The organism is Vreelandella malpeensis, from assembly GCF_020622355.1.
Classification (GTDB): Bacteria; Pseudomonadota; Gammaproteobacteria; order Pseudomonadales; family Halomonadaceae; genus Vreelandella; species Vreelandella malpeensis.
Genome location: NZ_WHVL01000001.1, coordinates 170,636 through 281,669, shown reverse-complemented (window position 1 = coordinate 281,669; position 111,034 = coordinate 170,636). Strand labels below are relative to the sequence as shown.

General features: G+C 62.6%; 111 protein-coding genes, 2 tRNA genes, 2 pseudogenes and 1 riboswitch (2 of these 116 cut by a window edge). Of the genes and pseudogenes, 69 read left to right on the top strand and 46 right to left on the bottom strand.

The annotated features are described in order from the left end of the window. The 3 genes from GEV37_RS01320 to GEV37_RS01310 form a co-directional block, all read left to right on the top strand. Positions 1-191, top strand: partial view of an HlyD family secretion protein gene (locus GEV37_RS01320; RefSeq protein WP_227388364.1) — the end only. Its footprint begins 871 nt before the window's first position; the window shows 191 of its 1,062 coding nt (coding positions 872-1,062); its start codon lies beyond the left edge, outside the window; the stop codon is at positions 189-191. Positions 192-252: 61 nt separating this feature from the next. Further along, positions 253-1,311, top strand: a complete 1,059-nt coding sequence (locus GEV37_RS01315; protein WP_227388363.1) for a DUF2955 domain-containing protein — start codon at positions 253-255, stop codon at positions 1,309-1,311. Positions 1,312-1,466: 155 nt separating this feature from the next. Continuing rightward, positions 1,467-1,646, top strand: a complete 180-nt coding sequence (locus GEV37_RS01310; RefSeq protein ID WP_227388362.1) for a CsbD family protein — start codon at positions 1,467-1,469, stop codon at positions 1,644-1,646. Positions 1,647-1,727: 81 nt separating this feature from the next. Here the strand turns inward: GEV37_RS01310 and GEV37_RS01305 are convergent, their stop codons facing one another. From GEV37_RS01305 to GEV37_RS01285, 5 genes are all read right to left on the bottom strand, one after another. Beyond that, positions 1,728-3,416, bottom strand: a complete 1,689-nt coding sequence (locus tag GEV37_RS01305; protein WP_227388361.1) for a hypothetical protein — start codon at positions 3,414-3,416, stop codon at positions 1,728-1,730. A 100-nt stretch (positions 3,417-3,516) separates the two neighbouring features. After that, complete coding sequence (gene thiC / locus GEV37_RS01300; protein ID WP_227388360.1) at positions 3,517-5,397, bottom strand: phosphomethylpyrimidine synthase ThiC; 1,881 nt, start codon at positions 5,395-5,397, stop codon at positions 3,517-3,519. A 37-nt stretch (positions 5,398-5,434) separates the two neighbouring features. Then, complete coding sequence (gene tenA / locus GEV37_RS01295) at positions 5,435-6,103, bottom strand: thiaminase II (RefSeq protein ID WP_227388359.1); 669 nt, start codon at positions 6,101-6,103, stop codon at positions 5,435-5,437. 88 nt (positions 6,104-6,191) lie between these two features. Further along, positions 6,192-6,343, bottom strand: a riboswitch (TPP riboswitch). A 78-nt stretch (positions 6,344-6,421) separates the two neighbouring features. Then, positions 6,422-7,141, bottom strand: a complete 720-nt coding sequence (locus GEV37_RS01290; protein ID WP_264477646.1) for an integron integrase — start codon at positions 7,139-7,141, stop codon at positions 6,422-6,424. A 21-nt stretch (positions 7,142-7,162) separates the two neighbouring features. Further along, a complete protein-coding gene (locus GEV37_RS01285) occupies positions 7,163-7,357 on the bottom strand; it encodes a phage integrase N-terminal SAM-like domain-containing protein (RefSeq protein WP_227389193.1) in 195 nt (64 codons plus the stop codon). A 248-nt stretch (positions 7,358-7,605) separates the two neighbouring features. On the opposite strand from GEV37_RS01285, the gene GEV37_RS01280 reads away from it, so the two are divergent. Beyond that, positions 7,606-9,357, top strand: a complete 1,752-nt coding sequence (locus tag GEV37_RS01280) for a hypothetical protein (protein ID WP_227388358.1) — start codon at positions 7,606-7,608, stop codon at positions 9,355-9,357. A 138-nt stretch (positions 9,358-9,495) separates the two neighbouring features. On the opposite strand, the gene GEV37_RS01275 is transcribed toward GEV37_RS01280, so the two are convergent. Continuing rightward, positions 9,496-9,750: a Txe/YoeB family addiction module toxin gene (locus GEV37_RS01275; protein WP_227388357.1), complete on the bottom strand. Its 255-nt coding sequence runs from the start codon at positions 9,748-9,750 to the stop codon at positions 9,496-9,498. Beyond that, complete coding sequence (locus GEV37_RS01270) at positions 9,747-9,998, bottom strand: type II toxin-antitoxin system Phd/YefM family antitoxin (RefSeq protein ID WP_227388356.1); 252 nt, start codon at positions 9,996-9,998, stop codon at positions 9,747-9,749. Before GEV37_RS01270 ends, GEV37_RS01275 begins: the two co-directional genes overlap by 4 nt. A gap of 544 nt (positions 9,999-10,542) precedes the next feature. Between GEV37_RS01270 and GEV37_RS01265 the strand changes: the two genes are divergently transcribed. Continuing rightward, positions 10,543-11,094: a hypothetical protein gene (locus GEV37_RS01265; RefSeq protein ID WP_227388355.1), complete on the top strand. Its 552-nt coding sequence runs from the start codon at positions 10,543-10,545 to the stop codon at positions 11,092-11,094. A 97-nt stretch (positions 11,095-11,191) separates the two neighbouring features. Beyond that, positions 11,192-11,413 (top strand): hypothetical protein, encoded by a 222-nt coding sequence (locus tag GEV37_RS01260; RefSeq protein ID WP_227388354.1) that lies wholly within the window; start codon positions 11,192-11,194, stop codon positions 11,411-11,413. 50 nt (positions 11,414-11,463) lie between these two features. Here the strand turns inward: GEV37_RS01260 and GEV37_RS01255 are convergent, their stop codons facing one another. Further along, a complete protein-coding gene (locus GEV37_RS01255; protein WP_227388353.1) occupies positions 11,464-11,952 on the bottom strand; it encodes a TspO/MBR family protein in 489 nt (162 codons plus the stop codon). Between the two features lie 185 nt (positions 11,953-12,137). On the opposite strand from GEV37_RS01255, the gene GEV37_RS01250 reads away from it, so the two are divergent. The 4 genes from GEV37_RS01250 to GEV37_RS01235 all read left to right on the top strand — a co-directional run bounded on the left by GEV37_RS01250 (position 12,138) and on the right by GEV37_RS01235 (position 15,078). Continuing rightward, on the top strand, positions 12,138-13,187 hold the full coding sequence (locus GEV37_RS01250; RefSeq protein ID WP_227388352.1) for an alpha/beta fold hydrolase: 1,050 nt from the start codon (positions 12,138-12,140) through the stop codon (positions 13,185-13,187). Between the two features lie 163 nt (positions 13,188-13,350). Continuing rightward, a complete protein-coding gene (locus GEV37_RS01245) occupies positions 13,351-13,812 on the top strand; it encodes a DUF6985 domain-containing protein (protein WP_227388351.1) in 462 nt (153 codons plus the stop codon). Between the two features lie 394 nt (positions 13,813-14,206). After that, the gene (locus GEV37_RS01240) at positions 14,207-14,647 is read left to right on the top strand and encodes a DUF2268 domain-containing putative Zn-dependent protease (RefSeq protein WP_227388350.1); all 441 of its coding nucleotides are present in this window, start codon (positions 14,207-14,209) and stop codon (positions 14,645-14,647) included. Then, positions 14,638-15,078 carry a GNAT family N-acetyltransferase gene (locus GEV37_RS01235; RefSeq protein WP_227388349.1) on the top strand — a complete coding sequence of 147 codons (441 nt, stop codon included), beginning with the start codon at positions 14,638-14,640 and terminating at the stop codon, positions 15,076-15,078. Before GEV37_RS01240 ends, GEV37_RS01235 begins: the two co-directional genes overlap by 10 nt. A gap of 10 nt (positions 15,079-15,088) precedes the next feature. Here GEV37_RS01235 and GEV37_RS01230 read toward each other — a convergent pair whose 3' ends face one another. Then, a complete protein-coding gene (locus tag GEV37_RS01230) occupies positions 15,089-15,652 on the bottom strand; it encodes a manganese efflux pump MntP (RefSeq protein ID WP_227388348.1) in 564 nt (187 codons plus the stop codon). Between the two features lie 280 nt (positions 15,653-15,932). On the opposite strand from GEV37_RS01230, the gene GEV37_RS01225 reads away from it, so the two are divergent. From GEV37_RS01225 to ssuE, 13 genes are all read left to right on the top strand, one after another. Then, positions 15,933-16,397 carry an Lrp/AsnC family transcriptional regulator gene (locus GEV37_RS01225; RefSeq protein ID WP_227388347.1) on the top strand — a complete coding sequence of 155 codons (465 nt, stop codon included), beginning with the start codon at positions 15,933-15,935 and terminating at the stop codon, positions 16,395-16,397. A 7-nt stretch (positions 16,398-16,404) separates the two neighbouring features. Further along, entirely contained in the window at positions 16,405-18,048 is a 1,644-nt protein-coding gene (locus GEV37_RS01220; protein WP_227388346.1) for an aminotransferase class V-fold PLP-dependent enzyme, read from the top strand. Then, a complete protein-coding gene (locus GEV37_RS01215; RefSeq protein WP_227388345.1) occupies positions 18,045-19,541 on the top strand; it encodes an NAD(P)-binding domain-containing protein in 1,497 nt (498 codons plus the stop codon). Before GEV37_RS01220 ends, GEV37_RS01215 begins: the two co-directional genes overlap by 4 nt. Next, positions 19,538-20,029 (top strand): CMD domain-containing protein, encoded by a 492-nt coding sequence (locus GEV37_RS01210; protein WP_227388344.1) that lies wholly within the window; start codon positions 19,538-19,540, stop codon positions 20,027-20,029. The genes GEV37_RS01215 and GEV37_RS01210 overlap by 4 nt, the downstream gene beginning before the upstream one ends. Continuing rightward, complete coding sequence (locus tag GEV37_RS01205) at positions 20,026-20,604, top strand: peroxidase-related enzyme (protein ID WP_227388343.1); 579 nt, start codon at positions 20,026-20,028, stop codon at positions 20,602-20,604. Before GEV37_RS01210 ends, GEV37_RS01205 begins: the two co-directional genes overlap by 4 nt. A 70-nt stretch (positions 20,605-20,674) precedes the next feature. Beyond that, on the top strand, positions 20,675-21,661 hold the full coding sequence (locus GEV37_RS01200; RefSeq protein WP_227388342.1) for a TRAP transporter substrate-binding protein: 987 nt from the start codon (positions 20,675-20,677) through the stop codon (positions 21,659-21,661). 64 nt (positions 21,662-21,725) lie between these two features. After that, a complete protein-coding gene (locus tag GEV37_RS01195) occupies positions 21,726-22,229 on the top strand; it encodes a TRAP transporter small permease (protein WP_227388341.1) in 504 nt (167 codons plus the stop codon). Continuing rightward, positions 22,226-23,515, top strand: a complete 1,290-nt coding sequence (locus GEV37_RS01190) for a TRAP transporter large permease (protein ID WP_227388340.1) — start codon at positions 22,226-22,228, stop codon at positions 23,513-23,515. Before GEV37_RS01195 ends, GEV37_RS01190 begins: the two co-directional genes overlap by 4 nt. A 391-nt stretch (positions 23,516-23,906) precedes the next feature. Beyond that, on the top strand, positions 23,907-24,767 hold the full coding sequence (locus tag GEV37_RS01185) for an ABC transporter permease (RefSeq protein ID WP_227388339.1): 861 nt from the start codon (positions 23,907-23,909) through the stop codon (positions 24,765-24,767). A 107-nt stretch (positions 24,768-24,874) separates the two neighbouring features. Next, positions 24,875-25,948 carry an ABC transporter substrate-binding protein gene (locus GEV37_RS01180; RefSeq protein ID WP_227388338.1) on the top strand — a complete coding sequence of 358 codons (1,074 nt, stop codon included), beginning with the start codon at positions 24,875-24,877 and terminating at the stop codon, positions 25,946-25,948. Next, on the top strand, positions 25,945-26,754 hold the full coding sequence (locus tag GEV37_RS01175; protein WP_227388337.1) for an ABC transporter ATP-binding protein: 810 nt from the start codon (positions 25,945-25,947) through the stop codon (positions 26,752-26,754). The genes GEV37_RS01180 and GEV37_RS01175 overlap by 4 nt, the downstream gene beginning before the upstream one ends. Continuing rightward, entirely contained in the window at positions 26,751-27,653 is a 903-nt protein-coding gene (locus tag GEV37_RS01170; RefSeq protein ID WP_227388336.1) for a TauD/TfdA dioxygenase family protein, read from the top strand. Before GEV37_RS01175 ends, GEV37_RS01170 begins: the two co-directional genes overlap by 4 nt. A 130-nt stretch (positions 27,654-27,783) precedes the next feature. Beyond that, on the top strand, positions 27,784-28,356 hold the full coding sequence (gene ssuE / locus GEV37_RS01165) for an NADPH-dependent FMN reductase (RefSeq protein WP_227388335.1): 573 nt from the start codon (positions 27,784-27,786) through the stop codon (positions 28,354-28,356). A 35-nt stretch (positions 28,357-28,391) separates the two neighbouring features. On the opposite strand, the gene GEV37_RS01160 is transcribed toward ssuE, so the two are convergent. From GEV37_RS01160 to GEV37_RS01135, 6 genes are all read right to left on the bottom strand, one after another. Continuing rightward, a complete protein-coding gene (locus GEV37_RS01160; protein WP_227388334.1) occupies positions 28,392-28,952 on the bottom strand; it encodes an RBBP9/YdeN family alpha/beta hydrolase in 561 nt (186 codons plus the stop codon). Positions 28,953-28,988: 36 nt separating this feature from the next. After that, positions 28,989-30,164: an FMNH2-dependent alkanesulfonate monooxygenase gene (gene ssuD, locus GEV37_RS01155; protein WP_227388333.1), complete on the bottom strand. Its 1,176-nt coding sequence runs from the start codon at positions 30,162-30,164 to the stop codon at positions 28,989-28,991. A 158-nt stretch (positions 30,165-30,322) separates the two neighbouring features. Then, the gene (gene modC, locus GEV37_RS01150; protein WP_227388332.1) at positions 30,323-31,432 is read right to left on the bottom strand and encodes a molybdenum ABC transporter ATP-binding protein; all 1,110 of its coding nucleotides are present in this window, start codon (positions 31,430-31,432) and stop codon (positions 30,323-30,325) included. Next, positions 31,422-32,123, bottom strand: a complete 702-nt coding sequence (gene modB, locus GEV37_RS01145) for a molybdate ABC transporter permease subunit (protein ID WP_227388331.1) — start codon at positions 32,121-32,123, stop codon at positions 31,422-31,424. Before modB ends, modC begins: the two co-directional genes overlap by 11 nt. Next, positions 32,120-32,899, bottom strand: coding sequence for a molybdate ABC transporter substrate-binding protein (gene modA / locus GEV37_RS01140; protein ID WP_227388330.1), 780 nt, complete (start codon positions 32,897-32,899; stop codon positions 32,120-32,122). Before modA ends, modB begins: the two co-directional genes overlap by 4 nt. A gap of 61 nt (positions 32,900-32,960) precedes the next feature. Next, on the bottom strand, positions 32,961-33,326 hold the full coding sequence (locus GEV37_RS01135) for a winged helix-turn-helix domain-containing protein (protein ID WP_227388329.1): 366 nt from the start codon (positions 33,324-33,326) through the stop codon (positions 32,961-32,963). A gap of 224 nt (positions 33,327-33,550) precedes the next feature. On the opposite strand from GEV37_RS01135, the gene GEV37_RS01130 reads away from it, so the two are divergent. After that, entirely contained in the window at positions 33,551-33,961 is a 411-nt protein-coding gene (locus GEV37_RS01130) for a DUF1090 domain-containing protein (protein ID WP_227388328.1), read from the top strand. Between the two features lie 16 nt (positions 33,962-33,977). Here GEV37_RS01130 and GEV37_RS01125 read toward each other — a convergent pair whose 3' ends face one another. The 6 genes from GEV37_RS01125 to GEV37_RS01100 form a co-directional block, all read right to left on the bottom strand. After that, positions 33,978-35,051, bottom strand: a complete 1,074-nt coding sequence (locus GEV37_RS01125; protein ID WP_227388327.1) for a sulfate/molybdate ABC transporter ATP-binding protein — start codon at positions 35,049-35,051, stop codon at positions 33,978-33,980. 41 nt (positions 35,052-35,092) lie between these two features. After that, positions 35,093-35,956 carry a sulfate ABC transporter permease subunit CysW gene (cysW, locus tag GEV37_RS01120; RefSeq protein WP_227389192.1) on the bottom strand — a complete coding sequence of 288 codons (864 nt, stop codon included), beginning with the start codon at positions 35,954-35,956 and terminating at the stop codon, positions 35,093-35,095. Between the two features lie 75 nt (positions 35,957-36,031). Next, on the bottom strand, positions 36,032-36,862 hold the full coding sequence (gene cysT, locus GEV37_RS01115; RefSeq protein WP_227388326.1) for a sulfate ABC transporter permease subunit CysT: 831 nt from the start codon (positions 36,860-36,862) through the stop codon (positions 36,032-36,034). 50 nt (positions 36,863-36,912) lie between these two features. Beyond that, positions 36,913-37,980 carry a sulfate ABC transporter substrate-binding protein gene (locus GEV37_RS01110; RefSeq protein ID WP_227388325.1) on the bottom strand — a complete coding sequence of 356 codons (1,068 nt, stop codon included), beginning with the start codon at positions 37,978-37,980 and terminating at the stop codon, positions 36,913-36,915. Positions 37,981-38,106: 126 nt separating this feature from the next. Continuing rightward, positions 38,107-39,054 carry a CysB family HTH-type transcriptional regulator gene (locus GEV37_RS01105; protein WP_227388324.1) on the bottom strand — a complete coding sequence of 316 codons (948 nt, stop codon included), beginning with the start codon at positions 39,052-39,054 and terminating at the stop codon, positions 38,107-38,109. A 149-nt stretch (positions 39,055-39,203) separates the two neighbouring features. Beyond that, positions 39,204-39,941, bottom strand: coding sequence for a CDP-alcohol phosphatidyltransferase family protein (locus GEV37_RS01100; protein WP_227388323.1), 738 nt, complete (start codon positions 39,939-39,941; stop codon positions 39,204-39,206). Positions 39,942-40,191: 250 nt separating this feature from the next. Here GEV37_RS01100 and GEV37_RS01095 point away from each other — a divergent pair, with 250 nt between their 5' ends. From GEV37_RS01095 to GEV37_RS01080, 4 genes and pseudogenes are all read left to right on the top strand, one after another. Beyond that, positions 40,192-41,181: a zinc-dependent alcohol dehydrogenase gene (locus GEV37_RS01095; RefSeq protein WP_227388322.1), complete on the top strand. Its 990-nt coding sequence runs from the start codon at positions 40,192-40,194 to the stop codon at positions 41,179-41,181. A 17-nt stretch (positions 41,182-41,198) separates the two neighbouring features. Continuing rightward, positions 41,199-41,597 carry a 6-pyruvoyl trahydropterin synthase family protein gene (locus GEV37_RS01090; protein ID WP_227388321.1) on the top strand — a complete coding sequence of 133 codons (399 nt, stop codon included), beginning with the start codon at positions 41,199-41,201 and terminating at the stop codon, positions 41,595-41,597. Continuing rightward, the gene (locus tag GEV37_RS01085) at positions 41,594-43,519 is read left to right on the top strand and encodes a glycosyltransferase (RefSeq protein ID WP_227388320.1); all 1,926 of its coding nucleotides are present in this window, start codon (positions 41,594-41,596) and stop codon (positions 43,517-43,519) included. The genes GEV37_RS01090 and GEV37_RS01085 overlap by 4 nt, the downstream gene beginning before the upstream one ends. Further along, a pseudogene (locus GEV37_RS01080) lies at positions 43,471-44,385 on the top strand (lysylphosphatidylglycerol synthase transmembrane domain-containing protein); the annotation flags it as partial. The gene GEV37_RS01085 and the pseudogene GEV37_RS01080, both read left to right, overlap by 49 nt. 24 nt (positions 44,386-44,409) lie before the next feature. On the opposite strand, the gene GEV37_RS01075 reads toward GEV37_RS01080, so the two are convergent. Further along, a complete protein-coding gene (locus GEV37_RS01075) occupies positions 44,410-45,306 on the bottom strand; it encodes a RibD family protein (protein ID WP_227389191.1) in 897 nt (298 codons plus the stop codon). Positions 45,307-45,403: 97 nt separating this feature from the next. On the opposite strand from GEV37_RS01075, the gene ribA reads away from it, so the two are divergent. Next, on the top strand, positions 45,404-46,510 hold the full coding sequence (gene ribA, locus GEV37_RS01070) for a GTP cyclohydrolase II RibA (protein ID WP_227388319.1): 1,107 nt from the start codon (positions 45,404-45,406) through the stop codon (positions 46,508-46,510). 38 nt (positions 46,511-46,548) lie between these two features. On the opposite strand, the gene GEV37_RS01065 is transcribed toward ribA, so the two are convergent. The 3 genes from GEV37_RS01065 to GEV37_RS01055 all read right to left on the bottom strand — a co-directional run bounded on the left by GEV37_RS01065 (position 46,549) and on the right by GEV37_RS01055 (position 50,914). Further along, entirely contained in the window at positions 46,549-47,328 is a 780-nt protein-coding gene (locus tag GEV37_RS01065) for a creatininase family protein (protein ID WP_227388318.1), read from the bottom strand. Positions 47,329-47,427: 99 nt separating this feature from the next. Then, positions 47,428-49,398, bottom strand: coding sequence for a glucans biosynthesis glucosyltransferase MdoH (mdoH, locus tag GEV37_RS01060; protein ID WP_227388317.1), 1,971 nt, complete (start codon positions 49,396-49,398; stop codon positions 47,428-47,430). Then, positions 49,391-50,914: an OpgD/OpgG family glucan biosynthesis protein gene (locus GEV37_RS01055; RefSeq protein WP_227388316.1), complete on the bottom strand. Its 1,524-nt coding sequence runs from the start codon at positions 50,912-50,914 to the stop codon at positions 49,391-49,393. Before GEV37_RS01055 ends, mdoH begins: the two co-directional genes overlap by 8 nt. A 252-nt stretch (positions 50,915-51,166) precedes the next feature. On the opposite strand from GEV37_RS01055, the gene GEV37_RS01050 reads away from it, so the two are divergent. Together GEV37_RS01050 and GEV37_RS01045 are read left to right on the top strand one after the other, a co-directional pair. Then, positions 51,167-52,747: an alkaline phosphatase family protein gene (locus GEV37_RS01050; RefSeq protein WP_227388315.1), complete on the top strand. Its 1,581-nt coding sequence runs from the start codon at positions 51,167-51,169 to the stop codon at positions 52,745-52,747. Between the two features lie 15 nt (positions 52,748-52,762). Continuing rightward, positions 52,763-54,172, top strand: a complete 1,410-nt coding sequence (locus tag GEV37_RS01045; RefSeq protein ID WP_227388314.1) for a mannose-1-phosphate guanylyltransferase/mannose-6-phosphate isomerase — start codon at positions 52,763-52,765, stop codon at positions 54,170-54,172. Between the two features lie 78 nt (positions 54,173-54,250). Here GEV37_RS01045 and GEV37_RS01040 read toward each other — a convergent pair whose 3' ends face one another. The 3 genes from GEV37_RS01040 to GEV37_RS01030 all read right to left on the bottom strand — a co-directional run bounded on the left by GEV37_RS01040 (position 54,251) and on the right by GEV37_RS01030 (position 56,062). Next, positions 54,251-55,183, bottom strand: a complete 933-nt coding sequence (locus GEV37_RS01040) for a lysophospholipid acyltransferase family protein (RefSeq protein ID WP_227388313.1) — start codon at positions 55,181-55,183, stop codon at positions 54,251-54,253. Between the two features lie 3 nt (positions 55,184-55,186). After that, positions 55,187-55,591 carry a DUF4870 family protein gene (locus tag GEV37_RS01035; RefSeq protein WP_227388312.1) on the bottom strand — a complete coding sequence of 135 codons (405 nt, stop codon included), beginning with the start codon at positions 55,589-55,591 and terminating at the stop codon, positions 55,187-55,189. Positions 55,592-55,678: 87 nt separating this feature from the next. Beyond that, positions 55,679-56,062 carry a VOC family protein gene (locus tag GEV37_RS01030; RefSeq protein WP_227388311.1) on the bottom strand — a complete coding sequence of 128 codons (384 nt, stop codon included), beginning with the start codon at positions 56,060-56,062 and terminating at the stop codon, positions 55,679-55,681. 281 nt (positions 56,063-56,343) lie between these two features. Here GEV37_RS01030 and GEV37_RS01025 point away from each other — a divergent pair, with 281 nt between their 5' ends. The 8 genes from GEV37_RS01025 (at position 56,344) to GEV37_RS00990 (ending at position 65,451) form a co-directional block, all read left to right on the top strand. After that, positions 56,344-57,720: an MFS transporter gene (locus tag GEV37_RS01025; protein WP_227388310.1), complete on the top strand. Its 1,377-nt coding sequence runs from the start codon at positions 56,344-56,346 to the stop codon at positions 57,718-57,720. Positions 57,721-57,829: 109 nt separating this feature from the next. Next, positions 57,830-59,608 carry an acyl-CoA dehydrogenase gene (locus GEV37_RS01020; RefSeq protein WP_227388309.1) on the top strand — a complete coding sequence of 593 codons (1,779 nt, stop codon included), beginning with the start codon at positions 57,830-57,832 and terminating at the stop codon, positions 59,606-59,608. A 47-nt stretch (positions 59,609-59,655) separates the two neighbouring features. Continuing rightward, positions 59,656-60,432: an enoyl-CoA hydratase-related protein gene (locus GEV37_RS01015; RefSeq protein WP_227388308.1), complete on the top strand. Its 777-nt coding sequence runs from the start codon at positions 59,656-59,658 to the stop codon at positions 60,430-60,432. A gap of 46 nt (positions 60,433-60,478) precedes the next feature. Further along, complete coding sequence (locus GEV37_RS01010) at positions 60,479-61,180, top strand: glutathione S-transferase family protein (protein WP_227388307.1); 702 nt, start codon at positions 60,479-60,481, stop codon at positions 61,178-61,180. A gap of 54 nt (positions 61,181-61,234) precedes the next feature. Then, positions 61,235-61,774, top strand: a complete 540-nt coding sequence (locus GEV37_RS01005) for a YaeQ family protein (protein WP_227388306.1) — start codon at positions 61,235-61,237, stop codon at positions 61,772-61,774. Positions 61,775-61,886: 112 nt separating this feature from the next. Continuing rightward, positions 61,887-62,879, top strand: a complete 993-nt coding sequence (locus tag GEV37_RS01000) for a lipid A deacylase LpxR family protein (RefSeq protein ID WP_227388305.1) — start codon at positions 61,887-61,889, stop codon at positions 62,877-62,879. Continuing rightward, entirely contained in the window at positions 62,879-63,205 is a 327-nt protein-coding gene (locus GEV37_RS00995; RefSeq protein WP_227388304.1) for a hypothetical protein, read from the top strand. Before GEV37_RS01000 ends, GEV37_RS00995 begins: the two co-directional genes overlap by 1 nt. A gap of 134 nt (positions 63,206-63,339) precedes the next feature. After that, complete coding sequence (locus GEV37_RS00990) at positions 63,340-65,451, top strand: TonB-dependent siderophore receptor (protein WP_227388303.1); 2,112 nt, start codon at positions 63,340-63,342, stop codon at positions 65,449-65,451. 72 nt (positions 65,452-65,523) lie between these two features. On the opposite strand, the gene yghU is transcribed toward GEV37_RS00990, so the two are convergent. Further along, the gene (gene yghU / locus GEV37_RS00985) at positions 65,524-66,366 is read right to left on the bottom strand and encodes a glutathione-dependent disulfide-bond oxidoreductase (RefSeq protein ID WP_227388302.1); all 843 of its coding nucleotides are present in this window, start codon (positions 66,364-66,366) and stop codon (positions 65,524-65,526) included. Between the two features lie 150 nt (positions 66,367-66,516). Here yghU and GEV37_RS00980 point away from each other — a divergent pair, with 150 nt between their 5' ends. Continuing rightward, positions 66,517-67,212 (top strand): aspartate/glutamate racemase family protein, encoded by a 696-nt coding sequence (locus tag GEV37_RS00980; protein ID WP_227388301.1) that lies wholly within the window; start codon positions 66,517-66,519, stop codon positions 67,210-67,212. On the opposite strand, the gene GEV37_RS00975 is transcribed toward GEV37_RS00980, so the two are convergent. Further along, positions 67,209-67,634, bottom strand: a complete 426-nt coding sequence (locus tag GEV37_RS00975) for an organic hydroperoxide resistance protein (protein ID WP_264477645.1) — start codon at positions 67,632-67,634, stop codon at positions 67,209-67,211. The genes GEV37_RS00980 and GEV37_RS00975 overlap by 4 nt on opposite strands. Before the next feature lie 103 nt (positions 67,635-67,737). After that, positions 67,738-68,187, bottom strand: a complete 450-nt coding sequence (locus GEV37_RS00970) for a MarR family winged helix-turn-helix transcriptional regulator (RefSeq protein WP_227388300.1) — start codon at positions 68,185-68,187, stop codon at positions 67,738-67,740. A 47-nt stretch (positions 68,188-68,234) separates the two neighbouring features. Between GEV37_RS00970 and GEV37_RS00965 the strand changes: the two genes are divergently transcribed. After that, positions 68,235-69,185, top strand: a complete 951-nt coding sequence (locus GEV37_RS00965) for an MOSC domain-containing protein (RefSeq protein ID WP_338035095.1) — start codon at positions 68,235-68,237, stop codon at positions 69,183-69,185. Between the two features lie 140 nt (positions 69,186-69,325). Continuing rightward, entirely contained in the window at positions 69,326-69,748 is a 423-nt protein-coding gene (locus GEV37_RS00960; RefSeq protein ID WP_227388299.1) for an OsmC family protein, read from the top strand. Between the two features lie 106 nt (positions 69,749-69,854). Here the strand turns inward: GEV37_RS00960 and GEV37_RS00955 are convergent, their stop codons facing one another. From GEV37_RS00955 to GEV37_RS00945, 3 genes are read right to left on the bottom strand one after another with little or no spacing between them, the layout of a single operon-like run. Continuing rightward, positions 69,855-70,865 carry a zinc-binding dehydrogenase gene (locus tag GEV37_RS00955; RefSeq protein WP_227388298.1) on the bottom strand — a complete coding sequence of 337 codons (1,011 nt, stop codon included), beginning with the start codon at positions 70,863-70,865 and terminating at the stop codon, positions 69,855-69,857. Between the two features lie 22 nt (positions 70,866-70,887). Beyond that, positions 70,888-71,658: a glucose 1-dehydrogenase gene (locus GEV37_RS00950; RefSeq protein WP_227388297.1), complete on the bottom strand. Its 771-nt coding sequence runs from the start codon at positions 71,656-71,658 to the stop codon at positions 70,888-70,890. A 25-nt stretch (positions 71,659-71,683) separates the two neighbouring features. Further along, positions 71,684-73,042 (bottom strand): GntP family permease, encoded by a 1,359-nt coding sequence (locus GEV37_RS00945; protein WP_227388296.1) that lies wholly within the window; start codon positions 73,040-73,042, stop codon positions 71,684-71,686. A 365-nt stretch (positions 73,043-73,407) separates the two neighbouring features. On the opposite strand from GEV37_RS00945, the gene GEV37_RS00940 reads away from it, so the two are divergent. Beyond that, entirely contained in the window at positions 73,408-73,923 is a 516-nt protein-coding gene (locus GEV37_RS00940) for a gluconokinase (RefSeq protein WP_227388295.1), read from the top strand. A 64-nt stretch (positions 73,924-73,987) separates the two neighbouring features. Further along, positions 73,988-75,007: a substrate-binding domain-containing protein gene (locus GEV37_RS00935; RefSeq protein WP_227388294.1), complete on the top strand. Its 1,020-nt coding sequence runs from the start codon at positions 73,988-73,990 to the stop codon at positions 75,005-75,007. 96 nt (positions 75,008-75,103) lie between these two features. Here GEV37_RS00935 and GEV37_RS00930 read toward each other — a convergent pair whose 3' ends face one another. The 3 genes from GEV37_RS00930 to GEV37_RS00920 all read right to left on the bottom strand — a co-directional run bounded on the left by GEV37_RS00930 (position 75,104) and on the right by GEV37_RS00920 (position 77,320). Further along, positions 75,104-75,607, bottom strand: a complete 504-nt coding sequence (locus GEV37_RS00930; protein WP_227388293.1) for a PRC-barrel domain-containing protein — start codon at positions 75,605-75,607, stop codon at positions 75,104-75,106. Positions 75,608-75,989: 382 nt separating this feature from the next. Then, on the bottom strand, positions 75,990-76,658 hold the full coding sequence (locus GEV37_RS00925; protein WP_227388292.1) for a 2OG-Fe(II) oxygenase: 669 nt from the start codon (positions 76,656-76,658) through the stop codon (positions 75,990-75,992). Next, positions 76,655-77,320: a CoA pyrophosphatase gene (locus GEV37_RS00920; protein WP_227388291.1), complete on the bottom strand. Its 666-nt coding sequence runs from the start codon at positions 77,318-77,320 to the stop codon at positions 76,655-76,657. Before GEV37_RS00920 ends, GEV37_RS00925 begins: the two co-directional genes overlap by 4 nt. A gap of 85 nt (positions 77,321-77,405) precedes the next feature. Here GEV37_RS00920 and GEV37_RS00915 point away from each other — a divergent pair, with 85 nt between their 5' ends. The 13 genes from GEV37_RS00915 to GEV37_RS00855 all read left to right on the top strand — a co-directional run bounded on the left by GEV37_RS00915 (position 77,406) and on the right by GEV37_RS00855 (position 94,458). Then, positions 77,406-77,963 carry an NUDIX hydrolase gene (locus tag GEV37_RS00915; RefSeq protein WP_227388290.1) on the top strand — a complete coding sequence of 186 codons (558 nt, stop codon included), beginning with the start codon at positions 77,406-77,408 and terminating at the stop codon, positions 77,961-77,963. A 51-nt stretch (positions 77,964-78,014) separates the two neighbouring features. Next, the gene (locus tag GEV37_RS00910) at positions 78,015-78,965 is read left to right on the top strand and encodes a sugar-binding transcriptional regulator (protein WP_227388289.1); all 951 of its coding nucleotides are present in this window, start codon (positions 78,015-78,017) and stop codon (positions 78,963-78,965) included. A 152-nt stretch (positions 78,966-79,117) separates the two neighbouring features. Next, a complete protein-coding gene (locus GEV37_RS00905) occupies positions 79,118-80,437 on the top strand; it encodes an ABC transporter substrate-binding protein (RefSeq protein WP_227388288.1) in 1,320 nt (439 codons plus the stop codon). 92 nt (positions 80,438-80,529) lie between these two features. Continuing rightward, on the top strand, positions 80,530-81,420 hold the full coding sequence (locus tag GEV37_RS00900; RefSeq protein ID WP_227388287.1) for a carbohydrate ABC transporter permease: 891 nt from the start codon (positions 80,530-80,532) through the stop codon (positions 81,418-81,420). A gap of 26 nt (positions 81,421-81,446) precedes the next feature. After that, on the top strand, positions 81,447-82,289 hold the full coding sequence (locus tag GEV37_RS00895) for a carbohydrate ABC transporter permease (RefSeq protein WP_386111255.1): 843 nt from the start codon (positions 81,447-81,449) through the stop codon (positions 82,287-82,289). Positions 82,290-82,299: 10 nt separating this feature from the next. Next, positions 82,300-83,442 carry an ABC transporter ATP-binding protein gene (locus GEV37_RS00890; protein WP_227388285.1) on the top strand — a complete coding sequence of 381 codons (1,143 nt, stop codon included), beginning with the start codon at positions 82,300-82,302 and terminating at the stop codon, positions 83,440-83,442. Next, complete coding sequence (locus GEV37_RS00885; protein WP_227388284.1) at positions 83,439-84,119, top strand: HAD family hydrolase; 681 nt, start codon at positions 83,439-83,441, stop codon at positions 84,117-84,119. The genes GEV37_RS00890 and GEV37_RS00885 overlap by 4 nt, the downstream gene beginning before the upstream one ends. Before the next feature lie 61 nt (positions 84,120-84,180). Further along, positions 84,181-85,668: a mannitol dehydrogenase family protein gene (locus tag GEV37_RS00880; RefSeq protein WP_227388283.1), complete on the top strand. Its 1,488-nt coding sequence runs from the start codon at positions 84,181-84,183 to the stop codon at positions 85,666-85,668. Next, a complete protein-coding gene (gene xylB / locus GEV37_RS00875) occupies positions 85,668-87,155 on the top strand; it encodes a xylulokinase (RefSeq protein ID WP_227388282.1) in 1,488 nt (495 codons plus the stop codon). Before GEV37_RS00880 ends, xylB begins: the two co-directional genes overlap by 1 nt. 259 nt (positions 87,156-87,414) lie before the next feature. Further along, positions 87,415-89,025 (top strand): TolC family outer membrane protein, encoded by a 1,611-nt coding sequence (locus GEV37_RS00870; RefSeq protein WP_227388281.1) that lies wholly within the window; start codon positions 87,415-87,417, stop codon positions 89,023-89,025. 70 nt (positions 89,026-89,095) lie between these two features. Beyond that, positions 89,096-90,394, top strand: coding sequence for an efflux RND transporter periplasmic adaptor subunit (locus tag GEV37_RS00865; protein ID WP_227388280.1), 1,299 nt, complete (start codon positions 89,096-89,098; stop codon positions 90,392-90,394). Continuing rightward, positions 90,394-93,579, top strand: coding sequence for an efflux RND transporter permease subunit (locus GEV37_RS00860; protein ID WP_227388279.1), 3,186 nt, complete (start codon positions 90,394-90,396; stop codon positions 93,577-93,579). The genes GEV37_RS00865 and GEV37_RS00860 overlap by 1 nt, the downstream gene beginning before the upstream one ends. Before the next feature lie 204 nt (positions 93,580-93,783). Next, the gene (locus GEV37_RS00855; RefSeq protein ID WP_227388278.1) at positions 93,784-94,458 is read left to right on the top strand and encodes a hypothetical protein; all 675 of its coding nucleotides are present in this window, start codon (positions 93,784-93,786) and stop codon (positions 94,456-94,458) included. 61 nt (positions 94,459-94,519) lie between these two features. Here GEV37_RS00855 and GEV37_RS00850 read toward each other — a convergent pair whose 3' ends face one another. Further along, positions 94,520-95,131 carry a TetR family transcriptional regulator gene (locus GEV37_RS00850; RefSeq protein WP_227388277.1) on the bottom strand — a complete coding sequence of 204 codons (612 nt, stop codon included), beginning with the start codon at positions 95,129-95,131 and terminating at the stop codon, positions 94,520-94,522. A 152-nt stretch (positions 95,132-95,283) separates the two neighbouring features. On the opposite strand from GEV37_RS00850, the gene GEV37_RS00845 reads away from it, so the two are divergent. Both GEV37_RS00845 and GEV37_RS00840 read left to right on the top strand, forming a co-directional pair. After that, positions 95,284-96,315, top strand: coding sequence for a succinylglutamate desuccinylase/aspartoacylase family protein (locus GEV37_RS00845; protein ID WP_227388276.1), 1,032 nt, complete (start codon positions 95,284-95,286; stop codon positions 96,313-96,315). Positions 96,316-96,556: 241 nt separating this feature from the next. Next, a complete protein-coding gene (locus GEV37_RS00840; RefSeq protein WP_227388275.1) occupies positions 96,557-98,029 on the top strand; it encodes a catalase in 1,473 nt (490 codons plus the stop codon). Between the two features lie 47 nt (positions 98,030-98,076). Here the strand turns inward: GEV37_RS00840 and dusA are convergent, their stop codons facing one another. Then, positions 98,077-99,090 carry a tRNA dihydrouridine(20/20a) synthase DusA gene (gene dusA / locus GEV37_RS00835; RefSeq protein WP_227388274.1) on the bottom strand — a complete coding sequence of 338 codons (1,014 nt, stop codon included), beginning with the start codon at positions 99,088-99,090 and terminating at the stop codon, positions 98,077-98,079. Positions 99,091-99,433: 343 nt separating this feature from the next. Between dusA and GEV37_RS17055 the strand changes: the two genes are divergently transcribed. The 3 genes from GEV37_RS17055 to GEV37_RS00820 are packed head-to-tail and all read left to right on the top strand — an operon-like array spanning position 99,434 to position 101,995. Continuing rightward, positions 99,434-99,781: a S24 family peptidase gene (locus GEV37_RS17055; RefSeq protein ID WP_386110878.1), complete on the top strand. Its 348-nt coding sequence runs from the start codon at positions 99,434-99,436 to the stop codon at positions 99,779-99,781. Continuing rightward, positions 99,760-100,950: a BRCT domain-containing protein gene (locus tag GEV37_RS00825; RefSeq protein ID WP_227388272.1), complete on the top strand. Its 1,191-nt coding sequence runs from the start codon at positions 99,760-99,762 to the stop codon at positions 100,948-100,950. The genes GEV37_RS17055 and GEV37_RS00825 overlap by 22 nt, the downstream gene beginning before the upstream one ends. A 40-nt stretch (positions 100,951-100,990) precedes the next feature. Next, the gene (locus GEV37_RS00820; RefSeq protein ID WP_227388271.1) at positions 100,991-101,995 is read left to right on the top strand and encodes a DUF2806 domain-containing protein; all 1,005 of its coding nucleotides are present in this window, start codon (positions 100,991-100,993) and stop codon (positions 101,993-101,995) included. A 9-nt stretch (positions 101,996-102,004) separates the two neighbouring features. Here GEV37_RS00820 and GEV37_RS00815 read toward each other — a convergent pair whose 3' ends face one another. Next, positions 102,005-102,718, bottom strand: coding sequence for a DinB/UmuC family translesion DNA polymerase (locus GEV37_RS00815; protein ID WP_227388270.1), 714 nt, complete (start codon positions 102,716-102,718; stop codon positions 102,005-102,007). A gap of 353 nt (positions 102,719-103,071) precedes the next feature. Between GEV37_RS00815 and GEV37_RS00810 the strand changes: the two genes are divergently transcribed. Both GEV37_RS00810 and GEV37_RS00805 read left to right on the top strand, forming a co-directional pair. Continuing rightward, complete coding sequence (locus tag GEV37_RS00810; RefSeq protein ID WP_227388269.1) at positions 103,072-103,269, top strand: hypothetical protein; 198 nt, start codon at positions 103,072-103,074, stop codon at positions 103,267-103,269. Positions 103,270-103,309: 40 nt separating this feature from the next. Further along, on the top strand, positions 103,310-104,158 hold the full coding sequence (locus GEV37_RS00805; RefSeq protein ID WP_227388268.1) for a hypothetical protein: 849 nt from the start codon (positions 103,310-103,312) through the stop codon (positions 104,156-104,158). Positions 104,159-104,362: 204 nt separating this feature from the next. Here the strand turns inward: GEV37_RS00805 and GEV37_RS00800 are convergent, their stop codons facing one another. From GEV37_RS00800 to GEV37_RS17050, 4 genes and pseudogenes are all read right to left on the bottom strand, one after another. Further along, on the bottom strand, positions 104,363-104,812 hold the full coding sequence (locus GEV37_RS00800) for a hypothetical protein (RefSeq protein WP_338035094.1): 450 nt from the start codon (positions 104,810-104,812) through the stop codon (positions 104,363-104,365). 198 nt (positions 104,813-105,010) lie between these two features. Then, positions 105,011-105,142, bottom strand: a complete 132-nt coding sequence (locus GEV37_RS16900; RefSeq protein WP_264477644.1) for a hypothetical protein — start codon at positions 105,140-105,142, stop codon at positions 105,011-105,013. A gap of 141 nt (positions 105,143-105,283) precedes the next feature. Further along, complete coding sequence (locus tag GEV37_RS16895; RefSeq protein WP_264477643.1) at positions 105,284-105,412, bottom strand: phage tail protein; 129 nt, start codon at positions 105,410-105,412, stop codon at positions 105,284-105,286. Positions 105,413-105,458: 46 nt separating this feature from the next. Beyond that, positions 105,459-105,563 (bottom strand): annotated as a pseudogene (locus GEV37_RS17050) (phage tail protein); the annotation flags it as partial. A gap of 16 nt (positions 105,564-105,579) precedes the next feature. On the opposite strand from GEV37_RS17050, the gene GEV37_RS00790 reads away from it, so the two are divergent. Together GEV37_RS00790 and GEV37_RS00785 are read left to right on the top strand one after the other, a co-directional pair. Continuing rightward, positions 105,580-106,056: a hypothetical protein gene (locus GEV37_RS00790; RefSeq protein WP_227388266.1), complete on the top strand. Its 477-nt coding sequence runs from the start codon at positions 105,580-105,582 to the stop codon at positions 106,054-106,056. A 438-nt stretch (positions 106,057-106,494) separates the two neighbouring features. Then, a complete protein-coding gene (locus GEV37_RS00785; RefSeq protein ID WP_227388265.1) occupies positions 106,495-107,064 on the top strand; it encodes a hypothetical protein in 570 nt (189 codons plus the stop codon). Between the two features lie 14 nt (positions 107,065-107,078). Here GEV37_RS00785 and GEV37_RS00780 read toward each other — a convergent pair whose 3' ends face one another. Beyond that, positions 107,079-107,603, bottom strand: coding sequence for a helix-turn-helix domain-containing protein (locus GEV37_RS00780; protein WP_227388264.1), 525 nt, complete (start codon positions 107,601-107,603; stop codon positions 107,079-107,081). Positions 107,604-107,878: 275 nt separating this feature from the next. Between GEV37_RS00780 and gltX the strand changes: the two genes are divergently transcribed. From gltX to GEV37_RS00765, 3 genes are all read left to right on the top strand, one after another. Then, complete coding sequence (gene gltX, locus GEV37_RS00775; protein WP_227388263.1) at positions 107,879-109,357, top strand: glutamate--tRNA ligase; 1,479 nt, start codon at positions 107,879-107,881, stop codon at positions 109,355-109,357. A gap of 117 nt (positions 109,358-109,474) precedes the next feature. Beyond that, positions 109,475-109,550: transfer RNA gene (locus GEV37_RS00770), tRNA-Ala, on the top strand. Between the two features lie 29 nt (positions 109,551-109,579). Continuing rightward, positions 109,580-109,655, top strand: a tRNA-Glu gene (locus GEV37_RS00765). 548 nt (positions 109,656-110,203) lie between these two features. On the opposite strand, the gene gltA is transcribed toward GEV37_RS00765, so the two are convergent. After that, positions 110,204-111,034 carry the 3' portion of a citrate synthase gene (gltA, locus tag GEV37_RS00760; RefSeq protein ID WP_227388262.1) on the bottom strand. 459 nt of this gene lie beyond the right edge of the window, so only the last 831 of its 1,290 coding nucleotides appear in the window; its start codon lies beyond the right edge, outside the window; its stop codon occupies positions 110,204-110,206.

Below are 111,034 nucleotides of genomic sequence, written 5' to 3'. Positions count from 1 at the left end.
CCACTTCTGATCGTTGGGTGCGCGATGCCCAGCGCCTGCGCCTGCACGTCGCCCTGGACGAACCGCTGGTCGTGATGCCGCCGAGTGGCGCCCGGGCGAGCGTGCAACTGCTGCCCGGCGAACATCCACTGGCGCACCCCTTCGCCTGGCTGCAGGTTCACCTGATCAGCTGGCTGCACTATGTCTACTGAGTCTACTGAGTCTACTGAGTCTACTGAGTCTACTGAGTCTACTGACCGGCGCTCTTGGGGCATGGGCTTGTTCAAGCAGCGGCGTACCGGTGATGCGTCAGCACCTAAGTCGCTGCTCGACGAGAACGGTTTGCGCCAGTGTCTGCGGGTGGCCGGCGGCGCCACACTTGGCTTCGTCATCAGCAAGCTGATGGGCTGGAACTACGGGGTCTTCTTCACCGTCTTCCCGATGTTTTTGCTCGGCATGGTGCCGCTGCTCAATGCCGGCATCATCCGCCAGTTTCTGGGCAATGCTGCCTTCAACGTGGTCGAGGTGAGCCTGATCATCGGCTTTCTGCAGCACATGCCGGTGGTGATGACGCTGGTGGTGCTGGCAATTTTCCTGTTTCGCTTCAACCTGATGGCGAAGGGGCCGTTGTTTCTCTACGCCGCCAACGGCGTGGTGACGCTGAGCATTCTCTTGCACTTCGCAAGCTACCCGGGAGTGGACCTGAGTGAACTTCTCGCCGCGAACCTATTGGCGAGCGTACTGGCGGTGCTGATCGCCATGCTCATGTACACGCTATTTCCCGACGTGGCGCCGCGTCAGCCGCCGCCGCGCGCCGAGAAGAGCGCCGCGCAGGTTCGCCACGAGACGATTCTGGGCGGCGTCACCGCCACGCTCTCCTTCGTGGTGTTCCAGACCTTCGATCTGCGCGACTCGCTCTCCGCCCAGATGGCGACGGTTCTGGTGCTGTTCGCCTTGAGCTATGCCGGTGCCCAAGCTTCTGCGGTCAAGCGCATCGTCGGCACGCTCCTGGGCTGCAACCTGGCGTTGGCGATGCAGCTGCTGCTCTATACTCAGAGCAATCACTTCCTGTTGGCCATCGTGATCTACTGGCTGGGCTTGATGCTGTTCAGCCGTGAGCATGTGCTGGAAGCTGGCGGCTCCGGGGTCGGGTTCGGTGGCATGACCACCCTCGGGATCCTCTTTGGCCAGTCGCTCGGCCCCACCCAGGATATCGTCTACAGCGCGCTCTATCGCTTCTCGTCGATGGTCGTGGCGCTCGCGCTGACACTGATGGTGATTCAGTGTCTGCACCGTGTGCTCGATCATTTCGAAGCCACGCGACTGTCGTAAAAATTACCGTAAAGAGTGTCGTGAAGAGTGTTGCAAAGAAAGTGAGGCAACTTTTTCGCCAACGTCTACTCTAAGGATTAGCTGCACTGTAAACGGACATGACGTTTTGCTTGCAGTCAGCGTGGTTCCTACTAACGGATTAGAGGTAACAAGCCATGTCAGGTTCAAAAGAAGATAAAGCCAAAGGTACTGCCAACAAAGCCGCCGGCAAGGTGAAGGAAGCCGTAGGTAAAGCGACCGGAAGCGAAAAGACCGAAGCGAAAGGCAAGGCGCAGCAGGCCAAGGGCGACGTCCAGAAAGGCAAGGGCGAGCTTAAGGAAGGCCTGAAGAAATAACTCGCATTCACTCAGGAAACAGGGGCCCTTGGGCCCCTGTTTTTAGTTCCGCCCATGGGTCTGCCATGAGCGGTGAACCGATCACTCCTCGGCCATTTCCACTGAAAAGCCGATTTCGAGTCCCGCATCGTCGATCTTGAGCCAATACTCCATCAGCTCGTAGAGGTCGCCATAGCGGCGAAACGTCTCGATATCCGTGTCGGAAAGTTGATCGTCCGGCACCACCGGGGCGATATCGGCAAAGGCGTGGTAGATATCCCCGGAAAGAAAAACGTGGGCCAGCAGGTCCTCGCTCTGCTCGCTCGCCGCAAGTCCTTCCTTCAGGCTCGATGGATTGTCGAGGCCCACGCCCACCGCCAGGGCCGAGTCCGACATCGCCGCGTAGACGTCCGGCGTTTCCGGCGGCAGCAGGAAGCTTTCGACTCGCTTGGCTTCGCCGCCGGGCACCAGCTTCAGTTCGGCGAGTTCCGGCAGGAAGGAGCCGGCGGTCTGCACGAGCGTCATCGGATTGGGGGAGGCCAGCGTCATAAGCCCGGTGGCGGTAGGCATGCCGCGTTCGACGTAGAGACGGTCCAGGCGCAGGTTGATACCCGAAAGCGACGGCGCGATCATCATGGCGACGGGATTGCTCAGCATCGCATTGGCGTCGTCCCAGGTAGTGTTGAGCGCCTGCAGCTCGTCGCAGCCGAAGGGGTTGTCACGCATCTGGCGCGCGTAGAGCTGAACGGTCTCCAGCAGCGCCGGAAGACTCAGGCCCACGCCCATGCTTGCCAGGCCGTTGTGCTCGCCAAGCCCGGGTACTGGCGTGACGAGCCGGCGCAGGTCATTGATGATCTCGTCGTCGGTTTCCAGAATGACGTTGAATTCCGAGCGGCCTTGCAGATCATAGGCGCGCGCGCCCATGGCCACGCCCGGCAGACGCGCCGTGATGCGGTCGATATCTGCCTGGCAGGTAGCAAGATCCAAAGGCTTTTTGTCGACGGCCTCCATCAGCGCACGCGTTCCCGCGTGGCTGGGCGAGCCGAGCTCGTCGAGCACGCGGGCGGTATGGATCTGCCCTGTGCCATACGGCGTGAACCCGTGGCGGCTCTCGATCTCGGCGAGCTCGCCGGAATCCTCCAGGCTGTTCTCGGGAAGCGTCTTGCCCAGCACCAGCGCCATAAGCTCGTCACTCGGCGCGCGCGGTACCAGCGCCAGTACGGCCTGCTCGTCGACGATGCTCAGGATCACCGCGAGATCGCCCTGCGGGTTCAGCACCCAGTAGTCGGTGCCGTCGGTGGTGGCCACCTGCGGCTCCAGCTCGGCACGCGCCAGCACCCGCTCGAGGGTCTCGCGAAACGCCACGCCGTCCTCGAGCTCGAAGCGCAGTACCGGCAGCATGCCCAGGCCATAGAGGGCGGTTTTCGGCGAGATGCTAAGGCCTTTGGCGTGCAGGTCGTCGAGGGTCTCGACACCTTCGAGCTCCTCGCCCATGGCGATTACCAGCGACAGCAACGCACGCTCTTCGTCGGAATCCGAGGCCTCGCGCATCTCACGCACCGTGTCGAGCTCTTCACCTAAGGTGCCGTCGAAGATCATCGAGCGCTGGTAGAAGTCGAACACTTCCTGTTCCGGCAGCGTTTCCCGCGCAGCCATGAAGTAAGGGGAGTCCGCCGGGATATAGTCCAGCATCGAAAGGCTTTCGGGCGTCTCGTCGCTGCTTCCGCAGCCGCTCAAGAGCCCGGCGCTGACCAGCGCTACCGATGCCGCTAAAAAGGTTTTTCTGTTCATCACGAAGTCCCTTTGGGTAACGATCACCAAAGAATATCTATTTTAGTTGCAAGGCTCTAGCAGAAGCGTTGGCGACGCCATGATTTCTGTCCGCGCAGGCCTACACCTTCTGGTAAAGGGCGCTGCCTTCCTGACGAAACTTCTCGGCCTGCGCCTGCATGCCGCGCTCGGCATCATCATGCACCGCCGCATCGCGGTAGGTGTCGCGTACTTCCTGGCTGATCTTCATCGAGCAGAACTTCGGCCCGCACATGGAGCAGAAGTGCGCCACCTTGGCGGAATCCTTCGGCAGGGTCTCGTCGTGGAAGCTGCGCGCGGTATCCGGGTCCAGCCCCAGGTTGAACTGGTCTTCCCAGCGGAACTCGAAGCGCGCTTTCGACAGCGCGTTGTCGCGGCGCTGCGCCGCCGGGTGACCCTTGGCGAGATCCGCCGCGTGGGCCGCGATCTTGTAGGTGATGATGCCGGTCTTGACGTCCTCCTTGTTGGGCAGGCCCAGGTGCTCCTTGGGCGTGACGTAGCAGAGCATCGCGCAGCCGAACCAGCCGATCATCGCCGCCCCGATGCCAGAGGTGATGTGGTCATAACCGGGGGCGATATCCGTCACCAGCGGCCCTAACGTGTAGAAGGGCGCCTCGTCGCAGTACTCCAGCTGCTTGTCCATGTTCTCCTTGACCAAGTGCATGGGCACATGCCCCGGGCCTTCGATCATCACCTGCACATCGTGCTTCCAGGCGATGTGAGTCAGCTCGCCCAAGGTCTTGAGTTCCGCCATCTGCGCTTCGTCGTTGGCATCGGCGATCGAGCCCGGGCGCAGGCCATCGCCGAGGGAAAACGCCACGTCGTACTGCTTGCAGATCTCGCAGATCTCCTCGAAGTGGGTGTACAGGAAGCTCTCCTGGTGGTGATACAGACACCACTTCGCCATGATCGAGCCGCCGCGGCTAACGATGCCGGTGACGCGGTTGGCGGTCAGCGGCACGTAGCGCAGAAGCACGCCCGCGTGAATGGTGAAGTAGTCCACGCCCTGTTCCGCCTGCTCGATCAACGTATCGCGAAACACTTCCCAGGTAAGGTTCTCCGCCACGCCCTTGACCTTCTCCAGCGCCTGGTAGATCGGCACCGTGCCGATGGGCACCGGCGAGTTGCGCAGGATCCACTCGCGGGTTTCGTGAATGTTCTGCCCGGTGGAGAGATCCATGATGGTATCCGCCCCCCAGCGAATCCCCCAGGTCATCTTGTCCACCTCCTCCTCGATGGAGGAGGTCACCGCCGAGTTGCCCAGGTTGCCGTTGATCTTCACCAGGAAGTTGCGCCCGATGATCATCGGTTCGCTTTCCGGGTGGTTGATATTGTTGGGAATAATCGCCCGGCCCCGGGCCACCTCGTCGCGCACGAACTCCGGAGTGATCTCCTCGGGAATGCTGGCCCCGAAGCTCTGGCCGCGATGCTGGTGGCCCAGAATCCGCTCGACTTCGGCATCACCCAACGCCTGGCGGCGCTGGTTCTCGCGGATGGCGATGAACTCCATCTCCGGCGTGACGATACCCTGGCGCGCGTAGTGCAGCTGGGTCACGTTCTTGCCAGCCTTCGCCCGGCGCGGTGTGCGCTTCAAATCGAAACGCAGCTGGGCGAGCGTGGGGTCATTGGCGCGGCGGTGGCCGTACTCCGAGCTCAGTCCATCGAGAAACTCGGTATCGCCGCGCTCCTCGATCCACGCCCGGCGAAGTTCCGGAAGCCCTTGGCGCAGGTCGATCTGCGCGGCGGGGTCGGTGTAGGGGCCGGAGGTGTCGTAGACCAGCAGCGGCGGGTTCTCTTCGGCAGCGCCGCTGGTGGTGGTCGGTGACAGCGTGATTTCGCGAAACGGCACGCGAATGTCCGGCCGCGAGCCTTCGATATAGCGCTTGGTGGAGGCGGGCAGCGGCGCGATGGCGGCGGCGTCGACGGTAGCGGTTTCGGCCAGAAAGTGCTGGGTGCGGCTCATGATGAGGCTCTCTCGTAAGGTTGTCGTTATGGTCGCGCTAGTCGGTCAAATCCAGGCCCATCTGCCAGAAGTCGATCTCCAGGCGGGTGGCATCGCGAAATATCCGGGTGAGTTCTTCGAAGCGCGCCGGGGTGACGTCGGCCAGGCGCTGGTCGAGCCACTCGAGCTCCGAGCGCATCGCGGCCTGGAACTCCTCGCCTTCGTACATGGCGATCCACGCATCGAACGGGTTGTCGCCACCGCGCACCGTGGTGCCCTGGGCGTTGAGCCAGTTGGCGATCTCGCCGTAGCCGACCAGGCACGGCGCCAGCGCCACGTGCAGGTCCAGCAGGTCACCCCGGCTGCCGGTATCCAGCACGTAGCGGGTGTAGGCGAGCGTGGCGCGGGCTTCCGGAAGTGTTGCCAGCTCTTCTTCCGAGATACCCCATTCGCGGCAAAAGCCGATATGCAGCCCAAGCTCCACATCGACGATGGCTTTCAAGCCCTCATGAGCTTGGCGCAAGTCGGTCAGGGTCGGGCTCTTGTAGGCAGCCAGCGCGTAGGCACGGGCGAAGTGGATCAGAAACAGGTAATCCTGCTTCAGGTAGTGGCGAAAGGCGTCATCAGCCAGGGCGACGGTGCCCAGTTGACGCACGAAATCGTGCTCGATGTAGGCGCGCCAGTCGTCCTGGCAGGCGGTGGTCAAGTCAGTAAAGCGGTAGCCCATACATCCTCCGGGAGTCGAGATCCGAAGGGCAGGCGAGAAGATCGAGGAAATGGCGCGGAAGGGTGGCGAATGATCTCGAAAGAGCGTACCGGCGCCATCGCTTGATCCCTACGCCGGTACCCGCGCTCGTTGAATGAGCGCATTAGCCGGATCAGGTTCAGCGGGACCAGCGCTTGGCATCCTCGAAGGACACGCCCTGCGCCATCTCAGCCGGATTCACCGGCACCCCGTCAAGCAGTTGTCTGGCGAGTCTAGGCGGCGGTGGAAAGAGATGCAAGAGGGCGGCTGAGCCTTATACGTGTTAGGCCGGCGGCGTTATTAGCCCAGGGGGCTTTTGACGCCTGCAAAGTCATTACCCAGTACATGCGTGTAAATCTGTGTGGTTTCGACGCTTTTATGCCCCAGTAATGCTTGCAGCGTGCGAATGTCGGTGCCTTGGCTAAGCAGCTGAGTCGCGAAACTATGACGCAAGGAATGGCATGACCCAGGACGCGTTAAAGATGCAGCGCGCATGGCATTTTTCACGGCTTTTTGCACGGCAGAAGTATGAGTATGGTGGAGCACTACCCGGTTCTCGGTATCGAAGCAGGGCCTGGATGAAGGAAAAAGCCACTGCCACGCAAGTGACGTTCCTGCATTGGGGTACTTCCGGTCTAGCGCATGGGGTAACGATACCGGTATCGCGCCGCTTTCAAGGCGTTTGGCCAGTTGCTGCTCTGCCCGGTGAACGTGATATTGCAATGACGCTATACAAGGCGATGGTAAGAGAGTAGTACGATCCTTATTACCTTTGCCAGCACGGACGGTGATCACTTGCCGTGAAAAGTCGAGGTCTTTGACACGCAGACGGCAGGCCTCAGAAACACGTAAACCGGAGCCATACATAAGCGAAGCGATGAGATGCATGGAGCCTGCAAGATGCTCGAAAACACGTATCACTTCTTGATGGGAAAGCACCACCGGTAAACGTTGAGGGCGTTTGGCTCGGCTAAAAGTACCGATCTCACCAAGTGGTTGTTCAAGTACATGCCGATACAAGAATACGATGGCATTAAGCGCCTAGTTTTGGGTGGCAGCTGCCACATGCCGTTCAACGGCAAGGTGCTCCAGGAACTGCCTTACTTCTTGACCCGCCATCGTGGCAGGGTGGCGTATTCCATGAAAGCGAATGAAGAAGCGAATCCAGTAGCGATACGTCTTCTCAGTACGAAGACTATAGCGTTTCACCCGTAAGGTAGCCCGGACCCTATCCATTAGCTTCATGAGGGTATCTCTTTGTATTAATATTTAAATGTATTTATATACAGTATTATTAGAAATGGCAAATCGTGCCAGCACGCGAATTTTGGAAAGGCAGCCAAAATTTGCTTTGCTAGTAATGGAATCAATGAGGTAGATTTGATCAAGGCGGCTACAAAACCTCAATGAACGCGCTGGCGCGTTCATTGAGGTTTTGCAGACGGGTATATAATCACTGTTATGCCTCAGGAGACTAATCACCGATGGATCAAGATTGGATTCTTCAAAAGAAGGAGACCCGTCGTAAATTTTCTAAGTCAACTTGGGTACCTTTGCGAGCTTCTGCAGAGAACGAGAACGGAAACGTTGAAAACATAGGTTATAGCAACGAGTTCTTTGGATGTGGGTCCGTTGCGTTCTCACCAGAAAACCGTGAAATAGCTGAGAAGTTAAGCTGGGGGGACATCGGGCTTAGCAGAACGATTGCCCCTTATGCATACGAGGATGGCTTCTACTCGACTATTTATGAGTATCAATATAACGACAAAGAAGCGATAGGCGTTCACTTAGTCCTGGAGTTACCTTTACCAGTTGTAGGAGGAAGGCAATGGATATTAAACCCGGATCTTGTTGCAGCCCTTCGCCTCATTAAAGAAGAGGATAATTGGGTCCGGCCTGAAGAGAATTTTGTGGTTGTCGCTCGTGAGATTCTCGACGAGAACGGTGAGCAGCGCCTCATAGAAATCAAGAGAGAATACTTACTTGATTACTTGGCCGCTAGGAACTTAGCGTTACGGCTCTCTTACTACCGTCAAAGAGTTGAAAATGTATCTTCTCTTGAAACTAGCGACTACGCAGGCATAGAAGGCCATCAAGAAGAGCGAGATGGCGGTCGATATGAGCTACTGGTTCGCGACATCAACGGCGTTTTTGGCGGAAGTTGGGCAATGTTTCGCACTTGGCGAACTGACGTAGATGAAGAAGATGATGCGCCCGTGATGGGACCAGAAACCAACGAAAATACTGATTATGAAAGCTCCCAAGGACAAAAAGGTGGCTATAAAGGTGTTAGAGTTGAGGGGGAGTTCTGGCGGGACGAATGGATAGATCACCAAGGGACTAGCACTCGTGTGAGAGGGGACGCAGATAACAACCTACCGCAGTTCATAGTGGAAACTGATGGTACTCGTTTGCCGTCTGCCGAATTAAATAGTGAAGACATTGGAAGATGGCTTTGGTTTCGTACCAGTATTATTAATGAGCTTCTTGAGCTACGTGGGTTTTCGCTCGGGTGGTATACAGCAGAAACTGGCGGAATCAAATCAACTTCCGGGTATTCGATTCACTTTGGGATAAACTCTTCAGATTTAATCACCGTCTACGCTTATGACATTGCTCGCCTTCCTGCATGGGAGCAGCATATCTGGGCGGCACATAATGTCGTTCCAGATGGGAAGGTATCAAGTGAGTTGTTGGAATCCCAAGTGAAGGCTCAACCGGCATCTACGCATGCCGTGGAGGATCTTTTCTTTGAGGTAATGGCTATGCTTGAAAACGGATTTCGTGACACCTTCGGCGTGCCGCTCTTCACACATGACATTAACCGCTCAGAAGTTTTGAAGCACATATCTCGTTTTGCCAGCAAGGATCAGGCATCTCTTCTTCGGCTCGCAAAAGAACTTGTTCGTGTATTTTCTGACAGATTAGATGTGGGCGAGCTTCGTAAATTTTCAACACATTCAAATAAAGAAAAATTGGGTTCAAATAAACTACTAGAGGATGTGCTGGCTCAAAAAGTAGGGCCTGAAAAAGCTCGTAAAATATTTGGCCCAATCGCAGGGGCATACGATATGCGAGTAGGTGATGCTCATCCTACCAGTTCGAAGATCGGGGATGCGTTAAAGCTCGCGGGGATTGACGACAGCAGCTCATATTTGCGACAAGGAGAGCAGTTAATATCCAATTTTGGCCAATCAATTTGGTGGATTGGAAAGTTACTATTCGGAAAACCATAAAGTGAAATACGCGGGACATTGGCATAACTAGGCGCTGCTGCCGGACAAATTTTGCGCTGCGCTCCAAATTTGCCGCAGAGCGCGTCGTTATACACAGCCCGAAACCAAATGAATAGAAGGTCGACTACTGACCATGAATCAATAATGATACCGAAGCTGCGCAATTAGCAGCGCATCATCCGCCACCTTATAAACGATCCGATGCTCGTCGTTGATTCGCCGAGACCAGTAGCCCGCAAAACCATGCTTGAGCGGTTCGGGTTTTCCCACTCCCTCGAAGGGCCGCCGTTGAATTTCCTTGATCAGCTTGTTGATGCGGCCAAGAATCTTCTTATCGGTTTTCTGCCAGTACAAGTAGTCTTCCCAAGCATTCTCGGCAAAGGTGAGCCTCACTCAAGCAGCTCCTTCTCTTTGCCGTTACCTTGTTCTAGCTCGGCCATGGCATCCATCAAACGGCGTGCGTTATTGGGTGAACGGAGTAGATAAGCGGTTTCCTGTAGCGCCTCATAATCTTCAAGCGAAAGCATGACCACCGAAGGCGCTTTGGTACGCGTGATGATGACAGGTGAATGATCCTCGCAGACCTGCTCCATGGTCTTGGCCAAGTGGCTTCGGGCGGCGGTATAGCTAATAGCATCCATAGTGATGTTCCTGTACGTAATGTTGTACTGTACGGATTATTGTACGTTTATGAGTGATCGGCAATGACTTTTCACTCATAAAGCTGTTCAATGCCAGCCAGATGTTTTGCTTCAGGCGTTTGAGCAACAAACGCCTGGAGCAGGGTTTATCCTGCGTACTGGCGCTGTCCCAACCGCCCCAGCGCCATCAACACCCCAAACTGAACCACCAGCCCAGCGACCAGCAGCACCCACACCGACTTCACCACCATCGAGGCCACGTACAGCAGCCTGCTGATGTCCGCTGGGTCATTACACGGGTTTACCAGCGCCTGAATCTTTTTTGATCAGCTTGTTGCTGCAGCCCAGCGTTTTCTTACCGGTCTTGCCAGTCCCGTCGTTCTTGCAGGCATTCTGAGGGAAGCTAAGTGCTCTCACATCGTCAGAAAGCGCTATGATGCTCACTCCCCTGGCCCCTCCGTTTTACACGCGCCATGAATGACATGGACGATACGACGCTTCAAGGACGACCGAATTGAACACACCTGCATCAAGGCAGTGGATAGTGTACCTGTTGTTGGCGCTGGTACTCTGCGGGTGCGCCTCTCGCGATATACGCTGGATGCACCCCAAGCCGACGGAAGCGTTGTTACAGCAGGCCTACCGGGACTTGCAGGGGTTTCACGTCTACCCCTTGTCGGGCAGTGAGGCGCAAGATGCGTTGAGTAGCGAAGAAGCGGTACATCTGCTGTCGAATCCGCGCTTGATTCGCCCCAGCACGCCGAACTTCGCGTTCGTGACGTTCAGCGGTCGCGAGATCACCGTCATCGGGTACAACCAGTACTATCGTCTCGAACACGACGCGTTCCGCAGCCCGATGATCTACCGCTACCAAGGGGAACTGAAGCGCGCGGACTATGCGCTTCCCCACATGGCGCCCAACGTGGGTGATCTGGAAGTGACCTCCCGGCCGATCGACGCGCTGGAGCTTTGGCTGCTGAACGAGCAGCGAACGGTGCGCCCGAATTTTCGCGGTACGCTCAAGTTCGAGTCGTGGTCCGGGCGGTACACCAAGGTGGCAGCGTTCGATCCGCGAAGCTGGCAAAGTATTTTCTAAGTCGTTACTGCGGATGTCTGATCCGCCTGCCGATCTATCCAGCAGGTTTAACCGAACACGCGGGTGTGTCGACTCCCTACTTCGAGAAGGTGATGGAATGAACACCGAAGACGATGGCCGGGTGCTGGCTCGAGCGTTCTACGACCTGGTCCACGATGACGCGTCGTCATGGGATGCCCTGCCCGAACGGCTCCGGCAGACGGCGGTGGGCCGACTGGGGGATGAATACCGGGTGTCTCGAAACCCCGAATGCCGCGAACAGGCCGGGCGTCTGCTGGCAGGGCCGAACTGGTATACGGCCTTGGGGCGTTCGTTCTAGCGATCAGTCGATGCGATTGATAGCCCGATTGGGGAAAAGGAGCTTTCGCCTTATCCCAACACCTGCGGATTCAACTGCCACACGCTCCAGGTCAGCGCGCAGGCCAGGCTGACCCAGGCGAGATACGGCACCAATAGCACGCCAGCGAGTGCCTTGAGCCGCCAGAACATCACCAGCGTCACCAGAATCAGCGCCCAAAGCGCCAGCACGGCCACGAACGCGACCGCCCCCAACTGCCATACGAAAAACAGCCAGCTCCACAACGCGTTGAGCGCAAGCTGAATCACGAAAACGACAAGGGCGGATCGCGCGCCACGTTCGCGCCAGGCAAGCCAGGCGGCGATCCCCATCAGCCCGTAGAGCGTTGTCCACATCGGCCCGAACAGCCAGGTCGGCGGCGCCCAGGCGGGCTGCTGGAGCGATTCGTAGAACTCCGCCGCGTTGATCGAGGCAACTGCCCCCACGGCGGCGGCAAGATAAGCCAACACCAGCCAGCCGACCAGCCCTGCGATCTGTTTCTTTCCGGTGAGTGCGCGCATGTAAGTTGCTGCCATGAATCGTTAAATTGCTTGAAGCGTAGCGCAGTGCGCGGTACTCGGCCATGTATCGGGCTGGATAGGCGGCTTTAATCAGGGCGTTGAAGGCACGTCGATCGGTGTGCAGGCCTATGTCTATACTGGCTACGCACTTTCGAAACTCATTCATGGAAGAGAGGAGCCACTCGATGCGATATTCCTTGGTTCGCCACGCCCCCTTCACCCGAACGCTCCTGGCGACTGCCGTGGGCGGTTTGGCGGTGCTCGCCTACAGCTCGAACGCCCTGGCCGAGGATGCCCCCACGTTTGATGGCGAACTCTCCGGCTTCGAGTACGCCTATCCGGTCGAGCGCTTCGAGTTCGAATCCCAGGGTCAGGAGATGCAGATGGCCTACCTGGACGTCGCCCCGCAAGAGGGCAGCGCCAATGGCCGTACCATCGTGCTGATGCACGGCAAGAACTTCTGCGCCGGCACCTGGGAGGCGACCATCGAGGCGCTGGTGGACGAAGGCTATCGCGTCATTGCGCCGGACCAGATCGGCTTCTGCAAGTCGACCAAGCCCGAGCATTACCAGTTCAGCTTCCATCAGCTGGCGGCCAACACGAATGCGCTGCTCGATGAGCTCGAGACGGAGGTCGTCACCGTCATAGGCCACTCCATGGGGGGCATGCTCGCCACGCGCTTTGCGCTGATGTACCCGGAGCGCACCGAGCAGCTGGTGATGGTCAACCCGATTGGCCTCGAGGACTGGAAGGCGCTGGGCGTGCCGTACCAGAGCATCGACGACGGCTACGCAAGCGAGCTCGAAACCAGTGCCGAGGGCATTCGCGACTACCAGCGCTCGACGTACTACGTCGATACCTGGGAGCCCGAGTACGACCGCTGGGTCGAGATGCTGGCAGGCATGTACGCAGGTGAAGACGGCGAGTTGGTCGCCTGGAACCAGGCGCTGACCTCGGACATGGTCTTCACCCAGCCGGTGGTCTACGAGTTCGGCGAGCTCGAGATGCCCACGCTGCTGCTGATCGGCGAGCAGGACAATACCGCCATCGGTAAGGGCCGCGCCTCAGAAGACGTGCAGGCGACCCTGGGCCGTTACGACGAGCTGGGTGAAAAAACCGCGCAGGCCATCCCCGACGCCACGCTGGTCAGCTTCCCCGAACTCGGCCACTCGCCGCAGATCCAGGCCCCGGAGCGTTTTCACGAAGCGCTGCTCGAGGGGCTGAATCGGGATTAGGTATCAATCCGGCGCGAGCGTATCGAGCCCGCGCCGGAGCTATCGTTTTAATGTGATGTTCTCGCGGCTGGTCTCCATCAAGCGTTCGCCGCGTAAGCGTTGGCTCATCCCGCGATGTCGGCCATCATGGTCTTGTCAATGTAGCCAACGCGCCAGGAGAGTTATGGAATACGTTCGTGGACTTCAGCAGGGTGAGGATGGAGTGGAAGGCGAGGTATACAGCACCTTGTTCGACCGCTTCTTTCCGCTTTTAAGCGAAGATGCCGCCCCTGACTTTATAAAACGCTGTGCCGCTTACTTCAACGCGCTGGATGAGTCGATCATCGAGCATCTCTGCCAGGCAACGATCCACTACATCGAGGTGTTTCTGAGCGAGACGGGCGAGCCCATCATCGAGTTCGCCACGCCGCGTGAAGTATTGAAACTGGTTACGCCGAGTGTGTTGATCGTGCCGACCCCGGAAGGTGCGGCCCCGGTGGCCCATCTGGAGCTCGAGTGCCAGTGGGAGCCGGAGCATGGCATGGAGTGGATCGTACGCGGTGATCGCGTGCTTTACGTTGGCCCCTTTAACGGCGAAGACCCTTGGGGAAGCTTCAGCCCCAAAGCCGCGTGGAATTTCGCTTGACTCGCCGCCTGGCTGGATAGAGTTCTGACCAGCGCCGTTGCCTGACCATGAACGTTGGCAACGGAACGGCGGTGACGCTCGTCATTGAACTCCTGATACTCCGCACCGATCTCGTGAAAGGTGTCGACCCCAGGCAGTGGCTCAACGTTTTGATATGAGGCCCCAGGTGGTTCATGTGCTCGCGCACACCGCCCTTGCCGAAGCCGAACTCGCCACGAACAATTTCGCGCCTTTCATCGCGCCCAGCCCATCGCCTCCCAGCGGTCGATTCGTTGCCATTGTCATCTCCTTATGTAGTAGGGTGCTTTGAAAGCTTAGTGGCGAAATAACTGAAATAAATGTTCGTCGTAAACCCGGCCGTGAGCGCTACCGCCCTCTGAACGAAAGGCATCCCATGATCACACCGCTTTATCTATATACCCGCGATTCACGTCATTTTTCATCCGCAGCGCGGGACAATGTGGAGGCCGTAGGCGCCGAGGTTGAGCCCCAAGTGCGCGAGCACCTGCCGTTGCTGGCCGAGCAGCTCGAACTTGCCTGTCAGACAGGCAGTATGGTGATTCCGGAAATCGCCCGCCAGGAGCTTGGCTATACGCTGTTTCACGAACTGCATCACTTGGCTCGAGGCTGGGTGATCCATCGTGACGAGACGCGCACGACCTTTATGGAAGGCGTGGTGAGTGAGGGCTTGGCTACGGTATTCGAGCACGAGGTCGGCGGGCGGCGCACGCCTTGGGGCGAATATCCCGATAACGTGCGTGGCTGGGTTGAGGAGCTTCTGGCACTCTCCATACGCTTGAAAAGGATTCTCACGAGGTTTGAACGATGCAGATAGAACCCGCCTCCAGCGCCGACTACTCGGAGCTGATCACCCTCTGGGAAGCCTCCGTACGGGCCACCCACGACTTTCTCGCCGAGGAGGATCTTCTAATGCTCAAGCCGCTGCTCTTCGAGCAGTTCTTTGATGCGGTAGCGCTGCATGTGGTGCGCTCACCAAGCGGTGGCGCGCTGGGATTTAGCGGCGTGGCGCAGGGCAAGCTGGAAATGCTCTTTATCGCCCCGCAAGCGCGAGGCCTGGGCATCGGCACGGCGCTGCTCGATCACGCCCGCCAAGCGCAAGGAGTGACCAACGTGGATGTGAACGAGCAGAATCCTGCGGCGCTGGCTTTCTATCGACAGCGCGGCTTCGAGGTGGTGGGCCGCTCACCGCTGGACGGGTTGGGCAAGCATTATCCGCTGTTGCACATGGCGCTGACACGCGATTGAAGCGCCGGCGTCAGCCCAGCACCCCCGTGTGCTCGATCAACACCACACAGCCGATGCCGATCAACACCACGCCACCGATCATCTCTGCCCAGTGGCCGGCCCAGCGGCCCAGTCGGTGGCCGAGCACCGTGCCGATCGAGGCCATCAAGGTCGTGGCCAGGCCGATCGCCAGGCTGGTGGCAACGATGTCCACGTCGATGAAGGCCAGACTCGCTCCCACGGCCATGGCATCCAAACTGGTGGCGGTGGCGGTCAATACGAGTAGCCAGAAGGTTTGGCGGCGATGCGCGATCCTCTCTTCCTTCTTGAGGCCGGCGTGCACCATGTGGGCGCCGATGGCGCACAGCAAAGCAAAGGCGATCCAGTGATCCCAGGCCTGGACGAAGCGCTGCGACGCCATGCCCGCCGCCCAACCCAGCACCGGCGTGATCGCCTCGATGACGCCGAACACCAGCCCGATCCCCACCGCGTGGCGAAAGCGAGGCCGAGCGAGTTCGGCGCCTTTGCTGATCGAGGCTGCGAAGGCATCCGCGGACATCGAGAAGGCGAGAAACAGTAGGGCAACGGGCGTCATGATCGAGTCGACTCTGAAAGATGTAGGGCCGCTTGAGCGAAGGCTAAAGGGCAGATGGATCATGCGCGAATGCTAGCATGCAGCCATGCCGGAAAGAGCTAAGTGGTTAAAAAATAAAGTTGATTGTCGATAAGATGAATAGCCAAGGCTAACAATGTAAGCCTGGGAACAGATTGGCTCCTCGCCTTGGGGTTAGCGCTGGAAAATATTTCCTTCCACACCTCGATAAGGCCTCCCTTGAGGAATATTATTTCTCTTATAAGGCCTGGAGGGTAATAAATTGCTTATTGATCGTTTCGATTTAAAAATTCTTGAACAGCTTCAGCGCGATGATAGCGTATCCATTGCGCAGCTGGCCGAGAAAGTGGGGCTTTCTGTCACCCCTTGCTGGCGGCGTATTCAACGCCTGGAAAAGGAAGGAGTGATCGAGAAGCGCATCGCCGTGCTGAATCCCCGCAAGCTCGATCTCGGCCTGACCGTTTTCGTGATGATCAAGACCGACAAGCACAACCAGGCCTGGCTGGACGCCTTTCAGGAGGTCGTCCAATCCTTCCCGGAAATCATGGAGGTGAACCGTCTGGCCGGCGAGTTCGACTACCTGCTGAAGGTCATCACCCGCGACAACGCTGCCTACGACGCCTTTTACAAAAGACTCATCGCGAGAATAGAGCTCAGCAATGTCACATCCTGCTTCTCCATGGAACAAGTCAAGAAAACCAGCGAGCTGCCCCTCGGCGAGCTCTGACGACTGGATGGCGCGCCTGGCCGATGACGTGATCGGTGAAGGCGAGCCGTTTCAGGGCCCCTTCGGCGCGCGGGCGCTGCTCTACGCCGACTATACCGCCTCGGGCCGGGCGCTGGGCATCGTCGAGGAGGCGATGCGTACCCAGGTACTGCCCCATTACGCCAATACCCACACCGAAACCTCCTACACCGGGCGCACCACCACCCGGCTGCGCGAGGACGCCCGCCGCCAGGTCGCCCGCGCGGTGAACGCCAATGACGACTACGCGGTGATCTTTGCAGGCAGTGGGGCCACCGCGGCTATCGACCGCTGCTGGAAGATGCTCGGGCTCACCCAGGGCGAGGCGGACGCAGGTGAAGACGCGCCGGTGATCTTTCTCGGCCCGTTTGAACACCACTCCAACGACCTGGTCTGGCGCGAGTGCGCCGCCGAGATCCGGCGGATTCCCTTGAACGCAGCCGGGCTGATCGATCTCGACGTGCTCGAGGACGAGCTTGCCCGCCACCAGGGGCGGCGGTTGATCGGGGCCTTCTCGGCGGCCTCCAACGTGACCGGGGTGAAGAGTGACGTTCGGGCCATCGCGCGCCTGATGCACCGCTTCGGCGGCATCGCGCTGCTCGACTACGCGGCCAGCGGCCCCTACGTTGCCATCGACATGGCGGGCACCGGTAACGACGATCACCTGGACGCCATCTTCGTCTCGCCTCACAAGTTCGTTGGCGGGCCGGGCAGCTCCGGGGTGCTGGTGATGCGCCGAGCCCTCTGCGTCAATGCGGTGCCCTCGGTGGCCGGCGGCGGCACGGTCTCCTACGTGACGGCGACGAATCATCGCTACGTGACCGACGTGCAGCGCCGGGAGGAGGGTGGAACGCCGGATATCCTGGGCAACATTCGCGCTGGCTTCGCCTTTCGCATCAAGTCGCTGCTCGGCGAAGAGGTGATCGAGACGCGAGAGGCAGAGCTCGCCGCCCGGGCGCTCGAGCGCTGGTCGGCGCTCGACAACCTGACGCTGCTCGGCCCGCGCGACGCCCCGCGGCTTGCGATCTTCTCGTTCAACCTGCGCGCCGGGCGGCGCGAAATCCACCACAACCTGGTGGTGGCGATGCTCAACGACCTGTTCGGCATCCAGGCACGCGGCGGCTGCTCCTGCGCCGGCCCTTACGGCCATGCGCTGCTCGACATCGACGACGACACCGCCGTCGAGCACGAGCGGTTAGTTCAAAATGGCAGAAGCTTATATCGTCCTGGTTGGGTAAGACTAGGATTTCATTTCTTTTTTAGCAATGAAGCGGCTAACTATGTAATATCGGCAGTCGAATTCATTGCACGCCACGCGGCCTCGCTGATGAAGCTTTACAGCGTCGATGACCGCACGGGCACCTGGTCGGTACGTACACCGTTTGATCAGGCACAATCGATTGAGCCCGCACTGGATTCGCTCGATGCGCTGCTGTATTCCCCCGGCCTTCGTGCGGCGCCACGCAAGGAGACCCTCGAGGATCCCTTCGTCGCAGCCGAAGCGCTCGTCGAGCGTGCAAGAGAAGCAAGCCCGCCTGCCGACCCAGGTGGTGCCGATGTACCGTTACGTTGGTTCTGGTGGCCGCACGAAGCCGACGAGGCCGCGCAGTCCCAACGCGAGATGATGCCATGACCCAGACTTCCATTTCCCCCACCCTGGCCGGCGCCGGGCTCGCCGCGCTCGATGAGCGCGTGCGCTTCGACCTGGCCTGCCTGAACCTGCCGCCCGCTTCCTGGGTGCCGAGCCGCACCGCGCAGGGTGATCGCCATGTCCACGATGTGGTGATCATCGGCGGTGGCCAGTGCGGGCTGGTGGCGGCGTTTGCACTCTTGTGCGGCGGCATTCGCGACCTTCGCGTGTTTGATCGCAACCCGGAAGGGCTCGAAGGGCCGTGGATGAACTACGCCCGCATGGAGACGCTGCGCTCGCCGAAGACCCTGCCCGGGCCGAGCTACGGCTTCGCCTCGCTGACCTTTCGCGCCTGGTTCGAATCCCAGTTCGGCACCGCCGAGTGGGAGGCGCTGGACAAGATTCCGCGTCCGATGTGGATGGAGTATCTGAGCTGGTATCGCCAGGTGCTGGCCCTGCCGGTGGAGAACGAGGTCAACGTCGAGCGCGTGACCCCCGCCGGCGAGCTTCTCGAACTGACCCTCTCCGGGCCTGGCGCGATTCAGGAGACCGTGCTGACTCGCAAGCTGGTGATGGCCACCGGGCGCGACGGCACCGGCGGGCCGAAGATTCCCGGTTTCGTTGAGGGCCTGCCCCGCACCGCCTGGGCCCACACCGCCGACGAGATCGATTTCAAGGCACTCGAAGGCAAGCGGGTGATCGTCGTCGGTGTGGGCGCCTCCGCCATCGACAACGCCGCCGAAGCGCTGGAGCACGGCGCCGCGGAGGTTCGCTTTCTGATTCGCCGCGCCCAGATGCCGACCATCAACAAGATGATGGGCATCGGCTCCTTCGGCTTTACCCACGGCTACGCGAGCCTGCCGGATGCCTGGCGCTGGCGGATCATGCACTACTCCTTCATTACCCAGACACCGCCGCCGCGCGGCTCGACCCTGCGGGTGAGCCGCCACGAAAACGCCCACTTCCATTTCGAGTGCGGGGTAGAGGCCACGCGCATGGAGGGCGACGAGGTCGTCGTCACCACCCGCCAGGGCGAGGTGCGCGGCGATTTCCTGATTCTCGGCACCGGCTTCGAGATCGACCCGCTGGCGCGCACGGAGCTTGCCGGCTACGCCGATCAGATCCTGCTGTGGCGCGACCGTTATCAGCCGCCGGCGGAACTCGCCCACGACGAGCTCGGCAAGTTTCCCTACGTGGGCCGCGACTTCGCCTTCCAGGAGCGCGAGGCTGGCACCGCCCCCTGGCTTGCCAACATCCACTGCTTCAATTACGGCGCCTCGGTCAGCCTTGGCAAGGTCAGCGGTGACATCCCCGGCATCAGCGAAGGGGCGAGCTGGCTGGCCGGTGCCATCGCCGCGAGCTTCTATCAGCAAGACGTCGAGTGCCACTGGCAGCAGCTCAACGACTACGATTCACCGGAGCTACAGGGCGACGAGTGGACGGCGTCGCCCCTGCCCGAAGCGACCGACAAGACACGACAAGGAGTGGCGCAATGACCCACGTGATCGAAATCGCGGCCAATGTGGCCGCCGACGGGCCGCTGGCCGAGGCGCTGACCACACGCGGCAAACTCATGGACTTGAGCCAGGCCTCCCATGATGCGGCGTTGATGCCTTCCGACCCGGGCGGGGTGCCTTTGGCGCTGCGCGCGGCACTCGCCTGTCGCATGGCGCGGCTTTGCCGTCAGGCCGGGCTAGAGAAGCACTACGCCGCGCTGCTCGACGGCTACGCCGACCCGGCCGCAGCGTCCTTAGCGGACCCGCAGGTGACGCCCGGCGCCGACGAGACACGGCTGGCCGCCATGGTCGGCTACGTGGACCTGGTCACACGCTCGCCCAAGGAGGCCACCAAGGCCGACATCGAAAGCCTGCGCGCGGCGGGGCTCGAGGAGGCGGACATCGTGCGCCTGGCGGGGCTCGTGGCCTTCGTCAACTATCAGCTGCGCTTGACCGCCGTGCTGAGCGTCATGGGAGAGAGCCAATGAGCCGGGTCATTCACAAGTTCACCTCGCGCATTCCCACCTGGCGCCCCCACGTCACGCCGATCGACTACGACAGCGCAACCGAGGCTCAGCGCGAGGCGCTCAAGGAAACACCGTCGAACACCAGGATCTCCGACTACGTGCTGGTGCTGGCCCACGACCCGGAGTCGTTGCGCATCCGCACGTCGCTGTTCAACGGCATCATGTACGACAAGGGCGGGCTGTCACGCCAGGAGCGTGAGCTCGGTGCCGTGGCGGCGTCAGTGGTCAATCGCTGCATCTACTGCGCTGCGGTTCACGCCCATCGCTACAACAACATCGTCGGTAGTGAGGCGGTGATGAAGGATATCTTCCTGCGCGGCAAGGACGCGGTGCTCGACGAGCGTACCCGCGCCATCCTGCGCTTCGGCATGCGGCTCTCCGAGACGCCGCCGCAGGTCGACCAGGACGATATCCAGCGCCTTCGCGACGTGGGCCTCGACGACCAGGAGATCCTCGATCTCACGCTTTCGACCACGCTGTTCGGCTGGGCCAACCGCCTGATGCACACGCTCGGCGAGCCGGTATCCGGCACCTGACGCGCGGATCGATCCTCCAATACTAATACCAATACCAATACCAATACCAATAGCCAAAGGACACTTCCCCATGACGAAACGCTCCCTTTCCGGCCTGGCCCTGGTCGGCGCCGTCACCCTGATGAGCGCCACTCCGGCGCTTGCCGAAACCCTGCGCCTGGGCACCGTGGTTACCGCCCCCCACCCGTGGATCGACGCGGCCGAGGCCTTCAAGGCCGAGGTCGAGGAGGCCACCGACAACCGCATTACCGTGCAGATCTTCCCGGGTGGCCAGCTCGGCAACGACCAGACCATGGTCGACGAGATCCGCATCGGCACCACGGACATGATCATCGGCGGGGTGATGAACGTCTCGCCTTACGTGCCGCAGTTCGAGATCTTCAGCCTGAACTACCTGTTCGAGGACATGGACGAGTTCCGCGCCGCCACCGCCCCGGACTCGCCGGTGTTCGAGTACTTCGACAACGCCGTGACTGACGCCGGTGTCGGTCTGAAGCTTCTCAGCCTGACCGGCGGCGGCACGCGCAACCTGAGCAGCAACCAGGGCCCGGTCACCGAGCCTTCGGATCTCGAGGGCGTGAAGATGCGCGTGACCGGCTCGCGCCTGGACGCGGACATGTGGCAGGCCTACGGGGCGCTGACCACCTCGCTTCCCTGGACCGAGATCTACACCGGCATGCAGACCGGCGTGGTAGGGGCGTTCGAGAGCACCATCAGCGGCTACTTCTCGAGCCGGCTGTACGAAGTGGCGCCGTATCACGCCAAGACCGAGCATCAGATCATGATGAGCCACATCTCCATGAGCGAGAACCGCTTCAACCGCTTCTCCGGGGAGGATCAGGCGATCATCCTGGCCGCCGCTCAGCACGCCGGTGAGCACGGCACCGAGAAGGGCGAGGAGTACGACGCCGAGTTCATCCAGCAGTTTGAGGAGCTGGGGGTCACGGTCAGCGAAGTGGACAAGCAGGCATTCATCGACCGCGCACTACCGCTTCACGATGCCTTCGCCGAAGAGCACGGCCTGACCGAGCTGCTCCAGACGATTCGCGACCTCTAGGCCGGTAGCTAGGCTGGCCGGCGCCTTGCCCGCAAGGCGCCGGCCGGACGAAAAGGACGAACGCATGCGATTGATCAACGATGTCCTGGAACGGCTGCTGGCGGTGATTGCCGGCAGCCTGTTCGCGATCTTCATCCTGACGGTGCTCTACCAGGTGGTGGCCCGCAGCTTTCTCAAGATATCGGTCTCCTGGACCGACGAGATCGCCATGGCCTGCTTCATCTGGGCGGTGTTTCTAGGCGCGGCGGTAGCGCTGCGCCGGCGCCGTCACTACGTCGTCGACGTGTTTCCCGCCCACTTTCGCCTCACCCAGCGCTCGCTGCGCCTGTTTGGCAGCCTCGCGTGTCTGCCGGTGATCTACGTGCTGATCGTCAATGGCAACGTGCTGGTCGATATGGGCTGGAATCGCCGTTCGGTGGCGCTGGGCACCCCCATGGCCTACGTGTTCGCGGCAATGCCGGTGGCGGGTATCGCCATGCTGGCGTTCTCCATCGAAGTCATCGTCGATGACATCAAGGCCCTGCGTGACAAACGCGCGCCAAGCCCGAGCGAGGCCCTCGACCCATGAACCCCTTGATTACACTGATCGGAAGCTTTCTGCTGCTCATCGCCCTGAGCGTGCCGATCGCCTTCGCCATCGGTCTGGCCTCCATCGTCACCATCTTGCAACTGGGATTGCCGCTCACCTCAGTGGTCAACCAGATGTTCGCCAGCATCAACTCCTTTCCGCTCCTGGCGGTGCCGTTCTTTCTGCTGCTCGGGCGGCTGATGAACGACGGCGGCATCACCGACCGGCTACTGCGTTTTGCCGACAGTACCGTCGGCCACATTCGCGGCGGCCTTGGCCATATCAACGTCATGGTGTCGATGATGTTCGCTAGCCTTTCGGGCTCCGCGGCGGCCGATACCGCAAGCGTGGGGGCGGTGCTGATCCCGGCGATGAAGAAGTCGGGCTACCCGGCGCCTTTCGCCGTGGCGCTTACCGCGGCCTCGTCGGTGCTCGGGGGCATCATTCCGCCCTCGATCCTGATGGTCATCTATGGCGCCTTCGGTAACGTCTCGGTAGGGGCGCTGTTCATGGGCGGGGTGCTACCGGGCATTCTGGTGGGGGTGATGCAGATGGGCTACGTCTATCACGTGGCCAAGCGTCACGGCATCAAGGCCACGGGCACGTTCTCCTTCGGCCAGATGGGACGCACGGCGCTCATCGCCACGCCCCCGATGCTGCTGCCGATCATCATTCTCGGTGGTATCACCCTCGGGGTGTTCACCGCCACCGAGGCGGCGTCGGTGGCGGTGCTCATCGGCGCGGTGCTGGCCTTTATCGTCTACCGCGCCATTCCGCTGACCAAGTTGCCGAGCATTCTCGGCGACTCGGTGGTGGCGTTCTCGCTGCCGATGTTCGCCGTGGCCTCCGCCGGCATCATGGGCTGGCTGATCTCGTATCTGGGCATTGCTCAGGAGGTAGCCAACTTCATCCTGTCGGTCACCCAGTCGCGCATCGGCATCATGCTGCTGGTGATGAGTTTCATGCTGGTCATCGGCACGGTGCTGAGCCCTGTGACCGCGGTGATCATCTTCCTGCCGATCATCCAGGGGCTTTGCCTCGCGGCGGACATCAACCAGGTCCACATGGCATTGGTGGTGATCCTGTCGTTGACGCTTGGGCTGATCACGCCGCCCTACGGTATCTGCCTGCTCATCGCCACCCAGATCGGCGAGGTCTCGATGCCGCGCGCCTTCCTCGCGGTGCTGCCGCTGATCGGGCTGATACTGCTGGTCATCATCGCGCTGATCCTGCTGCCCAGCGTCTTCCTGTTCCTGCCACAGATGATGTTCCCCAAGGCGTTTTGATAGTCGATCGATGCGCTGGGTAGGACAAGGCCGATAGAGCGTCATGCTCTATCGGCTTTTTTTCAGCGCTCGTTTTCTGCGCTTGTGTCGCTCTGGGCTCACTTACCGTGACGTCCGGCGGTGACCCTAATCCCTCCGTACTCCAGCCGCATGTCTTTTCCTCAATGGACGGTGCTGGCAGCGATGACGTTCAGTCGTTGAATCCACCGTTGTGAAGATTCCATGCGTTCGAAGCCGGTGTTGGCTCCTTGCCGGCGAGCCGAAATCTCGCCGGCGCTAATATCCAATTCTCAATATGGTTAGTGATGATGACCATTTAGCCGGCGAAGTAGAGCTTAGTAGGGTAGAGGCCTCATCGAATGCAACGCTTGGTTGCCAAGGGGCCGTCACAATGAAGAAAGCCACTACCTACGACGTCAACACCCGAAGCGTCACCCCGACGCTCGGGGTCAACGACACACGCTTGCATCAGGCGAGTCACGCGATGATGCGAACAGGCAGCCTGTGTCTTGGCCGCTACGGTGCGCTCGTCGTCTTCTTCGGGCTGTGGCAGCTCGCAAGCTCGCTTGGCTGGCTCAACGCGGCAGTCATTCCTCCACTGGACCGGATCGCGGTCGCGCTGTTCAACGCGCTTTGGCACGGCACTCTGCTGGGGGATATCGGCATCAGCCTGCAGCGTTCGGGCATCGCCTTCGGCGCTTCGGTGCTGCTGGCCATACCGCTGGGACTGGCCATGGGCAGCTTCCGTGCCATCGAGCAGGCGCTTGATCCCATCCTGCAACTCTTTCGTCAGACCTCGGCGCTGGCGGTCTATCCGGTCTTCATCCTGCTGATGGGGCTGGGTGAGGCGTCCAAGGTGTTCGTCATCTTCTGGGCGTCGGTGTTTCCGCTGTTGATGAACACCATCGCGGGCGTTCAGCAGACCGACGCCAAGCTGATTGAGATGGCTCGTGTGTTCGGCGCGTCGCGCTTCGAAGTGTTTCGGCGCGTCGTGGTTCCCAGCGCCATCCCGTCGATCTTCGTTGGCCTGAGGCTGAGTGCGACCTCGACCCTGTTGCTGCTGGTGGCCGCCGAGATGATCGGTGCCAACCAAGGGGTCGGTTTTCAGGTGATGAATGCCCAATACAACTTCCAGACGCCGCTGATGTTTGCCGCCATCTTCCTGCTGGCAGGGCTCGGGCTACTGGCCAACTACCTGCTGGTGGCACTTCAAGGACGCCTTTGCCGTTGGGAAAGCGAGAGCGGCGCGTAAGGCGCATCGTCAACGGGCAATGATTTAAAGGCAATGATTCAAGGGCAATGAATTTCGATAACCAGGAGAGAAGGTTGATGCATCAATTCGCGATAGGAAAACGGGGCATGAAAGCGTCGCTGCTACTGGCGGGCACGTGGTGGCTGCTGACGAGCCAGGCGGCGTTGTCCGGCCAGGCCCAGGGCGCCGAGGGCGCGGACAGCGAAACGGTGACCATTCGCTATCTCAGCAGTCGCGGTCAGATCACGGCGCCGGAAATCGCGCAGGCGAAAGGCTGGCTCGACGATCACGGCGTGACGCTGACCTCCGAAGGCTTCAGCCAGGGCGGGCCGGAGAGTCTGTTCGCCATGGCGTCCGGGTCGATCGACATCGCCGGGGCGGCGACCTCCGCGACCATCAATGCCATCACCAATGGCGCAGACATCGTGGGTGTCATGGCGTCCAACGGCGTCGATGAAACGGTCAATAGCCGCTTCTACGTGCTCGAAGATAGCGAGATTCGCGAGCCGTCGGATCTGGTCGGCAAGACCGTCGCGGTCAATACGCTGGGCGCGCATCTGGACTACGTCGTCCGGGAGTATCTGCGCCAGCACGATATTCCCTATAACGCGGTGCGCCTGGTGGCGGTGCCGGGGCCGCAGCTCGGCCAGACGCTGCGCTCCGGGCAGGTCGACATCGCGGCCGTCGGCGCCTGGCAGTCCGTCTTTGCAGGGCAGCTCGAAGAGGGCGGTGGCGTGCGCTCGCTGTTCGATGATCATGAGCTCTTGGGGGATATCACCCTGAGCCCCTACTCCATGCAGCGCGAGTTCGTCGAGCGCCATCCACAGGCGGTGCGCACGCTGGTCACTCAATCCGGACGCGCCGCAAACTGGGCGAAAAACCACCCGGATCAAGCGCGAGAGTTGATCGCCGAGCTGCTGGCACAGCGTCACGAAAATGCGCAGCTGGCGGACTATTGGGCCGGTTTCGGCGTGCGCGACCAGGCGCGGCTCAATGACCACGACGTGCAGTACTGGCTGGGCGTGCTCGAGCGTGAAGGCACGCTGAGAGCCGATCAATTGACGGTCGCCGATGTCATCACCAATGCCTACAACACCAATGCCTACAACACCAATGCCTACAACGGCGATGCCGAGGGCACCGACGCGGGCGACGAGGCCGGTGAAGGAGTAAAACCATGACGGCGATCGCGAAAGGGTTGAGTGTTCGCCATGTCCACAAGTCCTTCGCGCTCAAGGAGAGCCGGCTCGAGGTACTCAAGGGCATCGATCTGGAGATCGCCGCCGGTGAGTTCGTGGCCATCATCGGCGCCAGCGGCTCCGGAAAGACCACCCTGTTGAGAATCCTGGCGGGCCTCGAGGCGTCCGACAGCGGCACGATCCACCTGAACGGCGAGCCGGTTCAGGGCGTGGGGCCGGAGCGCGCCATGGTCTTTCAGGAGCCGCGGCTTCTGCCCTGGCTCACCGTGGAAGCCAATGTCGCCATGGGGCTTGAACTGATCGGCAACAGCAGCACCCAGGCGCTGGAAAAAGCGCGCCACTATCTCGATATCGTCGGCTTGACGGCCTTCTACGGCGCCTATCCGCGCCAACTCTCCGGGGGCATGGCGCAACGGGTCGGCATTGCGCGAGGCCTTGCCATCTCGCCGCAAATGCTGCTGCTCGACGAGCCGCTGGGGGCGCTGGATGCGATGAAGAAGATTCGCATGCAGCAGGAGCTCGAGCGCATCTGGCGCGAACAGGCCATCACCATGGTGATGGTGACCCACGATATCGAGGAAGCCGTCTATCTGGCCGATCGGATCGTGATTCTCTCCAGCGACCAGGCCACCGCCTTGCAAGTCATGGACATCGACCTGCCACGGCCGCGAGCGCGCAGCGATCCTCGCTTCGTCGCTTACCGCGAAGCGCTGCTGAACACCTTCCATCTCAACGACCATCTCAACGACCCGCAACCCTCGACCCTTGAAAAGGAGAACGTCTCATGAGTTCGACCGCGACCATCGCCGCCGAAGCTGGCCCACACGTATCCAGTTTCGCCTCGCAGACCTTGACCATCACGCCTACCGGCGGCGCCCTGGGGGCCGTGGTTCGAGGCATCGACCTGGCCCAGCCGCTGTCGGCATCGCACTATCGAAAGCTCAAGCAAGCGTGGCTCGAGCACCATATCCTGATATTCAAGGGCCAGCGGTTGAGCGACGAGCAGCTGCTCGATTTCACCACCTACTTCGGCGACGTGTTCCATCCGCCCGGCCATATCCCGGTGCTGGCCACCAACGACCAGGGTATCACGCCGGACGTCGTCAAGGTGTCCAACGTCAAGGGCGGCTATACCGGTAACGGCGAGCTCGCTGCCCATGTCGATCACCAGTGGACGCCCAGGCCTTCCAAGGCGTCCGCGCTCTATGCTCGAAAGCTTCCTTCGGCCGGTGGCGATACCCACTGGTACAACCTCAACCTGGCCTGGGAAACGCTCGACGCCGACACCCGGAAGGCGATCGCCGACCTATCGCTGATCACCTACAACCCTTTCCAGAACCGCGATTCATCACGCCCGCGCTACCGTGAGCTGCACAATCCCCCCAAGGGGGAGGCGCATCCGCACCCGCTGGTCACCACGCACCCGGAGTCCGGTAACAAGCTGCTGTTCTTGGGGGAGGCGACCGAGGTCGAAATTCCCGAGCTTGACGATGCCTCGGGCAAGGCGCTGATCGAGGCGCTGCGCGCTCATCTCTACACGCCCGCGCACCGTTACGAGCACCGCTGGCAAGTGGGCGATGTGGTGCTGTGGGACAACCGCGCCACGGCGCACTACCGCTCCGCCTTCGACGAAAAGGAGGTGCGCGACATGCGCCGGGTGAGCCTCGGGGGTGGGCGTCCTCTTTGACCGCAAAGAGGACGCGGCGATTCATGGGCCGCCCGGCGATGCCCCGCGTGCGAGAGGCGGGGCGATCAGGGCGGCTTTCCGGAAAATCCGGCTTATTGAAACGATGATGTATCAACCCAGGGAGACGACCATGAGTATCGTATTGATTGCCGGAAGCCCCGGCAGCGTATCACGCACCTCCGCCCTCATCGCCTTCATCGAGGGCCTGCTCGAGGCACGCGGCTTCCAGACCGACGTGTTCGACGCCAACGAATTCGACGGTAACGCGGTATTCTTCGCCGACGTAGCCGACCCGCAGGTGGTGCGCTACCGCGAGGCGATCGCCAAGGCGGATGCCGTGATCCTGGCAACGCCTGTCTATCAGGCATCGTTCTCCGGCGCGCTCAAGGGATTGCTCGATCTGGTGCCGCAACGGGGACTGAAAGGCAAAGTAGTGCTGCCGCTGGCGACGGGCGGCTCGGATAGTCACCTGCTCGTGATCGACTATGCCATGAAGCCGGTGCTTTCCGCACTGGGCGCGAGCAACGTGCTCAGCGGTGTCTACGTCAGCGCGGGCCAACTGATACGCGAAACGGTCAGTACTTACCGGGTGGAGGAGGAGGCCAGTACGCGCATCCAGCGCGCGCTCGATGAGCTGATCGAGGCCCTGCCAGCGCCGGCTGCGGTCAGTGGCCGAGCGAATCCGCGTATCGCTTATGCCTGACGACCCTTTTCACTCGATTCGGGATGTCGCAGGCGTCAGGCGATGCGATGCTCGCAAGGCGTAAAGCAGCCCAGCAGGCGCATGCCTTCAGGCCACCGGTGGTGGCCTGATTGAGTATTGATATGTCCCGCACCCTGTATGACGTGCAGGGCGCTGGTCCAGGCATTGGCGAACTGCTGGATGCGTTCGAGCGAGGCGGCCGGGTCGTTGGTCGACCCCACCACCAGGCTCGCGAAAGGCAGCGGCGCCAGGGGAATTGGCGCGAAGTCTACCAGGTGTTGACTGACGCTTCCCCGCTCCACGTCCGCGGGCGCAACCAGCAGCGCGCCCTTGATTTTCTGGGTGAGGCTCGGATAACGGCCCGCCCAGTGGGCCACCGTAATGCAGCCAAGGCTATGAGCGACCAGAACCACCGGCGCTGACGCGCCGGCCACGGCTCGATTCAGCGCTTCTATCCAATCGTTGCGTTCAGGGTGGCTCCAGCTTTCGACACGCGTGCGGGAACTGTTGACCAACCGGCTCTGCCAGTGGCTTTGCCAGTGATCGACATTCGAGCCGTGCCAGCCGGGAACGATAAGGTAGTGATCGTCGATCATGAGCATGATTCCTGGCGGTGACAGGGAGAAGCGCTTTCAGCGCGGCGGGGTGCTATTGGCCATGACTTCGCCGCGTTGCGCCGTTCGGGCGGTATCGATGACGGGAGCGGCGTGATCCTTGGGCAGCAGTGGCAGCACCTTCTCGCCGAAGTGGTAGGCCTCTTCCAGGTGCGGATAGCCGGAGAAGATGAACGTGTCGATGCCGATCGCCATGTATTCGCGAATGCGGGCGGCCACCGTTTCCGGACTCCCCACCAGGGCCGTTCCGGCGCCTCCGCGCACCAGGCCCACGCCAGCCCACAGGTTGGGACTGATTTCCAACCGATCGCGCCGGCCCCCATGAAGAGCGGCCATGCGCCGCTGGCCTTCGGAATCCATTCGGGCCAGCGTCGACTGGGCAGCGGCAATGGTCTCGTCATCTAGGTGCTCGATGAGCTTCTCTGCCGCGGCCCAGGCCTCGGCATCGGTGTCGCGAACGATCACGTGCAGGCGGATACCGAACGTGAGCGTTCGCCCGGCGCGGTCGGCGGCCTCCTTGACCGTGGCGAGCTTGTCCGCCACCTGGGCGGGCGGCTCGCCCCAGGTGAGGTATTTCTCCACCGTGTCGGCGGCGACCTCGATGCCCGCCACGGAGGAGCCGCCAAAATAGAGCGGCGGGCGAGGTGTCTGCGCGGGCAGGTAGAGCAGCTCGCTCTCTTCCACGCTGATGTGGCGGCCGGCGTAGGTCACGCGCTTGCCCGCCAGCAAGTCGCGGTAGACGTCGAGAAATTCACGCGTCACCTCATAGCGCTGATCGTGGGCCAAAAAGACACCATCACCGCGATTTTCGACCGGGTCCCCCCCGGTAACGACATTGATCAGCAGACGGCCGTTCGAGAGGCGATCCAGCGTAGCGGTCATGCGAGCGGCAAGCGTGGGGGACTGAAGGCCTGGCCGCACCGCCACTAGAAAGCGCAGGCGCTCGGTGGCCGGCGCCAGCGCCGAGGCGACGACCCAGGCATCCTCGCAGCTGCGCCCTGTCGGCAGCAATACGCCGTAAAAGCCGAGTTGATCCGCGGCCTGGGCCACCTGTCGCAGATAACCCAGGTGGACGTCGCGGCCTCCCTGATGGGTCCCCAGGAAGTGGCCATCGCCGTGGGTGGGCAGGAACCAGAGAAATTTGCCGGCGGTGGCGGGTGCCACGCCCGAGTCGGTCGTCGTTGAGTCGCTCATGAAAGCCTCCTGGGATTGCGTGATAACGTGCGTCATCGATAGTAGCAATCCGCTTGGGCGGGGCTTAAATGGTGAAATCGGGAAAGCTTATTCGCGATGACTTTGCCTGGAGCTGGGTTTGGATACCAAAGGAGTGCTTGGCGGCAAGAGCCGCGGGGTCACTGCAAGGACGTGAAGGCAACGCTTCGAATCAGAGCGGTGATCCTCTGCCCTTCAGCAAGGCCCAACTGATCGAACGCCAGGCGCGTCAGGCGCGCGCGCAGCCGGTGCGCGCCGAGCCGTAGGCGTAGCTCCACCGTATGCGGCGTCTCGGCCGGCATTTCGATGGCCTCGATATGGGCGGGCAACTGGTTGCGATAGCTGGTGCCTGTGGCCGGCGCCAGGGCAATGGCGATGTCTCTGGCGTGAATGCGCAGCCGCAGCGTGCTGCCGAGGGTCGTCTGGGTGCCAGGCAGCAGCAGCTCGAGGCCATCGCCCAGCGCCACGCGCGTCAATTGATAGTGGGCATCGTGGCTGATGACGTGCCCCTCGAGAATCGAGGCCGCGTCGAAACCCGCCAGCGCCTGGGTAAGGTCGAACCGTTGCAGCAAGTGCGACAGCGGGGCACTGGCCTCCATGCGGCCGCTGCGCATCAACACCAGGTGATCGGCGATGGTGGCGATCTCGTCCGGGTCGTGGCTGACGTAGATGATCGGGATGTCCACTTGCCTTGCCAAGCGGGCAATGAAATGCAGAAGCTCCTGCTTGCGCGCGCCGTCGAGGCCAGTGAGTGGTTCGTCCATCAACAGTAAGCGCGGGTCGCTCAACAGGGCGCGGCCGATGGCGACGCGGCGCGATTCACCGCCGGAGAGCGTGCCCGGCAAGCGCTCCAGCAAGTGGGCGATGCCCAAAAGCGCAACGATCTCGTCGAAGCGCGAAGCGGCGTGGTCAGGCATGCCGTAGGTCAGGTTGCCGCGCACCCGGTAGTGGGGAAACAGGCGCGCCTCCTGAAAGACGACGCCGATACGACGCTTGTGTGCAGGTACGACAAGGCGCTGGCGGGTATCCAGCAGGGTGCGTTCGCCTAGCTGCACATGCCCCCGATCGGGCGTCTCGAGGCCGGCGATCACGCGCATCAGGCTGGTCTTGCCGCTACCGGAGGTACCGAATATGCCGGTAACGCCTTGGCCGGGCAGCGCAAGCGACACCTGGAGGTGAAAGTTGCCCAGCCGCTGGTCGATGTCCACGCGCAGGCTGGGCGATGAGTGGGTCGACGGATCAGTAGGCATCACGTTCCTGAAGGCGCTGTCTGGTGCGTCGGGCCAGCCACTCGGAGGCGATCAGCGACAGCAGGGCAATGACGATCGACAGCACGCAGAGCCTCGCGGCGGCGCTTTCGCGTCCCGGCGTCTGGATCAGGGTGTAGAGCGCGAGTGGGAGGGTGCGGGTTTCACCGGGAATATTGGAGGCGAAGGTGATGGTGGCGCCGAACTCGGAGAGCGCCCGGGCAAAGGCCAGCATGGTACCGGTTACAAGCCCGGGCACGGCAAGTGGCAGGGTGATGGTGGCAAATACCCGCCAGCGGCTGGCGCCCAGCGTGCGGGCCGCCGCCTCCAGTTTGGGGTCCACGGCTTCCAGCGACAGCCGCAGCGCCCGCACCAGCAGCGGAAAGGCCATTACCCCGCTGGCCACCGCCGCCCCTTGCCAGGTAAAGGGCAAGGACACGCCGAAAACGCGGTAGAGCCATGCCCCGACCATCCCCTGGCGCCCGAGCGCCACCAGCAGCAGATAGCCCACCACTACCGGCGGCAGCACCAGCGGCAGGTGGATCAACCCATCCACCAGCGCCTTGCCGCGAAACTCGAAACGGGCGAGCCACCAGGCCACCGCGATGCCCGGCGGCAGAATCCAGGCCACCGCCGCCAGGCCGATCAGAAGGCTCAGCCGAATCGCCTCCCATTCGGTGGGGGAGAGCGTCACGGGCGGCTCACGCTCGTATCGAAGCCGTAGGCCTCGAAGATGTCCAGCGCCGCATCGCTTTCGAGCCACTCGCGAAACGTCTGCGCGGCGGCATTATCGTCGGCATCGATCAGCGCCGCCGGGTAGGTGATCGGATCGTGGCTGTCCGCTGGAAAGAGCCCGAGCACGCGCACGGCGGGGCTTGCGAAGGCATCGGTCTGGTAGACCACGCCCGCCGGCGTTTCGCCACGCTCGACCAGCGCCAGCGCCGCGCGCACGTCGTTGCCACGCGCCAGGCGCGCCTCGAGCGCCTTCCATTCGCCGAGCGCCTCTAGCGCCTGCTGCGTGTAGATACCCGCCGGCACGTGATCCGGATCGCCCACCGACAAGCGGTCGTCATCGCCCATCAGGCTTGCGATGGGTTCGCCGTCACCCGGGGTGAAGCGCGCCGGCAGCGAATCGCTGGCGCTGACCAGCGCCAGCCGATTTTGAAGCAGGTCGCGGCGCGCCTGTACGTCGACGCCTTCGTCTTCTAGCCAGTCCATCCAGTCGACGTTGGCGGACACGAACAGCTGTGCGGGGCTGCCGCTGGCGATCTGGCGCGCCAACGTCGAAGAGGAGGCGTAGACGGGAACGATCTCAATATCGTGCTCGGTTTCGAACACCTCGATGACCTCGTTCAAGGCATCGGTCAGCGAGGCCGCGGCGGCCACCTGCACGCGGTCGGCGGCCAGAACTCCAGGGCTGAGCGCGAGACAGAGCGCGGCGGCCAGGGGGCGAAAAGGGAATCGGTTCATCGCTCGAGTCTCGCTATTTCCATTTGGATATAGCGGAGAGTAGCGGCAATGGGCCGGTGGTTCAAGCGCGGTCGTCGAGCAGAGCCAGCAGCGCCCGGGCGTCACTCGAGTGCTCTGGCGCAAGCTGACGCTCCAGGGCGCGGTAGTGCGCCAATACCGTCTGGCCAAGCTCGGTAAGTCGAGCGCCGCCGCGGTCGCTGCCACCGGACTGGGTGATCACCAGCGGCGTGGGAAAGTGGCCGTTCATCGTATCGATGAGCTGCCAGGCTTTCTTGTAGCTCATGTTCAGCGCCCGCCCCGCCGCGGAGATGGAGCCGGTGCCCTCGATGGCTTCCAGAAGGTCGGCCTTGCCCGGGCCGATGACCACATCGCGCGCCATCGCCAGGCGTAGCTGAAAGGTAGGGGCAGTGTGATGGGTACGCGTCACGGCGGGCCTTTCGTGCTGTAGGGGGTGAAACGCCATGGTAGCAGCTTATCGAACCTGGCAGGGACGTCGCGCTTTCCAGCGCCTGGCGTGGCCGAACGTCTGATCGTGCAACCCGTTTTATCGTTTGATCGGGGTTTGGCTCAGAACCCTTTCCTCGTCACACTCTCTAACCTGGGCTTATCGCTTTCATTCGCGCCGAAAGGCGCAACGACCAGGGGAAGACAATGAAACATCGCGGATCGACACTCAAGGCCCTGCTGCTGGTTTCGACCAGCGCCCTGCCGTTGATGGCCTCGGCGGACGATGCCTTGTGCGAGCAGAAAGCGGCCGAGGTACGCGCCCAGCGGGAGCACGCGCAGGCTCAGGGCAATGCGCACCGCGTCGAAGGACTCGAGCGCGCGCTTGCCGCCATCGAGCAAGACTGCAGCAATGAAAGCGTGCTGGAAGACGCCCGGGAAGACGTGAGAGAGCGCCTTGCGGACGTTCAGACCCGCCAGGCCGAGTTCGAGCAGGCGATGCAAAGCGGCGACGAGAGTGACGTGCGAAAGCGCCGCTTGAAACTCGAGGAGGCCACCCTCGAACTCGAGGAGGATACCGAGGCGCTGAACGCGCTGACCCGCCAGGTCGAGCCCTGACCAGGTCGCGCGCCGATCAGCCGGTGGCCTCCTCGGGCAGAAAGACCCGGCCCTGGCGGGGACGAAGCCACGCCTGCCCGCCCTGCTCGAGCCCCAGCGCGTTGAAGCGGTGCTTGGCCATCTCGGCGTGGATCGGGGTATCGCCCTGGTCCGTCACAAGCTCCAGGCGCACCGTCGGCCCCACCACCGAAACCAGCGAGATGCGGGCGGCCAGCGTGTCCGGTTGGTCGGCGGTGGCCAGCACGTCGATGTCGTGGGCGCGCACGAAGGCATGGCCCGAGGCATGGCGATGATGCGGGTACTGGGGGGCGGGCAGGGTCACCTCGCCGATTCGCGCGCTTCCCTCGTGAATGTGAGCGTCGAAGCGGTTGACGTTGCCCAAAAACCGGTAGACGAAGGGGTTGGCCGGCGCGTCGTAGACCTCCTCCGGCGAGCCGTCCTGCTCCACCCGGCCCTGGTTCATGACGATCACCCGGTCGGAGACCTCCAGCGCCTCCTCCTGGTCGTGGGTGACGAAGATGCTGGTCACGTGGATCTCGTCGTGCAGCCGGCGCAGCCAGCGCCTGAGCTCCGCGCGCACCTTGGCATCCAGCGCCCCGAAGGGCTCGTCGAGCAGCAAAACTTTAGGCTCCACCGCCAGCGCTCGGGCCAGGGCGATACGCTGGCGCTGGCCGCCGGAGAGCTGGTGCGGATAGCGATGAGCCGTCCAGTCGAGCTGAACGAGCTCCAGAAGGCGCATGACCTTGTCGCGAATCTCGCGCTTGGTCGGGCGGGTGCTTCGCGGGCGCACGGTCAGCCCAAAAGCGACGTTGTCGAACACGCTCATGTGCTTGAACAGCGCATAGTGTTGGAAGACGAACCCGACCCCGCGCTTACTGACGTGAAGGTCCGTGGTGTCTTCGCCGTGAAAGCGGATGCGCCCGCTATCCGGCTGCTCGAGCCCTGCGATGATGCGCAGCAGCGTCGTCTTGCCCGAGCCGGACGGGCCGAGCAGGGCGGTCAGTTCGCCTTCGCGAAAGGTGAGGCTTGCGTCGTCCACCGCGACGAAGTCGCGAAAGCGCTTGTTGACGCGATCGATCTCGATACTCATGTGACAACCCCTGTCGTCGGTAGTGATGCGATGGAAAACGCTCAGGCGGCGGCGCGGCGCTTTTGCCGCTCGTCCTGCCATTCGATGATGCTCTTGATCGCGATGGTGACCAGCGCCAGGCCCGTCAGCAGCGACGAGACGGCGAAGGCAGCGGTGAACATGTACTCGTTGTAGAGCACCTCGATATGCAACGGCACGGTGTTGGTCTCACCGCGAATGCGCCCGGACACCACCGCCACGGCGCCGAACTCGCCCATGGCCCGGGCGTTGCACAGGATCACCCCGTAGATCAGCCCCCACTTGATGTTGGGCAGGGTGACGTACCAGAAGGTCTTGAGCCCGCCGGCCCCGAGGGTCAGCGACGCCTCTTCCTCCTCCTTGCCCTGCTGCTGCATCAAGGGGATCAGCTCCCGGGCGATGAAGGGCAGGGTGCCGAAGGCGATGACGATGACGATGCCGGGTGCGGCGAAGATGATGCGCAGGTCATGGGCGGCGAGCCAGGGGCCGAGCCAGCCCTGTGAGCCGAACAGGATGACGAAGATGAGCCCCACCACTACCGGCGAAATGGCAAACGGCATGTCGATCAGCGAGATCAGCACGGGTTTGCCGGGAAACTCGAACTTGGCGATGGCCCAGGCGGCGGCCACGCCGAACACGGTGTTGAGCGGGACGACGATGGCCACGATCAGAAGCGTCAGGCGGATAGCGGAAAGCGCATCCGGGTCGCGAACGGCCTCGAACCAGGCCGCCAGACCTCGCTCGAAGGCGCCGTACAGCACCACGGACAGTGGCAGCACCAGAAACAGCCCCACGAAGATCAGCGCCGTCGTGATCAGCACCGCCTTGAGCCAGGCGGGCTCGTCGGTGGCACGCTGCCAGCGCCTGGCCAGGTCACCGTCGTCCACGACCGCCGGTGCCCCGGCGTCTCGTCCATCGCGTGTGGCTTGATTGAATGTGTTCACTCTGGATTCCCTTGCTGATTAACCGTGGCGGCGACTGGTCCACCACTGCAGGCCGTTGATGACCAGGAGCATCGCGAAGGCCACCACGAGCATCACCGTGCCGATGGCGGCGGCGCCGTGGTAGTCGTACTGCTCCGCCTTGGCAACGATCAAAAGCGGGGTGATTTCGGTGCGAAAGGGCAGGTTGCCCGAGATGAACACCACGGAGCCGTACTCCCCGAGCGCGCGGGCGAAGGCCAGCGCGAAACCGGTCAGCAGTGCGGGGAACAGCGCCGGAAAGATCACCCGGCGGATCGTGGTGAAACGGTCGGCGCCGAGGCTGGCCGAGGCCTCCTCCCACTCCGCTTCCAGATCCTCTAGCACCGGCTGTACCGTGCGCACCACGAAGGGCAGCCCGATGTAGGTGAGCGCGACGACCACGCCCAGCTGGGTGTAAGCGACGCGCAGGCCGAAAAGCTCGAAATATCGACCGACCCAGCCGGTGCTCGCGTAGAGAGTGACCAGGGCGATGCCTGCCACTGCCGTGGGCAGGGCGAAGGGCAGATCCACCAGGGCATCCACCAGGCGCTTGCCGGGAAAGCGGTAGCGCACCAGCACCCAGGCGAGCAAGGCGCCGAAGACCAGATTGATCGTGGCGCCGACCAGGGAGGCGCCGAAGGAGAGCTTGTAGGAGGCCACCACCTGACGCTGGGTGATGGCGTGCCAGAAGGTCTCCCAGCTCATGGTGGTGGTATAAAGCAGAAAGGCGCCGACCGGCACCAGGAAGATCAACCCCATGTAGAGCAGGGTGAATCCCATGGTCAGGCCGAAGCCGGGTATCACTCGACGCCGGGCAAGCGTGATCGACATGGCAAGGTTCCTCGGGGCCGGAAGGCATGGCCTTCCGGCAGGCGGTAGGGTCAAGGCGTGTTGATGGCTTCGAGGATCTCGTCGAAGACGCCGCCGTCGTTGAAGAAGCGCGTCTGGGCCTCGCGCCAGCCGCCGAACACCTCGTCGATGGTGAACAGATCCAGCGACGGGAACTCGTCGATGTACTCCGCCAGCACCGCCTCGTCCACCGGGCGGTAGTAGTGCTGGGCCGCGAGCGCCTGTGCCTCGCTCGAGTAGAGATACTCGAGATAGCCCTCGGCCACCTCGCGGGTGCCCTTGCGCTCCACGTTGGCGTCGACCACCGCCACCGGTGGCTCGGCGAGGATGCTCTGAGCTGGCACCACGATCTCGAAGTCGCCGCGACCGAGCTCTTCGACGGACAGGATCGCCTCGTTCTCCCAGGCCAGCAGCACGTCGCCCAGGCGCCGCTGGACGAAGGTGTTGGTGGCACCGCGGGCGCCGGAATCGAGCACCGGCACGTTCTCGAACACTCGACGCACGAAGTCGAAGGTCTGCTCTTCGTCACCGTCGAACTGCTCGAGGCCGTAGCCCCACAGGGCAAGGAAATTCCAGCGTGCGCCGCCGGAGGTCTTGGGGTTCGGGGTGATCACCTCGACATCCTCGCGCACCAGGTCTTCCCAGCCCTGGATGTTTTTGGGATTACCCTCGCGCACCAGCAGCACGATGGTGGACGTGTAGGGAGCGCTGTTGTGCGGCAGCCGGGTCTGCCAGTCCTCGGGCAGCAGGTCCGCACGGTCGTGAAGCGCGTCGATGTCGTAGGCCAGCGCCAGGGTCACCACGTCGGCGTCGATGCCATCGATCACCGAGCGGCCCTGGGAGCCCGAGCCACCGTGGGACTGGCGTACGGTCACTTCCTGGTCGTGGCCTTCGCGCCAGTGTTCGGCGAAGAGCTGGTTGTAAGCGCGGTAGAACTCGCGGGTCGGATCGTAAGAGACGTTGAGCAGCTCCACGCGCTCGGTCTGGGCCTGGGCCTGCGAGCTGACCCCGAGGGTGGCGCCTAGCACGGCGCCGCCGATCAGAATCGAAGCGGTGAGTCTGGATAGCGACCAAAGCGTGGGCGGTGTGGTGAGATTCATGGCGGCTCCCTGGTGTCGTGAGTAAGTCGATGACGTTATGGGAGACAGCCTACGCACTGCCTTTAAAATCAATAACGAATATAAAATGGATTGTTTATTACTTTTTTAGCTTAAGCGCGCCGCCGCTCATAGTGCAACGAAATCACCCTGGCGCCCTGCCAATACCCGCTGAACGGTCTCTTCGTCCAGATTCTCGCGGCAAAGCTTCAAGAACTGATAGGCATAACCGCGCAGGAAGTGGCCGCGGCGCAGGGCCAGGTAGGTGGTGTTACGCGGGAACAACGCGCTGGCATCGAGCAGGGTAAGACCGCGGTCGCGCTGCTCGTGGTAGGCCATCGAAGCGATGACCCCCACGCCCATCTCGAGCTCGACGTAGGTCTTGATCACGTCGGCATCCAGCGCGGTCAGCACGATATCCGGGGTAAGCCTGGCGGCGGCGAAGGCCTGGTCGATACGTGTTCGTCCGGTAAAGCCATCGTGATAGGTAATGAGGGGGTAGTCGGCGATGCGCTCGAGGGTCAACGGCGTGCCGTCGTTCAAGGGGTGATCATCGAAAACGATGATGCCGTGATACCAGTGGTAGAACGGAAAACAGACAAACAGCTGATTTTCTTCATGTAGTGCTTCGGTGGCGATGCCGATGTCCACCTTGCCGGCTTTCAACAGGGAGACGATCTCGTCCGGACCGCACTGGTGTAGCTCCAGATGTACCTTGGGAAAGGCCTGCTTGAATCGCGCGATGATGGGCGGCAGCGCGTAGCGCGCCTGGGTATGGGTGGTAGCGATGGCAAGGCTCCCCTCGTCCTCGTGGGTGAGCTGATGCGCCGAACGCTTGAGGTTCTCCACGTCCAGCAGGATGCGCTCGACGATTTCCAGAAGCGCGCTGCCCGCCAGCGTCAGGCCCAGAATACGCTTGCCGCGGCGCTCGAAGAGCTCGACCCCAAGCTCCTCTTCCAGGTCGCGAATCTGCTTGCTGGCGCCGGACTGGGAGGTATACAGCGCGTTGGACGCCTCAGTGAGGTTGTAGTGCTGGCGCACGGTTTCACGCACGATCCGCAGCTGCTGAAAATTCATGACACGTTGTTTCCTGAAAGCCCTTTATTCTAAAAAAGAATATTCAATTGGCTTGTTATTCAATAATTATATTTTCAGCTAACCATATCGGTTTTAGCGATTTGGCGCATGGAGGGCGTGAAAGGGAACAAGAGCCACCTGAACAGGCGTCATCTGGAAGAGGAGTTACGGGCCTGCCGATAGAGCCAATGGATATCGACCCCGAAAGAGTAGACGGAGGCGACGAGCGCGCTCAGCGCCAGCAGCATCGCCGTCGTATGGCTGGTGAGCGGCGTGAGAGACAGCAGCAGCGCCAGCACCTGCCAGACACATACCGTCTTGCGCCGGAGGCTCGGAAAGAGGGGGGCCGCCAGCCACTCGAGGCGCCACCCCGCCAGCACGAAGGCATAGCGCAGGGCGCCGATCAGCACTACCCAGGCGCCCAGGGATTCAAGACGTACGAGGCCGATGCATAGCAGCAGGATCATCAACGCATCGAGCTCCATGTCGAAGCGGGCGCCAAAGTGCGAGTGGCTGTTCGTCCGGCGGGCGACGAACCCGTCGATGCCATCCAGCATCAGCGAGACGACCGCCATGCAAAGCCATATCCAAATGGCGTCCACGAAGGCGTTGTCGGCCAGCGCCCCGGCGACGAGCGCCACCAGCACCGCGCGCACGAGCGTCACCCGGTTGGCCCAGCCAAGCGGCCCGGCGCGCCAGAGTGTCAACGTCAAAAAGACGATGACGCCGTACACCCCGGCTGCCGTCGCCCAGTTGCTTTTCGAGATCATCAGGCCCGGTATCAGCGTTCCTAGGGCAATCAACAGTAAACCGCCCAGAAACAGTTCCAGGGCGCTGTAGAAACGTTTGGCCGGGGTCACGCTGGGCGCGTTGATGAACAGCGACATGGTGGCTCGCAAAGCGGTACTAGCCGCGTTTCGTTATGCATTGAAAATAGGGTCACGACTTTTCGTACATGCTGGCGCGTATTGTCTATTGCTTTAAGCAGGTTAGCTCTTTTTTACCAAATAATCGTAAGTTTGAGGCGTCGACGGTTTTCTCGGCTAAGCTTTCACGAAGGGAACAGGAAAAGTCCGATCGAATAATAATTGTCTCTTGAGCGTTAAAAAGAGATACCACCAACAGGGAACCGTTTTTATGCCACTGCCGGAAACCGCCCAGGCGTTTTGGGTCACGCGCCCCGGCGAGGGCGAGATTCGAACTGCGTCGCTCGACCCCCTCACCGCAGACCACGTTCACGTGCGCGCACTCTACAGCGGCGTGAGCCGAGGCACCGAGTCGCTGGTATTCAACGCCCGCGTTCCCGAAAGCGAATACGCGCGCATGCGTGCCCCCTTTCAAGACGGCGAGTTTCCTGCCCCGGTCAAGTACGGTTACTGCAGCGTCGGCGTGGTCGAACAGGGGCCAAAGGCGCTCTTGAACGCGCACGTATTCTGCCTCTACCCGCATCAAAGCCGCTACGTCGTGCCGGTCGAGGCCGTACTGCCGCTGCCCGATAACGTGCCTGCCGAGCGCGCGGTGCTCACCGCCAACATGGAAACCGCCGTCAACGGCGTATGGGATGCCAACCCCCGCCTGGGCGAGACGCTCTGCGTGGTGGGGGCCGGCGTGGTCGGCGCACTGGTGGCGTATCTGTGTGCCCGCATTCCCGGCGTCAACGTGCATCTCATCGATATCGACCCTCGGCGCCAGTCGCTCGCCCAAGCGTTGGGCGTGAACTTCGCCACGCCTGACAGCGCGCCACAGGAGCAGGACTGCGTGATTCACGCAAGCGGCCACGGCGAGGGGCTCAAGCTCGGCCTGAGCCTGCTGGGGCGCGAAGGGCGCCTGATCGAGATGAGCTGGTTCGGCGAAGGCGAGACGTCGCTTTCGCTCGGCGGCGCCTTTCACTCCCAGCGCCTCTCCATCAAGGCGAGCCAGGTCGGCCAGCTACCGGCGCCGATGCAGCCCCGCTGGGATTACCGCCGCCGTCTGGCGCTTGCGCTGCGTCTTCTCGACGATCCGGTACTCGATCAATTGATCAGCGGCGAATGCACGCTGGAGAAATTCCCCGCGCTGGCCCCTGCGCTTCTGGGGCCCGGCAGTCGGGCGCTTTGCCACCGCATTGCCTACCCCGACAACGATTAACCCCGACAGGAGTCACCATGTACCGTCTATGCGTTCGCGATCACTTCATGATTGCCCACAGTTTCAATGGCGAGATCTTCGGCCCTGCCCAGCGTACCCACGGCGCGACCTACGTGGTCGACGTAACGTTCATGCGTCCGGAGCTCGACCCGGATGGCCTGGTCATCGACATCGGCCTGGCCAGTGAGACTCTCAAGGAGGCGCTGGCCGACTACAACTTCCAGAACCTGGACGAGGTGGCCGCGTTCAAGGGCAAGAACACCACCACGGAATTCATGGCCGGCGTGATCTTTCAGGCGCTCGCCAAGAGCATCAAGGAGGGGCGTATGGGGACGACTGCCCAAGGCATTACCCACATGGAGGTGAAACTCCACGAGTCCCACGTCGCCTGGGCAAGCTACGAAGGCGCCCTATGAGCAACCGCGTCACCTTGATGGTGGCCGGCTCGCTCGACCAGCGCACCGGCGGCTACGTGTACGACGCTCGAATGGTGGACGCGCTGGCAAGCCACGGCTTCGAAGTGGACGTGGCGGAGCTCGACGGCCGTTTTCCCGACGCCTGTGAGGTGGCCACCAACGCCTTCGATAGAGCGCTGGACGCCCTGGAGGATGCAGAGCGCATTATCGTCGATGGCCTGGTGATGGGCGCCTTGCCGGACAGCGTTGCACGCCATGCGCCAAGGCTGGATATCACGGCCCTGCTGCATCACCCGCTGGGTGACGAGCAGGGGCTTGACGAGGCGACGAGCAAGCGCTTTCACCTGAGCGAGCTTCAAGGGCTTTCGAGCGTTTCGCGCATCATCGTCACCAGCCGTTTCACCGCCGCGCGCCTCGAGGCGCTTGCAAAGGCGTACGGTGTCGAGATCACGGCACCTGTCAGCGTCGTCGAGCCCGGGGTCGAGCGTGCGCCGGTGAGCCCGGCGGCGGTCGAGGGCGAAGAGCTTCGCCTTCTGTGCGTGGCCACGCTCACCCCGCGCAAGGGGCAGGACGTGCTCGTCGAGGCGCTGTCGAGGGTGCAAGCTAAGGCCTGGCGATGCGATCTGTTCGGCGGCCATCGCGATGCGTCTTTTACCCAGCGCGTCGAAGAGCTGATCGCGCGTCACGAGCCAAGCCGTATCACTCTGCATGGCGAGTGCGACGCCGCAACCCTCGAAGCCGCCTACCAAAGCGCCCATGCGCTGTTGCTGCCTTCCTGGTACGAAGGGTATGGCATGGTGATCACCGAGGCGCTGGCCCATGGTTTGCCGGTCATCACCACCACCGGCGGGGCGCTGGCGCAGACGCTGCCGCGCAACGCAGGCTTGAGTGTCCCACCGGGCGACGTCGAGGCGCTGGCAACGAAGCTCGAGCGCTTTCTGAGCGATGGCGAGCTGCGCCACCGCCTGCGCGAAGGAGCCCTCATGGCGCGAGAGGCACTCGTCGACTGGCAGGCGGCGGGTGACGCCTTCGTGAAAGCACTCGAACCCCGTTCCACACTGGCGGCGGGTAGCCAGTTCGCTGCCGACTGGCTGACGCTGCGTGAAAGTGTGGATGGTGCATCGCGCAGCGGCGAGCTTGCCGATCGGGCCGCGCGCTGGCTCGCTGACGAGCCTGGGGCTGCCAGCATCGTCGACCTGGGGTGCGGGCGCGGCAGCAACCTGCAGTTTCTTGCCCCGCGTATTCGAGGCGCGCAGCGCTGGCAGCTTCTCGATCACGATGAAGCCCTGCTGGACGAGGCGCGCGAACGCGCCCATCGCCTCGCCCGGGAAGCCACGCTCTCCCTCACGATCGACACGCATTGCGCATCGCTTGGTGACCTGAGCCATCCGGCGCTCGACGAGGCTCGGTTGGTGAGCGCGTCGGCGCTTCTCGACCTGGCTTCTCGCGAGTGGCTTGAAACGCTGGCCGAGCGCTGCGCGGCGAACCGCCAGGCGCTCTTGATCGCGCTCAGCGTGACGGAGCAGTGGTGCTTTCTGGATCGCGCGGGCCAGCCGCTGGACGACGAAGACGATCGCTGGGCGCTGGCGCTGTTCAACGCCCATCAGCAGCGCGACAAGGGCTTGGGGGACGCCCTGGGCGGGGCGGCACACCCGGTACTGGTAGAGGCCCTCGCGGGGCAGGGCTACCGGATCGAGCAGACGGCCACTCCCTGGCACCTGAGCGCCGATGAGCCAAGCCTTCGCCCGATGATGCACGCCCTGGTGGAAGGGTGGGCCGAGGCGCTCACCGAACAGGCGCCGGAAGAGGCCAAACGTATCGCGGCGTGGCGCGATGCCCGCTGGGCGTCGTTGGCGGTTGGCGAGCTGGGGGTATGGGTAGGGCATCAGGATCTTCTCGCGCTGCCGGCGCAGAAGGGCTGACCATGAACATGCTGGCGTTGTTGAAGACCCCTTGGGTACAGCGCGGAGTGATCAGCGTGGCGCTGCTGGGCGCCGTCGCCCTGTGGGTCGACCCGGGCGAGGTGATGCAGGAAGTGCGCCGACTCTCGCCCTGGTGGGTGGTGCTGGCACTGGGCATCAGTGTGCTGCAGGTCATGCTGAGCGCCTGGCGCTGGCGATTCACCGCTGGACTCCTGGGCGTGCCCTTGCGCTTTCGCTACGCCTTGCGCGAGTACTATCTGGCCCTGCTGATCAATCAGCTAGTGCCCGGTGGCGTGGTGGGGGATGCCGGGCGTGCGCACCGCCACGCCCGGCAGACAGGCTCACGCGGCAGCGCCTGGCGCGCGGTGGTGCTGGAGCGTGCCTCGGGTCAGGTTGCCGTAGCGCTTCTGGTCGTTGTTGCGCTGGCGCTGTCACCGCTTTGGCACCAGGCGTTGGGAGCGACTGGCTTGTTGGTCGCCATCACGATGTTGATGGGGGTGGCCGCCATCGTGGCGCTGCTGGTGGCCTGGCTTGGTCGAGCGGGACGGTCCTGGCTTCCGCGATGGTGTTTCGCCTTCGGACGCGATCTGCGTCGTAGCCTGCTCAGGCGCCGTGTCTGGTACTGGCAGTTATGTTCATCTCTTGCCATTGTTATGAGTTATGGGCTGGTCATGGTGTGTGCGGCGCGCGCTATTGGCGTCGAGCTTGCGACCGTCGATATCCTGGCACTCACTCCGCCGCTGCTGCTGGCCATGCTGGTGCCTCTCTCCATCGCTGGCTGGGGGCTTCGCGAAGGCGCGGCGGCGAGTGTCTGGCTGTTCGTCGGCCTGCCGTCCGCCCAGGGAGTCGCCATTTCGCTTGCCTATGGAGTGCTGGTGATGCTGTCGAGCCTACCGGGGATCTGGGTCGCCTTCGGTCGTCGCCACCGGGCCACGCCCGTCGGTGGTGGTGAAACCCAGATTGACGTCGAAAAGCGTGTCGTTTCCACAGCGAAAGGTACGCACCCGTGGACGCAGTGCGCTCTCCAGCGTCGTGATCGGCGTCATCTGAAGGCCCGGGCGGCCCGAGCCGATCAGAAGCGGCGCCACCAGAAGGTGCAGGCAATCGAGCGCTTTTGCCTCCACGAACTGGGAGACGGTGACGCCACCCCCTTCGACCAGTATGCGCCGGTAACCGCAGCGTCGCAGCAGGGCGATCACCGCCGCCGGGTCGAACTGGCCAGCGTCGTTCAGCGCCAGTTCGTAACGGACAGCATGGTTTTTTGGCAGCGAGAGGCCGGGGCCGGTGAGGTGCAGCGTGGGCGGCGTCGCGCTCTCGAACAGGGCAAGATGGCCGCCCACACGCCCGCGCGGGTCGAGCACGACCCGCGCCGGGTGAGCGCCGCTCACGTGGCGCACTGTGAGCTGCGGGTCATCGGCGCAGGCGGTGCCGGCGCCCACCACGACGGCATCTGCCAGCGCCCGCAAACGATGCAGATGGACCAGCGCCTCGAAACCGTTGATATAGTGGGAGTGGCCGCTTTCGGTGGCGATGCGGCCATCGAGGCTCTGGCCGAGCTGGGCCAGCGTCCAGGTTTCGCGCCTGGCCAGCGGCAGCAAACACTCCAGCAGCGCGGCGGCGTCGTTGCTTACCGGCACCTCGCTCGTCCAGCTGCCTTCATCGCGGGTATCGATGGGCGCCTCGCTTTCTGCGCCGTCGCGAATGGCCAGCAGCCAGCGCCAGGCGGCATCCACCTCGATTCTCTCGCCCTCGGGCGCGAAACTCGTAACACCAACGGAGTCGGGCATGACGTCCTCTCGATAAGACCAACGCTCAATCATGCTAGGGCCGAGTGGCCAACGCAAGCGCATACCGCCCGATACGCTAGGCAATCAGGAGGCCTACATGTACCACATTGAACGTGCCATTTTCGATATTCGCCGCGGCCTGCCCGTCGTGCTCGACACCGGCGAAGAGCGCCTGCTGGTTCAGGCGCTGGAGGGCAGCGACTCCGTCGAGGCCTTGTCACGGCTTTCCGGTTCGCGCCCGACGATGGTACTGACCCGCCATCGCCTGGCAGCGATGGGCATGTCTCTCAAGGCCGAAGCGGCGAGCCTGCCGCTGTCCGAGCAGATGAGCGCAAGCGACCTGCATCGCCTGGCGCTGTCGCAAGGTGAAGGCAAGACGCCGGGCGCACTGCTCAGCGGCCTAAAACCGGCGGGCGTGGGCGAGCGCGGCGCGGTCACCCTGATGCGCCGGGCGCTGCTGGTGCCTGCCGCGCTCTGCGCGGTGGTCAGCGAAGAGCAGGCGAGCGCCATCGACGAACGCCTGGCCAGCGGCGAGCTGCTCGAGGTGGATGCACGCGAGGCCGAAAAATGCCTGGCGGGGGCGCCGGGTATGCTCAACCGGGTGAGCGAGGCGCGCATTCCGCTGGAAGATGCCGCCGAGAGCCGTTTCGTACTGTTTCGCGAGCCGGACGGGCTGCGCGAGCACGTGGCGGTGGTGATCGGTGATCTCGAGCGTATCGAGGGGCCGGTGCCGCTGCGCCTGCACTCGGCCTGCCTTACCGGCGATCTGTTCGGCAGCCTGCGCTGCGATTGCGGCGAGCAGCTTCGCAACGCCGTGGGTGATATCCAGGCCATGGGAGGCGGGGTGCTGCTGTATCTCGCTCAGGAGGGGCGCGGTATTGGCCTCGCCAACAAGTTGCGCGCCTACACGCTGCAGGACGCGGGTCTGGATACGGTGGATGCCGATCAGGTGCTGGGCTTCGGTGACGATGAGCGCCAGTACGCCGTAGCGGTGGACATGCTGCGCGCGCTTGCCATCGACAAGGTGCAGCTTCTGACCAACAACCCGCTGAAAATGAAAGCGCTCGAAGAGGGAGGGGTCGAAGTGGTGTCACGTCAGGCACTCTACGGCAGCGTGACCGACCAGAATCATCGCTACCTGAGCGCCAAGGCGAGTCGTGCCGGACATCTGCTCGACGAAGTGCTCGCCGGTCGCACCCGCTAGGCGAACCGTACCCCGCAAGCGACGCTTGCGGGGGCTTCTCAGCGGCCTTGCAGTGGCGGCAGTGCGGCGGTCTCTGCGATGACCCGGGCAAGCCCGGCCCCGTAGTGCTCCACCAGCCGCCGGCCGAGGTCGGCATCGGCGCCGGTGGCGTCTCCCGCGACGCCGTGAAGGCTTAAATCCTCACCCATCCAGGCGAAGGCCGCCGCGCCTTCGGGCCCCAGCAGGTGCTCCGGCGTCTCGGGGCGGGCTGGTGCAGCGCGAACGTAACCCTCCATGTGCACCTGTGACGGCGCCAAATGCAGCATTATGGCCGTCTCCAGAAGCCCCCCGTGTAGCCCGAAGCGAAGCTCGTCGGCCTCGATCGCTCCAGCCAGGGGGGGCAGGCGCGTATAGGTCGCCTTGACCACGCGCAGCTCGAAGCGCTTGCGCAGCGTCAGTGCCGCCAGATCCATCACCGCCTTGTTGCCGCCATGGGCGTTGAGCAGCACCAGTTTCTTGATGCCGGCGCCCGCCACGCTTTCGCCGTAAGCCTCGAGGGTGGCGATGGCGAGCGCCGGTGGCAGGCTCAAGGTGCCGGCAAAATGAGAGTGCTCGTCGCTGGCGCCGACCGCCAGCGACGGCAGGCAGAGTACCTCCAGGCCGGGATCGAGCATCTCGAGCATCGCTTGCTGCAACCCTTCACCGATGATCAGATCGGTCCCCAGGGGCAGGTGGGTGCCGTGCTGTTCGATAGCGCCCAGAGTAAGGATCGCGATCGGGTCGCGGGCAGCCAGTGCCTGAAGTCGTGGCGCGGTCAGCGCCTGCCAGTGATGAATCATGCCTCTCCTGGGATAAAGTCGGTTCAGGCAGCGAAGGCGAGCTTGGCCGCACTCTGATCGAGCCAATCAACGATCGCGCCGCGCCTGCAGGCTGCCTAATCAGTGGGGTTCCTTGGCCGAATCGATGCTCGGGCGACGGTCGAACTGGCGAAACGACTGGCAGGGCATGTCGCCAAGCAGCTCCAGAGGCAGTGGCGTGGCGCTACCTTCGAGCGGTGCTCGAACCGCTTCCTGCTCGTCACTGCGCGCGCCGAGCGCGGCGAAGTCCTGCAGCAGCGCAGGCTTGAAAGCGATGCTCGGCGTCTTCAATAGGCCCAGGCGGTAGGCGAGCACGCCTCCCCAGGTGCCGCTGCTGGAGTACTTGACGATGGGGGCGGCGGCGACCAGGCCAAACCATGCCGGCGAAAGCCAGGCGAAGGCGGAAGGAGAGAGCAGGTACAGCGCCCCGGCCCAGGCGACCCCGCAAACGGTCATCCAGCCGGTATGCCACCAGGTCTCGTTCCAGGTCAAAGAGCGCTCGCCGCGATGCTGGGTCTGCCACTCGATGGAGCGCCCCAGCAGCACGTTGACGATGAACAGCGTATGCCAGGCCATCATCAAGGGGGCGATCAGGGCAGCGAATACCAGCTCCAGTACCACGCTCACGGTCAGCTTGAAGCGACCGCCAAAGGCTCGTGGGCACTGCCCGAGGGTCAGCAGCAGGCCAAGGAGCTTGGGGGCGACCAGCATGAACAGCGTAACCGACAAGAGCCCGGTGGAAAGCGGCTGAGGCAGCGGCGCGCCGGTGGCGCTGCCCATGGCCTGTACGCCGATCAAGAGGCTTGTGCATACCAGAAGCCCGAGCCATACCACCGATGATAAATAAGCGAAGGCGCCGAACAAGAAGTGCAGTCGGCTGATGGGGTGAAAGCCCGCGCCGCTCAGCAGGCGCAGGTGCTGCAGGTTGCCTTGCAGCCAGCGCCGGTCGCGCTTGGCAAAATCCAGGAGATTGCTCGGCATGGCCTCGAAGCTGTTGTGCGAGGCGCCGGTGAGCGGAGATTCATGGGACACCGCCGTGGTGGCCGACGTATCCAGCAGCACCTTCCAGCCGCCGCGCTTCAGAAGCGCCGCTTCGACGAAATCGTGACTCAGTACCTCGCCGCCCAGCGGAGCCTTGCCTGGCAGGGCGGGCAGCCCTGCATGGGCCATGAAGGCGCGCACGCGAATGATGGCGTTGTGGCCCCAGTAGTTGGCCGCATCACCTTGCCAGAAGCTCTGCCCAGCGGCCAGCATGGGGCTATAAAGTGCGGAAGCGAGCTGGGTGAAACGTCCGAACAGGGTGCGCTGGCCCACCGGAATCGGCACTGTCTGGATCAACCCGACATCGGGCTCGCGCTGCATGCGGTGAACCATGTGCAGAAGGGTCGCGCCGCTCATCAGGCTGTCGGCGTCGAGCACCACCATGTAGTCGTAGCGCCGGCCCCAGCGTCGGCAGAATTCGGCGATGTTGCCCGCCTTGCGCCCCAGGTTCTTCTCGCGGCGGCGATAGTAGACATTGATCTGGCCCGCCAGGCGCTGCTGGAGCGCCGCCACGTGGGCGGCTTCCTCGTCGGCCTGGGCGGCTTCCTGGGTGTCGCTGAGAATGAAGACATCGAAGTGATGGTGAATGTTGATGGCGCCGGCCATGCTGTGGGCGTCGGCCTGCTTGAGCAGCGAACGACAGGTCGCCTCGAGCCCCGCGATGGTGGGCACTGGCGGCTCGGCATAGATGGGCATGACGAGCGCCGTCTTGCTGACTAGCTGGTAGGCGCTGGGCGAAGCAGGGCGCTGGCGGCGCAGGGTCAGTGGGTCCAGACGCAGCGCGCAAAGCACGAAGCCACACACTGCGCCCCAGAAGGCCATGGCGATCCAGCCGAAGGTGAGCACGAACAGCGAGAGCGTGGCCATCTGCCAGCCCAGGGCTAGATCGGCCACCACGCGCAGCATGGCGAAGAAGCCCGCTACGCTCGAGGCCAGGACCACCAAGGCAAATAGCGTGCGTCGTGCGGCGAGACCGGGAATACGCACCTCGGTATTGATCTTTTCAGGCATCGGGGTACCACACATAGTTCCAGGTTTCGCTGATCGGCTGGTCGTCGAGCTCCAGCCGCAGGCGGATATCGGTCATCTTGTCGGCGGGAACGCGAAAGCTGGCGCGCCACTGTCGATCCGGCAGGGCCAGCACGTGGGGTTCGCGCACATCGCCGCTGCTGGTCTCGAGGTAGAGCTGCACGTCCGCTTCGCTTGCCAACGCATCCAGCTCACCGCCGGAGAAGTCGACGATGAACTGGCGCTCGTGCTGCCCGGGAGCCTCGGCGTTGCCAGCGATGCCGGCCTGCCCCTGGCGGGTACGAATCACCCGGGCCAAGTCGTGCTCCTGCGGGGTGCCGTTCAGGGTATGGGTGCTGTAGTGAAAGCGTTGCGACTCACCGGCGTTCAAGCGCGTGTCGCTGACCCAGTAAGCGACGATATTGTCGTGGGTCTCGTCGGGCGTGGCGATCTCGACCAGCTCGACGTGGCCCGCCCCCCAGTCCTCCAATGGTTCGACCCACTGGCTCGGGCGGCGATGGTACTGCGCTTCCATGTCCAGATAGTGACTGAAATCGCGCTCGCGTTGCATCAGGCCGAAGCCGGCCGGGTCCGCGTCGCTGAACAGCGAAAGATGCAACTGCTCGGGGTTGTCGAGGGGGCGCCAGATCCATTCGCCGGCGCCGGTATGCATCAAAAGGCCGTCGGAGTCGTGTACCTGGGGCCGGAAATCCTCCGGCGGGCTGGGCGTGGCCTCGCCAAAGGTGAACATGCTGGTCAAGGGAGCAATGCCGAGCTTGTCGATATCCTCACGGGCAAATAGTGCGACCTCGACGTCCATCCGGGTCTGCTCGCCCGGGGTCAGCGTGAACCGGTAAGCCCCGCTGAGCGACGGGCCGTCGAGCAGCGCCAGGAAGGTGATGGCCGTGGCATCTTCATCTGGCTTGAAGAACCAGAACTCGCGGAACTCCGGAAACTCCTCCTCCTCGGCGAGGGCGGTATGGATGGCAACGCCGCGCGTGGAGAGACCGTAGACCTGGCCCTGGCCGACCAGTCGAAAGTAGTTTGACCCCAGAAACACTGCGACCTCGTCGTGATACTCGTCGCTGTTGAGCGGGTAGTGCAAGCGAAAGCCGGCATGGCCGCTGCCGCTCAGGTCATGGTCGAGCAGCTCTCGGGCCGCGCCTTCGTAGGTGTAATCGTCGGTGTCGAAACGGATCGGCTCGACGTCGCCGCCGTCGATGACGTTGAGCTTGATAGGGTGGGGAAACAAAAAACCGCTGTGAAAGAGCTGCAGCGAAAACGGACTCTCGTTTCGCCAGTAGGCGCGTTCGGGGTCGAAGCGAATCTGGCGGTAGGTGTCATAACTCAGGTTCTGGAGCGGCTCGGGAAGCGTTGCCTCGGGCGCCTCGAAAGGCGCCTCGGCGAGGGCTTCGGCACGAGCGATCACGTCCTCGAACGTGATGCCGCTGGCCTGGGCAAGCGGCGCGCCAAAGATGCCCAACGATACGATCCATTGAATGGTAGTGCGACCCCTCATGGGTGAGTTCCTTTCGATTCACGGTCAGCGTCAGTCGACCTGACGGCGTTATAATTCAGGGTATGGCTATTTCAAGGCCGACGATTCTGACTATAGTTAACCCGCCAAGCGCGGGTTCGAGCACTCCTTGCCTCGCTGCAAAACTACTATAGTGGCATTGCCGCGTCTAATGTTGTGCTGCTCCACGCTGCATCGAACACCCGACATTGCCACCTTGTTCTCAGAAGGTTTCTTCATGCTCCCAGGGTATTCATGTTCCGCCTTCTGATCGCCGCCTTGTCTCTCAACGTGCTGCTCGTCGCTCCGCTCTGGTGGCGCAACGGCGACCTCGGTGTACCGATGATCGCCCTGGAAGCCTGGGTGCTCGCGCCACTGTTGCTGCTCGTTCCCGGCGGGGGGCTGCGCCGTTTGCTGGTCGGGCTGGTGACGCTCCTGGCGGGGCTCGTCAGCGCTGCCAACCTGGGCGATGCCGCCACGCATACCGCGTTCGGTCGCTCGCTCAATCTGTATCTCGATCTACCACTGCTGCGCTCGGTCCATGATCTGCTAGTAGGTAATGTAGGCCAGTTGGCGGGAGTTTTCATAATGGCTCTGGCGGGGTTTTCGATGCTCGCCGCGATGGTACTCATCGCCATGTTGCTGTGCCCACGGCGCGCCTACTCGCCGCGCCGCTTGCCGGGACAGTTCGCTGTGGTGCTGACCACCGGCGCCCTGGCACTTGCCGTGCTCGAGTACAGCGGCCACCGGCTGCTGGCGAAATCGGCACTGCCCATGGTCGCTACCCTGCGCTTTCAGGTCGAGCAGGTGATGGTCACGCACCGGGCGCGGCAGAGCTTCGAGAAGCAACTGGCAGATTCGCCGCTCGAGGCGAGGGCGCTCTCGGGTCTCGAGGGGCGCAACGTCCTGATCACCTTCATCGAATCCTATGGCGTCTCGGCGATCGACGACCCACGCTACCGCGATCTTTTGCTCGAAACGCTGGCCGAGATGGACGAACGTCTGGCGGCGCGCGGCATCGGCGTCGTCTCTGGACTGCTCGAGGCACCGATTCGTGGCGGCCAGTCCTGGCTCGCCCATGCCACCGTTCTGAGCGGGCGCTGGATCGACAACCCGCTCTGGTATCGTCTGATGCTCGACAGCAACCGCGCCACCCTGGTGGACGACTTTCACGCCACGGGCCAGCGCTCGCTCTCGGTGATGCCGGCGATCACTCTGGCCTGGCCCGAAGGCATCGCCTATGGTTTTGACGAGATACGTGCGGCGCGCGACATTCCCTACGCCGGCCCGCGGCTCAACTGGGTGACCATGCCTGACCAGTTCACCCTCGACTACGTGCACAGGCACTACCTCGATGGCCCGCCCCTGTTCGCCCAGATCACGCTGATCTCGAGCCACGCCCCCTGGACGCCGATCCTGCCGGTGCTGGAGAACTGGTCGATGATCGGCAACGGCGCGATCTACGCGCCCTGGGAGAACGCCAGCGACCCGCCGGAGGTACTCTGGCAGGACCTTGAGCGCATTCGTGATCACTACGGCTGGTCGGTGGATTACTCGGTCAAGGTGACCGGACGCTTCGCCGAACGGGCGGTAGGCGACGACACCCTGCTGATCGTGATGGGCGATCATCAGGCCGCCCCGTTGATCACCGGCGAAGGGGCCAGCGCTGCGGTGCCGGTGCATATCATGAGCCGCGACCCGATGCTGCTCGATGCCTTTCGTGCTCGGGGGTTCGTGGATGGCACGCTGCCGCGGCTCGACAGGCTCGACGATGTGCCCAGGATGAGCGAGCTGCGCCACTGGCTGCGCGAGGATTTCGGTGCGACGAATGACTGACCGAGGATGAGGCCGATGTTACCAGTGATACTCAGCGGTGGAAGTGGAACGCGGCTCTGGCCGCTCTCGCGCGAACAGAGCCCCAAGCAGTTCTTGCGACTGACCTCGTCGCTCAGCCTGCTGCAGCGAACCCTCACGCGACTGGACGGGCTCGAGAGCGAGACGCCGCTGTTGATGGGGCATCACGCCCACCGCTTCCTGATGGCCGAGCAGCTGCGCGAGATCGATCGCGCCGGCACCCTGGTGCTCGAGCCCGAGGGCCGCAACACGGCACCGGCGATCGCCTGCGCGGCGCTGCTGGCAGGCCGCGACGAGGCCGATCCCTTGCTGCTGGTACTGCCCGCCGACCACGAAATCGAGGACGAGGCGGCTTTCGTCGAAAGCGTTGCCCGCGCGCAGGCGCTGGCCGAGCAAGGCTACCTGGTCACCTTCGGCGTGGTGCCGACGCGAGCGGAGACCGGCTACGGCTACATCCGCTGCGGCGAGGCTCTCGAGGGGGGCTATCGGCTGGCGAGCTTCATCGAGAAGCCGGACGCCGACCGGGCGGCGGCGCTCGTGGCCCAAGGCGACACGCTCTGGAACAGCGGCATGTTCCTGCTGCGCGCCTCGCACTACCTCGAGGAGCTCGAGCGGCTGCGCCCGGATATCCTGATGGCCTGCCGGGCGGCGATAGAGGGCGCCCATCGCGATCTGGATTTTTTGCGCCTGAGCGAGGCGGCGTTTGCCGAGTGTCCGAGCGAGTCGATCGACTACGCGGTGATGGAGCAGTGTCGCCATGCCGCGGTCGTTCCCCTGGACGCGGGCTGGAGCGATATCGGCAGTTTCGATGCGCTCTGGGCGGCCAAGGCACCGGACGCAGCGGGTAACGTGGTCGACGGCGATGTCGTGCTCAGCGACACCTGCGACTCGCTGGTCATCGCCCGCCACCGGCTGGTCGCGACCCACGGGGTGGAGGATCTGGTGGTGGTGGAAACGCCGGATAGCGTGCTGGTGACCCGGCGTGAACATGCCCAGCAGGTCAAGGGGCTGGTCGCACAGCTTGCCCTGGCCGGGCGGGAGGAGGCGCACAGCGCCGCCCAGGTGCACAGGCCCTGGGGCAGCTTCCAGTCGATGGACAGCGGCGAGCGCTACCAGGTGAAACACATCACCGTGACGCCCGGCGGGCGGCTTTCGCTGCAGCGCCATCATCACCGGGCGGAGCACTGGGTGGTGGTCAGCGGCACCGCCCGGGTCACCATCGAGGAGCGCACCTTTCTGGTCAGCGAGAACCAGTCCACCTACATTCCCATCGGCGCGCAACACCGGCTCGAGAATCCCGGCAAGATACCGCTGGAGCTGATCGAGGTGCAGTCGGGAAGCTATCTGGGCGAGGACGACATCGAGCGCCTGGACGACGTCTACGCCCGTTCCAGCGACGAGAACTAGCGGGCGCGACGCGCGATGTCGAAAGGCGAGGCAGGGGCAGCGAAACAGGGTCAGCGAGACAGGGCCAGCGAAACAGAGTCAATAGAGCCGATAATCGTTTGCGTTGGCCACGCCTTCGGCTTCCTCGACCACCTTGCGATAGCGCTTGTACTCCCACTGGTACTGCGCCGGGTCGAGGGCGATCGACGCCTCGACGCTGACGTTGACGCCGGTGGCGGAAGTCACGTCGTCCTCGCTGTAGACCCGCTCGTCGGCGTCGAGGAAATGGATCACGAACCCCTTGCCCGGCACGCGCAGCGCCACGCCGGTCACCACCCGCGCCTGGGTGCGGGCGACCAGCTTGGGTAGAAGCGTGGCGGTGTAGGCCGGGCGGTCGAAGAACGGCGCGAACACGCCGCTGCCCCAGTCCGGCTCCTGATCCGGCAGGATGCCGATCGCCTCAGAGCGCTTGAGGGCTTTCAGAAGCGCCGCCACGCCGCGCGAGTTGGTGGGCACGAGACTTGCCCCCATGCGCTCGCGGCCGTGGCGGATGATGGGTTCGAGATCGGCGATCTTGGGCGGCTCGTACATGGCGGTGAAGGGAAAATGGCTCGACAGCCAGAAATTGAGCACCTCCCAGTTGCCGAAATGCGGTGCCAGCACGATCACGCCGCGCCCTTGGGCGCGGGCGTCGTCGAGCTTGTCGCGCCCGTAGACCGCCAGGATGTGCGCCTCGACCCTGGCCGGCGAGGCGATCCAGGCGTGGCCGAGTTCGAGCATGGTGGCCGCCGAGTGGCAAAGGCTCTGGCGGGCGAGCGAGCGGCGCTCGTCGGCGGGCATGTCCGGGTAGACCACGGCGAGGTTGGTGTCGGTCACCTCGCGCTCGCGGCGGCTGAGAAGATGGACCAGCGGCCCCAGGCGGCGCGCGACGCACCACAGCGCCTTCAGCGACCAGCCGGAAAGAAACCGCCATAGTGTGCCGATGGCGCGGGCCTGGAAGCTTTGCAGTCGAGAGGAACGAGAACCGGCCATGGCTTACAGCAACCAGCTATCCACGTTGGTCGGCGCGCGCTTCTCCTGAATGCCCTTGAAGCCCTTGACGCAGCGCACGATGAACCACGCCGCCAGCGCCAGCAGCAGCGGGAAACCGATCAGCACGAGCGTGAGCAGCGAGGCGATACTCAAGTAGAGCAGGCCGATCCAGAAGGTGCGGATCTGGTAGCGGTAGTGCTCGTCGAGCCAGCGCGGGCCGTTGCCATGGTAGACGTAAGAGACGATCACGCCGACGATGATGGTAAAACCGGTCACGAAGTTGGCCAGGAAAAGGGCGTAGACCACCAGCGCCACCGTGGTGTCGGGGCCGGCGGCCGGGGCGCGTTCATCGACGCGCTCGTCCACGATTTCACCCTCGATGGGCGCTTCATCAGCGTTGTGGCGCATACACGCTCCTTTGGCAGGTTGACCGCCCGCGGCGGCGTCGAAGGCGGCCATGATAGCGCCGCCCGGGCCATGGCACCACCCGAAGACTCAGCGCGAAAGCGGCCGGCAGATCTCCAGCAGGTTGCCGTCCGGGTCGCGCAGGTAGAGCGATTCGATCGGCCCCGTGGCGCCCTGGCGCTCGACGGGGCCGAGCTCGACGGGCACCGCCAGCGCCTCGAGGTGGGTCAGAAACTCCGCCAGCGGCAGCTGGCAGCGCAGGCAGAGATCGAGACTGCCCGGGGTAGGGGTGGCGGAAACCGGTGCGATGTCGGTATCGGTCTGGTGCAGGCGAAGGGCAGTGTCTCCGAGCAGCAGATCCACTCGCTGGGCGTCACGGTAGCGAACGTCCAGCCCCAGCACGCGGGAGTAGAAATCCACAGCGCGCCCCATGTCGGTCACGGTTACAACGAGATGGTCCAGGCCTGAGAGCATGCGTGATCCTTTGTATCGGCGGTCTTGGTGAAAACCTCGATGATACGCCAAGCCGGTCACCGCGTGTCAGTTAATCGCGCCGCTCGCGCTAGAGGATATTGCTGTCCAGAGGCGCTTTGGATGACGAAAACACCAAGTGCCGGGGCGCTTGGGCGAAAAGCGTTGACTTTGGGGCGCCGGGCGCAATAATTGCGCGCCCGTTTGGTTGCCTCGAAGCTGTGCCGGCATGAAAAACGGTGTGGCGTTCGTTTCAACAATCGGCGGTTAAAGGTGAGGTAGGCATGTCGCGGCAACTCTTGGCTATGGCGCTCGCGCCATTATTGGGGCTTTTCATTCTCGGCATCGGCAACGGCTTTCTGGCCACGCTGATCACCCTGCGCCTGGACGCCGCCGGCGAGTCCGCCACGCTGATCGGGGTCGTCTCCTCGGCCTACTTCATCGGCCTGGCGCTCGGGGCGATGGTCAACGACCGTTTGCTGCTGCGCATCGGCCATATTCGCGCCTACGGAAGCTTCGCCTCGCTGGTGGCGGTCACGGTGCTGCTGCAGGGGCTGTTCTTCGACCCCTGGGCATGGTTCGTGCTGCGCCTGATCGGCGGCTGGGCGACGGTCGGCGTTTACCTGGTCATCGAAAGCTGGCTTCTGACCGCGGGCGACCAGAAGGTGCGCGGCCGGCTGCTGGCGCTCTACATGATCGCGCTCTACGCCGCCGGGGTTCTAGGGCAACTGCTGCTGGGCACGCTCGACGCCATGGGCGCGACCGCGCCGTTCATGGTGGTCGGCCTGCTCGCCTCGCTCTCCGTGCTGCCCATGGCGATGATTCCCCGCGTGTCGCCGCTTCTCGAACACGCCGAGCCCTTGCCGCCGCACCGTTTGATCACCATGACGCCTACCGGGGTGATTGGCAGCCTGGGCTCCGGCATGGTGGTCGCCGCCGCCTACTCGCTGCTGCCGCTCTATCTGCAGCGCATCGGCATGAGCGTCAGCCAGGTGGGGCAGATGATGGCCGTGGTGATCCTCGGCGCGATGCTGCTGCAGTACCCGATCGGACGCTGGTCCGACCGCCACGACCGGCAGATGGTGCTGATCGGCATCAGCGCGTTCTGCATCGTGATCTCCGCTGCCATGCTGACGCTGCCGCTCTCCTTCGGGATGCTGGCGGTGCTGCTGTTCTTGCTCGGCGGCGGGGTCTTCGCCCTCTACCCGGTGGCCGTTAGCCACGCCGCCGACCGGGCGCCGGCGGGGGCGCTGGTGCGCATGAGTCAGGGGCTCTTGTTGATCAACTCCATCGGCGCGACGATCAGCCCGCTGCTGATCTCGCCGGTGATGACTGCGGTTGGCGATGCGGGGCTGTTCTGGTCCTTCGGGGCGCTGAGCCTGTTCTTCTTGCTGTTCTTTGGCTGGCGGCGCAGCGTGCGCCCGGCGCCGATGCCGGTGGCGCCGTTCACGGCGACCATGCCCATGTCCGCCGCCGGTGCCGAACTCGTGGTCACCGAGGAGCTGGTACAGGGGGCGCTGGAGCACGAGCATCTGGAGGATCTCTCCAACGTGGTGCCGGAGGTCGAAGTGGCCGAGCCCGTGGTTGGCCCGCCTGCCGAGGACGAGACTCACATCACCTACTACGACGATGCCGAAGGTGTCGACATTCGCCGCCACTGAGCCCACCGTGATACCTTGGACGAATGGTGTGCAAACGCACGTTTGATTACCATGCCCCGATACCGATGACGCGTTGATCTCGTCACTCAGTTCAGACCAGGGGGATGCCATGAAGGATTATGCCGCGCCGGTACGCGATCTGCGTTTCGTTCTCGAAGAGGTGCTGGGTCACACCTCGCTCTCGCTGCCCGCTTTCGAAGAGACCACGCCGGAACTGGTCGAGGCAGTGCTCGAGGAAGCCGCGAAGCTCGCCGGTGATGTCTGGGGGCCCTTGAACCGCGTCGGCGATCAGCAGGGCGCCAAGCGTCACGCCGATGGCAGCGTCACAACGCCGGAGGGCTTCGCCGCCGCCTACCGCGCCTACGTCGAAGGTGGCTGGAACGGCATCGGCGTGAGTGAAACGCTGGGTGGACAGAACCTGCCGGAAGTGGTGGCGAGCGCCGTTCAGGAGATGCTCCACGGCGCCAACATGGCGCTTGGGCTGTGCCCCATGCTCACCGCCGGCGCCATCGAGGCGCTGGCCCATCACGGCAGCTTCGAGCTAAAGGCCACCTACCTCCCGGCGCTGGTCGAAGGACGCTGGACCGGTACCATGAACCTTACTGAGCCCCAGGCCGGCTCGGATCTCTCCCAGGTGCGTACCCGGGCCGTTCCCGAGGGCGATCACTACCGTATTTCCGGCCAGAAGATCTACATCACCTGGGGCGAGCACGACGCCGCCGAGAACATCGTCCATCTGGTGCTGGCGCGCACGCCCGAGGCTGCTGAGGGCAACAAGGGGATCTCGCTGTTTCTGGTGCCCAAATTCCTGGTCGACGACAGCGGCGCGCTCGGCGAGCGCAACGACGTGGTCTGCGCCTCCCTCGAGCACAAGCTGGGCATTCACGGCTCGCCCACCTGCACGCTGAGCTTCGGCGAGCAGGGCGGGGCGGTCGGCTATCTGGTCGGCGAACAAGGGCGCGGTCTCAACCACATGTTCACCATGATGAACGAGGCGCGCCACAAGGTCGGTATCCAGGGCATCGGCGTTGCCGAGCGCGCCTGCCAGCACGCCGCGGCCTATGCACGCGAGCGCGTGCAGGGGCGCCTCTCCAAGGCCCGGGGCGGGGCACCCGCCACCATCGCCGAGCACCTCGACGTCAAGCGCATGCTGCTGTCCATGCGCGCGCGCACCGACGCGCTGCGCTCGCTGGCGCTCTACTGCGCCGGCCAGCTCGATATTGCCCGCCACGGTGAGCCGCAAGAGCGCGATGCCGCCCAGGCGCTGGTCGATGTGCTGATTCCCGTGGTCAAGGGGTTCTCCACCGATCAGGCCGTCGAGATCGCCTCCCTGGGCATTCAGGTGCACGGCGGGATGGGCTACGTGGAGGAGACCGGGGCGGCCCAGCTTTTGCGCGACGCGCGCATCGCCCCGATCTACGAAGGCACCAACGGCATCCAGGCGCTGGACCTGGCCGGACGCAAGCTGCAGCGCGACCAGGGCGCGGCCCTTACACGCTTGATCGAGCATGCCGAGCAGACCGCCCGAGCGCTTCGCGACGAGCCCGCCCTGGCGGCCCTCGGCGCCGCGCTCGACGCCGGCGCGGCGGATCTGCGCGCGGCCATGGCGCAGGTGCTGGCGCAGGGGGCGGACCCTGCGCGCGGCAATGATGCCATCCAGGCCTATGCCACGCCGTTTCTGAGCCTGGCCGGCCACGTGCTGTGCGCCTGGCAGATGGGCGAGGCGGCGCTCAAGGCCCACCGCGCCGAGGGGCAGGATCCTTTCTACCGCGCCAAGCTCGCCAGCGCCCGCTACGCCCTGACCCAATGGCTGCCCGTGGGACGTTCCCAGCGCGCGGTGATCGAGGCGGGCACCCAGTGCCTTGACGATTTCTTCCTCCAGCCATAACGTCCCGTTACAACGACAACAGGGTTACAACGATAAAGGAGTCCCTCATGAGCGATGCAGTGATCAAGCGAACCGACGACGCCGGCGTGGTGACGCTGACCCTCCAGCGGCCCAAGGCGCTCAACGCCTTGAACAGCGACGTGCTCGCGGCACTGGAGAGTCACCTGGCCGACCTCGAAGGGCAGGCGGATCTTCGCGCGGTGCTCGTCACCGGCGCCGGCGAGAAAGCCTTCGTGGCCGGAGCGGATATCACCGAGATGCGCGACAAGACGCCGGAGCAGGCGCGTGCCTTCGCCGCCCAGGCGCTGCGTACCATCAAGCGCCTGGAGCAGCTTCCGGTGCCGGTAGTGGCGCTGGTCAACGGGTTCTGCCTGGGCGGCGGCTGCGAGCTGGCGCTGGCCTGCGACTGGGCGGTGGCCAGCGACAACGCGGTGTTCGGCCAGCCGGAGGTACTGCTTGGCGTGATTCCCGGTTTCGGCGGTACTCAGCGCCTGCCGCGCCGGGTCGGTCCGGCCATGGCGCTCGATCTCGTCACTACCGGGCGCAAGATCGATGCCCAAGAAGCACTGCGCATCGGGCTGGTCAACCAGGTGATGCCCCAGGCCGAGCTAGCCGCCTACGCCGAGACGCTCAAAGAGCAGCTTCAGGGCAACGGCCGCCAGGCGGTTCGCGCTGCCAAGCAGGCGGTCCATGATGGCCAGGATCAGGATCTCGACAGCGCCTTGGCGCTCGAGACCAGCCTGTTTGCGTTCTGCTTTGCCGGCGACGAGCAGAAAGAGGGCATGAGCGCGTTCGTGGAGAAGCGCAAGCCCGATTTCCGGTAGGTGGTGCTCCTCGGTCACATTTTCTTTAAGGTCAGGGGAAACCTCGATGTTCGATCTCTATATCGCCAACAAGAACTACTCCTCCTGGTCGCTGCGGCCCTGGGTGCTGATGACGGCGCTGGAGATTCCCTTCAACGAGCGCCTCATGCCCTTCGAGGGCGGAAGTGGCGCAAGCCACGATACCTTCCTGCGCTTCTCGCCTTCGGGGCTGGTGCCCTGCCTGGTCGAGGTCGATGGCGATGTACAGGCCGCCGTATGGGACTCGCTGGCGATCATCGAATACCTGGCCGAGTGCTGCGACGATGTATGGCCAAAAGCGCGCTCGGCAAGAGCCTGGGCGCGCTCGGCCTGCGCCGAAATGCACAGTGGCTTCACCGCGCTGCGCCAGGAGTGCCCGATGAACTGCGGCGTGCGGGTTCGCCTCAATTCGCTCTCGAATGCACTCAAGTGCGACCTTTCGCGTCTGGATGCCCTCTGGCAGCAGGGACTCGAGCGTTTCGACGGGCCGTTCTTGGCCGGCCGCGCGTTCGGCGCCGTGGATGCGTTCTTCGCCCCGGTGGCGTTTCGCATCCAGACCTTCGATCTTCCGCTCAGCGACACTTCTCGGGATTACGTCAAACGGCTCTTGCAGGTGCCGGCGCTGCAAGCGTGGTACGAGCAGGCGCTGGCAGAGCCCTGGCGGGAGGAGAGCCACGAGCGCGATACGCTGAAGAGCGCGACGCTGCTGCGCGATCTACGAACGGGTTAGCCCGTGGGCCGGCCAAATCCGTTACACTAGCGAAAAATCAAGCGGATGATGGAAATGGCATTAAGCGCGACCCCCTACAAAGTGGATGTGAACCTGACAGACCTGGATCGCAACGTGTATGAAACGCTGCGCTTTACCGTCGCGCGCCACCCTTCGGAAACCGAGGAGCGGCTCTGCGCGCGGCTGCTGGCCTTCGTGCTCTGGTACAGCGAGGCGCTCGCCTTCGGGCGCGGGCTTTCAGACGTGGACGAACCGGCGTTGTGGGAGAAGAGCCTGGATGGCCGCGTTCTGCACTGGATCGAGGTGGGTCTGCCGGATGCCGACCGGCTGACCTGGTGCTCGCGGCGCGCCGAGCGGGTATCGCTGCTGGCTTACGGGCGCACGGATATCTGGGAGGCGAAGGTGCTGCCGGCGGTGGCCTCGCTCAAGAACTTGCACGTGGCGAGCCTGCCTCAGGCAGCGCTCGAGACCGTGGCGCAGGACCTGCCCCGGGCGATCGAGTGGGCCATCATGATCAGCGATGGTGCGCTGTTCGTCACCGACGAGCGCGGCCAGCACGAGATCACTCCGCACTGGCTGAAGCTCGAGCGCTGAGCGTCGCGCGAGGAAAGTATGCCTGCTAAATATTTGTTGTTTACATACAGCCAAAAACGTTTATAAAGCGGCTATACTGGCTTCGAACGATACCCCCCTCAAGGAAAGAGACATGAACGACTCTTCTGCCGCCCGGTGGAAACCCCTGGCCATCGCCGCCTCGATGATGCTTCTGGCACCGCTGGCCTTCGCCGACGACAGCGCATTTTCGGTCAAGGTCGAGAACGACGGCATGGCCAGTAGCGACGACGGCCACTTCACCAGCGGCTTCGAGCTCAACTACCGCTACGCCCCGGGCGACGAGAGCTGGACTCAAAGGCTTGCGACCTCCTTGCCCGATGCGATCATCGGCCGGGCGAACCAGGCGAGCTTTCGCCTGGTGCACCAGATCTACACGCCGGACAACATCGAGGAGCCCGCGCTGATCAAGGACGATCGCCCCTACGCGGGCCTGGTGTTCGTCGGTCTGTCGCTCTACGAGGACGCGCCAATCACCCAGAATGTGACCCAGGCGACCGATCTGCACCTGGACGTGGGGCTGGTCGGGCCGTCGTCGCTGGCGGACAGCATCCAGCGCGAGGTGCATCGCATCACCGGAAGTGACCGCCCGCGCGGCTGGGACAACCAGCTTGGCGACGAGCCGATCGCCAACCTCAACTGGCGCCGCCAGTGGTGGATCGATACGCCCCTGGCCGGCAAGCAGTTCGCCCACGGGCCGAGTGTAGGTGTAGCGCTGGGCAATCTCTACACCTACGCCAGCACCGGCTACAGCGTGCGCTGGGGCGACGACGCCAGCGGCGTGCCGACGCTGACGCCCAACCCGGGCAGGCGCGGCCAGTTCGACGCCACCCATGGCGTCCAGTGGTACCTGTTCGCCAACGTGGACGGCTACTACATGGCGCACAACCTGACTCTCGATGGCAACGTCTTCTCCTCGAGCCACTCGGTAGATCGCAAGGAGTGGGTCGCGGATGCCTCCGTTGGCCTTGCCCTCGGCTTCGGCGAGTGGCAGGTGACCTACGCTGCGCTCAAGCGCACTCGCGAGTTCGACGGCCAGGACAGCCACGATACCGTGGGCGCGATGACGCTCACCAAGCGCTTCTGATGACAGGCAAGAACCGTTACCCTACCACGCCGGACGGGCGCTACTTCGTGGCCAAGAACCGGCTCTGGCGCTGCACCGATCCGCGCCTCGATGACGACGAGGAGCAGGCGCAGGTCAACGCCTTGATGAAGGCGCGCCGCGCGGTCAAGAGCGCCAAGCAGCAGAACGACGACGCGGCGCTCAAAAAGGCGCGCAGCGAGGTTCAGCGCGCCAAGGAGGCGCTGGGCGAGCGTGGCCCGGTGTGGTGGAACGACGGCGCGCCGGACGAAGGCGGTCGCGCTCCCGAAAACAGCTCCTACGCCGAATGGTGGGAAAAGCATCGTTGACATCCCGGTCAACTGCGCGGGCCGGTGCAAGCGATTGAGCGGTGACATTGACAGACTGACACCTCCCTTTTATATTCCCTTGCGAATAATAATTACTACCATTATCAGTCGATACCTTTGCTCGGGATACTTTCATGCCAGACGGCTTTCAAGGCAAGCATCGGCTTGCCTCGGCGATCATCATCGCCTCTCACGCGCTTGCCACTCCGGCAATCGCCCAGTCAACCGCCCGTGCCGACGATGACGTCGCTCTCGATACCGTTCAGGTGACCGCCGAGGCATCCGGTGTCTACGGCTATATCGACGCCGAACGCGAAGCCGGGGTAGGCAAGCTGGCAGTGCCGATCGCCGAGCAGCCGTTCAGCATGTCGGTCATCGACCAGGAGTTCATTCAGGACACCGGTGCCAAGAGTATCCAGGATACGCTGCTGTATACGCCCGGCGTGCATGCGGGCAACTTCGGCTTCGATACTCGAACGGATAGCGCCAAGGTACGCGGGCTGGATGCCGGGCGCTACCTGGACGGCCTGCGACAGGTCTACGGCTCCTATAACACGGTGCGCACCAATCCCTACGCGCTGGAAAGCGTCGAGGTGCTGCGCGGGCCATCGTCCATGCTGTATGGCCAGGCGGATCTGGGCGGCATCATCAACGGCGTCTCCAAATTGCCCCAGGCTGAGCAGCGTGGCGAGGTCTGGGCCCAGGTCGGCTCCTTCGATCGTCAGCAGCTCGCGGTGGACGTGACCGGTGCCGCCGACGAAGAGGGGCAGTTCCTCTACCGTCTGGTGGCGCTCGCCCGAGACAGCGGCACCCAGGTGGACCACGTCGACGACGATGGCTACCTGCTCGCGCCCTCGTTTACCTGGCGGCCCAGTGACGAGACCCAGCTCACACTGCTGATCAATCGCCAAGAGAACAAGGGTCAGGTATCGGCTCAGTTTCTTCCCCAGATAGGCACCCTGGAACCGGGCTCCCAAGGGTTCATCGGCTCTCAGCGGTTTGTGGGGGAGCCCGGCTGGGATCGCTATGATCGCGAGAAGACCGAAACCACGCTGTTCTTCGACCAGACACTGACTGATGACTGGGCGTTTTCCGCTACCGCGCGCTATACAGAATCCAGCACCGAAACTCGCGAACATTGGGTGGACATCCCGAGTGTGCCCGGCCCGAACGGCGAGGTAAATCGCACGATCTTCACCGCCGACAACCAGACCCGCATTCTCAACCTGGATGCGCGGCTCATGGGGTCGTTCAGCCTGGGCGCTACCGAGCACACCCTGCTGGCGGGTATCGATCGCCAGGATGCCCGCTGGTCCGAAGACAATTACTCCTCCGTGGCCGGCGGAGGCGGACCGATCAATATCTATGATCCACGCTACGGTAATCTTCGCCTCGACGCGCTCGACCCGCGCGACCGGCCCGACAACGATATCGAGCAGGTAGGCGTGTACCTGGCGGATCATGTCGAGTTCGGGCCGGTGGTGCTCTCCGCTGGGCTTCGACGTGACTGGGCCGAAAACCGTACCCTCGCGGTGGATGGCCCCGATACGGTCAGTGACGAGGCGCAGACCACCGGACGTCTTGGGCTGATGTACCGCTTCGAGAACGGGTTCTCGCCCTACGTGAGTTACTCCGAAGCGTTCGCCATGAACCTGGGAAGCGACGGCACGGACGATCCGAGCCCGCTCAAGCCGACCACCGGTGATCAAAACGAGGTGGGCTTCAAGTATGTCTCGCCGGACCAGACGCTGGCGGTGAGTGCGGCCTACTTCGACATCACTCAGGAGAATCGCATCAGCGACGGACTGACGCCGGGTGGGGTGCAGCAGGTAGGTGCCCAAGTGGATGGTTTCGAACTCCAAGTGAACAAGCGCTGGCACTCCTTCGAAACCCAACTGGCTTATACCCACCTCGATGCCACCAACGCGGCCACCGGCCTGCGGCTACCTTTCGTGGCCGAGGAGCAGGTCTCCTGGTGGAACCGACTCTACATGGGAACGAACTGGCGCGTCGGTGCCGGCGTACGCTACGTGGGCGACACCGTGGGGGCCACCGAAGCCCCGGTGGTGCCGTCCAGCACGCTGTATGACGCGATGGTCGGCTACACGCTCGCCGACTGGGACTTCTCGGTGGATATCAAGAACTTTACCGACGAAGAGTACGTGAGCTGGTGCCGCTACGATGGGGGTGATTGTGGCTACGGCGACCGGCGCAGCGTTACCGCGAACGTTCGCTATCAATTCTGACCCCGCTCGAGACGCAAGACGGCCCCCTCGGGGGCCGTCTTGCGTCGTGGGTGATACCCGCTATCGCTGGCTTTAGAGCTTGTCGAAGTCGCTGGCATCGTGGCGCTCGGGAAGCTGCTCGCTCTCGTCGCCCCAGGTCTTGTTGACCATGCGGCCGCGCTTGACCGCGGGGCGCTCGTCGAGCTCCTCGGCCCAGCGGATCACGTTCTCGTAGGTGTGCGCCTGCAGGAACTCCGCCGCCTCGTAGACGCGGTTCTTGACCAGGGCGCCGTACCACGGGTAGATCGCCATGTCGGCGATGGTGTACTCGTCGCCGGCCATGTAGCGGTTGTTCGCCAGGTGCCGGTCAAGCACGTCGAGCTGGCGCTTCACTTCCATGGTGTAGCGGTCGATGGGGTACTGGTACTTTTCCGGCGCGTAGGCGTAGAAGTGGCCGAAGCCGCCACCCAGTATCGGCGCGCTGCCCATCTGCCAGAAGAGCCAGGAGAGGGTTTCGGTGCGTTTGGCCGAATCCGTCGGCAGGAAGGCGTCGAACTTCTCGGCCAGGTACAGAAGGATCGCGCCGGACTCGAACACCCGCTGGGGCGGGGTGACACTGTGATCCATCAACGCTGGAATCTTCGAGTTGGGGTTCACTTCGACGAAGCCGCTGCCGAACTGGTCGCCCTCGCCGATCTGGATCAGGTGGGCGTCGTACTCGGCACCCGTGATGCCCTTTTCCAGGAGCTCCTCGAGCAGAATGGTGACCTTAACGCCGTTGGGGGTAGCCAGCGAATAGAGCTGTAGCGGGTGCTTGCCCACCGGACGCTCCTTCTCGTGGGTCGCGCCCGCCGTCGGCCGGTTGATGCTGGCGAACTTGCCGCCGTTACCCGGCTCCCACTCCCATACTCGCGGCGGTGTATAGGTATCGCTCATCGTGCTCTCTCCTTGTGGTGACAAACATCGATCAAAGGTCTTCTATAACGTAGCGTCAAGCTATCAATGGGGCTAATGAAAACCGCCTGCAAGGGGCGTATGTTGGGTCGATACATGAGTAAAGGTTCAAATGGACAGGAGCGGAGCCAGATGCGAACGATCGGTGTACTAGGCGGTATGAGCTGGGAGTCGACCCAGAGCTACTATCAGGCGTTGAACGAAGGGGTCAACCAGGCGCTTGGAGGGCTGCATTCCGCTTCCGTCGTCTTGATCAGCGTCGATTTTGCCAAGATCGAAGCGCTGCAGCGTGCCGGCGACTGGACGCGGGCCGGAGAGCTGCTCGCCGAGGCGGCTAGGCGGCTCGAGCGCGCCGGCGCTGATTGCCTGCTGCTCGCCACCAACACCATGCACAAGGTCGCGCCCGCCATCGAGGCGGCCATCGGGATTCCGCTTCTGCACATCGCCGATGCCACCGCCGAGCGCTGCCAGGCGCAGGGCATCACCCGGGTGGGGCTCCTTGGCACGCGCTTCACCATGGAGCAGGCGTTCTACAAGGCGCGCCTTCAAGAGCGCTACGGCATTGACGTCGTCGTCCCGGACGAGGCCGCGCGCGAAAGCGTTCATCGGATCATCTTCGAGGAGCTTTGTCGCGGCGAGATCAAGGAGGCGTCCCGAGCCCGCTACCTGGAGATCATCGCAACCCTCGAGGCGCGCGGCGCCCAGGCGGTGATTCTCGGCTGTACCGAGATCGCCCTGCTGGTCGACCAGTCTCACACCACAGTGACACTCTTCGATACCACCGCCCTGCATGCGGCAAAGGCGGTGGCCTGGTCGCTCAAGACCTAGACGACGCTCAGCGTGACGTCGATGTTGCCGCGCGTGGCGTTGGAGTAGGGGCAGACCGTGTGGGCCTTCTCCACCAGTGACTCGGCCTCTTCGCGCGCAAGCCCGGGCAGGCTCACCTTGAGCTCGACCTCGATGCCGAAGCCGATCTCCACCGCACCGATGCCTACGGCGGCGTCGATACTGGCGTCCTTTGGCAGCGTCACCTTCTCCTGGCTCGCCACGTGCTTGAGCGCACCCAGAAAGCAGGCGGCGTAACCCGCGGCGAAGAGCTGTTCCGGGTTGGTACCCTGGCCACCGGCGCCGCCCAGTTTCTTGGGCGTGCTGAGCGTGACATCGAGCGCACCGTCGGAAGATTTGGCCTGGCCTTCGCGGCCGCCGGTGACGTGGGCTTCGGCGCGGTAAGCGATGGTTTCGATGGACATGGAGTTTCCTTGGTTGATCATGAGTACCGCGTAAACTTAGTCCAGCTTTATTTTGCGCGCAATATAAATTCGAAAGTGCGCTAACGATTTTACGAGTCAGGGGTCAGGGCGTCTTGAGAAGCTGCTCGCGTAGCGTCACCAGCTCGTTCTTCAAGGCCATCAGCCGCTCGGACGAAAAAGTACTTGCCTGCATCATGCAGCCGGGAACGTGGGCCGCCCGAGTGCGCAGCTCCCACCCCTTGCGGGTCAGGCAGAGCGTGACTACGCGCTCGTCGTCAGGGCCCCGTCGGCGCTCGAGAAAGCCGTCACGCTCCAGACGCTTGAGCAACGGGGTGAGCGAGCCCGGGTCGGTCAGCAGGCGTTTGCTGAGCGCGCCCACCGTCAGGCCATCGTTCTGCCACAGCGCCAGCATTGCCAGGTACTGCGGGTAGGTCAGCCCCAGCTCCTTGAGCAGCGGCTTGTACGCTTTGGTCATGGCAAGCGAGGTGGAGTAGAGCGCGAAGCAGAGCTGGTGATCCAGCGTGAGCGCGTGCAGAGGGTCTTGCTCGGACATGATAGCTCCCGGGGTGGTCGCGACCAATGTAGCGTGTCCGGCGTCGAGTGGCTATCCCCCGGCGGGTGCCGGGTCGGCTCGTCAAGGTGGCTGGAGCCCGCCTGCCGATTTCGCTAAAGTGGCCCCTGACCCTCGCCTTCGGAGCATTCTCCTTGAACATCCAGCAGCTCACCTTGTACCCGGTAAAATCGCTTCAGGGCATCGACATGGAGGCGGCGCGATTGACGCCGCAGGGGCTTGCCCACGACCGCCACTGGATGTGGGTCGACGAGCATCAGCGCTTCGTCACCCAGCGCCAGCTGCCGTCACTCGCCCGCATCCAAGTGGCGCTCACCGACCGGGCGCTGGTGCTTTCCCATCCGCGTGCGGGCTCGATCGACGTTCCTTTTGAGGCACCTGAGGGCAAGATCCGCCTGGTCACGGTGTGGAGCGATCACTGCAAGGCCCTGGCCGAGCGCCGGGAGGTATCCGGCTGGCTGCTCGAGGCGCTCGGCGAGCAGGCCAGGGGCTTGACACTGGTACGCTTTGCCGAAGGGTTCACGCGCCACGTGGAAGCCGACTTCATGCAAGGCGAGATCGCGGATACCCGCTTCGCCGACGGCTATCCGTTTCTCGTGACGACCACCGCCTCGCTCGGTGCACTCAACCAGGCGCTCGAGGCCGGCGGCCATTCGCCGGTACCCATGGCGCGGTTTCGCCCCAACCTAGTGATCGACGGCGCCTCGGCCTGGGAAGAAAACGCCTGGAAGACGATCGAGCTTCACGGTGGCGAGGCCCGCTGGACGCTGCGCAAGCCCTGCAAGCGGTGCAAGATCATCACCGTCGATCAGTGCGAGGGCGTGATTCCCGTGCCTGCCGAGCCGCTCGCCACGCTGGTGAAGATGGCCACCCAGCCCGGGCTCAAGGGTGCTCACTTCGGTCAGAACGCCACGCTCGATCTCGGTGCGGGCGCGACCATCCGAGTGGGCGACACCGTCACGTGTCGCTCGCGCGATTGAGGTGAACCGCTTGCGTGTGGCGGTCGCGCTGGCGCCGTTCGCGCTGCGAGGAAAATACGCTACGCTGAAGGAGGTGGCGACCGGGACCGCGTCCCGCGCCCTTCGAGTAATCAGGCAAACGAATGCAACAGGAGTGTTCCATGGATAGCAAAGCGAATGCGCATTGGGAAGGTGGCTTGAAGGATGGCAAGGGCAGCATCAAGACCGAAAGCGGCGTGCTGGATGCCGGCTACTCCTTCAAGCAGCGCTTCGAGGGCGAGAAGGGCACCAATCCGGAAGAGCTGATCGGTGCCGCTCACGCTAGCTGCTTCTCGATGGCGCTTTCCATGATTCTGGGTGACAAGGGCTACACCGCCGATGCCATCGATACGCAGGCGACGGTGACGCTGTCTCAAAGCAAGGAAGGGTTCGACATCTCCAAGATCCATCTCGATGTCAAGGCGAGCGTGAGCGGGGCCGACGAGGCTGCCTTCCAGGAAGCCGCCGAAACCGCCAAAGCCAACTGCCCGGTTTCCAAGGTGCTCAAAGCCGAAGTGACCATGACGGCCAAGCTCAAGGGCTGATCCGCCATCACTCGCTTGATTTCGATCGAGCGATTCTACCTGACGACACTCGCGTACTTCTGGCCGCCTTGCGCGGCCAGAAGCGTTTCAGGCGCCTGGCCGACGCTCACGCCCAGAGCGAGATGAGCACCTTGCCCGAGGCCTCGGAGTCCTTGGCGATGGCGAAGGCGTTCTGGGCATCGCTTGCCGGCAGCACGTGGGTGATGACGTCGTCGAACCGGCTGTCCGCCGCCAGTAGTGCGATGGCTTCGTCGATCTCGTTATGAAAGCGGAAGCAGCCGCGCAACTCGACCTCCTTCGAGATCAGCGGTGCCAGGGCCAGCGGCTGCGCCGTGGCGGGCATCATGCCGATCTGGGCGATGACGCCTGCACGGCGAACCGCCACGATGGCCGCGTTGATGGAGGCGGGTACGCCGGTACACTCCAGCACCACGTCGAACGCCTCCTCGGGCAGCGGCGTTTCGCCTACCCGGTAGGTGTGCTGGACCCCCAGCGCCCGGGCGCGCGACAGAGGACCTTCGAGCACGTCTATGATGCTCACCTCTGCCGCGCCCTTGGCAAGCGCTGCCGCGGCTGCCAAGAGTCCAATGGGGCCGGCACCGCAGACCAGCACGCGCTGGCCCTCGACCCCGCCCGCCACGGCGATACCGTGCAGGGATACCGCCAGCGGCTCGGCCAGCGCCGCGCGCTCGAGTGGAAGCGCCTCGGGCAGCACCCGGATCATGCCGGGCTCGACATCCAGGTACTCGCTCATACCGCCTTGGGTGTGCGGCCAGGTCGAGGCGGAGCCGAGATACGCGCCCTGCGGCCACAGGTGCGGTTTGCCTTCGAGTCCGGGCCTGGAGACGCCGAAGGTGGCCGGATGGAGGGTCACCGGCGTGCCTGGAGCCAGCTTGCCGCTCGGGTCGTGCTCGACCACGCCGGCCATCTCGTGGCCGGGCACCAGCGGTTCGCGTACCACGAAGGCGCCAACGGCGCCTTCGTGGTAGTAGTGCAGATCCGACCCGCAGATACCGCCGAAGGCCATGCGCAGGCGAATCTTGCCCGGGGCCAATTCCGCAAGGGGAAGGGTCTCTTCGCGCAGGTCCTGCTTGCCGTGAATGACGAGTGCTTGCATGGGGTGTTTCTCCAGGCGGTGGCTACACGACCGAGGTCATGCCGCCGTCGACGAAAATGTTCTGTCCGGAAACGAAGCTCGATGCGTCGGAGCAAAGGTAGACCAGTGTGCCGATCAGCTCGTCGAAATGGCCCCAGCGCTGGGCAGGGGTGCGTTTCTCGACCCACTGGTTGAAGGCAGGGTCCTGCCACAGGGCGGTGTTCATCTCGGTCTTGAAGTAGCCCGGCGAAATGCAGTTGACCTGGATGTTGAAGCGCGCCAGATCCGCCGCCATGCCCTGGGTGAGCATCGCCACGGCACCCTTGGTGGCCGAGTAGGGCGCGATGGTCTCGCGCGCCAGCTTCGATTGCACCGAACCGATATTGACCACCTTGCCTGAGCCGCGCTCGCCCATGGCGCGCGTCACGCTTTGGGAAACGTAGAACAGACTCGACAAATTGGTGGCGACCAGCGCATCCCAGTCGGCTGGGGCGAACTCGTTGAACGGCGCCCGCCGCTGAAGCCCTGCGTTGTTGACCAGGATGTCCGGCGTACCGTGTCGGGCGATCAGTGCATCGACCGCCGCTCGGGCGGCGTCGGCATCGGTGACGTCGAAGCTTACCGCCTCGACGCTCGCGCCGGTCTCATCCGCCATGGCGCGGGCCTGCGCCTCGACCTGAGCCAGGTCGCGCCCGTGCAGGATGACGCGCGCGCCCTGCTGGGCCAGGCCCCGGGCAAGGGCATTGCCGAGCCCGCGCGAGGAGCCGGTGACAAGAGCTAGCCGCCCCTTTAGATCGAACAGTGATGGCGTCATGGGAATCTCCTTGCAAACGTGAAGGCTAGAACAGCACGAAAATCAGGTAGGCAAAGGCGAAGCCCACCAGCGATTCGAGGGTCTGCTGCACTGTCCAGGTCTTGAGCGTGGTCTTGACGTCCATGCCCAGAAGCCGGCCGACCAGCCAGAAGCCTGAGTCGTTGACGTGACCAGCGAAGACCGAGCCCGCCGCCGTGGCCAGGGTGATCGACACCACCTGCATGGCACTGAAATCGCCGCCGATCACCGCCGGCGCCATGAGTCCGGCGGCGGTGACCAGCGCGACGGTGGCTGAGCCTTGGGCCAGACGCATGATGACCGCCACCAGGTAGGCCGCGACGATCACCGGCAGGCCCAGATCGCCCAGCGAGTCCGACAGTGCGTCACCGATGCCCGAGGCGCGCAGTACGCCACCGAACATGCCGCCGGCGCCAGTGATCAACACCACCGAGCAGATCGGCGCCAGCGCCGAGTCCAGCACCTTCTCCAGCGCGCTGCCATCGACGCCGCGGCGCCGACCCAACACCAGCATGGCGACCAGCGTCGAGATCAGAAGCGCCACCGGAGTGCTGCCGATCGCGCGCATCAGCTGGAACCAGCCCTGGCTTTCGTCCACCGTGCCCAGCGAGCGCAGAAAATCCAGGCCAGTGTTCATGAAGATCAGCAAAAGCGGCAGCAGGAGAATGAAGATGACCGTGCCCACGCTGGGCGGATGAAAGACTTCCTCTTCTTGCAGCTCACCGAAAAGTGCCTTGTTCAGGGTGAACGGGTAGCGCCTGGCGACGAACTTGCCCCACATGTAGCCCGAGATCCACCACATCGGAAAGGCCAGCACGACGCCGGTGAGCATCAGAAGTCCCAGGTTGGCCTCATAGAATTCCGAGGCGGTCACCGGGCCAGGGTGCGGCGGCAGAAACACGTGCATGACCGAAAACGCGGCGGCGGCGGGCATGGCGTAGAGAAGAATTGGCCCCCCCAGGCGGCGGGCCACGGCGAAGATGATCGGCAGCATGACGATCAGGCCGGCGTCGAAGAAGATCGGAAAGCCCATCAGCAGCGAGGCAACGCCGAGGGCGAAGGGCGCGCGTTTCTCGCCGAACAGCGCGATCATGCGATCCGCCAATACCCGGGCACCGCCGGAGTACTCGACCAGTTTGCCGAGCATGGCGCCGAGCCCCACCAGCAGCGCCACGGCACCCAGCGTTCCCCCGAAACTCTGCACCAGGGTCGGTACGATGGCATCGAAAGGGATACGGGTGGCGAGGGCGGTCAACAGACTGACCACGATCAAGGCGAGAAAGGCGTGCACCTTGAGTCGGATGATCATTACCAGCAGCAGCAATACGGCTACGGCGGCAATACCCAGCAAGGGGCCTGCCGACATTGTTTGCGTCCATCCGTCCATTTGCAGGCTCCAAAGGCAGTAAGGGGGCGAAAGCGTGATGTTATCGGTAACATCATCGACAGCGCATGGTAGATCAAGGCGCCGCTTCTTAGACACTCGACCTTTGTTTAAGACGATGTAATCGCCTTACCGGGGCCAAGACGATATCTGCTGTGCCGATACCTAAGACGTTAGTCGCATGGCGGGCGGTTTACTTTGACAGCCTAATGATGGCTGGTTAGCCTTTTCAGCATCTTGTTACCGGTAACACTGCTGTTTGTTTAACACTACTGATTGTTCAACACCATAGCGTGTTGCCTATGCTCAACTCTTAATGCTTGTAGACCGCTTGGGAGACCAAACGCATGACGGCCACTTCTTATCGGATCCTGGTCATGGGCGTATCCGGATGTGGGAAGTCCTTGATAGGGCAGCGGGTGGCGACCGAGCTCGGCGCCGACTTCATCGATGGGGACGACTATCACCCGCCGGCCAACGTGGCTAAAATGGCCAGTGGTACGCCGCTTGACGACAGTGATCGCCAAGATTGGCTGACCACGCTCGGCGGCTTTTTCGCCGATTACCGACGCGAGGACAAGAGCGTGGTGATCGCCTGTTCGGGACTCAAGAAACGTTATCGGGATTGCCTGCGCGCAGGCGATCCGGCGCTCAAGATCCTGTTTTTGGAAGGCGACCAGGCGCTGCTGAAGCAGCGCCTGGAAAATCGCGAAGGGCACTTCTTCAAGGGCGAGGCAATGCTGGCAAGCCAACTGGCGGATCTCGAGCCACCGTGTGAGAAGGAAGCCATGAGCGTGTCGATCGCGCTTTCCCCGCAGGCCATTGCGGAGCGCTTCGTCGAGCCAATACTCAAGTTGCAGTGATGCTCCCGCCGTTTCCGGCCGCTTTCCGGATGGCGGGGTGCCTTGATCGAAGGGCCCATGATCCGTGAAGAAAAGACGTCCCACCCTACAGGACATCGCCGAGCGTGTCGGCGCGACGAAAATGACCGTCAGCCGCTGTCTGCGCGATCCACAGACCGTATCGGAAGAGCTTCGCGCGCGTATTTTCAGCGTGGCCGAGCAGGTGGGCTACATTCCCAACCGCGCCCCGGAGCTTCTGTCTAGGGCGAAAAGTCGCTCCATCGGCGTGCTCGTGCCCTCGCTGACCAACCAGGTGTTCGCCGATGTCATTCTCGGCATCGAGACCCTGACCGAGCCGGCGGGCTTCCACCTGATGCTGTCCCACTATGGCTACAGTCCTGAGCTTGAGGAGCGCAGCCTCGCGTCGCTCCTCTCCTACAACATCGATGGCGTGATTCTCGCCGACCACGAACATACGCCCCGCAGCTTGCGCATGCTGGAAACGGCCGGCATCCCCGTCATCGAGATCATGGATACGCACCGACGCCCGCTCCAGCAATCGGTCGGCTACGATAACGTCCAGGCCGCCGACGATATGGTCAGCGCAATGATTCGCGGCGGACGTCGACACATCCTCTATCTGGCCGTGCGTCTGGACGAACGTACCCGCCAGCGGGGAAAAGGGTACGAGCGCGCGATGGTGCGTCACGGGCTCAAACCGACCACGCTACAAAGCCCGCTGCGTTCCTCCTACAGCGTGGGGGCGGCCCTGATGCAGAACGTGATACGCGATCATCCCGAGGCCGATGGTCTCTTCTGTACCAACGACGACGTGGCGATAGGCGCTTACTACGAGTGCCTGCGTCAGGCCATACGCGTTCCCGAGTCAATGGCGCTGGCGGGTTTTCATGGCCACGATGTGGGGCAGGCGATGACGCCGAGACTTGCCAGTGTCATCACGCCGCGCCGGGCGATCGGCGAGACCGCGGCCCGCGCGCTGATCGAGCGTATCCAGAGCGGTGACTCGGCTGCCGCAACGGCGGTAGTCGATCTGGGCTACACGATCACGCTGGGAGAAACACTGGGAAGACTTAAAGACACCTGATCGTGATGCCTTGCTCGAGGTGCGGCAGTAAAGGCAACGCGCAGGCAATAAAAAACCCCGGCGAACCGGGGTTTTTCACGACACTATCACATGGAATTAGCCCATGTTGTTGTCGTTGGTGTCATCCATGCCATCATTTTCCATGGTGGCGTCATTATCCATGGTGGCGTCATCGTTCATGGTGTCACGGTCGCCGTCGCGATCATACTCTTCGGCTTCTTCGAGCGCATCCTGAGAGGCATTGACACGGATGACGTACTCGTCGTCGTCGTTGTCATGGGCCAGTTCGAGGGAATCCCACTCGATGGCAACATTTTTCTCGCCCATGCCGAGGAAGCCGCCTACGCCTACTACCACTGCTTGAATCTGACCGTCTTCGTCGATGATGAGGTCGTTGATGGTGCCGATATCCTCATCGTCTTCAACAGTGCTCTTGACCTGATTGCCGGTCAGGGAGTCGGCATGGAACGTGCCTGCCGGCGGCGTGGTCAGGTAGGTGGCTTCACCTACGGTGCCCGTCTGCGCGTTGGCCGCAGCCGCTGCGAACATCACTGCCGGAACCATCAATGTACCCAGAAAAGCCGGTTTGATCATTTTCATTGCCATTGCTCCTTGCGTTGGTAGTAAGGCAGGGCGTATCGACGCCTTAACCTAAACTTTCAAATAGCCAGCCGACTGGCGTATCGCTTTGTTCGGCAGTGCCTGGCCATTGCTCCTGGTGGTCGAAGACCACATGCTGCGACTTGCTCTCTGCAATTTCTTGGTCTTTGCAATCCGTCCTTGCAACCCTATGAAAAGCGAAATCTTTTCGCTCTCGATAAGTCGCCGCTAGGGCGTCGACCATGTCGTGGGCGTTTTGCGCCGGGACACTTCTCAAGGTAGACGCTGTGAGTAGCTTTGCAACCCGTCGGTGCACGTGTTCTCGTTGCTGGAGCCCATCATGGTGCAAAAACATCATGATAGGTGTTTGGCTTGATCGAGGTTAACGTGCCGGGTCGAGCACGCCTCCCAAGGAGGCGTTACGCCGGAACCAGCCGGCGATGCTGCTGCGTGGATAGCGAGTGGGAAGCACTTCGTGCGGTACGCTCTCGGAGAGAAAGCAGGCGAAGGTGCCGGCGTTTGGCACGACCCGAGCGAGCTCGCGTTCGGCGTCATCGGCTGCGTAGATCACCATCTCGCCGCCGCCATCAAAGGGCCAGTCCGGGGTGAGGTACCCCACCGTCGAGACCACGCGGTTGGACCGGCCGCGAAAGCTGTCCAGATGGCGCTTGTAGAAGGCGCCGGCGGGGTAGTGGGCAAAGTGCGCCTCGTACTCGAAAAGCCCCAGGAAGAGCGTCTGGTTGAGCGACGCCTGCAGGCGTCGCATGGCCTCCAGGTACAGGCGCTGCGCCTCGCTTTCCTGGTTCAGCCAATGGATGGCGTCGCCGCGAATGTCCTTGCGCAGCAGGTGCTCGCGGCCGCGACCGATGCCCGCCTCCTCGAGCGCCTCGACCTCCTTGAGCATGGCGAGCTCTTGGTGAAGGGCGTCGCAGAGCGCTGGGGCGATCACCTTTTCGCCCACGTACCAGCCCTGCTCGACCAGCGCATCGATCAGCTCGATATGGGTTCCAGGCGCCAGGGCGTCTTCCGGTGACATGGGTGAAATGCTCATCGCTCCCTCCGGGCCGCCGGGACCTCGTCGATGGCGCCCTTGCCCCGGCGTACCGAGCGCGCCGGGTGGTGCTTGAGTTTGCCGGTAGGGCGCTCATGCAGGTCGATCGCCATGCCGAACCCCTTGGCCAGAAGTTCCACCAGCATCATGGCGGAAAGCCCCCAGATCACGTGATCGTCGACCTGGTAGCTGGGGACGTAGTGGGCCACGCCATCCACGGTGATGACATCGGTATGCACGCGCCTGTCCTCGAGAAAGTGACTCAAGGGCACCTCGAAGATGCTATCGATCTCGCCGGGGTCCGGCACAAGATCGAGCCCCGGCGCGATGATGCCCACCCAGGGGGTGACGCAGAGCCCGTGCAGCGAGACCACTTCCGACAGCCGGCCGATGCGCTCCACCTTATCCGGCTCAAGGCCGATCTCTTCCTCGGCTTCACGCAGCGCGGTGGCGTAGAGGTCGCGGTCGACGGGTTCGCGCTTGCCGCCGGGGAAAGCCACCTGGCCACTGTGGGTCGACAAATGGCTGGCCCGGCGGGTGAACAGCAGCGTAGGCTCGGGGTGAGCGACGATGGGAAGCAGCACCGCCGCCTGCAGGAGCTTGGCGTGGCTCTGCTCTTTTGGCCGGTGGTGTTGCAGCGCTTTGCGCAGATTCTCTAACATGGCGTGTCCATCGATGTTGCTCTCGTATTGAGCCTCGTGATCGGCATCAAGCGAAACGTCACCTCTTCAGCCGTCGAGATACCCTATGAATTTCTGTAGCCAGTGCGGTGAAAAAGTCCGCCTTGCCGTGCCCGAGGGCGACGATCGTCCGCGCTACCTGTGCGATGCCTGCGGTACCATCCATTACCAGAACCCGCGCATCGTGGCCGGTACGCTCCCGGTGCTGGGTGACAAGGTGCTGCTGTGTCGCCGCGCGATCGCCCCACGCAAGGGTTACTGGACGCTTCCCGCCGGTTACATGGAGAACGCCGAAACCACCCGCGAGGCCGGCCTTCGCGAAACCTGGGAGGAGGCCACGGCGAGCGTCGAACTCAAGGAGCTCTACACCCTGATCGATCTGCCACACATCAATCAAGTCTACATGATCTTTCTCGCCGAGCTGCGCGGCGATTTCGCCCCGGGCGTGGAAAGCCTCGAGGTCGCGTTGTTCGATGAGCGCGACATCCCTTGGGACGCGCTCGCCTTTCCCACCATCGAGCGCACCCTCGCGCACTTCTTCGAGGATCGCCGGACGGGACGTTTCTCGCTGCACATGAGCACCATCACCCCGGAGGATCGCGAGCGCTACTTCGGCAGCGCCTAGTTCGAACCTTCGCGAAGGCAGGTACGGTCAAGGTAACGAGCGAGTTGAGCGATGGATAAATTCGAATTGAAGCTGGATCAGGCCGCCCGCGCGGCCTGGCTCTCCTACGTCGGCGGACTCACTCAGGACGAGATCGCGGGGCAGCTTGGCGTGTCGCGCCCCGGCGTGCAGCGTCTTCTGGCCCTGGCCCGTCAGGAGGGCGTGGTGAAGGTGCACATCGACCACCCGATCGCCACCTGCGTGGCACTCGGTCACGCGCTGGCCGAACGCTTCGAGCTGCGCTACTGCGACGTGGTGCCGGCGAATGCCGATGCGCCGGAAGACGCCGCCCGTTACCTCGCGGTGGCCGGCGCCAAGCGGTTGGCGCAGTATGTCGAGCGCAGCGAACCCTTGACGCTGTCGCTGGGTTCCGGACGCTCGGTACGCGCGGCGGTGGAGGCGCTGGACCGGGTGGAGCGCCCCCAGCACCGCTTCGTCTCGCTGATCGGCAACGTCGCCCGCGACGGCTCCTCCAACCGCTTCGACGCGGTGATGGCACTGGCCGACAAGACCGGCGGCGAGCGCTTTTTGCTGCCGGCGCCGGTGGTCGCCGAATCCGTGGCGGAGCGCCAGGCGATGCTTTCCCAGCGACTGTTCAAGGCGATCGCCGACGTGGCGGCGGCGTCCAGGGCGGCGTTAATCGGCATCGGGCGCATCGACGCCCAGGCCACGCTATACCAGGATCACTTCATCAATGATGCCGAACTCGACGAGCTCCTGCGTCTGGAAGCCGTCGGCGAACTGCTGGGCTGGCCGCTCGACAGCCACGGCGCGCCGATCGAGTGCTCGCTCACCCAGCGGGTGACGAGCCTGCCGCTGTCGCGCTTTGGTGACCAGCTGATGGTGGGCATCGCCGGGGGGCGCGACAAGGCGCCAGCGATCTTGGCGGCGCTTCGTGGCGGCTGGCTCAAGGGGTTGATCACCGATGAGGTTGCCGCCCGTTGGATACTCGCCGCGCGCTAGGGCATGGGCGCCTTTTGCGGCAATACGGTCGCCTTAGCGTAAAGTCTAAGCCTGCGGGCTTTGCTTTTTTTTGCCTCGCATACGATCATTTGCTCGTCCAATGATCAAAATGCTCAACACGATAACAAGACCAACTCTCGAAGGAGTGCCGCATGCGTTTCGCACGTCATCTACCTCTCGGCGCGCTGGCGGGTGCCATCGCCCTGGCGAGTCAGGCTCAGGCCCAGACCACTATTACCGTGGCGACCGTCAACAACAACGACATGGTCATCATGCAGAGTCTGACCGACGAGTTTCAGGCGGCATATCCGGACATCTCGCTCGACTGGGTGGTGCTCGAGGAGAACGTGCTGCGCCAGCGCATGACCACGGATATCGCTACCGGCGGCGGACAGTTCGACGTCATGACCATCGGCGCTTATGAAGCGCCGATCTGGGCCGAGCGCGAGTGGCTGACCCCGCTCGACGACCTGTCCGACGACTACGACGTCGATGATCTGCTGGGCTCGGTGCGCGACGGGCTGAGTCTCGACGGCACGCCCTATGCGCTGCCGTTTTACGCCGAGAGCTCGATGATGTACTACCGGACCGACCTGTTCGAGCAGGCCGGCATCGAGATGTCCGAGCAGCCCACCTGGGATGAGGTGCGCCAATGGGCCGAGACGCTCCACGGCAGCGAAGAGGGCCTGGCGGGGATCTGTCTGCGCGGCAAGCCCGGCTGGGGCGAGAACATGGCTTTCGTGACCACCCTGGTCAACACTTACGGCGGGCGCTGGTTCGACGAACAGTGGAACCCCGAGCTCGACTCGAAGCCCTGGCAGGACGCCATCGCCTTCTACGTGGATCTGCTCGGCAATTACGGCCCGCCCGGGGCCAGCTCCAATGGTTTCAACGAGAACCTGGCGCTGTTCGCCCGCGGCAACTGCGCCATGTGGGTCGATGCCACCTCCGCCGCCGGTAAATTGTTCGATCCGGATGAGTCAAGCGTCGCCGAGAGCCTCGGTTTCGCGCGGGCGCCGATCGCCGAGACGCCCAAGGGCTCGCACTGGCTGTGGACCTGGGCGCTGGCGATTCCTGCCTCCTCGGAGCAGAAGGAGGCCGCCCAGACCTTCATCACCTGGGCCACCTCCAAGGAGTACATCGAGCTTGTGGGCGAAACCCACGGCTGGACCAGCGTCCCCCCCGGCACGCGCGAATCGACCTACGCCAACGAGCAGTACCAGCAGGCTGCGCCCTTCGCAGGCTTCGTGCTCGAGGCCATCGAGAACGCCGACCCCACCGACTCGACCCTCGAGCCCAACCCCTATACCGGCGTGCAGATCGTCAACATTCCGGAGTTCCAGGCCATCGGTACCCAGGTCGGCCAGAGCATCGCCGCTGCGCTCACCGGTGACACCAGCGTGGAGCAGGCCCTCGATAGCGCCCAGCGCGCCACCGAGCGCACCATGCAGCGCGCCGGTTACAACGACTGACGCAACGCTCGCCCGCTACCGGCGGGCGAGTATTCTTCCTGCTATTTTCCAGCACGACTTTTTCCAGCACGACTGCTTTCGTGGACATTGCCATGACTAGAACACGCGCGTCGGGTCGCCAGGTGGGCGGATTGAGGGCTCTGTCGCTGCAGGCCCCCGCCGTGACCCTACTGCTTTTATGGATGCTGATACCGCTGGGGATGACCCTCTGGTTCTCCCTGCAGCGATACAACCTCCTGATGCCGGGCATGACCGGCTTCGCCGGGTTCGAGAACTACGAATACCTGCTCACCGACCCCGCCCTGTGGGTCGCCATGGGTAATACGCTGCTGCTGGTCGGCTGGGTGCTGGCCATCACCGTGGTGGGCGGCACGCTCCTGGCGGTGCTGTTCCAGCAGGAGTTTCCGGGCCGAGGAATTGCCCGGGTGCTGGCGATCTCGCCGTTCTTCGTCATGCCCACGGTAAGCGCCTTGGTGTGGAAGAACATGATGATGCATCCGGGAAGCGGGGTGCTGGCCTGGCTCTTTCAGTCGCTGGGCCTGCCCGCCATCGACTGGTTCTCCAACTTCCCGCTGACCTCGATCGTGATCATCGTCTCCTGGCAATGGCTGCCCTTTGCGCTTCTCATCCTGCTCACCGCGCTACAGTCGCTGGACGAGGACCAGGTGGAGGCGGCGCGCATGGATGGCGCGGGGCCGCTGGCGATCTTCTTTTTCATCACGCTGCCGCACCTCAAGCGAGCGATCAGCGTGGTGATCATGATCGAGATGATCTTCCTGCTGACGATCTTCGCCGAGATTTTCGTCACCACCTCCGGCGGGCCGGGGCTCGCCACCACCAACCTGGCGTATCTGATCTACATTCGCGCGCTGCTCGATTTCGACGTCGGCGTGGCTTCCGCTGGTGGCGTCGTGGCCATCATCCTGGCCAACATCGTGGCGATCTTTCTGGTTCGCATGGTCGCCCGAAATCTGGAAGAGTAGGGCGTTCGAGGAGCACACCCATGTCAATGTCGCGCCAACCCATGGCATCCAGGCACGCCTTGCCGGTCAAGCAGCTGCTGCTGACGCTGCTGGCCTGGTCCGTTGCCTTCGTCATCTTCTTTCCCATCCTGTGGATGGTGCTCACCGGCTTCAAGACCGAGACCGCGGCCATCGCCGACCCGAGCTTCATCTTTTCACCCACGCTCGAAAGCTATCAGGCGGTGCAGGCGCGCTCGGGCTATGCGCGCTTCGCGATCAACAGCGTCGCGGTGGCCTTCGGCTCCACTCTGCTGGCGCTTCTAATCGCCATCCCCTCGGCCTACGCCATGGCGTTTCTGCCCACCAAGCGCACCAAGGGGACGCTCTTGTGGATGCTCTCGACCAAGATGCTGCCGCCGGTTGGCGTGCTGGTACCGATCTACCTGATCTTTCGCGACGTCGGGCTTCTCGATACCCGCACCGGGCTGATCCTCGTCTATACCCTGATGAACCTGCCCATCGTGGTCTGGATGCTTTACACCTTCTTCAAGGACATGCCCAAGGACATCCTCGAAGCGGGGCGGATGGACGGTGCCTCGACGTTTCAGGAAGTGTGGTACCTGCTCCTGCCGCTGACCCTGCCTGGTATCGCCTCCACCGGGCTCTTGTCGGTCATTCTGAGCTGGAACGAGGCGTTCTGGAGCCTCAACCTGACCTCGTCAAAAGCGGCCCCCCTGACCGCCTACATCGCCTCGTTCTCGAGCCCCGAGGGGCTTTTCTGGGCCAAGCTCTCGGCGGCCTCGACCATGGCGATCGCGCCCATCCTGATCCTCGGCTGGATGACCCAAAAACAGATGGTTCGCGGGCTGACCTTCGGCGCCGTCAAGTAAGGAGTTTTCAATGGCAACTTTGCAGCTTCACGACCTTGTCAAGCGCTTTGGCGATACCGAGGTGATCAAGGGAGTCGATCTCGACGTCGAGGATCGCGAGTTCGTGGTGTTCGTCGGGCCTTCCGGCTGCGGCAAGTCCACCTTGATGCGCATGATCGCGGGGCTCGAGAGCGCAAGCGAGGGCGATATCCTGATCGACGGCCAGCGCATGAACGACGTTGGCCCCGCCGACCGGGGGCTTGCGATGGTGTTCCAGAGCTACGCGCTCTATCCGCACATGAGCGTGGCCGACAACATGGGCTTCTCGATGCGCCTGGCAGGCGTGCCCAAGGCCGAGCGCCGCGCCAAGGTGCTGGAGGCGGCCAGGATCCTTCAGCTCGAGCCGCTGCTCGAGCGCAAGCCCAAGGCGCTCTCCGGCGGCCAGCGCCAGCGGGTGGCCATCGGCCGCGCCATCGTCCGCAACCCTGGCATCTTCCTGTTCGATGAGCCGCTCTCCAACCTGGACGCCGCGCTCAGAGTGCAGATGCGCATCGAACTCGCCAGGCTTCACGAGGAGCTCGACGCCACCATGATCTACGTCACCCACGACCAGATCGAGGCGATGACCATGGCGGACAAGATCGTCGTGCTCCACGACGGCGTGGTCGAGCAGGTGGGCTCGCCCATGGCGCTCTACCACCACCCGCGCAACCGCTTCGTGGCGGGCTTCATCGGCTCGCCGACGATGAACTTCTTCGCCGTGGAGGTCGCCGGGCTCGATGCCGAGGGCGTGCGCGTGACGTTACCCGGCGGTGGCCAGTGCGTGGTGCCGGTGGACGGCTCGCGCGTGCAGCAGGCTGCCACCCTCGAACTTGGCATTCGCCCGGAGCACCTGCGCCTGGACGATGCCGGGCCGCTTGGCGGCACCATCCAGGTGCTCGAGCGGCTCGGCGGTCAGACCTCGCTCTATATCGAGACGGACGGCGGGCTCGTCACCCTGATGGCCGACGGCGACGTCGCCTACCGCGTGCATGACCCGGTGCGCTTCGGCTTCGATGCAAGCCGGGCACATCTCTTCGATGCCGAGGGCCTGGCCTGCGAAAGCCTCAAGGCCCACCCACTGGCGAGCCTGACCCGCCAGGACAACCGCGTCTCGCCGCAGGCCGCCCCATGAAGGCGGTGATTTTCGACTGTGATGGCGTGCTGGTGGATAGCGAAGTCCTCGCCGAAGAGACGCTGCATGCGCATCTCCAGGCGTGGCTACCGGACGTGGACGTGGCCACCGAGCTTGGTCAGGCACTGGGCATGACCACCGCCGACATTCTGCGTCATCTCGAGACCAAGAGCCGCCACGCCTTGCCCGACGATGCCTTGGCGCGAGTGGATGCGGCGATCGAGGCGCGCCTGACCCGGGAGCTTCGTGCCATCGACGGGGCAAATGCGGCGGTGAAGGCGATCACGTTTCCCAAGGCGGTGGTCTCCAACAGCAACCGGCGACGGGTGGAGGCGTCGTTGACGGCGACCGGACTCGACGCGGCGCTCGTCGATGTGCCGCGGTTCTGTGCCGATGAGGTGAGCGCCCCCAAGCCGGACCCGGCGCTCTACCGCCTGGCTACACAGGCGCTGGGCGCCGAGCCCCGGGCGTGCCTGGCGGTGGAGGACAGCGTGGCCGGCGTGCGCGCCGCCGTGGGCGCCGGGCTCACCGTGGTGGGCTTCATCGGCGCCGGGCACCATGACGCTCACCAGGCGCGCCGGCTCGAGGAGGCCGGCGCCTGGCGGGTGATCGATCGCATGAGCGAGCTTGGCCTTCTTGTCGAGCAGTGGAGCGCCCGCGTCGTCTTGCCGTCCTGATTCCCGGTGCCTCATCGTCCCTTTTTGCTTTTCCTTATTTCCCCTTCGCCTGGAGAGCCCCATGACCCCGTTGACCCACCAGACGCTCGCGACCCTCAACCCGGCGGTGAAGACGCCCACTTATGATCGCGCCGCCGTGACGGCGGGCATCGTGCATATCGGCGTGGGTGGCTTCCACCGCGCCCACCAGGCGATGTACCTCGACACGCTGATGAACCAGGGCGAGGGGCTGGAGTGGGGCATCGTCGGGGTAGGCGTGATGCCCGGCGACAAGCGCATGCAGGAGGCGCTTTCGTGTCAGGATCATCTCTATACGCTGGTGGTGAAGCACCCCGACGGCACCTTCGAGCCTCGTGTGATCGGTAGTCTGGTGGATTACCTGTTCGCCCCGGAAGACCCGGAGGCAGTGATCGAGGCGATGGCGGCGCCGGCCATCCGGATCGTTTCGCTCACCGTAACGGAAGGCGGCTACAACGTCCATCCGGTCAGCGGCGCCTTCAACCTGGACAATCCGCTCATCCAGCGCGATCTTGCCGATCCACAGCGCCCGGCGAGTACCTTCGGGCTCGTGGTCGAGGCGCTGGCGCGCCGCCGGGCACGTGGCCTTGCGCCCTTCACCGTGATGTCCTGCGACAACATCCAAGGCAACGGCGACGTGGCCCGGCGCATGTTCGCGGCCTTCGCGACCGCGCGGGACGCCGCACTCGGCGAGTGGCTTGCGCGCGAGGTGGCCTTTCCCAATTCGATGGTGGATCGCATCACGCCGGTCACCACGCCCGGCGACATCGACGAGCTGACAAGCCGCTTCGGCGTGAAGGATGCCTGGCCCGTGGTGTGCGAACCCTTCACCCAGTGGGTGCTGGAGGATCACTTTCCGCTCGGCCGCCCCGCCTTCGAGGCGGTCGGCGTGCAGCTGGTCGACGACGTCGAGCCCTTCGAGCTGATGAAGCTGCGCCTTCTGAACGCCAGCCACCAGGCGTTGACCTACTTCGGCTATCTCGCCGGCTACCGCTATGCCCACGAGGTGTGCCAGGACCCGCTGTTCGTCGCTTTCCTCTTGCGCTACATGAAGGAGGAGGGCGCGCCGACACTCGCCCCGGTACCGGGAATCGACCTCGATGCCTACCAGCATACGCTGATCGAGCGCTTCGCCAATCCCGAGATCAAGGACACCCTGGCCAGGCTCTGCGCCGAAAGCTCGGATCGTATTCCCAAGTGGCTGGTGCCGGTGATTCGCCACCAGCTCGAGCGTGATGGGCCCGTAGCCCTGAGCGCGGCGGTCGTGGCCAGCTGGGCACGTTACGCAGAGGGTGTGGACGAGAAGGGCGCGCCCATTGAGGTAGTCGACGCGCTGCGCGAGCCGCTGATGGCGATCGCCCGCGACAATCGCACCCGGCCCGAGGCCTTCGTCGAGAACCGCGAGCTGTTCGGCGATCTGGTCGACGATCCCCGCTTCCTGCAGCGCTATCTCGAGGCGCTGGCATCGCTGCACGCGCGCGGCGCTCGTGCCACACTGGAGGCACTGATGGGGTCACGGGGAGCGGGCTGATGTATATCGGAGTGGATTGCGGTACCCAGAGCACCAAGGTGGTGGTCGTGGATGTCGAGCGGGGGCGGATTTTGGGTGAGGCCAGCCGGGCGCACCGCCTGGACGAAGGCGTCGACGGGCGTCGCGAGCAGGCGCCCGCCGAGTGGCTGGCCGCTTTCAAGGGCGCCTTTCTCGAGGCTATCGAGCGCGCTGACATCGATGCCCGAGCGGTGCGCGCGATCGGCGTCTCCGGCCAGCAGCACGGCATGGTGGCGCTTGACGCAGACGGCGTGCCGGTCTACCCGGCGAAGCTCTGGTGTGACACCGAGACGAGTGCGGAGAACGCCGCGCTGGTCGAGCGCCTCGGCGGCGAGGTGGGGTGTCTCGACAAGCTCGGCCTGGTGCTGCAGACCGGCTACACCGCCTCCAAGATCGCTTGGCTGCGCGCCCACCACCCGGATGCCTATCGGCGCATCGCTACGCTCCTGCTGCCTCACGACTATCTCAATTTCTGGCTCACCGGCGAGCGGGTCACCGAGGCCGGCGACGCCTCGGGCACCGGCTATTTCGATACCCGCGCCCGCGCCTGGCAGCCCGAGGTGTTCGGCCTGATCGCCCCGGAGCTCGACCCGGACCGGGTGCTGCCACGGCTGCTCGAGCCCCGCGAGCCCGCTGGCACCGTACGCGCGCGCATCGCCCGGGAGCTGGGCCTGGGTGATGGCGTGGTCGTCGCCAGTGGCGGCGGTGACAACATGCTCGGCGCCATCGGGACGGGCAATATCACCAATGGGCTCGTCACTCTGAGCCTCGGCACTTCCGGCACCGTATGCGCCTACTCGCCGACCCCGGTCGTGTGCGACAGCGCCATGGTGGCCAACTTCTGCGCCAGCCACGGCGGCTGGCTGCCGCTGATCTGCACCATGAACGTCACTTCCGCGACTACCCGCGTACGCGAGCTGTTCGGGCTCGACATCGCAGGCTTCAGTGAGCGGGTGGCCAGCGCTCCGATCGGCGCCGAGGGCGTCACGTGCCTGCCGTTCTTCAACGGCGAGCGGGTACCGATGCTGCCCGGCGCGAGCGGCGACTTCAGTGGGCTGACCAGCCCCAACATGACCCAGGCCAATCTGTGCCGGGCGGTGATGGAGGGCGCCACCTTCGGTCTGCGCTACGGGCTGGAACTGCTGGGCGATCTCACTGCCGGCGCCCGCCAGGTACGGCTCAGCGGCGGCGGGGCGAAAAGCCCGGTGTGGCGGCAGATGGTCGCCGACATCACCGGCATCGAGGTGATCTGCCCCGAGATCACCGATGCCGCCGCCCTGGGCGCGGCGCTTCAGGCCGCCTGGTGCGAGCAGCGTGACCAGGACACCACGCTCGAGGAGCTCTGCCGCCGTCTCGTGCAGCTCGATGCCGGCTCCCTGGCCGAGCCCGACGCCCGTCGCGTCGATGACTTCGAGGTGGTCTACCAGCGTTACCGGCGACTGCTGCGCGAGCGCCATGGCGTGACCTGAAGGTCCTGTCGAGCTGCATCGGCTCTCACCCTGCATGCACCCGGGGGCGCCTGTGGCTCGCGACGAAATCGAAGCGTGAAAACGTGCACGTCGTCCCGTCTTTCGACTAAAGTAAGTGGCGTTATTCTTGACTTGAAACGAGACACAGATTTCGGCGAAGTTCAAGGCTAGCATACATACATGAATGTAACTATAATGCGACGCTTTCGTGCTCCCCTCGTGAGTGCTGCACCCCACGTTGACACCTAGAGGCAATCCCATGCGACTGGCACACTGGGCAGTCAATGCCCCGCTTCGTCCCTTATTCCTGGCCGTACTGGCAAGTTCCATCGCGCTTCCCGCTCAGGCGGCGGATCTGATCACCATCACCCGCGATGCGCTCAACAACAACGCCGAACTCGCTTCCGCCCGGTCGCAGTTTTCCGGTGTCGAGGCTGCGCGTGACGTAGTGGGTGGCGAGCTTCTGCCCCAGATCAACGCTTCGGGCAACGTGACGCACAACCGCCAGTACGAAAGCCAGTCGGCGGTCGCGACAGGAGCAACGCCGCCTCAGGGCGAGGGAGCGGTCGTGGGCGGCTCTTCACGGGAAGACAGCTTCAATAGCGCTTCGCTGTCGCTGGAGGCCACCCAGGCGCTGTTCAACGCAGCGACCAGCCGTCGGGTCGATCAGGCCGAGCGCCAGATCGACCAGCAGGTCTATATCCTGGCGGCCACCGAGCAGCAGCTATTGATCGACGTGGTATCGGCCTACTTCGACATCCTGCGTGCGTTTGAGGTGCTCGAAGCCCGCCGCGCCCAGGAGCGGGCGATCGGCCGCCAGCTCGAGCAGTCGAGCGAGCAGTTTGAAGTAGGGCTGATCGCGATCACCGAAGTGGAGGAGGCGCGGTCGAGCTTCGATCAGTCTCGCGCCGAGCGCATCACCGCCGAGAGCAACCTTCAGGTGGCCTTCGAGGCGCTGGAGCAACTGACCGGTCGCCGCTACGCCAACATCGAATCGCTCGGCGACATGCCGATCGGCCTGCCGACGCCCAGCGAACGTGATTACTGGGTCGATCAGGCGCTTGAGCGCAATCCGCAGGTGCTGGCCCAGCGCGCGGGCATCGAGGTCTCCCGCGCCGCGGTCGAGATCGCCCGCGCCGGGCGGCTGCCGACGCTATCGGCCTTCGCCAACTACCAGTACGCCGAAACCGATATCGACTATACCAGCGGCCATGACTCCTCGAGTCAGGTCGGGCTTTCCGCCAACGTGCCGCTGTATACCGGCGGCAGCACCAGCGCGACCATTCGCCAGAACACCTTCCAGCTCGAAAGCAGCCAGTACGACTTCGAGTCCCAGCGGCGTACCACCATCCAGCAGGTGCGCTCGCTCTACACTCAGGTCAGCAACAACGTCGAGACCGTCGAGGCGCGCCAGCAGGCGATCGTCTCGACCCGCAGCGCTCTGGAAGCGACCCAAGCCGGCTACGAGGTAGGTACGCGCAACATCGTCGATGTGCTCAACGCCGAGCAGAATCTGTACAACGCCATCGCAAGCTACGCCGAGTCGCGCTACGACTACGTGATCAACCTGCTGTCGCTGCGCCAGCAGTCGGGGCTTCTTGACGTGGCCGCCCTCGAGGAGGTCAACGCCTGGCTCACCGGGGAAGCGGTCAACTTCACCCTGCCCGAGAGCGGCGGTCGCGATGATTACCGGCGGGCGCTGGACATCGGCGCCCCGCCCACCCGCGAGTCGGCACCGGCCAGCAGCTACTCCTCGGACGATTACGCCCCCGCTCGGCGTCAGCCGGACGCCTACGCGCCCGGCGGTGACAGCGCCTACCCCGGCGGCGCGGGTGGCGGCCTGGGCCTTGGCCAGCCAGGCGGTTATTGAGACTTCGGCGCCTTATCGGCGCCGTGTCGCTATCGGTCAAAAAAATAGAGAACGAATGGGAAGTCGACGCATGAAGAAGATGATTCACTCAACGCGAGCGAGTCTGGTGACGCTCATGGCCGCACTGGCGCTGTCGGCGTGCTCGGGGGACGACGAAACCCAGACGCCGCAGGGACAGGCGCAGGGGCAGCAGGAGCAGCCGCCGCACGAGGTTCAGGTTGCCGAAGTACGGCGCCAGGATCTGCCGATCAACAAGGCCTATCCATCGCTTCTGCGCAGCGACAGCGAAGTGGTGATCGTGGCGCGGGTGGATGGCTATCTCGAAGAGCGTCACTTCCAGCCCGGGCAGATGGTCGAGCAGGGCGACGAGCTCTATACCATCGAACCCGACCGCTACCAGGCGACGGTGAGCCAGCGCGAGGCGGACTTGCAAAGCGCCCGCGCCGAGGCGGCCCGTACCCAGCGCGATGCCCAGCGCTTCGAGCAGCTTCTCAGCCAGAATTCGGTCAGTCGCCAGCAGTACGATCAGGCGGTCGCCGAGCAGCGCGTGGCCCAGGCCAGCGTGACCCAGGCAGAAGCGGCGCTGCGCAGCGCCAACCTGGATCTCGACTACTCCAGCGTCGCAGCGCCGGTCGCCGGCATGATCAGTCTGAGCCAGGTCAACCTGGGGAACCTCGTGACCTCCGGCACCGAGCTTGCCACCATCACCCCGCTCGATCCGCTGGAAGTGCGCTTCCAGCTGCCCCAGCGTGACGCCTTCGAACTGCGTCGCCAGCTCAACGACAGCGGCAATGATGCTCCCATCGTCGCGCGACTTAGCGTGCCGGGACTGGCTGGCAGCGAAGGTGCCGAACTCGAAGGCGAACTGCAGTTCCTGGGGTCTCGCGTGGATAGCGGCACCAGCACCGTGCAGGCCTCCGCCACTTTCGACAACCCGGACGCCGCCGTGCTGCCGGGCCAGTTCGTACGTGTACGCCTGGACGGCCTCAAGCGCTTCAACGTGATTGCCGTACCCGAAATCGCCGCTACCCAGGGGCTGATGGGTCCGCGCGTGTACGTTCTCGACGAGGACAACAAGGCACGCGAGCGCACCGTGCAGCTGGGTGACGTGGCTGGCCCCTGGCAGATCATTCTCGATGGCCTCGAAGAGGGCGATCGGGTGATCGTGGGTGACCCTGCCGGTATCGAGCCGGGCATGACCATCGACCCGCAGCCCTTCGACGGGGATGCCGAGAATATAGTCGAGGACGTCGAGCAGGCCGAAGCCGAAGAGCAGCGCGAGCAAGCCGAGGCAGCCTCCGAGGCGGGCGGCGCGGGCGGCGCGGGCGGCGGTATGCCGGCCGGTGAAGGAGACGAGGGCGCGCAATAATGAATTTCTCCAACTTCTTCATCAGCCGTCCGATCTTCGCCACGGTACTGGCGATCATCCTGACGCTGGTCGGGGCGATGGCCATGCGGATACTGCCGATCGAGCAGTATCCAAGCGTGGTGCCGCCGACGGTCTCGGTGCAGGCGCAGTTCCCCGGCGCCGATGCCGAAACCGTGGCCCAGACGGTGGCCGCCCCGCTGGCGGAGGCGATCAACGGCGTCGAGGACATGCTCTACATGACCTCGAACAGCGCCGACAACGGCATCATGAGCCTGAGTGTTGCCTTCAACATCGGCACCGATGGCGATATCAACACCATCAACGTCAACAACCGCGTGCAGGGGGCGCTGTCGCAGCTTCCCGAGCAGGTGCAGTCCCAAGGCGTGCAGGTCGAGCTTCGCTCGGACTCGATCCTGATGCTGGTGGCGTTGACCTCGCCAAGCGGTGACTACAACAACGTCTACATGCAGAACTACGCCACCCTCAATATCCTGGACGAGCTTCGCCAGGTGCCGGGGGTGGGCAACGCCGAGGTGCTCGGTGGCGGCGAGTTCGCCATGCGTATCTGGATGGACCCGGACAAGCTGGCCCAGTACGACCTGACGCCCAGCGAAGTGGCCAATGCCATCCGCACCCAGAACACCGAAGTACCGGCAGGTAACCTCGCTTCGTCGCCCCAGAGCGAGCCGCGCGCCTATACCTATACCATCACGGCGGGTGGGCGATTGTCCGATCCGGACGATTTCCGCAACATCTACCTGCGTACCAACCCGGACGGCTCGTCGCTGCGCCTCGAGGACGTGGCGCGCATCGAGCTCGGCGCCTCCTTCTACGGCGTCGATGCGCGCTTGAACGGCGCCACCATGACGCCGATCATCATCAACCAGCAGCCCGGTGCCAACGCGCTCTCCACCGCCGAAGCGGTACGCACCACCATGGAGGATCTGGCCAGCCGTTTCCCGCCGGGGCTCGAGTACGTCACGCCCTACGATACGACGTTGTTCATCGATGCCTCGGTCGAGACGGTGTTCCACACCTTCATCGAAGCGTTTCTGATCGTCATCGTGATCCTGTTCATCTTCCTGCAGAACTGGCGCTTCACGGTGATCGCCATGTCGGTAGTGCCAGTCTCGGTCATCGGCACCTTCGCCGGGTTCTACCTGTTCGACTTCTCGATCAACCTGTTGACGCTGTTCGCGCTGGTGCTGTCGATCGGGATCGTGGTGGACGACGCGATCCTGGTGGTCGAGAACGTCGAGCGCGTGCTCAGCGAGGACGACGAGATCAGCGTACGCGACGCCACCATCCGCGCCATGCGCGAAGTGGGCGGGCCGGTCATCGCTACCTCACTGATCATGGCGGCGGTGTTCGTGCCCGTGGCGTTTCTGGGCGGCTTCACCGGGCAGATCTACCAGCAGTTCGCCATCACCGTGGCGATCTCGGTAGCGCTCTCGGCGCTGATGGCGTTGACCTTCACGCCGGCGCTCTCGGCGATCTTCATCAAGCACGACCTGCACCACGAGCGTCCGTCGCGCTTCAAGCGCGCGATCACCACGCCCCTGCGTCTGTTTGATCGCATGTTCGCCGGCATCACCGCGGCCTACATGTGGGTGGTCAAGAAACTGGTGCGCTTCTGGCTCCTGGCGCTGGCGCTGACCGTGGCGGTCGGGGTGGGCTCCTACTGGCTGTTCGTCACCACGCCCTCAACGCTGGTGCCGGAAACCGACCAGGGTATCGTGCTGGTCAGCGTATCGTTGCCGGACGCCGCTTCGCTCGACCGTACTCAGACCTACATGGAGAAACTCAGCGCGGCGATCGAGGATATTCCGGGGGTGCAGTACTCTTCGGCAGTGGCGGGGTACGACATCCTGGCAAGCGCGGTGAACACCGCCCGCGGCATCATCTTCGTCAACATGCTGCCCTGGGACGAGCGCGATCTGACCGCCAACGGTCTGGTTGGCCAGATCATGCAACTGGGGGCGAGCATCGACGGCGGTTCGGCCATGGCCTTCAACGTACCGCCGATCATGGGGCTCTCCACTACCGGCGGCTTCACCGGCTACCTGCAGTCCTTCGACGGCGCCTCGCCGCGCGAGCTGTATGAAGCTTCGCTGCAGGTCATGGGGGCGGCGAACCAGCATCCGGCGCTCTCCCAGGTGTTCTCGACGTTCAACGTCAACGTGCCCTCCTACCGCGCCGAGATCGACCAGCAGAAGGCGTTGAGCTACGGCGTAGCGCTGGAAAACATCAACTCGGCGCTCTCCAACACCTTCGGTAATGGCTTCGTCAACTTCTTCAGCTACCAGAACCGCAACTTCCAGGTGTACCTGCAAAACGAGGACGAGTTCCGCAAGACGCCGGACGACATCAACAACGTTTACGTGCGCGGCGGCAGCGGCGAGCGTATCCCGCTCTCCGAGTTTGTCACCCTCGAGCGCCAGGTCGGTCCCTCGGTGGTGTCGCGCTTCGGCGTGTACACCGGCGCCCAGTTCCAGGGCAATCCGGCGGAAGGGGCCAGCTCTGCCCAGGCCATCGCGGCGATGGACGAGGTGGTCATGGACACCCTGGGCCCCAACTGGGGCATGGGCTGGACCGGTACCGCCTACCAGGAGGCCAATCTGGGCAACACGGCCATGCTGGCGATCATCTTCGGTATCCTGATGGTGTTCCTGATCCTGGCGGCGCAGTACGAGAGCTGGGCACTGCCGCTGGCGGTACTCACCGCCACGCCCTTCGCGTTCCTGGGCGGCATCGGCGGTATCGTGTTGCGCGGGCTCGACACCAGTGTCTACGTGCAGATCGGCATGCTGGTGGTGGTGGGCCTGGCGGCGAAGAACGCGATCCTGATCGTCGAGTTCGCCGAGCTGCAGCGCAAGGAGGAGGGCAAGAGCATTCGCGAGGCAGCGATCACCGCCGCGGAGCTTCGCTTCCGGCCGATCGTCATGACCTCGCTCGCCTTCATCTTCGGTACGCTGCCGCTGGCGCTGGCCACCGGCGCAAGCGACGTGAGCAGCCACCACATCGGCACCACGGTGGCCATGGGCATGGCGTCGGTCGCGATTCTGGGCAGTCTCTTCGTGCCGACATTCTACGCCATGATCGCCGCCACGGCCGACTGGATGCGGCGCAAGACGAAGGGCGACCATCGCGACCGGGGTCGGCGTCTGGAGCACGATCCGAGCTGATTTCAAACAGCATGCACTCTCCGATGCACTTTCTGGCGGGCCCTTCGGGGCCCGCTTTTTCGTGGGCGCTTGATCGTGGTTAACACACCTGCGAGCACGAAAGGATAGTTTGGCCTAGACTGGTGAGTAGGAGTTCTGCCCGCATCCAATACCATAACAGCTGGCCAGAACGCACCAGGCAATCCACCTGGAGGAGAACACGCCATGCAACCGATCCTGTCGGCCGCCTTACTGTATCCCACCATCGTCTTCACCTTCGTGCTAGGCCTGCTGGCCCTCTACTGGCTTCTGGTGCTGTTGCGCCTCGCTCCGCTCGAGCTGTTCGAGCACGACAGTCTGCGTGACGATCACCTGGCCAGCACGCTGGTGTCACTCGGCTTCATCGGGGTGCCCGCCAGCCTCGCGCTGACCCTGCTGATGCTGCTGGCCGGGGGGCTGTCCCTGGCACTCGAGCTCTTCGTGCTGCGCTGGCTGGAGCTTGGCATGCTGCGCGTGCCGCTGGGTGTACTGGTTCTATGGGGGTCGCTGGCCATTGCCTCGCCGTTTGCCGCCAGTCTGTGTCAGGCGCTTTCCAGGGGGCTTTATCGCTTCGCGCCCTTCAAGCGGCGCAGCCTTCTGGGCGTGGTCGTCGAGGTGACGACGCCGGAAGGAGCGGAATACGCCAGGGCGCGGCTGATCACGAGCCACGGTTGCGAGGTAATGCTTCACGGCAAGGAGGAAAACGAGTTCACGCCCGGTGAGCGACGGGTGCTTGTGAAGTACCTGAAAGAGGAGGGCGCCTATCGCAGCGTGGAGGAGCGCACCTATCTGGATACCCGGCAGTGGCTTGGCAAGCTGCGCCTTCGCCACAAACACCAGGAAACGGCCCATTTCGGCTGAGCGCTCTAAAGAGAAAAGCCTGCGTGAGTGCAGGCTTTTCGTAAGGGCTAGAGTGATGCGCTCAGCGGCGCATCAGCGTGATCAGGGTGTCGATCAGCGTGGTGCCGCGCTCGCGGACCGAATACGCCTCGGGGGCGCGCAGCCAGTCGTGGAAGAGCCCGCCCATGGCCGACTGCATCAGCCGCGCGGCGACCTCCGGCGACAGATCCTCGCGCAACTGACCTTGCTCCTTGGCCAATTTAAAGACGTTCGCCATCTCCCCGAAGCACTCCTCGCCGATCTCGTTTTGCATCTCGAGCGGATTGATGTCGCTGAAGAACTCACAGCGATGAATGAGAATTGCCAGGATGCGCCGGTGGGAGGGCTGCTCCAAACGTTTCAAGCCGGCAAGACTTGCAAGGCGCATGGCATCCATCGGGGAGACGTCGGGGTCGAGGTTCTTGACCTCGTCGACCAGCGACTGGAAGGGCATCCTCACGCGCTCGACCAGCGCCATGAACAGGTCGCCCTTGTTCTTGAAGTGCCAGTAGATCGCCCCGCGGGTCACGCCGGCGTGCCGGGCGACCTGCTCGAGGGATGTGCGGGCCACGCCTTTGTCGAAAAAGACCTCTTCAGCCGCGTCGAGCAACGCTTCGCGCGTTGCCGCCGCTTCTGCCTTGGTTTTTCTTGCCATAACGCAACCTTGCTCGTTCACCGTAAAGAGGGCATTTTAGCTGAAACACCGTTCTTTTACATTCAAAACTGTATGGTTAATGGACGGATATCATCACTTGGATCAACAAACGTGCGCCTTGCGTCGTTTTTCGTCCGCCGACAGGACTTGCCATGGCCAACATCCCATTTCACATTGCCGGTCACACGTTACAGCCCGGCCAGCGCCAGCAGATCGACGTACCGGTGGCGCGCCTTTATACCCATACCCCGCTGCACATTTCCATCGAAGTGGTACACGGGCGCAAGCCCGGTCCGGTAATGCTGGTATGCGGCGGCATCCACGGCGACGAGATCAACGGTGTGGAGATCGTGCGGCGCCTTCTGCGCTCGCGCTCGATCAACAGCCTGCGCGGTACGCTGATCGCCGTACCCGTGGTCAACGTGTTCGGCTTTCTCCAGCATACCCGCTACCTGCCGGATCGGCGCGATCTCAATCGCTGCTTTCCGGGCAGCGACAACGGGTCGCTCGGTGGACGTATCGCGGCGCTCCTGCGTGAGGAGATCGTCGACCACGCCACCCATATCATCGACCTGCACACCGGTGCCATTCATCGCACCAACCTGCCGCAGATCCGTGCCCAGCTCGAGCCCGGCAGCGAAACCGCGCGCATGGCGGACGCCTTCGGCGCGCCGGTGATCCTCAATGCCGAGCTGCGCGAGGGGAGCCTGCGCCACTACGCGCAGAATCGCGGCATTCCGGTCCTTACCTACGAGGCTGGCGAGGCGCTGCGCTTCGATGAGTGGGCGATCGCGCCGGGGGTGCGCGGCATCCTGCGCGTGATGCGCCGCCTGGGCATGCTGTCCGGCGAGCAGCGCCGCCGCCTGCCGGCCCCGGCGGAGCTGGCCAACGGCTCGAGCTGGGCGCGGGCGCCGATCGACGGCATCCTGCGCCCGATGGTGCGCCTGGGTGCGCGGGTCGCCAAGGGCGAGGTGCTGGGCAAGGTAGCCGACCCCTTCGGCAACGACGAAGGCGACATAAGGGCCATGGCGGACGGCATCGTCATCGGCATGAGCCGCCTGCCGTTGGCCAACGAGGGCGAGGCGCTTTACCACATCGCGCGCTTTGATGAGATCGAGGAGGCCGAGACCGCCATCGAGAGTTTCCAGTCAAGCCTCGACCCGGCGCCGGACCCGATGTTCTGAACCGGGCCTGGCGCAGGCTTGTTTTCATGATCGATAGTCGTGATTGCCTGCAAGACCCTTAATCGATGGCCTTACGCTATGAAACCCATAGCTGAGAAGGGGGCCTCCAGCGTGGCATGATACCCATGCATTGACTATAACTGTTGGGCACGCACGCTAACCAAGTGAATGAATGGCTCGAGATAGAGCCGAAATGAAAGTGGCCCCGAAGAGGCCTCGGATCGTGACATGGAGGAAGGGTATGACGAACGGTAAATCCACTTTTACGACCACGGATGCAGGAATACCGGTAGCCAGCGACGAACATTCGCTCTCCGTCGGCCCCGATGGCCCGATCGTGCTGCACGATCACTACCTGATGGAGCAGATGGCGGCCTTCAACCGGGAAATGATTCCGGATCGTCAGCCCCACGCCAAGGGCGGTGGCGCCTTCGGCCACTTCGAGGTGACTCACGACGTCAGCCGTTACACCAAGGCGAAGTTCCTGCAGCAGGGCAAGAAGACCGAGATGCTCGCTCGTTTCTCCACGGTGGCCGGCGAGTCGGGAAGCCCCGATACCTGGCGCGACCCGCGCGGCTTCGCGCTGAAGTTCTACACCGAGGAAGGCAACTTCGACATGGTGGGTAACAACACCCCCGTGTTCTTCGTGCGCGACCCGCTCAAGTTCCAGCACTTCATCCACTCGCAAAAGCGCCGCGCCGACAACGGCCTGCGCGACCACGACATGCAGTGGGACTTCTGGACGCTGTCGCCGGAGTCTGCCCACCAGGTGACCTGGCTGATGGGCGACCGTGGCGTGCCCGCCTCCTGGCGCCACATGAACGGCTACTCGAGCCACACCTACATGTGGGTCAACGATGCCGGCGAGCGCTTCTGGGTGAAGTACCATTTCAAGACCGATCAGGGCATCAAGTGCATGACCCAGGAACAGGCGGACGAAATGGCGGGGTCTGATGCCGACTATCACCGCCGCGATCTGTTCGATGCCATCAAGCGCGGCGATCATCCGACCTGGACCTTGCACGTTCAGATCATGCCCTTCGAGGACGCCAAGACCTACCGCATCAACCCGTTCGACTTGACCAAGGTGTGGCCGCACGGCGATTACCCGCTGCAGGAAGTGGGCAAGATGACCCTCGATCGCAACCCGACGGATTTCCACACCGAAATCGAGCAGGCGGCGTTCCAGCCGAACAACTCGGTACCGGGCACCGGCTTCTCGCCGGACAAGATGTTGCTGGCGCGTACCATCTCCTACGCCGATGCGCACCGCGCGCGCCTAGGGGTCAATTACCAGCAGATTCCGGTCAACCAGCCCAAGTGCCCGTTCCACAGCTACGCCAAGGGCGGCCGGATGCGCATGACCAACACGTCCGACCCGGTCTACGCGCCCAACAGCAAGGGCGGTGCCCACGCCGACCCGCAGCGCTTCCCGGAAGATGCGGTATGGCAGGCCGACGGTGAGTTCGTGCGCACCGCCTACACGCTGCGCCCGGACGACGGCGACTTCAACCAGGCCAACGATCTGGTCAACAAGGTGATGGACGAGGCCGCCCGCGACCGGCTGGTCAGCAACATCGTCGGTCACGTCTCCGGCGGGGTGGAGGAACCGGTGCTGTCACGAGTGTTCGAGTACTGGAAGAACGTCGATCAGACCATCGGCGAGCGCGTCGAGAAGGGTGTGATGGAAAACCGCCAGAAAGCCGGCAAGTAATCGCTCACCCACTAACGAACCCGCCGCGCACTGCGCGGCGGGTTTTTTCATGCCTCGTGTTCGGGCTCGCGAACGAGGCTTAGTGCCTCGTCATACAAGCGCAGCCCCGCGCCCTCCTTGTGGGCGTGTTCCGAGAGGTGGCGCCGAAAACGTCGCCCGCCCGGGCAGCCTTGGAACAGCCCCAGCAGGTGGCGGGTGATGTGATTGAGCTTGGCACCCTCGTCGAGTCGCGTCTGGATATAGGGTCGAAAGGCCTGAGCGGCTTCCAGCCGGCTGGCCGCCGGACCGGGTTCGCCGAAGATCGTCTGGTCCACTCCGGCGAGCAGCCACGGGTTCTGGTACGCCTCGCGCCCGACCATCACGCTATCCACGTGCGCAAGCTGTGCCTGACACTCCTCGAGGGTCTTGATGCCGCCGTTGATGCCGATGTGCAGTGCCGGGTTGGCCGCCTTCAAGCGATGCACGCGCGGGTAGTTCAGCGGCGGAATGTCCCGGTTCTCCTTCGGGGATAGTCCCTTGAGCCATGCCTTGCGCGCATGCACGGTGAAGGTGGTGCAGCCGGCCTCCGCTACCAGGTCGATGAAGCGGGCCAAATCCTCGTCCTCGTTCTGATCATCGATACCGATCCGACACTTCACCGTCACCGGAATCGACACCACCTCCTGCATCGCCTTCACCGCCGCCGCCACTTTCTCCGGATGGCCCATCAGGCAAGCGCCAATCAGGTTGTTCTGCACCCGGTCGCTGGGGCAACCCACGTTCAGGTTCACCTCGTCATAGCCCCACTCCTGAGCGATCGCCGCGCACTCGGCAAGCTCCCCCGCGTCGCTGCCACCTAGCTGCAAGGCGATGGGATGCTCCACCTCGTTGTAACCCAGAAAGCGCTCACGGGGCGAGCCGTGCAGGATGGCACCGGTGGTGACCATCTCGGTGTAGAGCAGGGTGCGCTTGGTGAGCGTACGGGCGAACGCGCGGTAGTCGCGGGTTGTCCAGTCCATCATGGGCGCCACCGAGAAGCGGCGGCCCCGGTCGGCGGCGTTTTCGTTCGTTAAATCGGTCATGGAAATCGGTTCTTTAGCTGTATAAACATATAGCTATAATGTGAAAATGTTTGAAACGACCGCAACGCATAGCTAGTAGCGACGAGCCTTGGCTCGCCTGAAGGCCGGTTGATGGCGGATCGTTTCATGCACGAACAATGGGATTGGCGGTATTGTACGGAAGAATGGTGAGCGCTCACAGCGCAAGAGACACGAAAGGTGAGAGGAAAGCTCGGGGGTAGCCTCCAGCCACCTACGTTTGTTTGAGCGAGACAATTGAGATCAAAAATGGGCACCATTGCGATAGTGATGATGGCTCTGGTGGGTTAAGCTCACTTAACAGTAGCGAGGCTTCCTAGCGTTAATGTCTTTTTTGCGGCGAGTTGACGAGTATGGGGGGCGTACCGCAACTTGGATAGGTATAGAGGCTTGGCGGCTGGCATCCTGGTTGATGAACCGGGCGAGCCGCGATCCGAAGCAGGAACGGGTGTTCTTACTGTTGGCGAGTGGGGAGCGACGGATCAAGCGGGTGCAGCGGTTAGCCAGAGGGGCGCTGTATTTAATCAGTGATAACGAGCTGTACCAGCCGGAGATGATCAAGCCGCAGGATATGGGGCATCTGAAAATTCTGGGGGGTGTGAGATTCGCATTGGGCGGGTGGTGTAATAAACGATTAAAAGGGGCAGGGAAATGGGGGAACTTGCAGCTTTAGCAGGCGCTTTGATCTGCATAGCGTTTTGGTGGTTACTCACTCGTTCAATGAAGCGGAACGGAAGGTCATGGTGGCTGCGCCACTTGTGCGCCATGCTCTTATCGCCCCTCGCCTTGATTGGCGGCGCCATGTTTTTTGGCTCGCTAATCGGGGCGCCTGATGCGGAAGGTGAGCCTGTCGGTCTGGCTGGCATGATCGCCGGTTTGATTTTCTTCGCACTTCTAGCTGTACCGTTAGTTCTTTCCTGGCGGACTGTGAAACGAAACGCCCCCACTACGGTGTCGGGCACACCTTACATACTGTTAAAGCAGCCGTCTGAGCAGCATCATGCTGTAGAGCCAGAGCCAGAGCCAGAGCCAGAGCCAGAGCCAGAACGCGTTCAAGCTCCGGTGGGCTCATGGCATCGCGTTGCAACGCCCCTCATTGAGATTGAATACCCAGGTGAAGCCGAACCTTTTGGCGTTCATATAGCAAAAGTATGCGATTCGCATCTTGCCGGGACGCTTGAAGACGATCCTTTCGACGCTCCCGAACGTGAATTTGCGCTCCGCAATATGCAAGGACCCGTTCGACTTCCACTTGATGAGATTGAGCTACCTGTTGATCAACTGCGCGATCACTTGCTGACTCACTACCCGGATAACCTCTGGGATGCTGATGAAGAAGTGGACGAGATGGAAGCACCGCCGCCCCGAGAAACGGGCGGATTGCGTTTCATCTACCGCGATGCCAATGGAAAGGAAAGCACCCGTGAGCTGATCAATTTCAAGCTCGCCTCTGGAACCATACGAGGCATCTGCCTTGAGCGAAACGCGATTCGTACTTTCAAGCTGGATCGCGTCGTTACGTTTCTGGAAGGCGAAGGGCTGCTTTATGCCACTGAAGGTAGAAAGACCCAACGTAGCGTAGCGTCGGATTTGATGCGTGAAGGCGATCCCGAGATTACCTTTTCTGGATTCGATGCCAAGACCCGGGCCGAGCTTGAGAAAACCGCAACAGCACATGGTTTCGTCGTTCGTAAGTCAGTGACCAGGAACCTCGATTACTTTGTTGCAGGCCCGCGCCGCAGCGCAGCCAAGTTGAGTGATGCGGAAAACAAGCCGGGGTGCAGTGTGATCGATAAAGAGAAGTTCTTGTGGCTGGTGGCTACTGGAGAGGTCAAGCTTTAACAATGCTTATAATTTCAAGTTCAATCGTGGAGGAGCTGGTATGGGTTTAGAGATAAAAGATCTTACTGGGCTAAGTCAACCTCTTACTAGGCTTATTGAGGTGACTTCCGCAGGTTTAGGAAAATCCACTGAGTCTTTTTTTAGAGTTAAAAAAGCTAAAGCTTTTGCAAAGCAACTTGATATTGTTAGTGAAGCATTAAAAAAGCATGGTAAAGATTTAGGTGGTGTTAAATTTTCAAGCGAAGATATAGAGTTAATAGCTAAAGAGACTGGTTTAGATGCTCATCAGGCAAAAGAGTATACTGAACTAATGCAGAGGGCTAGCTCTACTGAGTTTTCTAGATCTGTTCAAAAGCAAGTAAATACTGAGTCGGTTTTGTCTCATGCAGCAGAAGAACTAAGTGATGACACTTCTATACCTGAGAAAGATATTGATGAGGACTGGCTATCGCTCTACTTCTCTATAATTGAAAATGTTAGCAGTGATTATATGCACAGATTATGGGGTAAAGTCTTGGCTGGAGAAATGAGGTCTCCTGATGGATTTTCGCTGAGAACACTTGAAGTCTTAAAAACTATGACAATTCAAGAGGCTGAGCTTTTTAGTAAGGTTGTCCGTAAGACTGTATTCAACAGTGACAAAGTACTTATTGCTACTAATGATGCTTGGGGAGAAGTTTACGACGGGCTCGGGTTTGCAGATTATAACTTGCTAGAACAGATAGGTTTAGTTCAGAGCCTTGCAATTAATTTTTTAGATCTAAAGAAAGGAGATAGAATTTTTTTCAATAACAAAGGTAGAGTATTAACTGGTATAGAGTTTGATGAAGATGTAGAGAGATTCTCTATATCTTATACCGCTCTTACAAAAATAGGAAATGACATATTCAGTTTGATCCAAAATAAAGAAACAGATTATAAACACTTGTTAGACTTTATGAGAACATTCGAAATTAATAACAAGCATAAAAAAATTAAGGCTAAGCTTATAGAAGAGTTTGGTGTTAGTGACCAAGCCAATATTATTTATATCGAGAATTGGTAAGCTTTCTTATTAGATTGATTTACGCTTTTTAATGGCGTCTTCATCCGTATAAGCCCTCATCAACTCATCCCAATTCGTTGTATAGCGCGGGCTTCGGCTCGCGCAGCGTAGGTGCCACGGCGCATTCTTCTCGGGTAGCCTCAGCCGCACCGTGCCTTTCCCCATCTTCTCGTTCAGCGCGTCCATGGTGGCCATGAGCTGCTGGCTGCGCTGGGGGTCTTCGTCGGTTTGAGGGGTATTCAGCAGGCTGAGCTGTTGGCGGTGCTGGTCGGTGAGGTCGAGCATCATCACGCCGGCTTTCTTGTATTTGTAGTGGGGCCGGTAGATCTTCTGCAGCGCTACGCTTGCCGCGTGGAGGATCTCGCGGGTGTCCTGGGTGGGGCGCTCTAGCTCGACCACCAGGCTGGGGGAGTACTGGGGCTGGTCGGGCCGGAATCTATCCGTCTTGAGGAATACTAGCACAGCGCGGGCTAGGCTTTTCTGGGCGCGCAGCTTCTCGGCGCCGCGCTGGGCGTGGTGGCGGATCGCGCCTTGCAGACCCGAAAGCTGGCCGGTGGAGCTACCGAACGAGCGGCTGGTCATGATCCGCTTTTTCGGCTCGAACAGGTCGTTCATCTCCAGGCAGCTGACTCCGCGAAGCTCGAGCACCGTGCGTTCCATGTTCACGCTGAACTTGCGCCGCAGGCGCTTGGTGCCTGCGGCCGGGGGCCAGGGGTGCTTCATCCGGGCGGAGCAGTTCAAGGGGGTGTTAGTCAGGCAGGCGCGGTGCTGGGCGGTGTAGTCGATTTCCTACGCAATATGGCGCAGATTGACTGCGTCTAAAATGGCTTAAGTTTATCATCTTGAGAGCGTCGCCCTGAAACACGCGTAACCCACAGATTTTGCTAGAAGATTGCGGCCCAACTATAGATGGTAGGGCATTTGCTTAGTATAGAAATATGGCTTAATATAAACGAACATCAATAAATTTTGTTGACTGGCTCCATGCGAACCGTTAAGCTTTCTCTGAAAGCTTAACGGTTCGCATGGAGCCAAGCTAGATTTTCTATAACCGTTTGATTTTAATGGTGAAAATCATGGTTTCTCATATCAGCGCAAATCAATATCAACATAATGGTTTCGTGCTACGTATCCAAGAAAAAGAGCGCAATCGCCTACAGGAATATGCTGAGATGCTTATTTCTCAACAAGCTATTGAACGCGCATCTCAGTTCAAGGGTGCTCGCCAACATGCTCGCATTATCCGTAGTGCATCTGCGCCTGCACCACTTTGACAAATACTAGTCAAGAGTTATATTTATATAGCGAATTTGAATGATTGATAGCCTTGAAATAAAACCTATTCTTAGGCTTATCTCTGAACTTCCGGAAGATCTACAGAAACGCCTGGTTCTCATTGGAGGCCAGGCGATTGCGTTTTGGGGCGACTACTTCTTGCAAGATCAGCTTACCCTAGCACAAGAAGCCGCTTTAACCTCTTCTGATCTAGATATAGCCGCTGGCAGTGTCGAGGGGGTGAGATTATTAGCTGCATCGTGGAAAGGCACGCCCCATTTTCCAAAGCCTGGAGATCTTGTGCCTAATATGGCAGTTATACATTTGAATCGGCCAGGTTTTATAAAGGGTAGCGATTTTGTAATTGATGTGATGAACACGGTTTACGGTCAGTTGGATGCGGATAAAATGCGCACCTCATCCACACAAATTGAGTGGGACATAGATAGAGATGGACGGAATATAATTCATTTTAATGTTCTAAATCCACCTACACTACTTTGGTCTCGTATCGCGAATTTAAAGCATCGTCGCATGAGCCAAGTTAATACAGAACGTGAGTTAATCCGCACAAAAGTACTATGCAAAATAGTTCGTGAGGACTTATGGAACCATGCGATAGAAATCATGAGTGACCCTGACAGCCAACGGAAAGCTCTTAATTACGCAAAATATGTTTATAAAAATATTTCTAGACATAAAGATACGCGTTCCGTTTTAGCAGATCATCCTTCGCTAATTCTACCTTTTCAATCAACTATTCCAGACTCTGATTTTTGGCCAGAAAATTTCATGAGAGGAGTAGGAGTCTGGCAAGGAAGATTATTGAGGCATGTTGATAAGATTATAAGAAATAAGGATCGGCGTGCAGCTATTCGGAAGCTGTAAGAATTAGAAAGTTAAGCATGTACAGTTATTTAAGAGAAGTTTGACTATGCTTAATTTCCATTCTTAAGTGACACGTGTAACCTCCCTCGTTTAAGCTGTGCGATACCTCCGTCACTAACCACGCGGTGGCATCAATCTGCGATTTGTAACCACTAAGCTTGAGCACTGACTCAGGTAGTATGTCAGCTCGTCCCAGTAACAGCGTTAGTTCAAATTCTGCCATCCCCCGCTGAATACGTTGCCACTCGCTACGCGCTGCCACCAGAGCGTCGTCTTCGCTCGCGTAGGTGGGGCGCAGCTGCTTGGCGTTCTTTCCGTGCCGGCCAGCGCCGTTTGCCGCTCGGCGCCGCGCGTGTCGTTCCAGTAGGCTTTTACGCCGCTGTAGGCGTCGCGGTCGGTCACGCTGTAGCGGTGCTGGTCGCCGTCGCGGCGGGTGAGGGTGATGGCGGTCATCGGTTGGCCGCTGGCGGTGAGGCCTTCGCCGGTAGTGGTGAACAGCATGCGGCCGGCTTTGATGGCGTCGAACCGCTCGCCTAGGCGGGTGAGAAAATTCAGGTCCGATTCTTCGGTTTGGTCGATGTGCCCGACGCGGATGCCGTTCAGCACGGTGACCACCACCGGCTTGAGGCTGTTGCGCCCGGCAATGGTGGCCACGATCTCGCCCAGGGTGAGCTCGTGCCAGCTTTGTGTGCGCTTACCCGGGGCAGGTCTGCCGAGCGGGCGCGGATAGTGAGCTGGTCCTGGGCGCAAGTGTGCTGGATCTCATCGACTGTGAAGCGGCCCTTGTCGATCAGGCCTTCTTCCTGCCAGCCGAACGCCAACGAAAGCTCCGCGCCGCGCGGGGGGGGCAAGCTAGCCGTCTTGGTCCGCCTCCAGGCCGCGCTGTTCGCGCAGCGTGAGGCGTACCAGCCGGCCGTTCATGCGCGGTGTGATGTCGGTGCCGTTAAACGTGAGGCGGTAGCTGGGCCACAGGTAGCGGTTCATACGTAGCCCCGGCGAGGCGCGTGGCGGCGGGTAGCACGAAACGGCCGATCAGGTCCGTGCGCTCGTCGTTGACGTGCTCGAGCATGAGGGTGAACTCAATCTTCTCGGCGGCGCTGTGCGGAAGAAGTTGCTGCTGGTCTCTTATACGCGGGTGACGAACCACAGCCCGTACTGGCGGCCGGTGCCTTCCATCAGTGGCCAAGCGTTGCTCTGATTGGCCATGTCTCGGATCTCGTCGAGGCTGAAGCGCCCGCCGGTGAACGATGGCAAAAGGGTACCGAAGAGCGTGATGAATGTCCTGCCCAGGGCCAAAGAACTGGAAGACAGGTCGCTCGCCCACGGGCGACTGGCTGGGATGGCGCCACTCGCTGATGCGTTTGAGTTCCTGGTAGAGCACGCTAAGGGTTTCGAACACAAACATGCCTAGGGGCAATAGCATGAAAAAACTCCTTTCTCGATTTTGTGAAGTATGTGAGGCGAATAAACGGAAATCGCACCCAAAGACAGAGCTGGCTTGTCGATTCATGCTTCAGGTGATCGGATGTGGTTTTACTGTCCAGCTCTGTATTAGTCTCATTTCTCGCCATTTTTCACCAACGGACGCCATGTTCATGGAGGCGATTAAAAGCTTCGACGCTTCAGCCTATGTGGCCATTGCCATGGTGATGATCGGCTACATCAAAATTCGAAAGTCCAGGAGCCAGCACCTTGCATCAGCCGCTCTTTTTTGTTTGCTCATGGCGCTATCGTCGCAGCTCGTTACACTGATTCCGGTCGATATTGTCTTTGGGGCAGACAACAATATGCGCCAAACGACAATTTTTACCCCTATCACGCTCATGTTTATCTCCCTTTGCGGGATTACCTACAATCTGACGGCGATGGTGTTCCAGTCGGTCGATAGCGACCACTGATCCAGATCCCGCAGCGACGAGCGCTGTCGCGCCTGGCCTTCACGCTGGGTGCTATCGAGCGCGCGCTGAAAAATGACGCGCCGGTCTCTATTGCGACAGACGGATACCCTGTGTCTGACACCGGAGCAGACACATAGCTAGGAAAGCGTGGGTCAAGCGCTCTGGGGACGGGCTTCCTGTGACGATATCGAGATCGACCACCGTGACGGTGGGGCGAAGGTGTCGGTGGCCTGCGGTAAAGGTGAAAGTGCCCTGCGTTCCGTCGATACGCTGACGTTCGAGAGCCCCACCGCGTTCGTCAGTGATCTGAAAACCCATTCCCACGGTTACACCGCGCAAACCCTGAGCCAATACCGTTGGCAGGCTCCCGGTTGCTAGTGACGCGCTTGCACATTTAATGGTATAGCCTAGGGTTCGGATTCAGGGTGAGGAGCGGGTATGGTTAAAGCACGCAGGGGTATCGCGCTGGTGGCTGGGCTTCTACTGCTGGTCGGTTGCAATGAACAGCCGGACGAGCCGGCCCCGGCGCCCGAGCCCGCGCGTCACGAAGCTGCAACACAGGCTGGCGACACTGCTCGCGAGCCCGAGCCGCTGGAGGTAGTGGTCACGACGCACGTTGAGCTTGCAAGCGACCGGCGGCTGATGGTGACGGGGGAGACCAACCTGCCGGAGGATACGCGGCTGCAGGTAGTGGTCGAGCGTGAACTGAGCCGGGTGCGCTGGCAGTCACGCACGGCGGTCACGGGCGGGGAGTTTCGCGCCGGCCCCTTCGGTTCGGGCAGCGGCTTACCGGACGGTGGCTATATCGTGCGCGTGCAGTCGAGTGAAGCCAGCGTGCAGCCGCGGGCCGTGCAGGAGGTGATGGGTACGCGTGGGGAGCATCTGGCGGGCGAGCTCGTCACACAAACTCGCCACGGCCTGGGGCAGGTGACCACCTACTCACGACGCTTCTTGGTGGGGAGTGAGCCAAGACGTACGCGTGACCAGGTGGACGTGGTTGAGGACTAGGGGAAAAGGGTGCTTTAGGCAGAACACCAGTGAGCGAGCACGACGGCGTGGATCTCGACGTCGTTCGGAGACTTGGGGAAATGCTCCAGAACGAACCGATCGTCGCGCTTGACCAGGTAATGGCCGGCTTTGTGAAAGACGTGGGTGGGGCCGAGCAGCAGGAGATCACCCGGGGAGGCGGGAGCGAAATCCGAGTCGGGGGCCGGCGTGGTCATCACGCAAGGCGCTTTCCAGTCGATCTTGAGCGGCAGGTGAGGCGGTGGCGTCAAGGTGGTGCCTTGAACCTGTTCCCAGGGCAGGGGGCCTTGATGGGTCAGCGTCAGAAGCGGCGGGGCGCTGTCACCTTCGAGCAGTGTTGCCAGCGAACAGTCCAGTGCGTCGGCCAGCGCCACCAGGCGCTCGTGCCCGATCTGCTTGATCGCCCCGGACTCCCAGTACGAGATAGTCACATCCGACACGCCAACCTTCCGGGCCAGGGCGGCTTTATTAAGCTTCACCCGCTGCCGGAGTTGCTTGATACGTGAGCCTAGCGATTCCATTATGTTTTCCCATTGATGAGCCAAACAAACCCGTTTGATGAACGTTCATCGTTGCCAACGGCGGTACGCCGTACGCGATCACTCGGGGCTTCGCGTACGGCCATGCATCATAGGTACAACGCTCGAAATAGCAAAGCGACTTGAGCGCCCACCGCTATATCCTTAGCAACTTCCATTCGGACGCTTTTCAGCCAAAGATGTTCCCCACGCATACTGATGGATGGTAGATGGGTGCGTATAATGGCGCCACGCTCTGATGCCAAAAGGATATCTTGATGACCGTACGTACGCGTATCGCGCCTTCGCCTACGGGAGACCCCCACGTCGGCACCGCCTACATCGCGCTGTTCAACCTCTGCTTCGCTCGCCAGCATGGCGGCGAATTCATTCTGCGCATCGAGGACACTGACCGGGTACGCTCGACCGCCGAGTCCGAGCAGATGATCCTGGATTCGCTGCGCTGGCTCGGCATCGAGTGGGACGAGGGCCCGGACGTCGGCGGCCCTCACGGCCCCTACCGCCAGAGCGAGCGCGGCGAGATCTACGCGCGCTACGCCCAGGAGCTGATCGACGCCGGCCACGCCTTCAAGTGCTACCGCACCAGCGAAGAGCTCGATGCGCTGCGCGAGTCGCGCAAGGACGCCGGCCTGCACCTGGCGCTCAAGCCGGCGGATCTGGCGCTGTCGCCCGAGGAGCAGGCACGTCGCGAAGCGGAGAACTGGCCGTTCGTGGTGCGCATGAACGTGCCGAGCGAAGGCGTCTGCGTGGTCGAGGATCTGCTGCGCGGTACCATCGAGGTGGAGTGGGCCCAGGTGGATGCCCAGATCCTGATGAAGTCCGACGGCATGCCGACCTACCACCTCGCCAACGTGGTGGACGATCACCTGATGGGCATCACCCACGTACTGCGCGGGGAAGAGTGGATCAACTCCGCTCCGAAGCATCAGCTTCTCTACGAGTACTTCGGCTGGTATATGCCGGTACTCTGCCACATGCCGCTTTTGCGCAATCCGGACAAGTCGAAGCTTTCCAAGCGCAAGAACCCGACCTCCATCAACTACTATCGCCGCATGGGCTTTCTGCCCCAGGCGGTGACCAACTACCTGGGCCGCATGGGCTGGTCGATGCCGGACGAGCGCGAGAAGTTCAGCTTGGCGGAAATGATGGAAGCCTTCGATATCCAGCGCGTTTCGCTCGGCGGGCCGGTGTTCGATCTGGAGAAATTGACCTGGCTCAACGGCCTCTACATTCGTGAGGATCTGGATGACGATGCACTGTTGGCCGCGCTCAGGGAGTGGGCGTTCAACGAGGAGTACGTGCGTCAGATTCTGCCCCAGGTGCGCCCCCGGGTGGAAACACTCTCCCAGGTCGCGCCGCTGGCCGGACACTTCTTCTCGGGGCTGCCTGCCATCACGGAGGCGGATTTCGAAGGCGTGAAGCTCGAGCGCGAAGAGCTCGTGAGGCTTCTGCAGTTTCTGGTGTGGCGCCTCGAGACGCTGCCGGCCTGGAACAAGGAGGCGCTGTTGGCCGAGGTCCAGGTCCTGGCCGGCGTCTTCGATCTCAAGATGAAGGCGTTTCTGGCGCCGGTCTTCATCGCCGTGACCGGATCTAGCACCAGCACCTCGGTCATGGACGCCATGGCGATCCTCGGCTCGGACGTGACCCGAGCACGCCTGCGTCACGCCCTCGAGGTGCTGGGCGGCGTTTCGAAAAAGCAGGCCAAACGCTTCGAGAAGGAGTACCGGGCGCTGTAGCTGGGAAGGGCGCCATCGCCTGACGATTGCTGCGCCAGATCCCATTGCGGGATTTGGCGCTTTTTCGGTTGACGAAGGCGAGCCTAATCAGTACTATACGCATCGTCTTCACGACACGGGGCCTTAGCTCAGCTGGGAGAGCGCAACACTGGCAGTGTTGAGGTCAGCGGTTCGATCCCGCTAGGCTCCACCAAATCAAGCGCCAAGCGCACGATGTAAAACGTCCCATTCGTCTAGTGGTCCAGGACACCGCCCTTTCACGGCGGTAACAAGGGTTCGAACCCCTTATGGGACGCCATACCTCTTCTGCTATACCTCTTATCCTTTGATAATTTATCGTCGCAACCCGTTAGGGCGTGACGAGAATTTTCGTTGTCTTCAATACGGCTTTTAGACCGAATTTTTTGCCTTTTTAAGCTTGACTTGTCCACTTTTGCTGTTCCTGAGATGAGGTTGTGCACAAGGGGCGGCTAACTCTTCATGAAATCAGTCTTTTAGAATTTAACCAACAAAAACAATGTCTTATGTTAGGTCAAAAAGTGATCAATCTAAAGCCAGGCCACTGTTCATGGCGATTGCGGGGTGTTTCTGTGTGGTTGTGAACAGGGTTATCCACAGATAGTGTGGAAAACATTTTTCTTTGCTTTTGGCCAGCCTTGTCAAGCAAAAAATGGTCGCGATACAGGGTCTCTTTGGTCGCATCGAGCGAGCATGGTGCTGTTCAAAAGCGAAAGCGCTGAGTTCAGCGAGAGACTAGGTTGAGGTGCTTGCCTGACCTTCTGAATCCTGGCCTCCTGAACGCACGAAGGCCGCCTTTGGGCGGCCTTCGCGTCGACTTGGCGAGACTTACTTCTTGGTCGGGTAGTCGCGCTTGTCGTGGCCCGTGTAGAGCTGACGCGGACGACCGATCTTGTAGCTCTCGCTGAGCATTTCATGCCAGTGCGAGATCCAGCCGATGGTGCGTGACACGGCGAAGATTACGGTGAACATGTTGGTCGGAATGCCCATCGCCTTCAGAATGATGCCGGAGTAGAAGTCGACGTTCGGGTAGAGCTTACGCTCGATGAAGTACTCGTCTTCCAGCGCAATCTGCTCGAGGCGCTTGGCGATCTTGAGCTGCGGGTCGTCGGCCATGCCGAGTTCCGCCAGTACCTCATCGCAGCTCTCCTTCATCACCTTGGCGCGCGGGTCGAAGTTGCGGTAGACGCGGTGACCGAAGCCCATCAGCTTGAACGGATCGTCCTTGTCCTTCGCCTTGTCGATGAAGCGTTGAATGTTCTCTTCGGAGTCGTCGCCGATCTCGTCGAGCATGTTCAGTACCGCTTCGTTGGCACCGCCGTGCGCCGGGCCCCAGAGGGCCGCGATACCCGCACTGATACAGGCGAACGGGTTGGCACCGGTCGAGCCCGCCAGGCGCACCGTGGAGGTGGAGGCGTTCTGCTCATGATCCGCGTGGAGCATGAAGATACGGTCCATCGCCTTGGCGTAGACCGGGTTGATCTTGTACTCCTCGCAGGGGTTGCTGAACATCATGTAGAGGAAGTTCTCTGCATAGCTCAGGTCGTTGCGCGGGTAGTTGAAAGGCTGGCCGACGTTGTACTTGTGCGACATCGCGGCGAGCGTGGGCATCTTGGCGATCAGGCGGATGGCGCTGATTTCGCGGTCTTCCTGCTGCGT

Excerpts from the sequence above, each read along its gene's own strand:
- ssuD (WP_227388333.1), bottom strand. The coding sequence starts at position 30,164 with ATGAGCGACTCAACGACGACCGACTCGGGCGTGGCACCCGCCACCGCC.
- GEV37_RS00820 (WP_227388271.1), top strand. The coding sequence starts at position 100,991 with ATGGGTTTAGAGATAAAAGATCTTACTGGGCTAAGTCAACCTCTTACT.
- GEV37_RS01025 (WP_227388310.1), top strand. The coding sequence starts at position 56,344 with ATGTCGCGGCAACTCTTGGCTATGGCGCTCGCGCCATTATTGGGGCTT.
- GEV37_RS01095 (WP_227388322.1), top strand. The coding sequence starts at position 40,192 with ATGCCACTGCCGGAAACCGCCCAGGCGTTTTGGGTCACGCGCCCCGGC.
- GEV37_RS01085 (WP_227388320.1), top strand. The coding sequence starts at position 41,594 with ATGAGCAACCGCGTCACCTTGATGGTGGCCGGCTCGCTCGACCAGCGC.
- GEV37_RS00815 (WP_227388270.1), bottom strand. The coding sequence starts at position 102,718 with ATGAAGCACCCCTGGCCCCCGGCCGCAGGCACCAAGCGCCTGCGGCGC.
- GEV37_RS01065 (WP_227388318.1), bottom strand. The coding sequence starts at position 47,328 with ATGATTCATCACTGGCAGGCGCTGACCGCGCCACGACTTCAGGCACTG.
- GEV37_RS00845 (WP_227388276.1), top strand. The coding sequence starts at position 95,284 with ATGGCCAACATCCCATTTCACATTGCCGGTCACACGTTACAGCCCGGC.
- dusA (WP_227388274.1), bottom strand. The coding sequence starts at position 99,090 with ATGACCGATTTAACGAACGAAAACGCCGCCGACCGGGGCCGCCGCTTC.
- GEV37_RS01100 (WP_227388323.1), bottom strand. The coding sequence starts at position 39,941 with ATGTCGCTGTTCATCAACGCGCCCAGCGTGACCCCGGCCAAACGTTTC.
- GEV37_RS01125 (WP_227388327.1), bottom strand. The coding sequence starts at position 35,051 with ATGAGTATCGAGATCGATCGCGTCAACAAGCGCTTTCGCGACTTCGTC.
- GEV37_RS00960 (WP_227388299.1), top strand. The coding sequence starts at position 69,326 with ATGGATAGCAAAGCGAATGCGCATTGGGAAGGTGGCTTGAAGGATGGC.
- yghU (WP_227388302.1), bottom strand. The coding sequence starts at position 66,366 with ATGAGCGATACCTATACACCGCCGCGAGTATGGGAGTGGGAGCCGGGT.
- GEV37_RS00925 (WP_227388292.1), bottom strand. The coding sequence starts at position 76,658 with ATGAGCATTTCACCCATGTCACCGGAAGACGCCCTGGCGCCTGGAACC.
- thiC (WP_227388360.1), bottom strand. The coding sequence starts at position 5,397 with ATGAGCCGCACCCAGCACTTTCTGGCCGAAACCGCTACCGTCGACGCC.
- GEV37_RS00840 (WP_227388275.1), top strand. The coding sequence starts at position 96,557 with ATGACGAACGGTAAATCCACTTTTACGACCACGGATGCAGGAATACCG.
- mdoH (WP_227388317.1), bottom strand. The coding sequence starts at position 49,398 with ATGCCTGAAAAGATCAATACCGAGGTGCGTATTCCCGGTCTCGCCGCA.
- GEV37_RS16900 (WP_264477644.1), bottom strand. The coding sequence starts at position 105,142 with ATGAACCGCTACCTGTGGCCCAGCTACCGCCTCACGTTTAACGGCACC.
- GEV37_RS01210 (WP_227388344.1), top strand. The coding sequence starts at position 19,538 with ATGACCCACGTGATCGAAATCGCGGCCAATGTGGCCGCCGACGGGCCG.
- GEV37_RS01175 (WP_227388337.1), top strand. The coding sequence starts at position 25,945 with ATGACGGCGATCGCGAAAGGGTTGAGTGTTCGCCATGTCCACAAGTCC.
- GEV37_RS01200 (WP_227388342.1), top strand. The coding sequence starts at position 20,675 with ATGACGAAACGCTCCCTTTCCGGCCTGGCCCTGGTCGGCGCCGTCACC.
- GEV37_RS01250 (WP_227388352.1), top strand. The coding sequence starts at position 12,138 with ATGCGATATTCCTTGGTTCGCCACGCCCCCTTCACCCGAACGCTCCTG.
- GEV37_RS01035 (WP_227388312.1), bottom strand. The coding sequence starts at position 55,591 with ATGCGCCACAACGCTGATGAAGCGCCCATCGAGGGTGAAATCGTGGAC.
- GEV37_RS01045 (WP_227388314.1), top strand. The coding sequence starts at position 52,763 with ATGTTACCAGTGATACTCAGCGGTGGAAGTGGAACGCGGCTCTGGCCG.
- GEV37_RS01185 (WP_227388339.1), top strand. The coding sequence starts at position 23,907 with ATGAAGAAAGCCACTACCTACGACGTCAACACCCGAAGCGTCACCCCG.
- modA (WP_227388330.1), bottom strand. The coding sequence starts at position 32,899 with ATGAACCGATTCCCTTTTCGCCCCCTGGCCGCCGCGCTCTGTCTCGCG.
- GEV37_RS01110 (WP_227388325.1), bottom strand. The coding sequence starts at position 37,980 with ATGAATCTCACCACACCGCCCACGCTTTGGTCGCTATCCAGACTCACC.
- GEV37_RS00885 (WP_227388284.1), top strand. The coding sequence starts at position 83,439 with ATGAAGGCGGTGATTTTCGACTGTGATGGCGTGCTGGTGGATAGCGAA.
- GEV37_RS00910 (WP_227388289.1), top strand. The coding sequence starts at position 78,015 with ATGGATAAATTCGAATTGAAGCTGGATCAGGCCGCCCGCGCGGCCTGG.
- GEV37_RS01260 (WP_227388354.1), top strand. The coding sequence starts at position 11,192 with ATGAACACCGAAGACGATGGCCGGGTGCTGGCTCGAGCGTTCTACGAC.
- GEV37_RS01130 (WP_227388328.1), top strand. The coding sequence starts at position 33,551 with ATGAAACATCGCGGATCGACACTCAAGGCCCTGCTGCTGGTTTCGACC.
- GEV37_RS00790 (WP_227388266.1), top strand. The coding sequence starts at position 105,580 with ATGAAAAAACTCCTTTCTCGATTTTGTGAAGTATGTGAGGCGAATAAA.
- GEV37_RS00785 (WP_227388265.1), top strand. The coding sequence starts at position 106,495 with ATGGTTAAAGCACGCAGGGGTATCGCGCTGGTGGCTGGGCTTCTACTG.
- GEV37_RS00900 (WP_227388287.1), top strand. The coding sequence starts at position 80,530 with ATGACTAGAACACGCGCGTCGGGTCGCCAGGTGGGCGGATTGAGGGCT.
- GEV37_RS00920 (WP_227388291.1), bottom strand. The coding sequence starts at position 77,320 with ATGTTAGAGAATCTGCGCAAAGCGCTGCAACACCACCGGCCAAAAGAG.
- GEV37_RS00915 (WP_227388290.1), top strand. The coding sequence starts at position 77,406 with ATGAATTTCTGTAGCCAGTGCGGTGAAAAAGTCCGCCTTGCCGTGCCC.
- GEV37_RS01280 (WP_227388358.1), top strand. The coding sequence starts at position 7,606 with ATGGATCAAGATTGGATTCTTCAAAAGAAGGAGACCCGTCGTAAATTT.
- GEV37_RS01285 (WP_227389193.1), bottom strand. The coding sequence starts at position 7,357 with ATGGATAGGGTCCGGGCTACCTTACGGGTGAAACGCTATAGTCTTCGT.
- GEV37_RS00780 (WP_227388264.1), bottom strand. The coding sequence starts at position 107,603 with ATGGAATCGCTAGGCTCACGTATCAAGCAACTCCGGCAGCGGGTGAAG.
- GEV37_RS00970 (WP_227388300.1), bottom strand. The coding sequence starts at position 68,187 with ATGTCCGAGCAAGACCCTCTGCACGCGCTCACGCTGGATCACCAGCTC.
- GEV37_RS01235 (WP_227388349.1), top strand. The coding sequence starts at position 14,638 with ATGCAGATAGAACCCGCCTCCAGCGCCGACTACTCGGAGCTGATCACC.
- GEV37_RS00990 (WP_227388303.1), top strand. The coding sequence starts at position 63,340 with ATGCCAGACGGCTTTCAAGGCAAGCATCGGCTTGCCTCGGCGATCATC.
- GEV37_RS17055 (WP_386110878.1), top strand. The coding sequence starts at position 99,434 with ATGTCTTTTTTGCGGCGAGTTGACGAGTATGGGGGGCGTACCGCAACT.
- GEV37_RS01050 (WP_227388315.1), top strand. The coding sequence starts at position 51,167 with ATGTTCCGCCTTCTGATCGCCGCCTTGTCTCTCAACGTGCTGCTCGTC.
- gltX (WP_227388263.1), top strand. The coding sequence starts at position 107,879 with ATGACCGTACGTACGCGTATCGCGCCTTCGCCTACGGGAGACCCCCAC.
- GEV37_RS01015 (WP_227388308.1), top strand. The coding sequence starts at position 59,656 with ATGAGCGATGCAGTGATCAAGCGAACCGACGACGCCGGCGTGGTGACG.
- GEV37_RS00980 (WP_227388301.1), top strand. The coding sequence starts at position 66,517 with ATGCGAACGATCGGTGTACTAGGCGGTATGAGCTGGGAGTCGACCCAG.
- GEV37_RS01195 (WP_227388341.1), top strand. The coding sequence starts at position 21,726 with ATGCGATTGATCAACGATGTCCTGGAACGGCTGCTGGCGGTGATTGCC.
- GEV37_RS01310 (WP_227388362.1), top strand. The coding sequence starts at position 1,467 with ATGTCAGGTTCAAAAGAAGATAAAGCCAAAGGTACTGCCAACAAAGCC.
- GEV37_RS00825 (WP_227388272.1), top strand. The coding sequence starts at position 99,760 with ATGGGGGAACTTGCAGCTTTAGCAGGCGCTTTGATCTGCATAGCGTTT.
- GEV37_RS00995 (WP_227388304.1), top strand. The coding sequence starts at position 62,879 with ATGACAGGCAAGAACCGTTACCCTACCACGCCGGACGGGCGCTACTTC.
- GEV37_RS01240 (WP_227388350.1), top strand. The coding sequence starts at position 14,207 with ATGATCACACCGCTTTATCTATATACCCGCGATTCACGTCATTTTTCA.
- GEV37_RS01040 (WP_227388313.1), bottom strand. The coding sequence starts at position 55,183 with ATGGCCGGTTCTCGTTCCTCTCGACTGCAAAGCTTCCAGGCCCGCGCC.
- GEV37_RS01105 (WP_227388324.1), bottom strand. The coding sequence starts at position 39,054 with ATGAATTTTCAGCAGCTGCGGATCGTGCGTGAAACCGTGCGCCAGCAC.
- GEV37_RS00810 (WP_227388269.1), top strand. The coding sequence starts at position 103,072 with ATGGTTTCTCATATCAGCGCAAATCAATATCAACATAATGGTTTCGTG.
- modC (WP_227388332.1), bottom strand. The coding sequence starts at position 31,432 with ATGCCTACTGATCCGTCGACCCACTCATCGCCCAGCCTGCGCGTGGAC.
- GEV37_RS01230 (WP_227388348.1), bottom strand. The coding sequence starts at position 15,652 with ATGACGCCCGTTGCCCTACTGTTTCTCGCCTTCTCGATGTCCGCGGAT.
- ribA (WP_227388319.1), top strand. The coding sequence starts at position 45,404 with ATGTACCACATTGAACGTGCCATTTTCGATATTCGCCGCGGCCTGCCC.
- GEV37_RS00940 (WP_227388295.1), top strand. The coding sequence starts at position 73,408 with ATGACGGCCACTTCTTATCGGATCCTGGTCATGGGCGTATCCGGATGT.
- GEV37_RS01220 (WP_227388346.1), top strand. The coding sequence starts at position 16,405 with ATGGCGCGCCTGGCCGATGACGTGATCGGTGAAGGCGAGCCGTTTCAG.
- GEV37_RS00890 (WP_227388285.1), top strand. The coding sequence starts at position 82,300 with ATGGCAACTTTGCAGCTTCACGACCTTGTCAAGCGCTTTGGCGATACC.
- GEV37_RS00945 (WP_227388296.1), bottom strand. The coding sequence starts at position 73,042 with ATGTCGGCAGGCCCCTTGCTGGGTATTGCCGCCGTAGCCGTATTGCTG.
- GEV37_RS01215 (WP_227388345.1), top strand. The coding sequence starts at position 18,045 with ATGACCCAGACTTCCATTTCCCCCACCCTGGCCGGCGCCGGGCTCGCC.
- GEV37_RS01005 (WP_227388306.1), top strand. The coding sequence starts at position 61,235 with ATGGCATTAAGCGCGACCCCCTACAAAGTGGATGTGAACCTGACAGAC.
- GEV37_RS01180 (WP_227388338.1), top strand. The coding sequence starts at position 24,875 with ATGAAAGCGTCGCTGCTACTGGCGGGCACGTGGTGGCTGCTGACGAGC.
- xylB (WP_227388282.1), top strand. The coding sequence starts at position 85,668 with ATGTATATCGGAGTGGATTGCGGTACCCAGAGCACCAAGGTGGTGGTC.
- GEV37_RS01090 (WP_227388321.1), top strand. The coding sequence starts at position 41,199 with ATGTACCGTCTATGCGTTCGCGATCACTTCATGATTGCCCACAGTTTC.
- GEV37_RS01305 (WP_227388361.1), bottom strand. The coding sequence starts at position 3,416 with ATGAACAGAAAAACCTTTTTAGCGGCATCGGTAGCGCTGGTCAGCGCC.
- GEV37_RS01270 (WP_227388356.1), bottom strand. The coding sequence starts at position 9,998 with ATGGATGCTATTAGCTATACCGCCGCCCGAAGCCACTTGGCCAAGACC.
- GEV37_RS00975 (WP_264477645.1), bottom strand. The coding sequence starts at position 67,634 with ATGTCCATCGAAACCATCGCTTACCGCGCCGAAGCCCACGTCACCGGC.
- GEV37_RS00895 (WP_386111255.1), top strand. The coding sequence starts at position 81,447 with ATGTCGCGCCAACCCATGGCATCCAGGCACGCCTTGCCGGTCAAGCAG.
- GEV37_RS00905 (WP_227388288.1), top strand. The coding sequence starts at position 79,118 with ATGCGTTTCGCACGTCATCTACCTCTCGGCGCGCTGGCGGGTGCCATC.
- GEV37_RS01190 (WP_227388340.1), top strand. The coding sequence starts at position 22,226 with ATGAACCCCTTGATTACACTGATCGGAAGCTTTCTGCTGCTCATCGCC.
- GEV37_RS01010 (WP_227388307.1), top strand. The coding sequence starts at position 60,479 with ATGTTCGATCTCTATATCGCCAACAAGAACTACTCCTCCTGGTCGCTG.
- GEV37_RS00865 (WP_227388280.1), top strand. The coding sequence starts at position 89,096 with ATGAAGAAGATGATTCACTCAACGCGAGCGAGTCTGGTGACGCTCATG.
- GEV37_RS00880 (WP_227388283.1), top strand. The coding sequence starts at position 84,181 with ATGACCCCGTTGACCCACCAGACGCTCGCGACCCTCAACCCGGCGGTG.
- GEV37_RS00850 (WP_227388277.1), bottom strand. The coding sequence starts at position 95,131 with ATGGCAAGAAAAACCAAGGCAGAAGCGGCGGCAACGCGCGAAGCGTTG.
- GEV37_RS01160 (WP_227388334.1), bottom strand. The coding sequence starts at position 28,952 with ATGATCGACGATCACTACCTTATCGTTCCCGGCTGGCACGGCTCGAAT.
- GEV37_RS00860 (WP_227388279.1), top strand. The coding sequence starts at position 90,394 with ATGAATTTCTCCAACTTCTTCATCAGCCGTCCGATCTTCGCCACGGTA.
- GEV37_RS01205 (WP_227388343.1), top strand. The coding sequence starts at position 20,026 with ATGAGCCGGGTCATTCACAAGTTCACCTCGCGCATTCCCACCTGGCGC.
- tenA (WP_227388359.1), bottom strand. The coding sequence starts at position 6,103 with ATGGGCTACCGCTTTACTGACTTGACCACCGCCTGCCAGGACGACTGG.
- GEV37_RS01030 (WP_227388311.1), bottom strand. The coding sequence starts at position 56,062 with ATGCTCTCAGGCCTGGACCATCTCGTTGTAACCGTGACCGACATGGGG.
- GEV37_RS01245 (WP_227388351.1), top strand. The coding sequence starts at position 13,351 with ATGGAATACGTTCGTGGACTTCAGCAGGGTGAGGATGGAGTGGAAGGC.
- GEV37_RS01075 (WP_227389191.1), bottom strand. The coding sequence starts at position 45,306 with ATGCCCGACTCCGTTGGTGTTACGAGTTTCGCGCCCGAGGGCGAGAGA.
- GEV37_RS00805 (WP_227388268.1), top strand. The coding sequence starts at position 103,310 with ATGATTGATAGCCTTGAAATAAAACCTATTCTTAGGCTTATCTCTGAA.
- GEV37_RS01315 (WP_227388363.1), top strand. The coding sequence starts at position 253 with ATGGGCTTGTTCAAGCAGCGGCGTACCGGTGATGCGTCAGCACCTAAG.
- GEV37_RS01000 (WP_227388305.1), top strand. The coding sequence starts at position 61,887 with ATGAACGACTCTTCTGCCGCCCGGTGGAAACCCCTGGCCATCGCCGCC.
- GEV37_RS00930 (WP_227388293.1), bottom strand. The coding sequence starts at position 75,607 with ATGAAAATGATCAAACCGGCTTTTCTGGGTACATTGATGGTTCCGGCA.
- GEV37_RS00955 (WP_227388298.1), bottom strand. The coding sequence starts at position 70,865 with ATGCAAGCACTCGTCATTCACGGCAAGCAGGACCTGCGCGAAGAGACC.
- GEV37_RS00870 (WP_227388281.1), top strand. The coding sequence starts at position 87,415 with ATGCGACTGGCACACTGGGCAGTCAATGCCCCGCTTCGTCCCTTATTC.
- GEV37_RS01055 (WP_227388316.1), bottom strand. The coding sequence starts at position 50,914 with ATGAGGGGTCGCACTACCATTCAATGGATCGTATCGTTGGGCATCTTT.
- ssuE (WP_227388335.1), top strand. The coding sequence starts at position 27,784 with ATGAGTATCGTATTGATTGCCGGAAGCCCCGGCAGCGTATCACGCACC.
- GEV37_RS01255 (WP_227388353.1), bottom strand. The coding sequence starts at position 11,952 with ATGCGCGCACTCACCGGAAAGAAACAGATCGCAGGGCTGGTCGGCTGG.
- GEV37_RS00950 (WP_227388297.1), bottom strand. The coding sequence starts at position 71,658 with ATGACGCCATCACTGTTCGATCTAAAGGGGCGGCTAGCTCTTGTCACC.
- GEV37_RS01170 (WP_227388336.1), top strand. The coding sequence starts at position 26,751 with ATGAGTTCGACCGCGACCATCGCCGCCGAAGCTGGCCCACACGTATCC.
- cysT (WP_227388326.1), bottom strand. The coding sequence starts at position 36,862 with ATGTCGATCACGCTTGCCCGGCGTCGAGTGATACCCGGCTTCGGCCTG.
- GEV37_RS00855 (WP_227388278.1), top strand. The coding sequence starts at position 93,784 with ATGCAACCGATCCTGTCGGCCGCCTTACTGTATCCCACCATCGTCTTC.
- GEV37_RS01020 (WP_227388309.1), top strand. The coding sequence starts at position 57,830 with ATGAAGGATTATGCCGCGCCGGTACGCGATCTGCGTTTCGTTCTCGAA.